Raw genomic sequence first — 115,343 nt, forward strand, 5'->3', positions numbered from 1 at the left:
TTTATCTGGGGAATGATGACTAATAATATTTCAAGGGCATCAGTTTAATTAATTTTGGTTATTTTGGAAGTAGCAGAGGAATTTATGGATAATAAGTAATCTTCGAGCTAATTTGTGGGCGTCAGATCTGAAAAGATTTTGATATGCCCGTCAACAGACAGAAAGTACTTTCAGGCGGTCCATTGACCTGTAGGTAAGGCTTTGCCGAATCCACGTATATCAGAATGGTCAAATGCCGGTTAGTTTCTGCCTGCTACTTCCATTTTTTTATTCTCTATTGACAAAGGCACAACATATCAGATTATGGATTTTGGCAAAACTCAAAATCTTGATTTCCTCGAACTTAAGGCTGCTCCAATGGGATATCCACTGTATAAAAAACTTGGTTTTGAAGATGCCTGCAGCCGTTGTAAAGAAATGGAATATAAGTGGTAGTTAAAAAATGATTAAAGGCATACATCATATTTCAATGAAATGCGGAACGGCGGAAGAGCTTGCTAAGGTTCGAGAATTTTATATTGAGCTTCTTGGTTTGAAAGTAATACGCGAGTGGGCAGAGGGGATGATGATTGATACAGGCAATGGCTTGCTCGAGATTTTCACAAATGCCGATGGAACTCACTGCCTTGGTGCAATCCGACATATGGCGCTTCTTACTGATGATGTTGATGAGATTTCGGCTAAGGTGAAGGCTGCCGGCTACGAGTTTTTTATAGAACCGAATGATAAAGTTATCCCTTCAAATCCGCCTTACCCAATCCGCATGGCTTTCTGTTACGGCCCGCTTGGAGAACAGGTTGAGTTTTTTATGGAGCGATAATTATGATGAATGAATTTAATGAATATGTCCGCGATTGTTTTTCTGAAGCAGGCGAGATTGTCATAAAATCTATGATGGGCGGATACCTTGTATATTTTAAAGGAAAACTGATAGGTGACATTTGCGGCGATGAGCTGTTTTTGAAGAGAACACCGACATCGGACAGACTGCTTGCAGATTCCGAACTGCGTTATCCGTATGAAGGTTCGAAAACACTGATGCATGTATTTGATAGTTTTGATGATAAGTCTCTGATTCTGGAACTTCTGGAAGGTATGTATGCTGAACTTCCGGAAAAGAAACCCAAGAAAGCCAGATGAGAAAAATGAAGGCGATACCACAAAATACTTGATTTTCTAGCTCATATCCCATATATTATTAAGTGGGATATCCCACAAAACGCAACTAGCCGACCAGCGGCCTTACTCAGGAGGTTTATATGCCAGCATTAGCAGTAAGATCTTATGATTCAAAATTGGACTCAAAAAGAAGAATAACTCTCAGATCTGCTTCATACGATTATTATCATGTTGAAGAATATCCTGATGGACGAATCCTCCTGGAACCTCGCGAACTCACAAAACCATTTGAAGTATCACAAAACACTCTTTCTATGATGGATGAAAGCATGAAAAACTTCAAAGCCGGAAAAGCCGGAGATCCTATAGATTTTTCTGCATATGAGGAACCCTTATAATGTATAAAATCCGAATGGGTATTCCCCAGATGCAGGAACTGTGGGAAAATCTTGAGAAAAAATATAAAGAGCAGACGGCAACTAAAAATGAGCTCAAACTCTTCAAGCTTTTAGTAAGCTGTTTTTCAAAACTAAGCAATGATCCTCGCTATCCAGGCCTTTGCACTCACGATATAGAAGCTTTAACAAAACGCTACGACCAGAAAGTTTGGGAATCATATCTGGAAAATCACAAACCCGCAGCCGGAAGAATCTTCTGGGTATATGGTCCGGATAAAAATGATATTACAATCATAGGAATTGAACCCCACCCTAACGATAAAAAAGACGCTTATCAGAAAATCACACTTTCTTCAAAGGCTGAATCTCAGACAGAAACAGAAAATAGCGAACAAACCAAAACTGAAAAGAAAAAGAGAAAATAAGCACTGGTTTCATACGACGCACATATTTGATAACAGAACTCCTCAAAGAAGATAAGGGAAGTGCAGGCTTTAAGCTGGGTCTTGTGCCCGGAAATGAAGGCGGCTTTGTGATTCCTGATGATGAAAAAAGTCAGCGCGATATACTCCGGGCTTTGATGAATATCCGTGGCCCATATTCCATTAGCGAAGACTTTTTGAGAATACAGGATGAATATCTGCAGCAGGTTAATAAAGAGCGGGGGATTACGGATATTGCGGATTTAAGCCAGACAAAAAGGAACCCAAAACTTTACCTCTGGCAGGGCGACATCACCACTCTAAAAGTTGATGCAATTGTTAATGCTGCAAACTCTGCTTTGCTTGGATGTTTTGCGCCGCTTCACATCTGCATCGACAACTGTATCCACACCTATGCAGGCATTCAGCTACGGCTTGTCTGTAACGAGCTGATGCAGAAGCAGGGCCACGAAGAAGGAACCGGACTTTGCAAAATCACCCCGGCCTTTAATCTTCCAAGTCGTTATGTGCTTCATACTGTTGGCCCCATTATTTACACAAGCGTGGGACCCCGCGAAAAACTTCTTCTTGAAAACTGCTACAAAAACTGCCTTGAAACTGCGTCTCAAAATCAGCTTGAATCGGTCGCTTTCTGCTGTATTTCAACCGGAGTATTCAGATTTCCTGCTGATCTTGCTGCCCAGATTGCAGTAGAAACTGTAGAAAAGTGGCTGTCAGAAAATCCAGCTTCCAGCGTGAAGAAGGTTGTCTTCAATGTTTTTGGAAATAAGGATCTGGAGATTTATCAGGGGCTTTTACTTTAGGGCGGGATGTCGATTACAATTCATGATAATAAATAATTGTCAACCTTGAAATAGTTGTAAAGGTTTACAATAAAAAAGTTTTTCGCTAAACTGTCTGTGTTTTAGAGGTACACGACAATGAATTTATGCGAACTTTCTTCAAAAATCATATCAGGCTTCCGTCTTACACGGAATGACGACCTTTCCTTTTTCAAGGACTGCAATCTTGATGAACTTACAGCTTGTGCAGACAAAATTCGCGAGCATTTTAAGGGCGAAAATGTAGATTTGTGCACCATTATTAATGCCAGAAGCGGTCGATGCGGTGAAAACTGCAAATTCTGTGCCCAAAGCGCCCACAATCACACAGCCTGCGAAGAATACAGTTTTTTGGATGAGGAAAAAATCATTCAGGCAGCAAAAGCAAATCAGGACGAGGGTGTAAACCGTTTTGCAATAGTCACCGCTGGAAAGTCACTTTCAGGTGAAGATTTTGACAAGGCAATCCACGCATTCGAGAGGATGAACAAAGAGCTTTCTATTAATCTCTGTACTTCAATGGGTTTCATAACCCGCGATCAGTTCAAACGCCTGCGTAAAGCCGGAGTTACAAGCTATCATCACAATATCGAAACTTCCAGACGTAACTTTCCCAACATCTGTACAAGCCACACTTACGATATGAAAATCGAGACAATCAAAATTGCCCAGGAAGAAGGCTTCTGCGTCTGCTCCGGCGGAATCATCGGCATGGGAGAAACTTTTGAAGACAGGCTGGACATGGCCATTTCCCTTTCAGAGCTAAAAGTGCGCTCAATTCCAATCAACGCCCTCATGGCAATTCCAGGCACCCCACTTGAAAAAAACACGCCTCTTACCGAAGAAGAAATTTTACGCACAATCGCAATGTTCCGCTTCATCAATCCCGAGGCAAACATCCGCCTGGCAGCCGGCCGAAAACTCCTTTCAGAAAACGGCAAAAAAGCATTCCTGAGCGGAGCGAGCGCGACAATCACAGGCAACATGCTCACCACAAGCGGAAGCACCATCAAGGGTGACATCAAGATGCTCTCTGAAATGGGCCGAAGCGTCAAAGCCATAAAAGGAAGCACCTGCGATTCATGCGACTGCGGATGCGGTTGTGAGTCTGACTGTTGTGGTGCAACTTCTTGTGACAGCAGTCACTGTGCCTGCGATTCAAGCAGCTGTTGAAGTAGTTGAGGAAATAATACGGGAACATCACATATAATTAAAACGAGAAGTGCAATGAATGAAGATACCCGTCGTTGATTTTTTTCATCAGATTATATAATATGATGTTGCTCACGCGGAGGGCGTGTCATTCAAATGGAAATGACAGGCTGGATAAGGTGCAGGTTGAAATACCTGAATTTTATCCAGCCTTTTTTGTTTTTGGAGGACTTATGGCTGAGACAACTTTGTTTACTTCCGGGAAAATTGCTCCCCGGCTTCTTCGTTTTGCGCTTCCAGTTCTTGGGGCTTTGTTTTTACAGTCTTTTTACGGTGCGGTTGATTTACTGATTGTAGGTCAGTTTGGAAATGCGGCTGATGTTTCTGCGGTTGCAACTGGAACAATGATGATGCAGACTATCACTTTTATAATCGTTGGTCTTGCTATGGGTACAACCATTCAGATGGGACAGGCTCTGGGGGCTGGTAAAAAAGAACTGGCTGCAGATATTGTTGGAACGAGCGTAATCTTTTTTGCTTTTCTTGCCCTTGTTGTTACTGTAATGATGATTTTTCTCACCCGACCATTTGCTCTTCTTATGCAGACTCCAAAGGAAGCCTTTGATAAAACCTGTATGTATGTTCATATCTGTTCGGCAGGAACGGTTTTTATTACTGCCTACAATATGATGGGCGGAGTTTTTCGTGGAATGGGAGATTCAAAAACTCCACTCCTGACTGTTCTGGTTGCCTGTATAATTAACATTTTTGGTGATCTTCTTTTTGTTGCCGTTTTCCACATGGCTTCCAGCGGGGCTGCTCTGGCTACTGTTATTGCACAGGCTTTGAGTGTTCTTTTCTGTCTGATTGTTGCCAAAAAAAGAGGGCTTCCATTTACTTTTTCAAAAAAGAATATCCGCTGGAAGGGAAATCTTGTGACTCTGGTCTGCAAAACTGGTGCGCCAATTTCTTTACAGGACGGACTTGTTACTGTATCTTTCCTTGTGATAGCGGCAATCATCAACCGGCTTGGCTTGATTGCATCTGCGGGTGTAGGAGTAGCAGAACGTGTCTGCGGATTTATTATGCTTGTTCCTTCTGCATTTTCTCAGTCTTTGAGCGCCTTTGTAGCCCAGAATATTGGAGCCGAAAAATATGACCGAGCAAAAAAAGCATTGCTGTATTCTATTGCGGCCTCTCTGGCTTGTGGTGTGATTATGGGCTATTTCGCCTTCTTCCACGGAAATCTTCTGGCTGCCATTTTCTCCAAAGACAAGGAAGTAATTGCAGCTGCCCACTCTTATTTGAAGGCCTACGCCATCGACACTCTTTTTGTTTCTTTCCTTTTTTGCTTTATCGGCTATTTTAACGGATGCGGAAAAACTTCTTTTGTTATGATTCAGGGAATCGTTGGAGCGTTCGGAGTACGAATTCCTGTTTCATATTTGATGAGCCGCACGGTGAATCCAACGCTTTTTAGAATCGGTCTTGCAACACCGTCTTCAACTTTTGTGCAGATTACCTTGTGCGGGATTGTATTTTTGATGTTGGAAAGGAAGAGAAAGAAAGGAAGCATATAAATGAAACTATCAGGGCATTTGTCGAGAAATAGGTAGTAGTTCAGAAAATGCAGGATTACATTGCAGCACACCAGACGGAAGAAATTAACCTTTCAGATCTGGCAAATACTGCGTGTTATTCGCCCTGGTACTGCTATAGGATTTTTAAGGAACTGAAAGGAATATCCGTGAGCGATTATGTCAGACGGGAGTTTGGCTGTAACCCGGGGACATATGCAATCAAATTGGAGGGTCGTCAAACTCAATTCTGGAATTATGCATTAAGTTATTAGTTTCTGATAAAAGCTTTATCCTGTTCAGGAATATTATCATCAGAAACAAAGCGTTCGATGGTCATGTGCAGGTCGTACTTTTCGCGAAGCTCAGCAATTGTTTTCATCATTGGTGTTGCGTGGTGAAGATCGATTGCTTCCTGATTTTCCCAGGAGTCGATTAAGAGGATGGTTTCGCTGGTGTCATCGCTATCGGTTGGTTCTTCGCCGAAAGGCAGATAATATTCATAGCGCAGATTTCCTTTTTCCGCGCGGATTTTTTCAACTGTTCCGCTGGAAAGCATTTCGCGTGCAAAGGCCTGTGCCGCTCCCTTTTTTCCTGTGTAACGAAGATTTACTGTAATTGCCATTTTATTTCTCCTGATATTTTATTCTTTGCATATAATCTGCGTTTTTGATTTATCGCAGATTTCTTCTTCCATAATTATCTGTCCGATAGAGTCTGCTATAATTGTGCCTGCGAGAGGATTTTTTATGCTGTCGATTTTTCTGCTGACTTCTACATCAATGGTGCTGCGTTCGAAAGCAAGATCGCATTCTTCCATTGTACAGTTTTTGAGCACGAGATTTTTGCAGTAGCAGAAAGGCTGAGTTCCAATAATGCGGCAGTTTATAAGAGTGAGATTTTCTGAATACCAGCCCAGGTATTCGCTTTTTACAATGCTGTTTTTAACGGTGACATTTTTTGTGTGCCAGAAGGCATCTTTTGTATTCAGCTCTGAATCTGTAATTTCGATGTTTTCATCATACTGAAAAGAATATTTTCCCTTCATTTTTAAACCAGAAATTTTTGCATCACTGATTTCAAAAAAGGGATATTCAGATTCTTCGATTGTGACATTTTCAATTGTCAGCTTTTGACTTTTCCAGGCAAACTCCGGAGAATTAACACTGCAGTTTTTAAGGCTGATATTTTCACATTCACGAATTGCCTTAATTCCACCGAGCCTGCAGTTTTCGATACAAATATCTTTGTCATACCAGAGAGCGGCCCGGCAGTTTTCGGTAAAGCTTGTATCAGTAATTTTTGCTTTTTCTACATGCCAGAAAGGGTAGCGGAGATTCATAAAGCAGCCGGCCACGTCGATATTGTGGCATTCCTTAAAAGCGGATTCACCGTCTGCAGGTCCATCAAAACGGCAGTTTTTTACAGTAAGGTCCTTAAGGCCATAGAAAGCTCTCTCCTGGTCAAAAGTTTGATTTTCGATAATCACAAAAATACTCCTTGTGTAAGCCCGCCGGTCAGAGCGAGCGGTGTTCTATAGCAAAGCGCGAGTTCCAAAGGAACTCGGTAAGCTCTGCGACTTAAAATAAAATTGCGATGCAGCAATTTTTTAGCTTTACCAACTTTTTGTTTTAAAACCTCTGTCACATCTTTTTTGCCAAAAGGTGAGAGAGTGTAGCAAACAAAATGATAATAGAAATATAATCGAGTGCAAAAAGAATGTAGCCGCGTTCCAGGTCGAAGAAGAAAAACTGCTGCTGGAGAATAAGATATTTCCAGACTCCGCGGGTGATAAAAGCATAAATGCCGTAAGCGCAGATCAGGGCAATAATAATACGCGGAATGATTTTTGCCGTAGCATTCTGAAAGAGCCGCCCCACATGCAGTCCGATGTGCAGCGACATAAACAGATAATACCAGTGGCTGGCAAGTAGATGCGCAATGCGGGCAAAGCCCAGTCCGCCCTGAATATTCAAAAATGTAAAAATGTGATTTGAAAGAATAATTCCGCTTATCATCAAAAAGATTGTACAAATCAAAATGCAGCAATTGATAATAGTCTGCATTACGCGGTAGGGGTTGTATTTACCGCGAAAGATAGCAGAGTACCAGCGACGGTTTAGCGCGATGTGAAGGCCCCATAAGACAAAAAGACCCACGCCTAAGATTTCGTGAACAAGGTCTGCCGGGAACAAATAGTTTCCGCCCATGAGGATGATTGAGAGGATTGTCATTGTAATGTCGATAGTCATTCTTAAGCGCTGGGGTCTTGTCATTATTCTGCTCCTATTTCAACAAACCTTCAATATACTTCTTAACGTCTGCGCCACTGCCTCGGGTAAAATCTTTGCCGCCCTTAAAGTCTGCGCCCTTCGCAAACTTAGACAAATCTTTGCCGCTGCGACCAAGACTGCTGCCACCACTGGTACAAAGAGTAATCATTTTTTTGCCCGACCAGTTCTGGCTTTCTACAAAGGTGTAAACAATTTTTGGGGCATAAGCCCACCAGATAGGGTAACAAACCACAACTGTGTCGTAGCCTGAGATATCGAGTTTATTTGCAATTGCAGGACGGCTTTTTGGGTCGTTGCATTCAATTGAAGAAAGTGATTTTTTGTCATGCCAGTCTAAGTCAGCGTCGGTATATTTATGCACCGGCTGGATTTCAAAAATATCAGCTCCCATTTCTTTAGCGGCATTCTTTGCCATGCGTTCTGTTGTTCCTGTGGCGCTGAAGTAAACGAATGCTGTCTTTGCAAATGCACCTGTCATAATAAAGCCTCCGAGTAAAAGTGTAAGAATAAGTTTTTTCATAAAAGTTTCCTCCTGATTTATGATTTGGCGTTCCCCTCAGTTCATTCGCTATGCTCATTCACTTCGGTTCGCTATGTCCGCCCTTCGCTAACGCTCACCGTCCTCGGCTGAAACAAGTTCAGCCTGCGGTCGGCAAGGGGCTCCCAGCGCTAACGCAATATTTCAAATACAGCAGTCACGTCGCCTTTTCCAAGAATCTTCTTGAGCTCAGCTTGTGTTACGCCATCCACCTTACCAAGCCGGGTAAAGTTCCAGCTGTTAGTGTCGTAGTAAATTGTAATCTGATTTCCCTGATACAAAATGATGTCGCCGGCAGCGGTTGTAATCTGTTTATCATTCCGTGGAAGACTTGTACCAAGGGAGCCGACTTTTTCAAAGCTGCCGTAGTCGGTCATTTTGATTGTGACAGGGCCTTTTTCCAGCAACTCGTAAAACGCCATGGCAGAAGAATTGTCGGCCAGTGTGGCGGCGAGCGTGTGGCTGCCACTGTCGCTTGTAATTTGAATCGAGATTTTCATATCAGAAAGTTCTCCTTTGTTTGATGCCTTTGTTTCCTTGCTTCCATTTGCGCAGGCGATTGATGTAAAAAGAAGTATTGTTAGTATATATGAAATTAATTTTCTCATTATAACTCCTTGGGGCGTTGTAACCGAGTTTGCTACGCAAACATCGCAGGTGGTGTCCCCCGCTGGGTGGGGTAGGACGCAACGAAGTGCGGCCGTAGGGCGGGGCTCCGCCCTCCTTACTTCAAATACTTTTCAAAAAACTCTGCAAGCTTATCAAAAGGAATTGCATTGTTTTTTCCGCCATCATATAAATCGGTGTGACTTGCGCCAGGAATAATTACCAGCTCCTTGTTACTGCCGGTAAGTTTCTTAAAGGCATCTTCACCAAAATAACGTGAGTGGGCTTTTTCGCCATGAAGAACCATAACGGCACTCTGGATTTCTTCTGCATAGGCAAGAAGCTTTGTGTTCAAAAGGGAAGTGGAAGCAGTTACATTCCAGCCACCATTCGAATTCAGACTTCGCTCGTGATAACCTCGTGGAGTTTTGTAATAGTCATAATAATCCTTTACAAAATATGGAGCATCTTCCGGCAGAGGATCTACAACTCCGCCACCAAGCTTATAAGTACCGCCAGCCTGCACTGCCTTAAAATCTTCAATGCGCTGAGCCATAAGAGCCTTGCGGGCTTCGTGCCTGGCTTCTGCATTATTTGCGCTGTCAAAATATCCGTTGGCTGTAACACGGCTCATATCGTACATTGTGCTTGCAACAGTTGCCTTAATTCGTGTGTCGATTGCTGCTGTGTTAAGAGCCATTCCACCCCAGCCGCAGATTCCTATGATGCCGATTTTTTCTGGGTCAATGTTGTCGCGGGTTGAAAGAAAATCTACGGCTGCCATAAAATCTTCGGTGTTGATGTCGGGACTGTTCATGTAGCGGGGCTCTCCGCCAGATTCTCCTGTGTAGCTTGGATCAAAGGCCAGGGCTATGTAACCGCGGGAAGCCATCTGATTTGCATAAAAGCCAGAAGACTGTTCTTTTACTGCTCCAAAAGGTCCTGAGATTGCGAGGACCGCATTTCCTGCAGATGCTACATTCTCTGGGCTGTAGAGGTCTCCTGCCAGTTCAATCCCAAAATGATTGCGGAAGGATACGGTTGTTCGTTTTACTCCTGGAGCTAATTCAAAGGTGTAATGTTCATTTGTTCTGTCTATTTTTGCAAGATTTGGATTCATAATATTCTCCTTGTGTTTTAGTAACGTTGTGTCACTTATCTTAAGTGTATGGTATAATCGGTGACTTGTCAACACTAAAATACGATATTAGTGACAAAAAGTTGCTTATTGCAAAAGATATTTTACTGTGTTATTCTTTAGCTATGGCAGATTTAAACAGAAAAGCAGTGTTCATCCGCGCAAGAAGCGACGAACACAAAGAAGAAAGACTTTCTCAAATAAAAGAGGCAACTGCAGAACTCTTTGCAACTTGCCCTTACTCTGAAATTACCCTTACTACTATAGCTGAAAAACTTGGCTGGTCACGAGCCAACCTCTATAAATACGTTACGACAAAAGAAGAAATCTTTCTGGAAATCTCTGCAGAAAAAATGGCAGCCTACTATAACTCCCTGCTTTCGGCTTTTCCTGAAGGTAACAATTTTACGCCAGATGTTATTACCGAAGTATGGGCCGGGATTGTAAATGCTAATCAGGATTATATGCGCTATGTTTCCTATCTTAACCCTGTTATTGAAACAAATGTTACGGTAGAACGGCTTGCGGTTTTCAAAAAGAAATATTACGACTTGGCCTATTCCTTCCGTGACAGACTTGCACAGATGCTCGGCACAACGCAGGATGCGGCCTACAAAATCCAGCTGGATGTATTATTTTATGCTTCGTCAAATGCAGTCTGCTGTTACAAAAATCCTCTGGTGCAGGAAGCTCTCAAACAAATCAATATAACTCCGCCGCCAATGGATTTTTACAAGGACATGAAGGACTTTCTTAAAATGCGTCTGGCATGGAAAGAATAAGAAGAAAGAGGATTATGACAAAGAAAATTGTTGTAGTGAATGCAAGTCCAAGAAAGGGCTGGAATACTGATACTCTTCCATGTCTTCTTTTGAGTTTTCAGCGGCAAAGGTTTCTTCAAAAGTTTTCGCCCCGATTTCTGAAAGAAAAGCAACATCTTTTTCGCTGCATTGTTTGAATATGATTTCTTTTGACATAATTTTTCCTATTTGTTTATAAAATAAAGTCCCACAAGGCAGATTGCGACACCTAGAACCTTACTCCAGGTGATTGCTTCATGATAGCCGATAAGCCCCACAAAAATCAGGATGACTGCCAGCGCCGCGTTAGAAACTATCGCCAGCGTACTGACTTTCCAGCCTGCTTTGTAAGCAAAGATGAAGCCCACTTCAAGACCAGTAATCACAATTCCAAGAACGATTGTGGCCCAGTTGGAGTGGGAAAACTCTTTGAGGATATTCCCGCCTTTTGTGGTGACAAAAAAGGCAGCTGCCGAAAAAAGTGTTGCCACAGCATAAGTGATTGTCATGCTGGCATAAGTGTTCATCTGCTCAGGGATTCCCTTTGCGCAAATCTGATAAAGTGTGTTTGAAAAAATAATGATTAAAAGCGGCCAGATGTAATTCATGGGCGACTCCTTTGAGAAAGATTGCCCATCTTCAAAGACCTTACGATGTGGCTGAATGTTATAGGGATGAAAGATCCCGGCACATTCCTGCCCGGTGGCAGATAAGGGTATTATAGCGGAAAAAGGGTTGGATGTCAGTCAGGTTTAGTTTTTAATGATAGCCAGGGCGCAAGGCATTCTGCCGTCAACAACTTCATAAGTGACATTAGAATATCCCATATCTGCAAAGAACTGTTTGTAAGATTCAAAATCGAACTGGCGTTTGAAGTTTGCGCTCAGAAGCTCAATGAACTTTACGGCAGCAGTACCACTTCCTTTTGACATGTTGATGTATGTCGGGATGATAATTGTTCCGCCCGGTTTTGTGACGCGCTTGAGTTCTGCAAGAGCTTTTTCCGGTTCTGGAAGAAGGTGAATAACGTTTCCTGCAACGACTTTATCAAAAGATGCATCTGTAAACTCAAGTTTTGTGATGTCAGCCTTCAGGAAAGTTACATTTTTGAAATGTCGGCACTTTTTTGAAGCCTGTTTGAGCATTCCTTCTGCAAAATCAGTTGCAATGAGATTTTTGCATTTTTCTACTATATATATGCTGATTGCGCCGGTTCCGCAGGCACATTCCAGTACTTCGTCCTCAGAGTTTATATATTTGGCGACTTTCTTTCCAGTGCCGGTGTAGACCTTTTTGTTGTAAATGTTTTCAAATAAATCATATAAGCCAGATATTTTGTCCCAGAACATGTGATACCTCATATTAGAAATATTAACCGGGTGATATTAAATACCCATACTGCAATCTATACCCTGAAGCAGGTAAACAAACGCAGGAATGAAAGTTAGGGCATTTATAATCAGCCACAGAATTTTTCCTTTTTTAAACCATTTATATATACTGACTCCAATAAGGATATATATAGGAATGACAATGAAACAGATTGGTGGAACAAAAAATAATAGAAGATATAATGGCATGAGAATCAAATAGGCAATAAACGATGAAATATTTCTAAGATAAATTAGCCCAATGATAAGACCTGCAAGTACAACTGCACCAAAACTTATTATTCTATCTTCTTCACTGATTCCAAGTTTGTCTGTATCAATAATCTGAGAGCTGTTATTTGTCCATAATATTTTTACCTTAGGATTGGCAGTTTTCAGATTTGTTAGTGCATCACTTTCTTTTAAAACATATTCTTCGCTATTTGTGAATATAGCCATCTTAGGTTTAAAAATTTCAAGTGTTTCCGGAAGCCCAGAGTATCTGGTTCCATGGTGAGGAACCTTATATACATCAATCTTCTTGTTAATACTTTTTGCAGTTTTATAAAGTATTTTATCTGCTAAAGGATGAGGCTGAGGTAAATCATTACAGTCTCCACCAAAGAAAACTGTATGTCCGTCTATCTCCAGAAATGTGGCAAGACTGTTTGTATTTTCACTGAACATTATTTTGTGATAAGTTTCAGGGGTTGACTCATCTTCATAAATTTTACGGATAACATTTTCTGTATTATAAAGACGAATGACAGCTTCTCCAAAATTAATTGTTTCAACACCTTCTACAGAAACGTATTTGTTTTTTTCTTCAAGCTCTGCTTTTAATTTCTGGTATTTTTCCATTTCAGAATGGCGATATTCATCATCTGCAGGAGTTCCCCAGGCGGTTGTACAATCCAGACCGGAGTATTCTTTCAAGTAAACCTTTTCAACATCAAAAGTTTCTGTCAGTTTTGAAATACAACCGTAATGATCTCTGTGAAAATGAGTGTTAAGAATGAACTTTATTTTTACAGGTGCAGGAAAATTAGAGTTAATATATTCGCAAATCTGCTCAAATTGTTCTTCAAAACCTGTATCAATAAAGGCTATTTCTTCTTTATTTTGAAGAATGATAATATCACTCCATTCGGTCTTTAAAAAATGGATTTTCATATTCGCATTATATCATATATTGTATAATCTGTTTGACTCAATTGCCGGCGGTCTTTCCAAAGAAATAATTGATTTTTTCTAATTCTCTTCATAATATTGCGGTATGAGACTTAAAGGCTTTTACTCGTCGCTGGTAGCAATCGCAATCCCAATTTCTCTTCAGGCTCTTTTGCAGAACTTTGTAAACATGCTCGACACTGTTATGATCGGGCGGCTTGGAAGTGTTGAAATTGCAGCAGTGGGCCTGGGCAATCAAATCTTTTTTATCCTCACTATGATTCTTTTTGGAATCACTTCTGGTGGCGGAGTTTTTATCGCTCAGTTCTGGGGAAAGAAAGATATTAACGGAATCAGAAAGTCTTTAGGTTTGATGACCTTGATAGCGCTCTTTGCCGCTTTTGTTTTTACTATTCTTGGTATTTTTCTTCCATATAAATTGATTGGAATTTATTCACCGGATCCTGCGGTTGTAAAAGTTGGCGGCGAGTACCTGCGATTGGCCTGTCTGTCTTACATTCCTACGGCAATCAGTTTTTCAATTACGCTGGCAATGAGAAGCACGGAGCGTGTAAAACTCCCGCTTGTTTGTACTTCGGTTTCCCTGTTTACAAACGCAGGCGCAAATTATCTTTTGATTTTTATTGCCCGCCTGGGGGTAAAGGGAGCCGCACTCGCAACAGTTTTTGCCCGTCTTGTTGAACTTATAATTCTTGTAAGCTGGTCTTATTCTCATAAATATGAAATCAGCGGTAAGCTTCGTGAACTTTTAAGCTTTGACTGGTCTTTTATCTTCAAATATATAAAGATTGCCTTCCCTGTTATCATCAATGAAAGCTTCTGGGGACTTGGAACCTCTGTTTATAACGGAATCTATGCTCGCGCAGGAACAGATGCTTTTACAGCCTACAGTATCACCAGCACTATCAGTCAGCTGACCTGGGTATTCTGTATGGGCTTTGGAAACGGAATGGGCGTCCTGATTGGAAAACGAATCGGCGAAAGAAAACTGGATGAAGCCCGTGCATATGCCCTGCGCTCAATGTGGTTTATGCCTTTGATTGGCGCAGTTGTCGGGCTCTTCTTGCTCCCGCTTTCAAAATTACTGCCATTCCTTTTCAATGTTGAACCACAAATAATTAAGATGGCAAGTCAGATTCTCATGCTTTTGATTTTGATTTATCCTTTCAATTCTTTCTGCATGGACTGGATTGTCGGTGTCTGCCGAGCCGGTGGAGATACTGTTTTTTCTGCGGCTGGAGAGCTGATTGTTTTATGGTGTGTTGCAATTCCTTTGGGATATGTAGCTGCTTTTGTGCTTCATCTTCCCGCTCCAATGATATTCTTATTCCTTTCAAGCGAATCAATTGTAAAGGCGATTATCGGAGTTATCAGAATTCTAAGCGGAAAGTGGCTGCACGAAGTTACTTGATTTAAGAAGGTGGAAAAATGTTTCAGTGTAATGAAGAAGTTTCAGTAAATCAGAATACTTACAAAATCATAAAGCTTTTGGGACACGGGAAGGGCGGTTATTCATATCTTGCCCAGAAAGACGGTAAAAATTTTGTAGTCAAGCAGATTCATCACGAGCCCTGCAGCTATTATAGCTTTGGAAACAAAATTGAACTGGGGGATAAAATACTGGTCCAAAACCCCGGAATTCCTGGAATATATCGCCAAGAATTCCTGAGTTTTTCTTATTCTACATCATATTACAGCCCGATTTTCTTTCTTCCGGATGTGCTACTTCAAAGCCGCAGTTGGCTTCCATGTTGAGCTCGCGGAGTTCTTTTATGCCGTCAATATAGAGCTGATAGTTGATGCCTGTGGATTCATAACCGCAGCCTACGTCGTAATCATCACCCAAAGATTCGCGGACAATCTGCTCTCGCTGTTCACGGGTTGTGTCTTTAATCAAAATACTTGCCATGAGATGTATTTTATCATGAAACGATTAAAATGAGTATTATGTGGCGGTATTAGAAAAAAATTAAAATTCTATTACACAAAGTTTCTTATTTTGATATTATAATCACACTTTTCAAAAGATTGCCTAATCTTATTAAGAGCGGTTTTGCCGCAATCTTCTATGCTCATGCGCAAGGTCTTTGCGTAGTTTAATGCAATCACAATTACATTTTTATGGAGTTTCGTATGCCAAAATCTTTGGGACAGGAAATTCTTTTTACCATTCTGATGGTATTTGTTATGGTTTATGCAATGGTTTGCTACAACATTGCACTTGCGATGGGAGGACTTTCTAATTCAGTTTTTCTGCTTGCCTTCCATGAACTTCCAATCATGATGCCGATAGCTTTTATGCTTGATTTTGTTATTGTTGGACCGATTGCCAAGAAAATCACTTTTTCAAAGTTCAATCTGGGAGAGACGAATCCGGTGTTTATCATTCTTTCAATTTCAATCTGCTCTGTTTGGTTGATGTGCCCGCTTATGAGTCTTGCGGCAACAATTCTTTTTAAGGGTGGCTTTCAGAAAGAGATGATTTCCATCTGGCTTCAGACTACAGCTTTCAATTATCCGATGGCCGCTTTCTGGCAGCTGCTTGTTGCAGGTCCGGTGGTGAGGGCTGTTTTTGGTCTAATTTTCAAAAGCAAGTAATCCCGCAAAGTAAAGCTGTATGGAATAAATCCCCCGTATTAACAAAACTAAAATTAAAACTATTTGGTATTGACCGGATAACGAGAAATCATTAAAAATCTCTATAGGAGGGGGAAATATGCCACCGTTTATAATCGTTTTAATTTTAGTTTTCTTTTTGGGATTTTTAATTAAAAATGTAAATATTGTAATTAAAAGACTTTTTTCATTTTTTACTCTTTGTTGTTATTTTTTTTTTTGAAATGAAGCCCAAAAGTAGGAGAGTGGCAATCATAACTACAGGGAATATCCCTCCTGCCATAAGTCCCCGCTGCAAATTGTCTCCTGCAGCCTGACTGATGTTTCCTACAAGTGCTGGTCCCGCAGAACCACCCAGATCACCTGCCATCGCAAGCATTGCAAAAAAGGCTGTACCGCCCCTCGGAATTTTAGGAGCGCATACACTTATTGTGCCCGGCCACATAATGCCGACAGAAAATCCACAGATAACACAACCCAAAAGACTCATAAGAGAGTTGGGTGACATAGATGCAAGCAGATAGCTTATAAGGCAGAGTAAGCCGGAAGCAATCATAAAGTGCATAAGGTTTATACGGTCACCGAATTTTCCATAAATTGCTCTCGCAGTTCCCATTGTAATGGCAAAAAGACATGGGCCTGCAAGGTCGCCCGCAGTTTTAGAAAGACCTAAAGCGCTTTCTGCAAAAGCAGATGCCCACTGTGCCATGGAAAGTTCAGAAGCTCCTGCGCAAACCATAAGAATTACTGCAAGATAAAAAAGCGGAAGTCTGAAGAGTTCTGTAATCTTCATTCCTTTTTCTCCGCCAGTCGGATGTTCAATAGGGCAGGTAGCAAAATTAAAGATGTTTATAAGGGGAACAATTGCCCAAAGACATGCCAGCAGTTTCCAGTTATGAATACCTGCAAATTTAAAGAATAATGTAGAAAGTACAATTACGCTTACAGAACCCCAGCAATAAAATGAATGCAAAAGGCTCATCGCAGCTTCTTTATGTTCGAATGGGCATGCTTCAACAATCGGGCTTACCAAAACTTCTATCAAGCCGCTTCCGATTGCATAAACTACAACGCAGATTATAATTCCGATAAATGAATTCCGGAACAAATCCGGCAAAAATGCCAGCATTACAAGACCTGCCGCAGAAGAAACTTCCGAAGCTACAACGCATTTTCTGTATCCGATTTTATCAACAACCTGAGCGCAGATAATATCTACAATCAATTGTGTCATAAAAAATACAGCAGGAATCAGCGCAATTTTTCCAAGTGCTATATTGTATGTCTTGTGAAAAGTTAAAAACAAAAGCGGCGAAAAATTTGCCGCAATTGCCTGGGTAATGAATCCCATATAACAGGCGATAAGTGTTTTATTATAGTTTTTTTCTTTAGTCATATTCTATTTATTATAATACGACTTCTCTTAAAAAATCTGCAATGCCGTCGTTATTATTATCTTTTTTGGTTACGAATTTTGCAATTTTTTTGATTTCATCAAGTCCGTTACACATAGCAACGCCATAACCGCACATTCTTATCATGCTTTCATCGTTCATGCTGTCGCCAAAGCCCATCGTTTTTTCAATTCCAAAACCAAGATTTTTTGAAAGCCAGGAGATTGCTTCTCCTTTTCCGCATTCTGGTGGCAGAATTTCAAGAAAGTAAGGTTTACTGATAAAGATAACAGCCCGCTTACCAAACTCTTTGCGTAAAATATCCTGAAGCTTTAAAAGTTCTGATGGTTCTCCAGGAATCAGCATCTTTGTAAAGCCTTTTTTCAAGAACTCCTCAAAGTTTTCTACCTCTATCCCTTTTAAGCCGCACAAATCAACATCAAGCTTTGTCCATTTTGTTTCTTCACGGTAGTAAATGATGTCTGGGGTATAAACTTCAGATCTGAGTCCGTATTCTTCTGCAATCTGATTTGCGCGAAGCAGAATTTCAGGTTCTACCTTACGGCAAAAAATCTGTTCTCTTTTATGAAGGTCAAAAATGCTGCAGCCATTAATTGCAATAAGATAGCGGCCGGTTTCTTTTCCTGCAATTTCCAGACGGCGTACATAAGGAAGAATTGCTTCTTCGGCGCGGCCGGAACACAAAACGACGTAAATGCCTTTTTCTGCACATTCACGGATAGCAAGCACAGTTTCGTCAGTAATCTGACGTTCATCGTTTAAAAGAGTATCGTCTAAATCAAGTGCAATCAGTTTAACATCCAGTTTTTCCATTGCTTATTCCTTAATGCTGTGGATTAAGAAAGAATTTCTGAATATAACCTGCAAACCAGATTATCAGAATTATAACAGGAAGAATTCTTGTAAAGTAGAATTTGAGCTTTTTAGGGAACTTAATTCCGTTTCCAGTGTTTGCTTCTTCTATGAAATTATTATAGCCCCAGCCAAAATGCGAAGTACAGAAAACAAGATAGAGTAAAGAACCAAGAGGAAGAAGATTGTTAGAAACAATGAAATCCTCCAAATCCTGGATGTTTCCGATTTTTGGAATTGAAAGACCGCTCAATACATTAAAGCCCAGTACACAAGGCAGAGAAAGAAGCGCAACTCCAATTACGTTAATCATTACGGCTTTATTGCGTCCCCAGCTAAAAAGCTCCATTGTAGAAGCAATTATGTTTTCAAAAACTGCAATTACAGTAGTAAGGGCAGCAAAAGACATAAAGAGGAAGAAAATTGTTCCCCAAAGACGGCTTAAGGACATAGAATTAAAAATATTTGGAAGTGTGATAAAAATAAGTCCTGGTCCCTGACCCGGATTTACATCATAAGCAAAACATGTCGGGAAGATGATAAAGCCTGCCATAAGTGCTACAAAAGTATCAAGCGCTATAACATTGAGGGCTTCTCCCATAAGGGCTTTTTCCTTTCCAATATAAGAACCAAAAATTGAAAGGGCACCGATTCCGAGGGAAAGAGTAAAGAAGGCCTGGCCCATTGCGGCAAAAATAACTTCACCGATTCCGTATTCAACTATTTTAGAAAAATCTGGTTTTAAATAGAAAGCAAGACCTTTTGAAGCTCCAGGCAGTGTAAGTGCGCGGATAACAAGAATCAACATAAGTCCAAGAAGGCTTGTCATGATGATTGTTGAAACTTTTTCAACACCGTTTTTAAGACCATGGCGGCAGATTGCAAAACCAATTACAACGACTACTAACATCCACTCTATCTGTTCAACCGGATTGGCAAGTAAATCGATAAATACCGATGCAATCTGTGAAGAATCTTTTCCTGAGAATACACCGTTGGCGCTTTTGAAGATATAAGCGAACATCCAGCCGGCTACACTTGTGTAGAACATCATAAGAAGATAGTTTCCGGCGAGTGCAAAATATCCTAAAAGATGCCATTTTGTATTTTCTGGTTCAAGTGTGTGAAATGAACGGGTAGGACTTTTTCCGCTTGCACGACCAACAGCAAATTCGGCTACCATAATAGGTGCGCCGAGTATAATTAAAAACAAAATATAAAAAAGAACAAAGGCTGCTCCGCCATACTGCCCTGTAATGAAAGGGAAACGCCATACGTTTCCAAGGCCGATTGCGCAGCCTGCAGAAGTCATAATAAATCCAATTCGTGATTTAAAGTTTTCTCTATTTTCCATAATAGAGAAAAGTATAGCAAATTAGAACTTTTTAGTCATTGTAAGGATATTTTTCCCGTCTTTGCGTTCGTACTCGACTGAATCCATAAATTTTTTTGTAAGGAAGATGCCAAGTCCACCAATTCCGCGTTCTTCAGCGCTCAAAGTAACATCAGGATCTTCTGCTGCAAGAGGGTCAAAAGCTTTTCCGCTGTCAATAAAACGTAAAGTGAGCAGAGCGCCGTCTGAAATTTCAGCTTCTATAATTGCATCTCCTTTATCAGGAGTATAGGCGTAATTTGCAATGTTTACGAAGACTTCTTCTACGGCAACATCTAACTGTGTGAGCGCCTTTATATCTGCATCAATTCCGGCTTTTTCAAGACTTTCGTGGATAAAGTCCTGGACTGTATCCAGCATTTGTGTTTCAGCTTTTACGTTAAGCACTTCCTACTCCTCCGCGCCTTTGGCGCTATCATTTTTCATAATAAACTGCAGCATTGTGATGTCATCAAACTGGTCAGTTTCCCCTACAAACTCATCAATTTTATTCTTTATGTGTGTCAGCGTGTCCGGCGCATTCATATTCTGAGTGCCCTGAACTGCTGAAAGAAGACGATTGTCGCCAAACAGCCTGTTCTTGCTGTCTGTTGCTTCGGTAACACCGTCTGTATAAACAAAAATTCGGTCTCCGGCGGTCAGCTTTACCGAGTGCTCCTGATATGGAAGTCCTGACATTCCGCCAAGTACAAAGTTCGGTTTTTCTGAAAGGAAAGAAAAGTTTTCCTTCTGGTAGATTACCGGGAAAGGGTGACCTGCATTTACATATTTAAGTTCACCAGTGCTGAAGGTAAGAATTCCAAGCCAGCAGGTTACAAAGAGGTTTTCTTCGTTGCCCTTGCAAAGCTGATTGTTTGTGCGTTCAAATATTTCTTTTGGAGAAAGACCTTGCTCGGCGTATGAAGAAATAAGGGTTTTTGCAGTCATCATGAAGAGGGCGGCAGGAACTCCTTTTCCAGAAACATCGCCTACCACAAGCATAATGTGGTCGTCATCCAGAAGCATATAATCGTAAAGGTCGCCGCCTACCTCCTTGGCAGGGGTCATTGTAGCAAAAAGGTCAAAATCTTTTCGGTCAGGGAATGGCGGATATCCGCTTGGAAGGGCATCCAGCTGGATTTTTGCTGCCAGGTTTAATTCCGTGCTGATTCGCTCTTTTTCGGCGGTAACTTTTGTGAGTTCCTTGATATTTCGGCAAACGTCATTTTCCATCTGGTGAACCGAATGGGCAAGAATACCAAGTTCATCCCGATTCTTGATGTGCAGAAGATTATCTGATGGTTCGCCGCCCCATGATGCAAAATGGTCAGTTTCGCGGGTAATCATCATTACCGGGCTGATAAAGTTTGTATTAAAATAAGAACCGAACACAAAGATAAATGCAACGGCAAAAATTATTTCTGCTATAAGAATTAATTTAAGATATGAATGGCGGGCATTTACAAATTCCTGAACAGGTTTTTGAGTTCCGACAACCGCAATTACAGTTCCGCTCTTGTCGTAAACCGGAACATTTGCAGTGATGTGGGATCCGCTGCGTGTATTAAATGTGTGGCGAACAAGCATTTCTCCGTTTTCGTAAACACGTTTAATGGAAGCGCTATACTGCTCGTTTTTGTAATCTTCTTCATATCCAATAGGAAATTCCTTCCATTTACCGCCTTTTTTCACTGGGTTAAAAACATAAGTGATATGAGAATACTCTGGCGGTTCAACAATGGAAACATAAAGAAGATTTAAATCAAATTTATCAACAAAGTCCTGAAGAACTTCTCTTGTTGCTTCGTATTCAGCATCAGGGGTTTTCTGCCTTCCGTAATAGATCAGTTTTTCTGCATTCAGGTTTTCCCGAACTGTTGCGCAGATGGAGAGAACAGACGTGTCATACTGATTTTTGAATTGAGTCGTAAAACTCCAGTAGCCGGCAATTGAAATAACGGTACAAAGTAAAAAACCGGTTATAATAACGCTTGAAACAATTTTTTTTGTAATAATCGGAATTTTCCGTCGTCTCATACCCTAAATTATAACACGGATTTTCTATAATGCACGAAAAACTCGTTTTCCGCCAGGACTAATTGCTTTTTGAGGGCAGACAAGAATACAAAGGTGACAGCCGACACATTTTTTCGGATCCATATTGATCTTCCTTTCTGAAGTAAGTTCAAGTGCCTGATGTCCGCCGTCCGAGCAGGAAATAGTACAGCGTCCGCAGCCGACGCATTTTTGTCTGTTGAATTTTGGATATACTATCGAATCTCTTTCCAAACTGTCTGTATTTAAATAGAAGGAATCAAGCGAAAGTCCCTTCATTTCTGAAATAGACTTAAAACCTTTTTGATTCATGTATAGGGCAAGTCCGGATTTTAAATCTTCAATAATTCTGTAGCCGTATTTCATAACGGCAGTTGTAATCTGGAGGGAGCCTGCACCGAGCAGAATAAACTCTGCTGCATCCGTCCAGTTTTCAATTCCACCCATGCCAGCAATGTGAAGATTGTTAAGATTCTTATTCAGTCCAAGCTCTGCAATAAAGCGGAGGGCGATTGGTTTTACTGCTGTGCCGCTGTAACCGCCCAGCGCCGATTTTCCGTGAACGGAAGGGGCGCTTACGTAGGTGTGCAGATTTACGCCTGTTACGCTTTTTATTGTATTGATTGCAGAAATTCCGTCTGCGCCGCCTTTTTTTGCCGCCTCGGCAGCCGGACTCATATTTGCAACATTGGGAGTAAGTTTTGCAATGACTGGTATTTTACATGCCGATTTTGCCGCCCGTGTAAAAGATTCTACAAGTTCAGGGACCTGTCCTATATCAGAGCCCAGTCCTTCGTCAGCCATATTTGGGCAGGAAAAATTAAGTTCAATGGCATCGGCGCCAGCTTCCTCACATTTTTTAGATAGCGTTCCCCATTCTTCTTCGTTTTGTCCCATAATTGAAGCCAGAATGAATTTTGAAGGGTATTTTTCTTTTAAATGGCGGAAGATTTCCATATTTTCTTCTACGCTGTGATCAGAAAGCTGCTCAATATTTTTGAATCCGATAAAAGAATTGTTGTCGCCTTCAAGAGAAGAAAAACGCGGAGAACACTCATGGATAGGGAAGTTGCAGATTGTCTTGAAACAGACTCCAGCCCAGCCAGCCTCAAAAGCGCGGGCGCACATATCATAAGTACTTGCAACAACAGAAGAAGATAGAAGAAAAGGGTTTTCAATTGGAATTCCGCATATGTCACTTTTAAGACAGGAAAAATCTACCGAGTTTACGTCTTCAAGATCGTGGGGAAGTGAGCGTACATAGTAAAGCTGTTTAATCAGCTGTGTAATCTTTACTTGTCCGTTTTTTATGCAGGAGATTTCACAGGGAGCAGAGCAGCCGGAACATGGATTTTTCTCTGGCAGAGTCAAAGAGGCGTATTCTTCATTTTCAAACCAGATGCTTCGTAAAAGTTTCCCCGGGTCAATTCCTTGTTTGCAGACTTCAGAACAGGGAGGATTACTGCATAAAAGGCAGTTCAGCATATCAGAGCGGTTAATCGTTTTTTGAAAACTCATAAAATCCTCCTGAGGTGGGAGCGTGGCATTAAAATCCTGCCAGGTTCTTTACACCGTGCTTCTGCAAATTCTGAATCCCAGAGTTCCAGCTTTTCCTGTTGGCGGAGTAGAAGATCTTGCTGCTGTGGTGCATAAGACAGCATCATCAAGCCAGCAGCCGCCGCGTTTTACTTTTGAACTTCCTTTTGCAGGACCTGTAGGTGCAAGGTTATTTCCTCCAGGTAGAGGGCCAAACCAGTCCCAGCACCATTCTTCAACATTGCCTGACATATCAAATAAACCCAATGCGTTAGGTTTTTTCTTTCCAACATCATGAGTTGAAATTTCGCTGTTTTCGCCGTACCAGGCAACTTCGTCAATATTATCGCTGCCGGAATATAAAAATGCATTTCCAGCCTGTGCAGCGTATTCCCATTCTGCTTCGGTAGGAAGTCTGAAGCCAGGTCCCTTGAAATTACATACTAAATCATTCCATAAAGGGCTTTTATCTTCTATAGTAGCAAGCTTTGTGTTTCCTTTGACAGAATAACATGGAGTCAGTTTGTATGCGTCGCTAAGTGCATTGCAGAAAATAATTGCATCGTACCAGGAAACAGATTCAACCGGATGGTCATCTCCCTTAATTTTTGAAGGATTGTAATTCATTATTTTTTTGTATAAGGCCTGTGTAACGGGAACTTCTGCCATAAAAAAGTCAAAGATACCGACTTTGCAAATTGAAGTTTTCTGTGAGCCCATATTAAATTGACCGCCTTTTATGTGAATCATTTTTTGACCCCACTTATACTGTAATTTTTAAGAATGCCGTTGCGCCTATTGTTTCAAAAACCTGCATGCAGAAATCACTTGGATTACGGATTTCAAAAGTAAGCCCCTTGTCAGCTTTTGCAAGAGTAGTTTTGTAGACATAAATAACTACGCGAAGACCTGCACTGGAAATATAAGGAACTTCTGAAAGGTCAAGAATCAGGTTATGAACCAGATTAATGTTTACATTCAGAAAATGTTTGTTAAGGAAGTTTTCAAGATCCGGAGAGGTATTTGTATCGAGTTTACCTATAACTTTTACATAAAGAGTATCATTTAAGCGTTGTTCTTCTATAGTCATATGAAAATTATAGCATTAGAATTTTCATATGACAAAGAAAACTTAGTACAACTTGTGCTCGGCAAAAAATTCTATGCTGTCAGCTCTTTTTCCGTCAGTTTCAAAAATGATGATTTCATTTTCGCCTTCCTTGAGGAGAGGAGCAGGAACGTACAGTCTTTTCTGCGGTCCGATTTCCCAGAAGCGGCCAAGATTAAAACCGTTCAGGAAGATACAGCCTTTGCCCCAGCCGGTAAAGTCCAGATAGGTGTCGCAGGCTTTATCTACCACAAGGTAGAATCGGCTGAAGGTTGGAGTAGCGGCTTTGTCCATGCCTGCGATACCGTCCTCAGCTTTAGTCCAGTCAATTTTTGCAAGCTGGGCTTTATCTAGATTCAGGTTGTAGTAAGTCCAGTCGGTAAGGGCTTTTTCATCAGCAAGAACTTTTCCTCTGATACCCTTGCGCTGGAAAGGAATTTTGCTTGCAAAATTAACGCGGCCAAGGTTTTCTACAAGAAGGGTAAGTTCGTCACCGGCTGCAAGAGGCAAATCAAGAGTTTTTGAAGTTTCCTTGTCAAAAAGGATAGTCATGAGTTCTCCGTTTTTGAATTCGTGAATTCTGTCCTGGCCATCTTCAATTTTAAGTACAGAGGAGGCTGCATCAGCCTTTGTTTTATAGAGAATATAGCCGTAATCCTGTCCGCAGGCTTCCATACCAGGTAATTTTTCGCCAGAAAAGTGCTTTGAGTCTGCTAAAGTGTCTAAAATATCAAACAATTTAACAACTTTTTGAGCTTTTACGACACCGTAAGCCTTCTGTTCAATCTTTGTAGAAAGTGGAATCTCTTCAAAGTCACGGTATTTTCTGATAATATCCTGGAAAACTCGGTATTTTTCCGTAATTTTTCCGTCTTCAGAAAGTGGAGCATCGTAGTCGTAACTTGTTGTGTCTGGAGTAAGTTTTGCAAAATAGTTCGAGCCGTTCATAAAGCCGAAGTTTGTGCCACCGTGGAACATGTAGAAATTTACGTTTCCTTTTTTGAGTATGTAGTTCAAATCTTTGATGTTGCGCTTGATTTTAGAAGTTTTGTGCTCTTTGTTTCCCCAGGCATCAAACCAGCCGATCCAGAATTCCATGCACATAAGCGGACCGCGGTTTCCAGTCTTTTTCATCATGCGTTTCATGTTTGCAAAAAGCGGGCGGGCGTGTGAGCCGAAGTTTCCTGTTGGAAGGACGCCGTCACACTGACCGTTGATGAACATTTTTCCCCAAGGGCCATCGCTTGTTACAAATGGAACTGTAATTCCGCCTTCTCGCATAAGGTCTGCAAGAAACTTCATATAGCTCATGTCTTTTCCATAGTAGCCGTATTCGTTTTCTATCTGCATCAAAATGATGTTTCCGCCCTTATCAATCTGATGGTTAACAAGGCGAGGCATAAGTACTTTGTAATAATCGCGTACATTCTGATAATAAGGCTCATTTTTACAGCGTGGCTCAAGTCCAGGAACGGCAAGCAGCCAGGAAGGAAGGCCGCCAAGTTCCCATTCTGCACAGATATATGGAGAAGGGCGTACGATAGCGTAAAGCCCCAGCTTCTGGGCAAGGTCAAGGAATTTTTCAAAATCGCAGAGGCCGTCAAAGCAGAATTCGCCTTTTTTAGGTTCTGTAATATTCCACGGAATATATGTTTCAACTGTGTTACAGCCCATATTCTTAAGTTTTTCAAGTCTGTCCTGCCAGTATTCAGGAACAACGCGGAAGTAATGAATTGAACCAGAAATAATCTGGAAAGGTTTACCGTCTAATAAAAATGTATCTTTAATTTCAAATGTACTCATATCTTTATATTACAATAGTTTAAGGATTAGTGATAGTATTACTATCACTAAAAATGTATAATTTTGAAGGATATTAATTGATTTTATACAAAACTGTGTTATCCTTTTAAATGATATTAACGGAGTAAAAACTTTCATATGCCATTAATCCAGAAAATACGTGAAATCCTTCTCGATTTTAAATACGCAAAAATCTTCCAGATAATAGCTGTATATTTTGCCCTTATTTATCATGTTTCATTTCTAATTGTATTCGGGGTAATGAAAATTTACCCTATGTTCTTCTATAATATATACAGTGTTTCATTATTCACAGTTCTTTCAATTCTGGTACTTTCAAAAAAATCCTTTGTAATTCAGTATATTTTCTTCTATATAGAAGTTGTCGTTCATCAGTTATTGGCCGACTATTTCCTTGGTGGAATGGCATCCTTCCACTTTTTCATTTTCCTTGTTGGTATTGTTCCGCTTTTGACTTTCCGTGGTCATTTTAAGCAGTCAATTTTTTATGGACTTTTTTCATCAGGACTTTTTACCTTTCTTGAAGTAATTGCGCCTAAAATTGAGCCGCGATATCACCTTTCTAAAACTGCCTTTACTGTAATCAAAACTGTAAATATTGCTTCTGATACTGTTGTAAATATTGTCGGTCTTTTGATGTACGCTTACCTTGTTTACCTTGTAGAAAAGAAGCTGCAGACTCAGGTTGATGTAAAGACAGCAGAAGCCCAGGCAAAAACTGAAAAGCTTTTGAAAATCCAGAGCTATGTTATCAGCAGTCTTGCAAACCTTGTTGATAACCGTGATTTTGATACAGGTGAGCATATTCAGAGAACTTCTGCCTATGTTGATTTGATTTCCCGTAGTGCCTTGGAAAGGGGGCTTTTCAAAGAAGAAATAAACGAAACTTTTGTTGATTACATTAAACGTGCGGCTCCTCTTCATGATGTTGGAAAGATTGTCGTTTCAGATGTAATTTTGAAAAAGCCTGGAAAACTTACTGAAGATGAATTTAATTTGATGAAAATGCACGCAAAAGAGGGCGGTCGTGTCATAAAAGAAGTTTTTGCCATGAGTGATGACAAAGCCTTTATTAAGGTAGCTGCCGACGTAGCAACATATCACCACGAAAAATGGAATGGAACCGGATATCCTTTTGGATTGAAGGGCGATACAATTCCTCTAAGCGCGCGCATCATGGCTGTTGCCGATGTTTTTGATGCCCTTGTATCGCGCCGCTGCTACAAAGAGCCTTACGATAAGGAAACTGCCTATAGAATCCTTGAAGAGGGTGCCGGAGAACATTTTGATCCTGCTGTTGTTGCAATTTTCTTGAATCTTAAACCTGAAATTGATAAGGTAATGGAAAAATTCAAGCGCTAGAAAATTCTGCTGAACATTGATTATTTTTGGATAAGCTATACAGCTTTCTTGACAAAACATATAACGTGGTATAACGTTATACTAAACTATGAATAACAAATACTTTGGTACATGGAAGTTTTATAAAAGGGCTCTGGCAATTGCTATTCCCATTATGCTTCAGCTTTTCATTCAGAATTTAGTTTCTCTTATTGATAATTTTATGGTTGCCGGACTTGGCGACGTAAAAATGAGTGGTGTTAATGTCTGCGGACAGATAAACTTTGTCTTTATCGTGCTTATTAACACCCTTTGTATGTCTGGCGGCATTTTCATGTCGCAGTTTAAAGGTGCAAACGATAAGCGGGGAATGCAGCAGAGTTTCCGCTTTAAGCTGCTGGTAACAGGATTTTTCGGCGTGGTTTATGCGCTTTTATGCTGGTGGGCACCGCGCGGTCTTTATTCATTGCTGCTTCACAATAATACAGATGCCGCAGCTATCATTGATCAGACGGTAAGCTATGCAAAGTCAGTGGCACTTTCCTGGATTTTCATGTGTATTTCTCAATCCATTGCTTCGTCTTTGCGTGAAGTTGAAATTGTACGTCCTCCGCTTGTAATAAGTATTATTGCAACACTTGTAAATACAGTATTCAACTACATTTTGATTTACGGTCATTTTGGCGCTCCTCGTCTGGAAGTTGCCGGGGCAGGATATGCTACTGTAATTGCCCGTGGGGTAGAACTTATCCTCTTTTTAATTTATGCCGCCTATAGAAAGCCGGACTTCCTCTTCAAACTTATTACAATCCTGAATATAGATTTCCTGCTTGGCGTAAAAATCTTAAAAAAATCTGTTTTGATTTTAGTTTCAGAACTTTTATGGGCATTTTCGGAAACAGTTGCCACAGCCCTCTACAATACTCTTGGCGGCGCAGAAGTCGTTTCCGGCATGGCGGGTGGATTTGCAATCTGCAATCTCTTCTTTATCTGCTTCAGCGGAATTGTAACTGCAACAACCGTAATTGTTGGCCAGGAACTTGGGGCAGGGCATCTGGAAGAAGCAAGAATTCAGAAAAACTGGATTTTGACCGGCTCAACGGTTTTTGGCTGCATTTTCCTTGTAATAGGTTTTGCGACAACCCTTCTGGTTCCTCATGTTTTTGCAAACCTTACTCACGAGGCCCGCAGAATTGCCTGCGGAGTTATAATTGTAGGCGCTGCCTACCTTCCTCTCTGGGCCTTCTTAAACGCTCAGTATGCAATCAGCCGTGCTGGCGGTGATGTAAAAATGGGTGCAATTTGCGACGTAGCTGCAAATATTGCCTATATCGCTTCAATGTTCTTTTTTGTACTCTGTACAAGTCTTGGACCTATAGCAATTTATGCCCTTACAAAAATTTCCGATTTTATCAAAGCCGGTATTGCCCACTGGTGGTTGAAAAAGGAAAAATGGCTGGTAAATCTTGCTGCCGAAAGTAAGCAGAAAAATTGAAGAGGAAAAGTAATTTTACTTGCAAAAAAGGGCTCAGGGCAAAAAGAAAGCCGGGGGTTTCCCGGCCTGTAAAGTGCTATCAGTCAACCTAAGGACTGGCACCATAATATATCCAGTTGTAAAGCCACTGGTAACTTCGAAATGTCTAGCGTATTATACAGCCTCGACCAGGCGTGCTGTCTTTGTCGGAAATTGCATATTGCCTCCTACCAAGTAACCGGTCTGCGTCCTCATCTCGCTCCTTGCTACATTTTTAATATTAACATACTTTGCCAGGAATGCAAGAAAAAAGTTTCAAAAATGATAAAAAAATCATTTACTTCTTCGGATGTACTGAGGGCGTACTTCGTGAGGGTTGTACCAGTTGTAAAAAGTTTCTGCAATCTGTTCATCTTCATTTTCAAGATACTGCTGCCACAAGTCTTCACGGATTAAAAGATAGTTCTGGTCTATGGTGCGGATATCTTCGCTGCTATTCTCATTCAGGACTTCTCTGATTCTTCCTTCATTTGCACCGTAAGCAAGGCGCCAGGTTTTTTCTGGGGCAATTTCAAAATCAGGAAGCCAGTTCAGGCCGTCCTTTAAATTATTCTCATAAGTGTAAACGTGATTCAGGCCAAGGTGAGCAATTAAAAGTGAATCCTGCGGAAGGTCTGAAAGTTTTTGAACAATCTTTTTGTAATATTGGTATGGCGGGTCATTTTTAGGATTATAGAGCCTCTTAGTTTCTGGAATCAGGTACATAAAGCCTATAAAATAGATTCCCCACAGAATATAAACCAAAGAAGAGCTTTTACCCCTTTTTTTTGTCTGTCCAGTTGATTGCTTTTTTGAAATATTAAAATTATCAATTATAAATACAAAATAAATAAGTAAGGGAATGCCAAGGGGAACGGCGTTCATCCACATTCTTAAGCCCATATCACTGTCTAAGTTCCAAAGGGGAAAGTATATAAATGGAACAAGAAGAACTGCCTTGCGTCCGGGTACTTTTTTTATGATTGCAAGAAGTGCAAGAAAATAAATAAGAGGAGCATATAAAGTCATTTCTATTGCGCCCCAGTCTACATTGTTTAAGAAGTTCTTGTTAAACAAGGGCAGGTGGGGAAAGTCAAAGGCATGCAGAAAGCGGGGACTGTGAAGTGCCAGAAATGATACAAGAAAAAAGCCTGCTGCTGCAAAAAATAAAAGGGCGCTGCAAATCAAGGTAATTTTTACGGCAGGATTTTTAATCTTAAAATCTGATTTTTTTTCTCTGATAATCAAAATGCCCTTGTAGATAATAAGAAAGAAAGTCAAAAGAAGGGCTAAAAGCATAGAAACCTTATGGCTGATGCAGGATAAAAGAAAGAAAATAATGGAAGCAGATTTGTTGGATGCAGCCAGGGCACAAGCATAAAGAAGCAGAAAGAGGATTCCAGTCTGGTTATTTATATAATTTATTCCAAACAGTGTGATTGTTGGAGAGGCTGCCGAAAGAAAAAAGCCCAGAAATGAAAATATCGTATTGCCTGTGAGCAGATAAATCAAAAGGAATACAGCCGCTGAAATGCCAGCAGAAGAAAGTGCAGACCAGAGTTTTACACCGGTAACGGCGTCTCCTGTAAAAAATGAGCAGATTCCGCATAAGTAATAACCCGGTTCGTAGCTGGGGTTTTCAAGATGACCGTTTTCTGCAAAGGATTTAGCCTGAAGCGCGTAAAAATATCCGTCCAGGCCGTTAGCTTCGCTGGATTTTTGCAGCATGGAAAAACGCACCAAAAAAACAAAAATAAAAAGTCCTGCAATGACAATTGCGCGTAAAAGCGTCTTCAATTTTGCCTCATTAATTTTCATCAGTTTTTTCTCCCTTGTTGGATTCCAGAAGCGGTTCATACATCATTATTGCGTGATTTTCCGTAACATATTCTTCGCTGTCAGCTTCAGAGGAGACCTTTCCATTTTCTACAGAAAAATGCCGTCTCCATATTGTGTTGTGCCTTACATAAACACCGCCAATTTCCGTGCTTATCCAGTGGTCTTTCTGGTAAACTTCGTATGTATCGGTGACAGGGGAGTCTTTTACCCATTTTCCGCATAAGCGGCCCCTTACATCATCAACCCAAACTAAAAGCCTGTAAGTGTCTGTCGTGCGGTTTTCTATCATAAGGTCGCGGTAATTGTAAACGCAGGTTGCGCCGCTTCCAAATGGCTGGGTTCTGTTTGAATCGGGAAATACATCGTAGCTGTGGCGGTAGCGTTCAAGAACTGTAAGGGGAGTGTGCAGAGTCATCCAGTAAATAAGGTTTGAAAGTGCGCAAAGCCCTCCTCCAATTGCCGCCCTAGGCTTTCCGTTTACAAGCATCATTCCTTTTTTATAGCCCTTACGCTTTGTGGGGTTTCCTATCAGGCGCCAGTAAGAAAAGATTTTTCCGCTTTTAAGAACCAGTCCGTTTACTTTTTTTACGGCAATCTGGAGATTTGCGATTTTCCCTTCCTGCAGTTCTATATCAACATCAGAAAGGTTTCGTCGCAAAGGAACTGAATGTTCAAAGGCAGTTGAGGTAAAGCTTTCAAAATCATCAGCTGAGGAAGTCTTTTTTAAAACTGCAAAACGCCGGCTCCAGCGAAACCAGGCAAGGCGGCGCAGCATGCAGTAACATGCAACACCAATCCTAACCCGTAAGGCAGACCGGCGTTTTTGTGGAGTAAAACGGTACAAAACTAAGGACCGTCCCAGAATCTTACGTCGTAAACCTGTTTGTCTGTTAGAACTGTGTATGGTACGCCGTTCCAGTAAACAGTGCTTCCGTCAAGCTTAATGATTATCGCAGTGGTTGTCTTAACATAAGAAATTGTTTCTGTTTTTAAGATTCTGTAATTACCAAGGCTGTAAGAAGGACTTTCACCCCAGCCAGAAAATCGGCCTCCCATAAGAAGGTATTGAGGATTTGCGGCTTCTGCTTTTTCGTAATCAAATCCCTGCAGAACAGGACCATCGTCACCTTTATCATCATAAATATAGTAATATTTATCGTAAAAATCGCTAAGCTCTTCGATTATTGACTCTTTTGAACCGAATTTTACAAGGCGGCCTGCAAAACTTACGTCAGAAAGTCTGTCACCATCTTTTTCCACAGTCATTATAAGATCATTACCTTTTTGTGGCTTCAGATAAATTTTATCGCCTCCGTCAAAAAGGGCAAAGAACTGATTTTTAAAATCTGCCGCAGTGCTCTTAAGCATCTGTTTTGAATTTTCTTCCTGAATTGTTTTTAATTCTTCTATGCACATAAAAGGAATTACCTTTCCTTTGTACAAAAGACGGATATCATCAAGACAGGTATCATCGTATTTTGTACCCTTGTAAACGTCTGTAATTTTAATTGTGATTGTCTGAGCAGTCTGGTCCAGATCAAATTTAATAGACTGCCAGTCAGCAATATCATCTTTTAAGGTGTATTCTTTCTGCTGGAAATGTTTCTTAGCAACCTGAGTAAGAACGATTGTTTTTACGCGGTTATTTTTTTTGTAGTAATCCTTTGTGGCAAAGCCGTTTACAATCTGGATTTCATCAAAACTTACCGGTTCTGAAAATTCAATTGTGATGGATTCTCCAATTCCAGGACCATTCTGTTCAGCTTCACACCAGGTATTTTCAAAATTGCCGTCAAGAATGTTAATTGGCGGGTAAAGATATTTTCCTTCATATTGAGCTTCAACAAGCTCGCTTGTAGCAACAACTGATTTTACTTTTGCAACTTTTGTCTGAGCCATAAACCAGTTACTCTGAGAAAATGCATTCTGAAGCGTCAGAGTTGCACCCACCAGAAGCAAAATGTTTTTTTTCATACAATTCTCCTTTTTTTCAAAATATATCATATAGAAGAAAGTGGGACAATATTTTAATATGGCTGTTATGATGAGAAAAATCGTTTTTACCATTTCATTATTTTTGATTACACTTTCTGCCTTTGCGCAGTCTCTGAAAGATGAGGAAGGCCGCAGTCTTAAAGACTACTATTATTTTTATCCCCAGGCTGAAATTGCCATAACTCCGGATAATGTAATCTTTAACCAAATGAAGTTTCCGCGTTCAGAATTTCGTCTGGATAAAAACGGTTACTTTTATGTAAAAGACTATATTGTTATTTTTGATGAACTTCATAAACTGGTTGCATTGCATAACACATATTTGAATTATAAGCAGGTAACAAAAGAACAGTCTGTAAGTTATGGAGTAAAGGCTCATTTTAAGCCTTCTACATATCTTTCTGAAACACTTAAAAGCGGCAAAGTATGGTATGATGGCTCAATTCTGGATAGAATCTGGAAAGAAACAGTATTAGAAACAGATCACGGTTCTGCCTGGTGGATTAGTAGTGATGTAAAATTACATACCTGGAATTACGAGCATCTTCCATGGGTTGCCGGAGGAAAGGGAATAGGAGAAAGCATTGATGTTTCTTTTGAAAGTGATGTTGGAGTGCTTTCTTTTTTGAATGGATACGTTGACCCCTTGCATCCTGATTATTTTAAGAAAAATGCTCGTGTTAAAGATATGAAAGTAACAGATATAGATAATGATAAGGATTATTATTTTACACTTTCCGACTCTGTAAAAGTTAAGAATTTCAAGCTTGAGAATGCTACAAAACACATTAAAGTAACAATTGAATCAGTCTATAAGGGTGAAAAATACGATGATGTCTGCCTTAGTATGATTTCAGGCCTGATAGATGCGGACAGACTTTATCCTATTGTTGACAGAGATTATGCTGAGCAATATTGGAGAGAACTTGCTGGAAATGCCAGCACCAGCTACAGCGAGTATACAGATGGTAATTCTCCTGTTTTTGAAAGAAATGATGAAGGTTTGTATGAACTTTATATAGATTGTAAAAATCGAAAAGAATACGGTGATAATTCAGATGTTATTAAAAAACCTCATGCTATTTATGACACTGATTATTTAAAAATTACTCTTGATAATTCAGACGAAAGATATGACTGGATAACTTTCTGGTCCAAGGAGCCTATAAAGGCTTACCTTTTTGTTGGTAAAAGTTACGCTGGCATGGAGTGCAGGGATGAATTGAACTGGTCTGAACCAGAACGAAACGATAGCTTTAGTGAGACTAGAAAAGAAGGAAGCTGGATAATAGGTAAAAATTATTCCAGTATTGCCTGGGCCATGATTCTGCCGGTTTCTGTAGAAATTAAAATTCTTTATGAAAGCGGCAGAAAAGATACCATAGTTCTGAATAAAGACCAGCTTGAAAAACTTAAAAGATATTCAGAACTTGCTTTAAGCTATGGTGGATACAAGTAAAAAACTTTGCCGTGTCTGGGGCTTAATCCCAGACGCGCGCATCAACAACCTGTTTTTCTGTAAGAACTGTATAAGGGGTTCCGTTCCAGTAAAGGGTGTTACCCTCAATCTTTATAATGATGGCAGTTGTTGTTTCTACATAACTAACCGTTTGTGTTTTCAGAATTCTGAAGTTTCCAATTTCATATTCAGGTTTATTCCAGGTATGTTCTAGTAAGCCTGCAAGAATATAATCTGCTTTTTTCTTCAAAGCTTCGCCATACCATGACCCCTTAACAGAGCCTTCTGTATCATCTTCAAAGTACCAGCGCCATAAGTTCATTTCAGAAAGTTTGTTAGAAAGTTCTTCTTTTGTGCCGCTTTTTATTAATTCGCCCTCATAAGAAATATTTGTAATTTCTTCTTTAAATCTGGTTATAGTGATAACATCACTTCCTTTCTGTGACTTTAAATACATTTTATTGTTTCCATAGAACAAGGCAAGGAACTGTTTTTTAAAGTCTGCAGAAGAACTTTGGAGCATCTGTTTTGAGTTTTCTTCCTGAACCTTTTTTAATTCTTCAACGCCTTCAAAAGGAATTACTTTTCCCTTGTACAAAAGACGGATGTCATCAAGGCAGGTATCATCATATTTTGAGCCCGGATAAACCCCAGTGATTTTGATTGTGATTGTCTGCGCGGTCTGGTCCAAATCGAATTTAATTGACTGCCAGTCTGCAATATCATCTTTTAAGCTGTATTCCTTCTGCTGAAAGTGCTTGTTTGCAACCTGAGTAAGAAGAATTGATTTTACGCGGTTATTTTTTTTGTAGTAATCTTTTGTAGCAAATCCGTTTACAATCTGAATTTCATCAAAACTTACTGCTTCTGTAAATTCAATTGTAATAGATTCCCCAATTCCAGAGCCATTCTGATCAGCTTCGCACCAGGTATTCTCAAAATTGCCGTCAAGAATATTGATCGGCGGATAAAGATATTTTCCGGCATACTGAGCTTCTACAAGTTCACTTGTAGCAACTACAGACTTTACTGGTGCCGCTTTTGTCTGAGCCATAAACCAGTCACTCTGAGAAAATGCATTATGAGCTGTAAAAATTGCACTAATCAGAAGTAAAATGTGTTTTTTCATATATTCTCCTAATTTTATAAAACCAGAACTTTTAGGATTTTTACTTTCATTAGATAATAATAAACTAAAAAACATAGACTTGTAAATTGCGGCATTTCTTTATTACAATGTATGCGGGGAAATAAATGAAAAAACTAATTGCAATTTTTACGATGATTTTTGTGACCGGTGTGGCTTTTGCTGAGTGGTCTGATACTAAAAAAGAAGAATTCCGCGCCGATTTAGACCAGGACGGAATCGAAGACCTTTTTATTGAAGAATCTAATTACAATTTTGAGCATAGAGAAGAAGATGACAGCGATGTCCTTAGAATCAGAATAAAAATCTGCATAAGATTGATGAATAAGGACGGCTCTGTAAAAAAGGAAATAAGTTTCAGCGATAACAAAAATTTGTATGATGATGAATATGACGGCTGTTTAGGATATTCCATTGAGAATAATATGATTGTCAGAAATCTTGTAACCGGACGCCATTCCTATAAAGACTACACAGACAGTTATTTTATCTATGACAAAAAATCTGATAACTGGAAGCTCGTAAAACAAATCATACTCGAATCTCCAATGCACATAAACAAGCGTACGGAAAAAACTTTTGAAACTGAAAGCATTTATCTGTACGACAAGCAAACACTGAAATATTCAGGAAAATAAATCAATATGGATAGAATGAAAAAACTAATTGCAATTTTTACGATACTTTTGGTGGCAGTCATTTTTTCTGGCTGTAAGAAAAAAAGTCCGGCAATTGATAAAAACAGGCCTTTTGAAATTGTAGGGCTTACTTTTACTGTTGATACACATGATGGTAAATATAACTTTCCTATGTATAAGGATTCATCCCTCCATTATTACAGTATTAATCCGATTGAATACCTTGCAGATGGCATGAAGTGCCAGATTCTTTCCTATAACAATGAACATGAGTCGGCTTATATTAAAGGTAAAAAAAATGAAGGCTGGGTTCCTGTCCGATATATTTCTGCAAAATTCGACAAGGAAACGCTTTTCTGGTGTATTAAAGCGGCTCTTGAAGGAAATGAGAATGCCCGCATTGCCCTTAATTTCAATTTTGATGATCTGACTATAAAAGAGGCAATGGATGAACTTCACTACATAGTTGATTATGTTGGTGTTGACCGAATGAAAAATATCATGCGCTATAGTGTTGAAGATTTAGTAATTCTTACCGCCATAGCAAGATTAATAGAGTTGAGTTCCTCTAATATTCCAAGCAACGCAGGAACAAATCCGATACATCTGCTTGCCGAAGTTGCAAATGAAGTTACGTGGGAATATCTGGATGACAGTAACGCTTACACTGATTATGCACAAGGCTATTCTGACAATTATCTGCAATATTTTTACAGAAAAGCATTTTTGGATGACGAAGCCGTTTCTGCGCAAATACATGCAATAAAAGCCGGAAATCTTGATACTCTTAAGTATTTCTATGAGCACAATATTCCAAATTATTACTTTGCAAAAATCTATGAAACATACATTGATGACAAGAAAAAGATTTTTTCGCTCATGATGTCTACAAAAGATTACAGTGGAAAAAGCCTTGCGGATTATGTAGCTGAGTGCAAAGATGAAAGAATTAAGAATTTTATGTCAATGTATGAGCCGGCAAAATGCCTGTCTGTAAATGAGTGTCTTGAATATCTGCGAGCTAATGAGGATTGTCGAAATTTTCAGACACTCAAGGTTTTATATGCTCCGCTGCCGTACACCACTTATAAAGTTCTGAATTTTGAAGGAAATAATACATTCGTCTATCTTACAGATGAAGATACACTCATGGCTTACGATGAAAACCTTAACATACGCGACAAGCCTGGCAAAAACGGAAAGGTAATTGGAAAACTTCCTTACGGAACTAAAGTAACTGTACACGACTGTGGCAATGAAAAAGTTACGATTGATAATATTTCTGACTTCTGGTACAAAGTTTCGGCAAAGGATCTTGAAGGCTGGTGTTTCGGCGGATATCTTGCAAATCCTGTAAAATATGAAACTCTTGAAGAATTAAAAGGCGATGACGAATACCTGAATAGTCTTTACAGACTGCGGCACGGAAGTACTGGCGGTTATGTTCCTCGCAATTGGCTTTATCAGGCTGAGTTTGAAACTAAAACTCCAATTGTAATAAAGGAAACAAAACTTTTGAGCCCGAGGGGCGAAGATATTACGGCAAAACCTTTTGAAAAGGTCCAAATTCTTGGAAGAATTGAGGGAAATCCTGACGAAGATTTGTGGGATTACGGAATGCAGGATACAAATTACGAACGGCAGTATTTTTACCGCTACAATTATTACCTTGTACGTACGCAAAATTATCAGATGGGAATTATAGGAGGTTCTTCTCTGGTTTATGACAGGATGAGTGTTACTTACGACGGTCCGGATGTTCCTGTTGGAGGCTGCGAAAGCCCTTATGATATTTATTACAGACTTCTGTATAATCCAGAGCCTACAGAAGATTATTATAATCCAGGGCTTGCAGAAGATGATTACAAGGTAAGCTCTTATGCTGAACTTTACGAGGTTAACTACCAGACTCTAGAAACTCATCGCCTGGAAACCGGATATGAAGATGGTCCCGGCTTTGAACTTGAACCAGTATTTCTTGGAAATACATACGAAGGCAGGCCAGAAGAAATTGAATTTATTGCTTACCGTGATTTTGACATGAAACCATACGATTTTTGGGGAGAGGCGACAGACTTTGAGCCCTTTTATACATTCATATTCAGAACCACACTCTATGGAGATAATGTTTCATACAATGCTTACACTGTAAAAATGAAAAGAAGACTGGCTTTTCATGGTCTTTACAGGGACTCATATAATACCACAGGAGGAAGAGAGAGTTATTATTCCAGGTATTCTTACTGCTATTTTGAATCCAAAAACAGAAATATGCCTCAGTGCATTTTCGGCGAATATGATACCTATTCCGACCGTTCCGGACATCAAAGCTGTCATAGCCATACTGGCGAACATCTTGCTTTGGAGTCAATCAGCATGCAATACCAGACTATCAAAAGTGAAAATCTGGATTACGTACCTGAGTGGTAGTCAGCTCCGGCTATTATAACATAGCCGGAATTCTTCTACTTTCTTTTTTTAGCATTTACCAGGTCAATCGGAGTTTCATAGGATTCAGAAAATTCTTTTACATCTGGAAGTGATTTTCTGAACATCATCAACTGGTAAGAGTCATCGCCAGTGTAAGACATTCTTTTTTCGTAAAGCAGGTTACCGTCATCATCATAAGAGCGGGTAATAGGGTAGATTTTTACTAAATCAGATTCAGGAGTTCTGAAAAAAGCGATTTTTGTTCCATCTGTATATGTATAAGTTCCCTTTGTTTCTTTTTCATCTTCAAACTTGTAAGAGCAGGCATAATCCAGATCGTACATGAGTCTTCCGTTTTTATACATGCGTCGTGGAAGTTCAGCATCTTTTTTACCGATGTACAGATACTGGTTGTCATCCAGAAAATCTACAATAGAAATATATTCTATATAACTGTCAGGAATAGAAAAACTGTTTGTCTTGCCAGGGTCAAATTTTACATACATATAATCGTATTGTTTGTCATCCAGCTTTTTAATTTTATATGCCATGTAAAGATATTCAGGCTTTTTTACCAGCTGAAGTTCATCAGGCTTATCAAGAAGATAGTAGTATTTTCTGTCGTCATCATCTTTTACGATAATTTCTGTGTCAGTCCAGCGGATTTTCATGCCCGAAAGTTTTTCTGTTTCGCCTGTAGAGCAGTCATATCTGTAAAAATTTCTGTCGGTAATAACTCCGTTACAAAACTGCAGGTGTACAATTTCTATTTTACTGTGATATTGTGGATCAGGCTCATAATTATATTCAATATAATAATTGTCACCAGAAGTGTCTAAATCGATTCTCCATCTTTCAAACATATAGTCATCAAGACTGTAAATCAGGTTGAGCATTTTTCCATGATCTTCAGAAAGTTTGACGTCTGGATTCTGAGGTTCCTTAAAAATATTGCCCCCTCCGCAGGAGCAAAATACAAGAGCTGTAATTGTAGTTAATAATTTAATGATAGTTTTTTTCATATACTAAGTGTACAAAAAAATTGGACGTTGTGATATACTTGGGATGAGGAATAATATGAGTAATAAGGATAAAATTCAGGGAAAATTAACATTTGACGTAATTCAAGGAAAATTCTGGGTGACAGGAAGTGAAGGAGAGCCTTTAACATCAATTGATTTTGGCGACACTTTTGAAGTTCTTGAAAATGATGAGTGGAAGCAGACTTCCTTAAAAATTATTAACGGTGATAACGGAGACCTGGTTTTTCAGCTTGTGGGAACATCTTATTACGGCGTTCTTGATGACCTTGAAGTGAGAATTTAAGTATGGCAAATATTTTATGCGCAGGAAACGTATCCCTGGATATTAAGGCTTACTCTGCCGAGGTAGATGACACCGAAGCATACCGCGAAGGTTCCATCGAGCTTGTTGCCGGTGGAGTGGGCAGGGGAATGGCAATCAACCTGAAGCATCTTGGAATGACTACTTATATCCACTCTGTAATTGGAAAGGATATTTTCGGTGAATACTTAAAGAAAGATTTGACAGGTGAAGAAGTTGATATAAGTCTTCTTGGTGAAAGTGATGAGAGAAAAACGGCTTTGTTTTCTGTAATGGCAAGCCGCGGAAAAAGTGCAACCTGTGTTTATTCAACTCACATTCTTAAGGAAATCCTTTTTGACCAGAAGATTGCAGATTTTATCAAGGAAAAGAATATCGATACAATCGTAATGGATTCAAACCTTTCTGAAGATACTCTGGAGGGATATTACAACTATAAAAAAGAGCATCCGGAAATCTTTGTTTTTCAGAATGCAACAGCACCTGATATTGCAAGAAAAACCATGAAATATGCGCCTCTTATTGATTTGTTTGGCTGTAACGAATTTGAGGCAGCTGCTATTCTTGGTGAGACTGCATTTCCAGATTTGACTACTGCAGACAAATTCCAGACCCTCGGCTACAGAAACTTTATCATCACTTTTGGCGGACAGGGCGTAATGGTTCGCATCGGTAATGAAACCTGGAACGAGCCTCCTTATAATCCTCATCAGATTGTAGATACAATCGGGGCCGGCGATGCTTTTGCTTCTGGCTTTTTGATGGGATTTTTGGAAAAGGCTCCTGTTAAAAACTGCATACACTATGGTCTTACCTGTGCCAAAGAAACACTTATGACAAGGCAGACTGTCAGTTCTAAGCTTTCAAAGAGTTTTTTGGAAAGTACAAAGATTTTATAAAATGATAACTCCCGGCATTAAGGATTCAGATTTTATCCGCGGTCAGGTTCCCATGACAAAGGAAGAGGTTAGGGCCCTTTCCATCTGTAAGCTGCGCTTGAGTGAAAACCCGGTGGTTTATGATATTGGAAGCGGCACCGGCTCTGTTGCAGTGGAAATTGCCCGCCTTTGTAAATCTGGCCGGGTTTATGCCGTGGAGACAAAGCCAGAGGCCTGCCAGCTTATTAAGCAGAATATCCAGAAATTCGGACTGGAAAACGTCCGGCTGGTAGAAGGCATGGCTCCGGCAGCACTGGAAGGACTTGAGCCGGCGACCCACGCTTTTGTAGGGGGCAGTAAAGGCCAGTTTAAGGAGATTTTAGCCTCTCTTTTGAAAAAAAATCCCCGTATGCGGGTGGTTGTTAACGCCGTAAGTCTTGAATCAATCAGCAATATTCAGTCGGTTCTTAAGGATTTTGCAATTGAAAATTATGAATGTGTGCAGCTGGCTGTCAGCCGTTCAGAAAAAGCCGGAAGCTATCATCTTATGAAGGCTGAAAATCCTGTTTTTATCTTTTCTTTTGATTTATCCGGGGCAGCAGACGGGGAGAAGGCATGAGCTGTAAACTTCCCCGTATTGTAATTGCGGCGCCAAAAAGCGGCAGCGGAAAAACCCTTGTGACGATTGCCCTGATGGGGGCGTTTATGGCGCGGGGGAAAAAGCTTGCGGGCTTTAAATGCGGTCCTGATTACATCGACCCCATGTTCCACAAAAAAATCCTTGGCATCCCTTCAAAAAATCTTGATTTATTTTTTACAGATGAGGAGCAGACCCGCCGGATTTTTGCTGACGGAAACCAGGCCGAGCTTTCTATTATAGAAGGCGTTATGGGCTTGTACGACGGTACTGGCGGAGTAAGTCTGGAAGCATCGACCTATCACCTTGCAAAAACTTTGAAGGCCCCAATTGTGCTTGTTATCGATGCAAAGGGCATGGGGCTTTCTCTTGTGGCAGAAATTCAGGGCTTTTTGGGAATGGATTCCGCCCGCCTTATAAAAACTGTAATTCTGAACAATATTCCCAAGACTTTCTTTGAGCAGATTAAGCCTGTGATTGAAGAAAAGTGCGGTATATCGGTATCAGGATATTTTCCTTTTCAGAAAGATATAGAAATTGAAAGCCGTCATCTTGGCTTAAAGCTGCCTGACGAAATTGAAGGCATTAAGGAAATGGCTGCAAAAGCGGCAGAAAAGATTGCAAAAACTGTTGACCTTGATGAGCTCCTTAAAATTGCCCAGGAGGCGGGAGATTTACCAGCCGACATGGAGTCGAGCTCCAGAGTTTTAGTGGAGCCGCGCCTCCGTATCGCTGTTGCCAGGGACGAGGCCTTCTGTTTTTACTATGAAGATAACCTAAGGCTTTTGGAATCTTACGGTGCCCGGATAGTTGATTTTTCTCCGCTTCATGATGAAAAGCTTCCTGAGGACATAGACGGCCTTATATTTGGCGGCGGTTACCCGGAATTCTATGCAGAAAAACTCAGCCAGAAGGCCGGAATAATGGAAGAAATCAGGCAGAAAATTACATCCGGAATGCCTTCTCTTGCAGAGTGCGGCGGCTTTATGTATCTGCATAAGACTCTTAAAAATCAGAGCGGAAATACTTACCAGATGGCAGGTCTTATTGACGGTGATACCTTTTATACGGGAAAGCTTGTGCGCTTCGGCTACATTACGATGACTGCTGCGGGGGCAGGGGGCACTGACACCGCGGCAGACAAGACTTCCTCCTTCTTCAACGGCAAAATAAAAGGCCACGAGTTTCATTATTTTGACAGCACTCAGAATGGAGACTCTTTTAAGGCAGTCAAAACAAACGGGAAGGAATACCAGCTAGGTCTTGCAGGCGAAAATCACTTCTGGTCTTTTGCCCATCTTTATTATCCGTCAAGTCCTGATTTTGCAAAAAACTTCGTTGAAAAATGCAGGATTTATAAGGCAGGTAAAAAATGAGCGGAATATTTTACGGAATAGGCGTGGGTGCCGGCACAAAGGATGACATTACAATAAAAGCGCTTGAAACAATCAGAAAGTGCGGGGTAATCATCTTCCCTAATAAATCCAAAGAAGACTGCCGCGCATATCAGATTGTAAAAGAAGCCCTGGCTGAAATAGAAAACAAGAAACTGATTTTCTGCGATTTTCCCATGACAAAAGATAAGACTGTAGTGGAAGCGGCATGGAAGAACGCTGCAAAAAGTGCAGTACAGGCTCTAAAAGAAGATTCAGTGGCATTTTTAACAATAGGGGATGCCGGCATATATTCAACCTTCTTTTATATAAAATGTCTTGTTGAAAAAGAGGGATTTGACTGCCAGATTATCAGCGGAGTTCCATCTTTCTGTACTGTTGCCGCAAAGCTTGGAATCAGTCTTGCCCAGGATCAGGAAGAGATTCACATAATCCCGGATGCTGAAAATCTGGAGGGGGCATTTAATCTTCCGGGCACTCTGGTTTTTATGAAAATCGGACAGAAGCTGGGAACTTTAAAAGACTTTTTGATAAATCATCAGGACAGGATTGAGTACTTTGGCGCCGTATCAAACTGCGGCTTTGAAGACGAAAAAATCATAAAATCACCCTGCGATTTGGATGAAAGCCGCTATCTTACTGTTGTCATAGTAAAAACAAAAGCCGCCGCACCCCAGGCATCTCATAAATTCTTTCAGAACAAAAGCTGCAAAAACTTCCCCTGCCATAAAGATGTTCCTGAAGAAGACTTCAACTGCCTTTTCTGCTATTGCCCCCTTTACGCCCTGGGCCCATTCTGCGGCGGCAATTTCAAATATACTGAAAAAGGAATCAAATCCTGCATAGACTGCAACTTCCCTCACTTCCGCTCCAGCTACGAAAAAATCACTTCCCGTTTCCCCGAGCTTTCTGTCCTTGCCTCAGAAAAGTAAAAGATAATTTTATATTGATGAAGTCAAGTTAGAGCAGGCGAGTCTCAACACCACCAGGCAGCAGGGCGCCGTTAACGATACTTTTAGCCACAGATGGGGCACAGATTAGCACAGATGTTTTAGAAATAATTATGGGTGCACAGAGCGGGGGAATGCTGATTATGCAATGCGAGCTAGAGGGTCTTCGACATTCTCTCCCTTTTCATATATTACATAAGGATCAATATCCAGACAATTGTGTTTATCGTATTTTCCGTCTAATGTCCACGCTAAAGTTCCGTTCAAAACTGTGCAGTTATTTTTATAAAAGTCTATATTGCACAAACACTCAAAAACACCATCGCCAACAAGATGTGAAACGTCATATTGTTTTATCGCACCGTCTACAAAATAAACAATTACCTTATAATCGTCTTTTGGAATTACTTGAACAACTTCCATATGCACCTCCTACTTTAATGGCTCAATGCTTTGTGGCAGCTGCTTATTTTTTGCCTTTAACCAGTTTTCGTTCAATTCATCTTTGTGAAGCTCGCTCCATGCCAAAACCAATTTTAATTTATTTGATGGCAGGGCACCTTTTAAGACACAGCTATTTTCAATTTCAATTAAAGCCTCATTGCCGCTGTACTTAGCATGAAAATGCGGAGGCAGATGATCGTCAAAATACAAATAAATCTCTATTCCAGAAAACTCGCTTACAATTGGCATGTGTTTACCTCACTGCTATTCTAGCATATATTTTCTTTATTGCAAATTTAGCAACGGAACTTGAAAGACCGTTAGAGCAGGTGAGTGCTCACACCCAGTCTGCGAGTTTGCTTGCAAACTCGATAGCACACTTTAGTGTGCGGACAACTCCGGGTTCGCTAGACGCTCAGCCATCGCTTTGCGCTGGTCAAGCCCTGCGTTTCTCGCGCCGGCGAAACCTTACGTCGGCACTCAAAACCACCAGGCAGCAGGGCGCCGTTAACGATACTTTTAGCCACAGATGGGGCACAGATTAGCACAGATGTTTTACAAATACAAATATTAATTATAGTTGTAATACGTGTAAAGTTTAGGTATAACGCAATAATTAATAAGTAAAAATTATACACTTGATTGGCATAATTTCTTATGATATAGTAATTGTTGCACCCGTGACATGGGCGGTATTGTCCCCAAGTGAAACTTGACTGGTCGAAAGACTGGAATTTTATCTTAGGGGGAATGCTATGGATTTATATGAAATTCTGAAGCTGGCTGTAGCCGTCATTCAGCTTATCATTGAAATCACTCAGCTCCTCTTCCGCAGACGGAATGATAAAGAGTAAAAAATAGCGCCACCCTGTCTGACCCACAGAGTGGCGTGTCGTCTAACGAAAGTTAGACCAAATGCTTCTAGGGGCAAGACGCTTGTCGCGGGTGCCCTTTGTTTTTAAATATAGCACATTCAGTCAAAAAGTCAAGCAGGCAAGTGTTGTGGGCGGGGAAAAGAGGCTCTCATAATTATCAATTACCAAAAATAACGCATTGCACGAACATAATAATTCTGATCTTTTGATTGCTCTTTTTCAGTGGTACCTTTTCTGGTTATACATTTGGTTTTATCAGTAGCGTTACTTTTCTGCGTTGAACTCAGATAATAATCGTTGGTACCGGTGGCTAAGGCTGTACTTCCGATTTTGCTAATTGCTTCTGAAAAATACATGTTTTTACTAGAAGAAAGCATCCATTCTAGTTCTTCAGAAGCAGGAATGTACCAGTCTGATGAATAGGAACCAAGATTATCTGCAGTATAATTTAGTGCCCAATAGAATGCAGGGTAATTTGTCTGATTATAATCTGATAGGTCTTTGATTGCTTCTGTATTTGCCTTTCCATCTTTTGTGCTTGTGCTTCCACTACTATCTGTATAGCCGCTAGGAGTTGTGAGGTCTTTATATGCCCATTTCAACTTAGTTTGTTGTAAACCTACACCACAGTACGTGCTATTGTATTTATATACTATATAAGCTATGGCCGCAGCTTTTTGTGTAGAATTTAATACTAAATTTGAACTATAAGGAATTGTACTTCCGTCATTAAATACAATGTCTTTATAATGATACTCAAGTGATGTTCCAATAATCTCTTTTGTCTTACCATAACTACCATCAGCTATTATTACCCAGTTTTTATCTGAACCAGAAGGTTTCTTGACTGCGAATTTCGAGTAATTACTGCTTAATAAGGCATTAGAGCTATAAAGAACTTGTGTGCCGTTTGTGTATGTAGATGGCGTAATTGTTGCAACCGGACTTGAGGCAGAGAGCGTATCTTCTATAAGGATGTACGTATCTGAGACAAGATAAACATCATTCTTACTGCCTGTTCCAGCAGGAATATAGGCTTTTCCCTTCAGGTCTAATCTTCTGCTTGTATATATTGCACCGCCTTTTTTGTCTGTAGGGTTTTCTGTAGTATTGTCTGCAGTATTGTATGATATTTTTCCGCCTGAAATTTTGAAAGTACCAATATCACCTGCTTCTACGAAAATACCGCCGCCTTCTTCTTTTGCATAGTTGGAAGAAATTCCACCGCTAAAATTAGAATCAACATTACTTTCATCTGTATATCCGATGAAAAGTTTTGCTGACGCGCCTGAGACGTAAATACCACCACCATTTTTAAAAGCTCTGTTTATCAGATTTGTACTAGATGTTGGGAAAGCGTAGGTATTCAGGTTACCAATTTCGGCTGAACCGCTCATAAATAATGAGCCGCCATTTATGTAAATACCGCCGCCATTAACAGTAGCAAGGTTACCGTAAATGCTGCCGCCCTTGAATTCAAAAGTTCCGCTGAAGCATACACCGCCGCCATTTCCTTTTGTGCTGCCGGAGGATCCAGGACCCGCAGTGTTAGAAATAATATTACCACCTGTCATTGTCATTAAACTTGTAGAGTAAACACCGCCACCGTTACCATCGGTATCGTCAGTAGTATATATTGTGTTATACTCGATGTTACCACTGTTCATTATGAAGGTTCCCTTATTCATTACACCGGCACCTTGTGCGGCATGGTTTTTGGTAATTTGACCGCCGGTCATGGTTAGTTTTCCTGAGGCGCCGATATTTACACCGGAATTATAATTCTTCGTAATTACAACGCCACTAGAAATGGTAACATCTGTGGATTTACCGCTTTCAAGTGAAAGTCCTGTTGTAGTTTTGTTGCTTGCGCTTTTGTCTGAGCCGGTAATTTTTAAATTTTTAATAGTTACAGGAACTTCCGTACTTACGCTGAGAACATTTCCTGCTGATGACAGAGACAGTTCATCCTGCGGTTCTCCGCTTACAAGTCCATTTGCACCGCAGATTGTAAGAGATTTTGCGTTATAAGTTCCGCTTCCATTTTTCTTTAATGATGAAGAAATTGTGTTAGTCTGATTTTCAACCAGGCCGTCAACCAAAATCGTATAATCCAAATTTTTGTTAGTAAGGAGTGTTACTGCATTGGTTATATTCGGGAAAGGATTCTTTCTGCTTCCAAGTTCAGCAGTTGAATCTGTAACTGTAGAGCCTACAAAAATTGGAGCATCAAGAATAAGGTTCTTGTTATCGTCAGAAAGAAGCGCTGACCATCTGTCATTGCTGCAGACAAAATAATCTTTATATGCAGAAATATTTATATCAGATGATACAATAGTTGCTCCCATTGTAAACGGATTCATTGTAATTGCTGCAATTATGCCGTCTGTACATTCTGCAGGAGGGGTAAGACTTCCTGCAATGGTGATTTTCATTCCATCATCAAGGTAAACATCATTTTTGCCGGCAGCTTTATTGCCGGCTGAATCGCCGTATGGAATGTAAGCAGAGCCGCTGATGTTAAAGTTACCGTTATTTACAAAAACAGCACCACCTTTACCATTGGTAGAGTTATTGCTGATTGTTCCGCCATTTAGAATTAAAGTACTATTTAAAGAACTTTCGCTATAAATAAAAACACCGCCGCCACCTGCGATTGAGCCATCATTATCATCATTTGCGCTGTTCTTTGTTATTATGGAGCCTTTGTTCATTGTAAGGGAACCGCCTTCCTCAATATCGACACCACCTCCGAAACAATAAGCCCTGTTGGATTTGATATAACCCGAATTGAATGTTATTGTTCCTAAAGTTTTAATACCGCCGCCATCTCCAGCAGTCGTGTTACCACTTATAACAGCTCCGTTAATTTTTATTTCACTGCCTGAACCAAGATATACACCACCGCCGGCTGTTACGGCTTCGTTTTGAGTAATAAGAGTTCCTGATTCAAGTGTTATATCAGCACCCGATATATCAACCAATAATCCACCGCCAAAATCAGAAGCTTTACCACCTGTAATCATTAAGTTTCTTATAGTTACAGGAACTTTAGTTCCGATTTCAATTGTTGGACCAAGGTTATTTCCGTTCAGTGCATCCTGCGGTTCACCGTTTGCTTTTAGACCTCTTGAGCCGCAGATTGTAAGGGTTCTTGCGTTATATGTGCCAGTACCATCTTTTTTCAGAGTATCTGGAAGTGTCTGTGCACCTTCAAGAGTGCCCACAATATAAATCGTGTAATCCTTATCTTTATTTTTGAGTTTTGCTAAGGCCGCGTCAAAAGTTTTCTTTGGGTGAAGGAAAGAACCGCTTCCTGTGTCGTTCGCCACCGTTTTATCAACATAAATATCCGTCAATTCCCAGCTGTCTACCAGTGCCTTTGTAATATGACAGGTTGTTGTTGTGCCGGTTGTTACGAAATATGGTTCAGCACCGTTTTTTACCCATGTGTTTGTGGTGAGACCGTTGTAGATGTTTGCAACATCGGTGAAGGAATAGACAATGTCGCCGGCCGCTGAATAAAATTCATATCTTATACTGTTTGGGCCGGCATCAAGGCATGCGGTAAATGTGGAGCCTGAGACTGAACCTGTTGCAAAAGTATAAGTTGTTCCAGAAACATCTGCTTCTTTTTCAACAGGATTTCCATTTGTATCGTTGAAAAAAAACTTTGCAGAGTTGATTTCTGCACCACTGTCAACAGTAACATCAAGAGAAAGCATACCGTAACCGCTTGAAACAGCATGCAGCACTACATTCTCGCTCATAACAGGTTCAGCCGTGCTTATATCAAATCCTTCACTTTCACCTTTTAGTATTGTTATTTCGCCGGATTTTACTTCGATATAGATTTTATAACTCTTTGCCGTGGATGTTACCGGAATTGTAACACTGTAAGAGCGGGAGCTGGTTGTGGCATTATATTCTGAGCTTCCTTCATATTTTTCGCTGTCATCTTTTGTATTTGTCGCAAATACGGTCCAGGTTAGTCCGCTGGTATTTAAGCCGGGAAGTTCCGGAAATGCCGTGCGGGCAGAGGAGTTTTCTGAAGCAGAGCTCTGCAAAGCAGATGCGATGGAAGAGGGCAGTGCACCGGAAGAATTAACTGTTCCGCTTACGGTTGTATAAGTTACGATTCTGTCAGAATCGTTTGCGACGGCAGAAGAAGAGCCCGGGTCATTAATGAGTCCGTCTGAAATATTTGTACACGCAGAAAAGAGAAGTGCGCTTATTGTAAAAACTGATATAAAAAACTTTTTCATAAAACCTCAATTTCTTTCCAAATTTTAGTTAGAAGGACCTGTAGAGTTGTAAACAATTGTTTTACCTGTAAATGGTGATTTTTCATCAGAAGGAAGGGCATTCCACTGTGCTTCTGTACCCATATAATATACGGTTGTAAATTTGTCACATCCATGCAAGAAATTTGTTGGGAAAATATCAAAGGTAACAGGGAATACTATATATTCAAGTGAAGAACAGTTCCATACTACACCGGAACCACCATTCGGATTTAAACCACCCTTAATATACTTCAAGTTATGGCATTCCTTAAATATGCCACCTGAGACTGGAATGCCTGCAGGAAGTATAATTCCTTCAAGAGCATCGCAACCTTCAAAAAGACCTGTTGAAGAAGTATCAGTCTGAACTCTGGCTGGCAATCTGGAAAGTCCTTTAAGGCCACTTAAATCAAGTGTGATTCTTACAGAGTCAGCATTTTTTCCCGAAATTATCTCGCCAATGTTTATAAGTTCATCAGCTGTTACAGAACCTGAAATCTTTACAGTTCCACTAGAAGTCATAGACGTGATATAACTTGTTGCCTCAGAAATTGTCATACCTTCTGCTATTTCTACAACTAATGCCGCATTGTAAGTTTTGCCGCTGTAAGTGCTGGTTATGTTGATTGTGTAATTGCCGGTTGGAAGTGAATTGCTCAGGATGATGTAATTGTCGCCGGCGGTGTAGGTGTAGTGACTTCCTTTTGTAAGTTCTTCGCCGCAGTAGGTGACTGAAGTAACTTTGTACTTAATCTGGCCGTCGCCTGTGCCGGATTCAATTGCGGTTTCAACACCGTCTTTTTTGCCTTTGGCGATGAACGTAAACTTCTTCTTATCCGCAGTTTTTGCAACTGCTGTCTTATCTGCGCTGATTTTGATTTCGTCGTAAACTGGAGCTATGGTGATGCCACCGGTGCCGTTTACTGCCATGAAGGCTTCGCCGGAAGGTACGGCAGTATCGGGATCAGTTGTATCGTGGATTACAGGGTATTGTTTGCCATTATGATAAGCTTCAAAATAAGTTGATGGTGCAACGCCGGCATTGTAGCCGCCTGTTGTATAGCCGTAGCCCGAAGTAATTGTTACTGAAGCTGATGAAGTTGGTTCAGTTTCTGTATCTATCCAGATATTTGCCTTGTCAGTACCTTTTGTAAGAGTACCGGTAACAGTTATTTTTGCTCCATTTGGAAGATACAGGTTAGAAGGATCACCGCTTACGCTGTGTGTGTTATCACAGATTTTTACGTTTCCTTTTATATTAAGTGTTGGGCAACTATTATTATCCTTGTTTAAATAAATACCGCCACCAGATTTAGCCTTGTTTCCTGTAATAAGAACATCATTTCCTAGAGTGAGTGTTGTGTCTTTGCCAGAAAGATAGATACCGCCACCTTCGTCAGCAAGACCGCCGGTAATTTTAAGATTTTCAATTGTTACAGGAATTTTAGTACCAATATATAATCCGCGGGCTCTTTTAGTGCCATCGTCTGAAAGCCCATTGATAACATCCGTTGGATTTTCGTTCGAAGCAGACGCACCCCTGATTGTAATAGACTTAGCTTTAATTGTTGAACCGGCAGGCGGATCGATAATCTCCTGAGCATAACCATCATTATTAGTACCATTATTAGTACCATTATTAGTACCATTGTTATTAACAGTTGTTGCTCTAAGTTCGCCGTCAATTAAGATTGTATAATCCACATTTGTATCAGTTAAAGCTGTTGAAATTGCATCTTGAATTGTACGGAAAGGATCATTCTTAGTTCCGGTTGTAGTTGCAGCACTTGAACCAGATGTACTTACATAAATCGGAGAATCAAGTACAATCTTTGTCTTGCTGGAAAGATTTGTCAGCCAGTCGGTATTTATAATTTTGAAGTAATCCTTGTATGGAGTAAGGTCAGTTACGTTTGTGCCGTCGGCCTGGGCAATTACAAGTCCACGCTTACCGTTAACTCCAATTCCCATTTCAAAAGTTGAAGTAAGAGCGCCGCCAACTGTTATATAAGATGGAGTTTCACCACTTGCATATCTAAGCCAGATATCATTTTTACGGTAGCCTTTTACACCATCTATTCCATATGGAATTTTTGCAGAACCACTGATAACAACCTTTGAATTTGGTTCTATATCCAGGGCACCACCGCTGACAGGTGTGCCATCTGTGTCCGTTTCTCTATGGCAGATATTATTAGAAATTTCACCGCCGCTCATAAGGAAGACACCGTTTAAACCGACACGAAGGCCACCGCCAGTATTTAAAGCCTCATTATGATGAATCTTTGCAGAACCGCTCATTTCCATGTAGCTGTGGTCAACTGTTACACCACCGCCGCCAGGCCCCCAGCCATAATCTACACTGGTTGATTTGTTGTGATGGATTTCTCCGCCCTTAAAATAAAAACGAACATTACAGTTTTCACCTTGTTGAGCAGCTGTACTGCCGGAACCAATCAGAACGCCGCCTCCCCAGTAACCAGTCGCATTATAGCTGATTTCGCCGCCGTTCATTGTAAGGGTTGATTCAGAGGTTGTACCAATCAGGTAGATTCCGCCACCACGACCACCGGTTCTGTTATAAGAAACAGAAGCTCCTGCTTCTATTATGACTTTGCCTTTTGCACTGGCAATTCCGCCACCACCTGAATCTGTATCTGAATCACCATAACCTGCATTGTTGTGACAAACCTTAGAACCTTTCTTTAGGGTAAGGGTACCGCCGTTATTATAAATACCGCCACCGGCAGAAGAAGCTTTATTTCCGCAGTCAGAAGAGGTTGCAAGACTTTCTGTTGCATCACCAACAAGGGTACCGCTTTCAAGCGTTATGCTTGTTCCGCTTCCCATATAGATTCCGCCGCCATTTGCTCCGTTACCACCTGTAATTTTAATATTTTTAAAGGTGATTGGAACCGATGTTTCTATTGTAAAAACACTTCCTGATCCCTCTGCATCAAAGATATCCTGAGGGATGCTGGAAGAAAGGCCTCTGAGACCTTCAATTGTAATTGATTTTGCCTTACTGTTGAGCTCTGATGAGATTGTCTGTGTTCCAGTCTGTTTTCCGGTTACGAAGATTTTATAGTTGGCATCTGCATTGGCATTGACCATGATAATATCCATAGCGCGGTTGAGGCTGGCAAGAGGGGAGTAGGCGCTTCCTGTTCCTATGTCATATCCTTCTTCATCAAATTTTAAACTTCCGACACCTGTTTCACCAACATAAAAAACAGTACGGGCAAAAGATTTGCAAATATCCTGTGTCAGATTAAATTTGCCTGTCGAATCTATTAGAGAATCTGTGCTTCCGTTACTGCGCCAGCTGTTGGTTGTAAGGCCTGCAAAAACGTTAATTGCCTGAACGGTTGTATATTTTAGAATATCGTTTTCGTCATAAAAATTTAATACGACTGTATACGCCCCGGTGTTTATTGACGAAGCATTAAGTGTTGCTTTGAATCCATCGCCTACTAATGCAGTATTTACAGATGGAGCTGCATCAGACCAGCATGAATCAGAACATTCAGCAGTAACCTTAGTTCCATTTGGAACAGACATTTTCAGTTCGATAGAACCTGTACCTTCAGTTACAGGTACCGGGTTAAAGGTATGATTCAAAACCGGATTTTCCGTGGATAGGGTAGTTTCGTATTTGTCTGAAAAAATTATGGTATCAGAATCCTTTTTTTTGATTCCCGCTGTAATTATCCAGGTTTTTCCTGTTTCAAGTGTGATTGAAAAAGTTCCTTTTTTATATGAAGGATTAAAATCTCCGTCTCGTTTTTCAGTTGTTTTATTTTTGTTTACCGCTGTCGCAAAATATTTAACTTTATTAGGTTTATCATCATCATTATTATAGTTGAGTTCCGGGAGCGCTGAACGTGCATCAGTATTTGAATTTATTTTTTGAAGTTCTGAAGCTATTTCCTGAGGCAGAGCGCCATCTGACTGAACGTTACCGGTAAAAGTTACGTAGCGGCCTTCAGCAGCTTGAGCCGGTCTTGCATCTGGTCCGCCAATATCATCAAAAAGATTGTTGCAGGAAAAACTAAATAAAGCGATAAAAATAATTAATGAGGATTTAAAAATATTTTTTAATTTCAATTTTAGAACTCTCATACGATTTTCTTAAAATATTATTATTTTGTTATTAATTTTAATGCAATAATATAGAAATAACAATTGTAAAAAGGGCCAAATCCAGAAAAAAAACTGTAATTGACACTTTTGTTGAAGTAGTGTATGATGGGTATATAAGTTATCTAATTCTTTATAATATATATATTTAGGTAGACAGAATACACATTATGGAAAGGCGGCTTATAACCCCAATTCTTTGAATTAATACTCTATTATCCCGCAATAAAGGCCTGGAGCTGAAATTTTGGAGCATTCTTGCAGGGAAATTACCGAGAGTTTTTCATCTGAATAAGAAAGATTAAAGCCAAGGAAGATTTTCGCTTTTGAGATGTCTGCATCAGCAGATTTTGCCTGTAATAACTTTGAAATTTCTTCTGAAAGATCCTGCAGGTCTGAAAAAGTTGATGTAATAAAGAATATTTGTCTATTATTGTATACAATATCTGATAATTTATTAACCCAATCAGCCTTTTTAACTCCGTGAAGGCTTAAAAATTCGTAATTCTGCCAGTTTTTATGGAATTTTGCGCATAAATACTGGACGCAGGAAATACCGGGAATGATTTCAACTTGAGTGGCCGGTAGCTTTTCTGCTTCCTTGTAAAAGGCATCTGCGCCACTGTAAAAGCCTGTATCGCCGGAAAAGAGGACTACTGCACGGATTTCCTGGCTGCAAGTTGAGCTTCGGGCTTCCTGCAAAATAGGAATTATGTCTTTTGCAAGGTATAATGGGTGGATTTTGGTAGTCGTAGCCAGGTTTCTGACTGTTTCAAGGACGCGTTCGGCGCCAAAAATGTAATCGGCCTCTGCAATCGCCTTTTTAGCGGCAAGTGTCAGGGTGTCAGGATTTCCCATTCCAGCGCCGGCAAGAGTAAGCTGAAGTTTTGGCGTAAAATTGATTTTTACACTAAGAATTTCTTCCAGACGGGCAAAAAGAGCGCTGAAATTTGAATAAATTTCGGCCTGAGAAGAAGAGTTTTGAGGCTTTTTTATGACAAAAGCTGGAATTCCGCATTCCCCGGAGGCTTCAAGTTTTTCCTGATAACCGCCGGCAGTGCCGCTTTCCTTTGTTACAAGAACTGAAATGCCGTATTGTCGGATAAGAGCGGCATTGGTTTCCTTTGAAAAAGGCCCCTGCATGGCAAGAATCTGGTTGCCCTGCAGTCCGTTATTAATGCATAGTTCCAGGCTTTCTGTTGAAGGAAGTGTCCGAACGACAAGGCGGGAGCGAATATCCTGGTCGGCACAGAAATCTGAGAGATTTTTGGAGCCTGTGGTAAGAAGGATTTTTCCGCTGGTAGATTTTAGCGCAAGTGCACACTCCCCGGCATTCGTAAAGAGCCTGCATAAGGGGGAAGCTGCCTTAGTCGCAGCTTGCCGGTCGAACCGCAGGAGCGGGAGGCATTTTTTTACGTCTCCGGGGTGGACGGCTTCATTATATTGCTTGAGGGCTTGTGAAATATTGTCAGAGACCTCGAGGGCAAAGGGATGAGTCGCATCAATTACGGCAGAAAATCCGTTGGACAGAAGGTAGAGCATTTCGGCTGTGGTAAGGCGGCCCTGGTGGATATGGAGACAGTCCTGGTCGGAAAGAAGTTCGCTTCCGTATTGGGTTGCAACGCAGACTTCGCAGGAGATTTTATTTTTTGCAAGGCAGAGGGCAAGCTCGCGGCCTTCGCTTGTACCGCCAAAAATCAGGACTTTCATATTTTATACCCGCGTTTTGTTATGAGTTTTGTACCGGCGGGCGTTTTTAGGATTTGAGACTGGGAATTTCCGATAAAAACGGTGGTAAACATGTCTACCAGGGCATTCTGGAGTTCACAAAGCATACAGGTGCAGGTTCTGGTACCGCTGCGGCCGATATTCTGGACGTAACCGCAGGCTCGTTCCGGTGAGGCGCCGGCTTTCAGCATAATTTCGCAGGCTTTTTTGAGGTAATCTGCGCGTTTGTGGCTGGAAGGATTGTAGATAGCGATGGCAAAATCACCTGTGATTGCAGCTTGAAGGCGGCGTTCGATTATTTCCCAGGGAGTAAGAAGATCGCTGAGGCTGATGACGCAAAAATCGTGATTAAGCGGCGCTCCAAGCTCTGCTGCCCCGCTTGTGGCTGCCGTAACCCCGGGAATTATGCTGATTTCTACCCCCTGCCAGGCAGAATTTTCGTTTTGCAGGGATAAAATCGGCTCTGCCATGCCGTAAACGCCTGCGTCTCCGCTGCAAATCATGGAAACGGTCTTTCCCTGCAGGGCAAAATCAAAGCAGAGCTTACAGCGTTCTATTTCCTTTCCCATTGAGGTCTGGGCGAATTCTTTATTTGGGAAGCTTTCACGTACAAGGTCTATATAAACTCCGTAGCCGACAATTACATCTGAGGCTTCAAGAGCTGCGCGGGCTTCTATTGTCATGCCGTTGGTTTTGCCGGGGCCGATTCCTACTATATAAATCATGCTAATTCCTTGTTTCCCAGGTAATGATTTTTGGGATGCGCTCAGCAACTGCAAGTGTCATGCCGTCTGAGGCCGTTTTTTTTATTATAAGACGGCCCCCTTCTCCTGCGCAAGCCAGAGCGGCGCGTTCACAGACGTTTGAAATACCGGTAACTTCCTGCACGAAATCTGAACTTGAAAAACCGCTTTCCGGCTCCGGAATGAGTTTCAGCTGATCTGCTGTATAGGTTTTGAAATCTACGTGATAATATTGGGCAAGGTTTACCAGTCCGATTTCTGTTTTTTTCATGTCGATTGAAGAAATGGCAGAGATATTTTCAAGAAAATTTTCCTTCTGAGAGTCCAGTGTAGCTTGCAAAAATCCCTTTAATTCTTCAAAAGTCTTTCCTTTTTTGCAGCCCATTCCGATACAGTATTTTTTTGGAATGAGAACCAGGGTGTCGGGGTCAGCTTGCAGGATTTCCCCTGCCCTCTGGTCTGTAAGGACAATTTCTACATCACAGGTCACCTGCTCGTCTTCATAGGCAATTACAATTGATTCGGGGATTGTTTCTTCTCCCAGGTCAAAATTGCGGGGAATCTTTATCCAGATTTCCTTTTTTGAAATGAATTTCTTTGCGACGGTTTTGATTGCATCGCGATTTATGATTCTGAGGGCGTTTTTTTGAGCAAAAACGTCAATTGAATAGACGTTATGTACGTCTGTAGAGGTTGTAATAACTGGAGTAGCACCGATTTTGGCCGCAATCATTCTTGCAAGTTCGTTGGCGCCGCCGATGTGGCCGCTTAAAATTGGAATCAGGTTACGGCCGCCCTCATCCATTACCATTACAGGGCTGTCTAGAAACTTATCTTTTACCAGAGGGGCAATAATGCGAACAGCAATCCCGACTGAGCCGATGAAAAGAATTGGAAGGCGTTTTGCAAACTGAGTTTTTGCCCATTCAGAAGGCTTTTCTTCGTGAGCTTTTGTAATCCAGATTATGTCCGGCAGCTGGAATTTCAGAACTTTTTCCCATTCCTGGCCGTTTTCGGAAAAAGAACAGACTGAAATAATCATTTATTTGAGCCTCCTTCCCGGATTTTCCGGAATTCGGTTTCAAAATCTGGGGCATAGAGGCGGGATTTTTCGTAATTAAGAGTGCAGCTTCCCGAGTCATCAGTGCTCTTTACCGCCCCCTGAGCAAGAACCTTTCCCACAAGAATCAGCGCGGTTTTGGTAATTTTGTGTTCAGTGGCAGTTTTATGCAGTGTCGCCACCGTGCAGAAGTACTTTTCTTCATCCGGCCAAGTGGCTTTGTAAATTATTGCAGCAGGAGTTTCCGGCTCATATCCACCTTCAATCAGGCGGCGGGACAGTTCTTCTGTCATTCCGCTGCTCAAATAAATTGCCATAGTAGCACCATGAGCGGCAAAAGACTGAATGCTTTCTTTCTCAGGAACTTTGGTTTTTCCTTCCATACGGGTTATAATCAGCGATTGAGAAATGCCGGGAAGCGTATATTCAAGATTCAGGGAAGCAGCCGCTCCAAAACAGGCTGATACACCGGGTACACTTTCATAGGAAATGCCCAGACGGTCAAGTTCGTCCATCTGTTCGCGGACAGCACCGTAAAGGCTCTGGTCTCCTGTGTGCAGGCGGACGGTCATTTTACCGGCCTTCTCTGCCCTTTTTATAACTTCAATTACTTCTTCCAGCGTCATTTCTGCGCTGTTATGAATTTCGCAGCCGGTATGAGCGTAATCCAAAAGCATTGGGTTTACAAGGGAACCTGCATAGATGATGACGTCGGCTTTTTCTAAAAACCTCATTCCGCGAAGAGTAATTAAATCTTCGGCACCACAGCCGGCTCCAACAAAATAAACCATAGTTTCGCCTGTCCTTAGCCTGCGATTGCAAGGCCAATCAGGTAAACTGCAAGGGCGCAGAACCAGGCAAGGGCGCACTGCCATACGGCAACGCTGGCTGCCCACTTAGCGCCAAGCTCACGCTTTACAGATGCGATTGCCGCAACGCAAGGCGAATACAAGAGACTGAATACCAGAAGGCTTGCCGCACTCACAGAACCCATAATAGTCTGGACTCCGCCCGCAAACAAAATCTCCAGCGTAGAAACAACGCTTTCCTTTGCAATAAAACCGCTCACAAGGGCAACGGAAATCTGCCAGTCACCAAGACCAATCGGCTTCATAACCGGCGAAATCAAACGCGCAATTGAAGCAAGAATACTGAGCTCTGCATCATCAACAAGCTGCATCTTCCAGTTGAAGCTCTGCAGGAACCAGACAATAATCGTAGCAATAAAAATTACGGTAAATGCTCGCTGCAAAAAGTCCTTTGCCTTTTCCCACAAAAGCTGGGCTGTGTTACGGAGTCCCGGCATACGGTAATTTGGAAGCTCCATTACAAAAGGCACAGCCTCGCCCTTAAAAATCGTTCTTTTATAAACAAGGGCAATCAAAATGCCAACGCCAATTCCAAGAAAGTAAAGACCGGTCATAATAAGGCCTCCGTGAGCCGGGAAAAAGGCATTTACAAAGAAGGCATAAATCGGAAGCTTTGCCGTGCAGCTCATAAAAGGAGTCAGCAAAATCGTCATTTTTCGGTCGCGTTCACTCGGAAGGGTTCTTGTAGACATAACCGCAGGAACTGAACAGCCAAAGCCGATTAAAAGAGGCACAATGCTTCGGCCCGAAAGACCGATTTTTCGCAAAAGCTTATCCATAAAAAAGGCAACCCGCGCAATATAGCCCGAATCTTCCAGAATAGAAAGGAAGAAAAATAGCGTTACGATAATCGGAAGGAAGGAAAGAACGCTGCCCACGCCTGCAAAAATACCGTCAATAATAAGGCCGTGAAGCACTTCGTTTACACCGATTGCAGAAAGGCCGGAATCGCAGACCACCGTAAGCCAGTCGATTCCCGCTTCAAGGAGGCCCTGCAGCCATGCACCAATCACGTTGAAAGTCAGGTAGAAGACACCCGCCATAATCGCAAAAAAGCAAGGAATTGCAGTCCATCGTCCTGTCAAAACGCGGTCAATTTTTTCACTTCTGGCCCGCTCGCGGCTTTCATGAGGCTTTTTAACGCACAAATCGCAGAGGCGGTAAATAAAGCTGAATCGCATATCCGCAATTGAAGCACTTCGGTCAAGTCCGCGCTCCTTTTCCATCTGCATGATGATATGCTCAAGCATTTCTTTTTCGTTTACATCAAGGTCGAGTTTATGAAGAATACGCTTGTCATCTTCCAGAAGCTTAGTTGCCGCAAAACGAATAGGCACCCCAGCCTTTTCCGCGTGATCTTCAATCAAATGAATTGTTCCGTGAAGGGCTCTGTGAACAGCACCGCCATTATCTTCCTTACCACAGAAATCCTGACGCAGGGGACGCTCCTGAAATTTTGCAACGTGCACTGCATGAGAAATCAGCTCTTCAATTCCCTGCCCTTTTTTTGCAGAAATCGGAACGACAGGCACGCCAAGCGCATGCTCCATCTTGTTTACGTCAATTGAACCGCCGTTTGCTGTCAGCTCGTCCATCATGTTGAGGGCAATTACCAGCGGAATATTCAGCTCCAGAAGCTGCATTGTAAGGTAAAGGTTTCGCTCGATATTGGTAGCGTCCACAATATTGATGATGGCGTGAGGCTTTTCGTGCAAAACAAAATCGCGCGAAATCAGTTCCTCGCTCGTGTATGGCGACATGGAATAAATACCCGGAAGGTCAGTTATCAGCGTGTCCGCCTGCCCCTTAATCGGGCCTGATTTTCTGTCTACAGTAACGCCCGGAAAGTTTCCCACGTGCTGGTTTGAGCCAGTCAGTTTGTTAAAAAGCGTCGTCTTTCCGCAGTTCTGGTTTCCCACCAGCGCAAAAGAAAGCACAGTTCCGTCCGGCAGAGGATTTTCTTCTTTTTTATTGTGAAATTTTCCACCTTCACCAAGTCCCGGGTGAGAGGCATTTGGAAGGTCAGCAATTATATTGGGCGTTACCTGCCTGTCGGCAGGTCGGGCTATCCGCGGTTCCATTCCTTCGGAACGTCCGCTTTCAGCGTCCGCCGCTCCTATCCCTAACGCATTTACCTCAATTTTTTCTGCATCTGCCACACGCAGCGTAAGTTCATAACCGTGCAGCTGGAATTCCATTGGGTCCCCAAGAGGCGCATACTTTACAAGAGTAATCTCTGCCCCAGGAATAATTCCCATATCTAAAAAGTGCTGGCGTAACGCCCCGTTACCGCCCAATTTTTTTACACAAACAGTTTCCCCGATTTTTATCTGATGCAGATTCATATATGTAGAATAGCATAAAAATCCACAATAAAAAACAGGTAAGCTCCCCCTAATAAAGCTTACCTGCAAATCTATTAAATATTTATTGTGTTTATTAATATTTTTAGTTCAAATAACCACCGTAGCACCAGTCAACTGTATCAGCTTTTACAGGATGCAGTCCTTTAAGTAGTATCGGTTAGTGAACAATTGTTTTATCGCTTTTTATAATTTCCCTTTTATCTTTACCGTCGGCAACATAACGGAATACTACAAATTCAACAGTTTCATCAGTATCGTTTTCAAAAGTATGAACGCTGTTGTGTACCCTAATCACATCGTTTTTTTCAGCATATTCAGTCTTTATTGAGCCATTTATATCTTTATATTTGCAAAGAAGCTTGCCTTTTGTAATCAGAAGATTTTCATCAATTTTTGAATGAAAATGCCATTCCTGTACAGTGTGTGGCGAAATCTTATTTAAATGAATTTCTGCTTCATTAAAAATAAAATAATTTACTTCAGTTCCGTTATCTTTTTTTACATATATAGAATCGTCTTCATGAAGTATTTCAAAATCTATATTCATAAATATCTTTCTTTTTTTTAACCTCAATTTTTTAATTAATTCCACCGCGCAGAATGCGGAACTTTGTTTCCTTTTCCCAGACATCTGCAATATAATGAGTATTTCCTTCCATTGAGTAGTAAACGATTAACTTTTTCATGATTAGACTCCTTAAAAAACATTATTATCAAAGGATTAGTCTTGTGCAATGTCAGATCTGACACATTTGATTTTTGCCTTTACCAAACAGAGGACTGCAATCAGTACAATATAAATTACGGATAAAATTATATAGAAGCAAATATCCACTTTAAGGAAGCAGTAGAGAAAATTGAAGCAAAAGTGAACTGCGATTCCATAAATCAGATTGTCGTGCTTTATCATAAAGAAATTCATGATAAAGCAGAGGCCGGTCATTACAATCACGTTTGAAAGCACATAAGGAATCATCTGCCAGCCAAAAAAATCTGAATCCACAAACCACAAGACCGTGTGCCAGAAAGCCCAGATAAGCCCCTGGATTACTGAAGCCTTGAAAAATCCGTAGCGGACGTTAAGACGGGGGCGAACAAATCCCCGCCAGCCCGACTCTTCCCCAGTAGGGCCGCTTGTTATTGAAAACAAAATGGAAGCCCATAAGGGATATGAGCCAAGGCTCCAGTAAGAAGAAAATGCCCTCCCCTCAATCAGCGAAAGAATAAAAACTGAAATGAGGGTGGCAAAAAGTGTAAGCAGGCAAGCTGCGGCAAGGGAAAAGGAGGTAAAATCCCCGCCAAAAGCCTTCCTGTAAAATTCCCTGATGCTTTTGCCCGGTACAAAATATTTGAAACCTGCAAGCAGGACAATTGTGGGAGACCAGGCACAAACATTCGAAAGAATCCTCATAACGACAGGCGGACAGTGAAAAACCATGCTTGCACTTCCGCACAGGCCCAAAACCATAAACCAGAATACAAGATATGTCGCAATGACATAATTCCGCAAAGCTTTCATAATTTTATCCTCCATCTTACGAGTGACTAAAGCATACTTCAAAGAGGATTTATATTAAATGACTTTCCGACAAGATGCAGGTTTCCGCCGATGAAATGCATACAGCTTTAATTGATATTTTTTCCGACAATCGTTATGTTAGAATAGTAAAAACTATTAATACATCCTGTATCCATCATGGAATAATAAAAAGCGTTATCTTCCTAATTTGGTGAATCTAATCCAGATGTAAAAGTCTAAAATGATTTTTCCAGTAATCAATCAGGCCGTCAGCTTTCATTTTGCTGAGTTCGGCACTTAAAGCAGAACGGTCTACCTGTAAATAATCTGCAAGTTGCTGCCTGTCATAAGGAATATCAAATTCAGCATGAGGGCTTTTTGCAGGAAGGCAGGATGAAAGATATGCCAGAAGTCTTCCTCTGATTGTCTTTGCATTTGTATGAAATATACGCTGTGAAAGATGAAGATTTTTATTCATGCTAATCTGCAGAATATTTTTAATCAGAACCGAATTAATTTTATTGTTGCTGTGAAGAAAAATATTCCTGGGTTTTATCATCATAATCTTAGAATCTTCAACAGCAACAACATCTACCATCAAAGGTTTACCTGTTAAGGCATAAGTCTCTCCGAAAACCTTTCCGCTTCCAAGATTATCAATAATAGTTTTATTTCCCCAGTAATCTGTGCTTTCTATTTGAATTCGTCCTTCAAGTACAAAGCCCATTACTTCTGTTATGCTTCCTGAATTAAAAATACACGCCCCTTTCTTTAGAGCCTTTTCTGAACTTTCAAAAAGCTTTAATGCCTCTGGCAGGCTTTTTTCATCAAGGCCTGTAAAAAGAGGATGTTTAATCAGTTCAAGGATATTCATATTTCTAGTTTATTTGATTTTTGTTGTTTTAACAACATTCTTTTTCATTCCCTGCTGGTAAATTAAAACCGTAAAAAGGATTAAATCGAGGTTAATTATGATTAGAAAGATTGTTAAGATTGATGAGGAAAAATGCACTGGCTGTGGTTTATGTGCTTCTGCCTGCCACGAAAATGCAATTGTTATGGAAAATGGAAAGGCTCATCTTTTACGTGATGATTTTTGTGATGGTTTTGGAGACTGTCTTCCGGCCTGCCCTGCAGGTGCAATTACAATTGACGAGCGGGAATGTGCAGAATATGATCCGCAGGCTGTAGAAAAGAGAAAGCAGATTCTTGCCCGGCAGCAGGAGGAAAGTCCTATGCTACATCCTCATTCTGGAGGCTGCCCTGGAAGTGCAATGCATACGTTTAATAGGGCTCAGACCTCATGTGACTCAGAAAATGAATCTTCAGCGAAAACAGCAGTAAAAAGCGAACTGATGCAGTGGCCGGTTCAAATCAAACTGCTTCCTGTTCAGGCACCTTTTTATGAAAATGCAAATCTTCTGATTGCCGCTGACTGTACAGCCTATGCATACGCTGCTTTCCATAGGGATTTTATCAAGAATCACATTACGCTTGTCGGCTGTCCAAAACTAGATGAAGGCGACTACACAGAAAAGCTTACAGCGATTATAAGTCAGAACAACATAAAAAGTCTTACTATTGTTAGAATGGAAGTTCCCTGCTGCGGAGGACTTGAACGTGCTGCAACAGATGCCCTTAAAGCAAGCGGAAAATTCCTTCCCTGGCGTGTCATTGTAATTAGTCGGGATGGTGAGATTTTGGAATAAGGTCAGTTACTCTTTGTGCATCACTATAACTTAATTGTGTGATAAATAGTCATCAATATCTTCAATATCCAGAACCTTATATCTGGCCTTAATACAAAGTTCTGCAAAAAGTCCATGTCCTGGGATTTTCTTGCCAGAGAAAGTTCCGTCATAAATTTGCTTAATCCCACATGAAGGACTTCGACTCTGGAGAATTATCAAATCAGGATTTTCTTGCTGGACAATTTCAAAAGCTTTTTGAGCACCGAGGGAAAACTCTTTTGTGATGTTTTTCCCTTCGGTGTTCATAACCTGACCGTCTACAATTTCTGCAGAAGGCCGCGGAGTGGGAAGTCCGCCCAAAACTTCAGGGCAGACTTTTATCATTTCGTGAGTCTGGAGAAACTCCATCATTTTCTGATTGAGGTTGTTCCCGCCGTTATATTTGCAGTTATCACCGGCAAGACAGGCACTGACTATTACTTTCATATAATTTCCCAATGCCCGTTTTTGTCGGCACCAACTCGTTTAATAATTTTTTGATTCTGAAGTTTCTTCATATTCTCAATTATGCTCTTGCGAGTAATACCAACAATCTCTGCTAATTTTTCCTGTGTTACAAACGGATTTTTCTTTATTTCTTCAAGAATCTTTTTCTGATTTGCAGTGAATTTTACAGTAACGTTTACAGTAACGTTTTGAGTAACCTCATTTACTGTTTTTTCATTATACTTGATGTGGCAATATCTGTTCTTAAGTTCATTCTTTTCACCGAGCAGCAAATTACGAAAGAATCTTTCCAGATATTCTGTATTCATGTAAATACCCTTGTTCATGTTGGTATAATTTGCACGAACCAGAGCATTACGGAAATACCAGCTGTTCTTTTCAAATGGTTCATTGTTTACTTCAAAGCCAAGAGAGTTCAAATATTTAATTGTGAAAACAGCAGTTGTTCTGGTATTACCTTCTCCAAACGGATGAATCTGCCAGATGTTTGCAATAAACCGAGTAAGATGTTTTATAGTATCTTCTTTAGAAAGCTTAGAATAGTCAAAAGACTTTTCCTGGCCAAAATCATATTCCAATGTCTGACGAATCATATCGGCATTTGCATATAGGACAGATTCACCATCTAAAACCCACTCACGTTTAGAAATATTATAATCCCGGAATCGTCCAGCCTTTACCTTGTAGAACACACCTGTAAATAAACGTTTATGAATAGAAAGCAGCAAATCCGGTGTAAAGCTGAAAGTTTTCTCTGCAAGTATTTCACGGATACGTACAGAAACTTTATCTGCTTCTTCTGCATCATCTTCATCTTCATCTTCTGTTCTGCCCTGGCGAGTTTGATAATAAGAATCAATAAGCTGCCTGGCCTCTTCAATTGTAATCTCACCATCAATATTTCGCTTTGCAGTTTCGTAAAGATATTTTGAAGGAGTAAGTCCATCTACCTGCTGCAAGCCGATAGCAGTCTGCCAGAGCTTTCCGTTTTCCTGTTTTTCTGGTTCACTCTGGAGAATGTATGAGTCAAAGTCTATTTCGAAAGGATTAGCATTATTTTTTTCTATCATTCTGTTACTCCCAAATAAGTATCTAATTGTGCTTTTATTTTGTTTTCTTCTCCCGAACCTTTTGTACTTAATCTCAAAAGCGGTAATCCAATTTGTTCAAATATAGCATTCTTCTTTAAGTCTCGTTCAGCCTGTTTTGTTCCCTTTTTATGATAGTTATAGCCGTCCACTTCTATTCCAAAAAGAATCTCTTTTGTTACTCGATTGAAAACTGTAAAGTCCACATGAGCCCAGCTCCGATTTGCAAATGTCGAAAGTTCTTCTGGAAGCTCTCTCATATAGTTTTTATTCACAACATCTTTCAAAGGCATTTCAAACACAAAACTAAACTTAGAATATTTAGGTTCTTCAAAGATATTTGTAAGCAGCGTATTCATTGCATTTTCGGAATCATACTTTGATATTTTGTTGGCAACCTTAAGATACTTAAACTTAGCTTCAGTATCTTTTGTATAGAAGAAATCAAAAATTGAATTAACCTTACTTTCTTCAACAGAAAAATTGTTGTACTGGATATATTTTAATAAAGCGACAAGATTAGAGTTTTCTGGCTGCTCATTTCCAGACAAGACCACAGCAAGTTTTTTCTTCGCTCGTGATATTGCGACATTAAGCATATTAGCATCATCAGCAAAACTCGTAATTTCATTATCAACTGTAGAAATAATAATATTATCTTTTTCCCGTCCCTGATATTTATGAACCGTAGCTGCATCAATACCAGGGATTTGAGAACGTATTGCATCAGTCTGATTATTATATGGTGCAATAATTCCAAGATTTGCAATTTCTTCTTTAGTGTATTTAGGAAGAATCTCTTCTTTGATTACATCAATTTGACGCTGATTATAATGGTCTTTACAGAAGTTACCTGGAGTTGTTTTAATTGCTTCAAGAACATCAGTTTCCCCTTTATCTTCCGTCATTATTAAAAGTTTACCACCATAAAACTGCTGATTACAAAAATTGATAATTTTAGGATGGCAGCGGTAATGTTCACGAAGTAAAGTCTGAGGTGTATCAGGAAGGACCTGTTCAAGAGAAGCAAGAAAACTGTTAATGTAATTATATCCTGCAGGTAGTTTAGTTTGTTCAAAAAGTTCCTGTACAACTTGTCTTTTTTGTTCCTCAATAACATTTGGAAGCTGCATTTTATCACCTACAATTACAGCATTCTTTGCACATGATAAAGCCAAAGCTCCGGTAACAACATCAACCTGAGAAGCTTCATCCATGATTACATAGTCAAACAAAAACTCTGTTCCCTGCCCTATTGTTCCTCTTGAAGAAAAAGTTGTACTTAGAATTACAGGATATTCGCTAGCGAAACTTGCAGGATTAAAATATATTTCTTTACCATCTTTGAATTGTATACGCTCAGCTTTCTTTGAATATTTCTTTGCAACTTCACTTCTTAAAGTTGTTAAGCATTTTTCATAGACATCGTTAGGATTAAAGCCTTTTACAATACTTTCTTTTTCATTTAATTCATTCTCAAGTTCTTTCTTTTTAAGAGGATAATAAGTAGCTTTAATTGTTTCTATTGCCTTGTCAGGATTAACTGTCCAGTTACCTTTTTCGCCAAGACCAAAGGAAAGCTTAAGTTTTAGATTCATAAAGAATCCGAACTTTTCTTTCTCTTCATAAGTAAATTGAATCTTCTGGAGTAAGTCCATCAGAACATCAGAAGATTTTTTCAATAGCTTTTTATTACTGTAAATATCTGTAATTGAGTTATCAAAATATTTAGATTCAATTTCAAGTGCAGCTAATTCTGATTTAATTGTAGAAATACGTTCATTCGCTTCAAAGTATTTTCCAAGATGTTTGATATCTTCATCCAAGAGCGGAGACAAAACTGGCAATTTATTTTTCCAGTCTTTAAGATATTCCGGATAGAACTGCTGCTGACTCTTCAGAAAGTTTTCGATATTTTCCCTTTTTCCATGAAAAGCACAGATAAATCCAAGCCCATACTTATCGGAAGCAAGTTTTTCATAAACATTTCTGGTTGCATCATTGTTATTTGATACAATCAAAACAGTTTTATCATGCATCAAAAGATTTGCAATTATGTTTAGAATAGTCTGAGTTTTTCCAGTTCCAGGAGGCCCTTGAATTATACTTACCTGGTTATTCAATGCCGTACTTACAGCCTTAAACTGACTGTTATTACAGCCAAATGGAAATATCAGAGATTGTATTTTTGATTTTTCTTCTTTACCTTTTTTAGGATTTAAGTATCTTGCTAAAACTGAATATTCATTTACAAACTTTGATTTTTCAAGATTCTTTACAAGAAGATTCTGACCTTCATCATTTTTAATGTCACTGAACTGAGCCATCTGCAGAAGGTAATCAAAAACTGTAGCTGACTGTTTATCTTTAAGACAGTTTTTGATTATCTGAAGATCAGCACTTCTGCACGGATATGTTTTTCCATCTTTGTATGTGATGTAATACACATCTTTACGAGAATCATATTGTAGTTTTTCTATATCACCTGTTTTATTTCGTCTGCCGTATTTATCGGTGACGAAGATGATATCGTGTAGACTTTCACTATTATTCATTTACAAATTAGCTCCTTTCTACTACACATTTGGGCTCCAGATACTTCAAATATATTTCATTATACTGTAGCAAATATGATATGGTGTATATTTCTTTCTTGAAAACCTAAGTATTAAGTTTCTCGTAAGCGTCATTTTTCCGCTTTTTCAGGCTATTGAGACTGCTGAAACATCTGATCTTTTAATCAATTTAATGTTCCAAGGAAGAAGTTCTGACCAGTTTGAATCAGTCCAGCTGGTTGTGTCTGCGGCTAATTCAAAGATTGAAGAAAGATATTCTGTATCCGACAGCGCAGTATCAGATTCCTTCCCATTCACCTTCGATACCGAGAGACTTGAGGATTTCGTTCATGAGAGGGCTCCCTGAGAGTGATTATCTATTTTAAATTTTCCAGCTAAAAACATAATTAAAATGAAAGCAATAATGAAAATGATATATTCATGTATTTTATTTTTCTTAAAAGTATTGAGTTCGTTTATTGGAAGTTTGAAACCATTCTTTGGATTTCGAATAATTTCTATTTTTTTATTTTCATAGTATTCATCAGAAGGGCGGAAATCTAAATTACAAATTTGAATTACATCATCATCCTGTAAATGGTATTCTATTTTTGCTTTATAATGATACTTTGATATACCTTTCCTTGATGAAGTTTTAGTTTCTAATGAATAAGAATTGACAATTACAGTTTCAATTACTCCATATTTTTTTAGATGTGAAAGTTTTATATAATTATACCCAGCTAAAATAATAAATGATGTAATAAACAGAAAAATAAGAATAACTTGTTCTTTACTGTATTTTAAATTTTCCATTTAGTATTAAAATATCACACATATTTCAAAATTTCTATCTGCGTAAGGGATTGTTGGGGCTGCCCTGAAGGGCAGTTCCGGAGCGGTAACGAAGGAATGAAGTACATAATTATACCACAATTTAAATCCATTCTCCACGAATCTTATATGGAGTAATTTCAATATTCCAGGGGAGAAGTTTTGTACTCGTCAATATACTCATCAAAGTACTCTATGTCAGATTTAGGGGAATGACTAAAGCTGCCAACTATTTATTCTGTTTTTTCTTTTGGTCTCTATACTCAATAAATAAATTTAATGCACTTGTTAGAAGCAAAAGAAATACAACATTATGCACATTGTTACAGAGTGCGCTTTAGTCCCACCCCGTATTGGACGCCGTGCTTCAGATAAGTTTCGGCGCGGCCGTGGGCTTCGGCTTCGACGATAAACGGAAGCTTGTAGCCAACGAATACGTCAAGCAGAAAATGCTTGGGGAGCGAAAACTTGTAGCCGAGCTGGGGCACGAAAGAGACGACGTTTCCGCTGATGTCCTCGGTGTCTTCAGTTTTGCTGATGTAGCCTAAGTAGTCAAAATAGCTTCCCATCGCGACATAGAGTTTCCGCAGTTCTTTGCTGAGCGGGTACCATTCGGTGAACAGCCCCAGTGTGACGGTCGTACAGTAATAGTCGCACCAGCTGGTGTTCATTGTCGCGTGACCAAAATAGCCTTTGAATGCATAATGCGGAAAAATCTGCCGCTCGTACTGCACGCCAAACCCGATGCCGCCCGCGATCAGTTCCCGGGCAAGCAGCATAAAGTCCAGCGTCCACAGCTGCGTGACGGCCTTTTCGGTGTTTGCGGCGCTTTCAGCCGTGTCGCTCTGTGGCGGTTTGTCTGACGGGGTAAGCTCCTGCGAAAAAAGTACACCTGTGCAGAAGACAATCAGAGCCGCATGCGCAAAAAAATGTTTCATCGAGAGATTAGTGTAGCACAAAGAGCTACCAATGGCAAAACGCCGCGCTTTTTTCTTGTCAGCACACTGGTTATCCCTTAAAATTATTCCATGGAACAGTGCGAAATGTCTTCGATAGACGCATACCTGAACCGGGCATTCAGGATTATCGTAGTGCTGCCCCTGACGGGAGCAACGACCTCGGCTTTTGTCTTTACCATTTTCCGGCTTTTAGGCTGGTGGCCTGACATCCCATCTCGCCTGCTTGCCGTGTATGATGTGGTAAACGTCTTTTACTTTGCGATTGCAGTCTATCTTTTCCGCACCTGCAAGGACGAGTTTGGAATCATCCGGCCGGAAAAAATTAAGCAGGGAAAGCGTTTTGTCGGCTTTCTCGTAGTCGCCCAGTGGAATTTCATCTCCTATATGATTCCTGACCGGGAATGGTGGGCATACCTTTTCTTTTTTATTGCGCTCACCATCGTTTTCTTCGACATTCGCTTTACGTCCATCCTGTCTTTTCTGCTGACAGCCTCTACGGTCATTTCGTGGATTGTGCACGGAAAATACATGTTCCTTTCTTCTGCAGACCCCTTGTTTTATCCGACGCTGGTACTGCGGCTTTTCTGTATAGGCCTTACGATTCTTACGCTGCTTTTTATCACCTATTTTGGCGGAAAATATCTGGTGGAAGAGCTTGAGCGCCATGCAAATTACGACCCGTTGACCAATCTCTTGAACCGCCGCGGCATGGGCGCTTATCTAAAAAGTGCCTGCGAGAAGGTTGAAGCCGGAAAAGCATCCTTCTGTCTTATGATGATGGATATCGACGATTTTAAGCACGTGAATGACACGCACGGTCACGACTGCGGAGACGAGGTGCTGCGCCGGGTTGCTTACACGGTGACTACGGGCGTAAAAAAGGACGACTATGTCTTTCGCTATGGCGGCGAGGAAATCCTTGTGCTCTTGCAGACTGATTTTGAAACAGCCCAGCTTGTAGCCGAGCGCATCAGAAAGGATATTGCAAAAGACCCCGTGCGCTACCGCGAGGGAGTGAGCGTTCCGGTGACGGTAACAATCGGACTTACAGCCTTTGAGCGCGGAAAAGAGGCTCATGCAGTGCTTGAAGAGGCCGACGCAAAGCTCTACTACGGAAAGCGCCACGGCAAAAACTGCATTTGTTAAATTTGAGAATAATTCTCAAATTCTATTGACTTTTTTATTTGCTTACTGTAATTTTGATAACCGTTATCAAATTGCGGTCAAAAAATGCAGAAAACAGTCTATAAAACAAAACAGCAGGAACTTCTTCTTTCTTATCTTCGTGAAATGCAGGGAAAGCATTTTACTGCAGAAGATGTACGCCTTCATTTTGAAGAAAAAAAGATTTCTATTGGAATTGCAACAATTTACCGCCAGCTGGAAAAGCTTGTAAACGAAGGAAAAATACAGAAGTATTTTATAGATGACCATTCTGCAGCCTGCTTTGAATATGCAGGAGAAAACTGCAGCAAAAACGAACAGCACTTCCACTTAAAATGCGAACTTTGCGGCCGCCTTATCCACCTTGAATGCGATGAACTTGAAGAGCTTGGGGGGCACCTTAAAACTGAACACGGTTTTGTAATCAATCCACTTAGAACGGTTTTTTACGGACTTTGCACTGACTGCGCAAATAAAAAAGAGGCAGAAAATGATGTCGAATAAAAAACGTACCCTAACCTCTTTTATTACCTGCCTTGCCGCAATCATCATTCTCGCTCTTTTATCTGCCCTGACTTTTGAAGCCTTCCACAGCGGACACGAAGCCAGCTGCCATGAAGAAGACTGTCCTGTATGTCTTGTACTTCAGATAATCCGCGCCAATAAAAAAACAAGCCCGACTGCAAATGCAGAAACGGCAGAGTTTATCAGTTTCTTCTATATATTAAATATCATTGTTCTTTCTGCGATGCTCTTTGTGCCGGCAACCCTTGTAAAGCAGAAAGTCAAACTGGTGATTTAGTGCGGGAAATTCAGTAAACGAGTTTGTAAAGCTAAAAAATTGCTGCATCGCAATTTTTTTTAACGCTTTGCTATTAAACACCGCGAGCTCTGACCGGCTCGCTTACACAAGGGAATATTACTAAATGAAGAAAAATTATAAAAATAAAAAGCCCGTAGTCCTCATTACCGGCTATCTTGGCTCTGGAAAAACAACTTTGCTTAATAATCTTTTGCGACAGGAAAAACGCCGCGTTGCCCTGATTGTAAATGATATGGGAAGCATCAATGTAGATGCTGAAATCCTCAAGAAAAACGGCTCGAATGTTACAGAATGTCCTATGTTCGAGCTTCAGAACGGCTGTATCTGCTGTACACTCCGCGAAGAGTTCATCAAGCAGATTGAAAAAATCTCTAATCTCGATACTGTTGATGTCGTATTCGTAGAAGCATCCGGAATTTCTGACCCGGGCGCTGTTTCTGCAAGCTTCCTTGCCTACGAAGATGACAATCCCGACACAAACGTTTACCTCACCTCTGTTGTTACAGTTGTTGATGCAGACAGAATCTACCGCGAATTCCTTGATGACCTTAAAAAGAAAGCAGATAAAGAAAGCACCGACGAGAACAACCTTACTGCAGAAGAAATTTCTACCCTCATTGTTGATCAGATTGAATTCTGCAATTTCATCGTCCTCAATAAATGTGATTTGCTCAACGAAAAGCAGCTGGCTGAAGTTGGAGCCATTATCCGCGACTTCCAGCCACGCGCTCCGATTTTTCACAGCGTAAACGGAAATATCGACATTGACCAGATTACAACAACAAAACCTTTTGATTACGAACAGATTGATTCATCTTCTGCAATTCAGAAGGCAATCAACAGTCTGAACGAACCAAACCGTGCAAGTCAGGGCTGTACCGGCGAATACGGAATTTCGAGCTTTGTATTTGAAGAAAAACGTCCTTTCAACCGCGAGCGCTTTATGAATTTTGTAAACAACAATTATCCAAAAGAGCTTATCCGCGCAAAGGGCTACATCTGGTTCAGCGATGCAGATGCTAATGTTCAGCTTTTTGAGCAGGCAGGCCGTAATTCTTCTGTAATGACAGTTGCTTACTGGATAGATGCACTGGAAGAAAAGCAGAAGCAGGAATATCTTGAATACAATCCAGACGTAAAAGAGGCCTGGGACGAAGAATTCGGTGACAGAGTTAATCAGCTTGTCATCATCGGAAAAGGATATAACAAGGATAAAATCACAGCAGCTCTTAAGAGTTGTTTAGATGAGAAGGCTATTGCGTAAAAATAGGTGCTAGGTTTTAGGTGCTAGGTTTTAGGGGGGGGGGAAAGTCTCCCCCTCGCTCCAGCCCGCTGCGCGGTCTTACGCTACCCCCTCTGCGGGGTTCAGACGCCACCCCGCAACGCCTGGCTTTACCTTCAGGACAAATAGAAACAAGGAGTTTTTTTATGAAAAAATTATTTTTAATACTTACAGTTTTTGCTGCACTTACAACATCAACTTTTGCGGCAAAAAAATCAGCTAAAAACGACAAGCTCAAAGTCGTAACCACAATTTTCCCAGAATACGACTGGACCCGCGAAATTCTTGGCGACAAGGCTGCTTCAACTCAGCTTACCCTTCTTGTTGGTAACGGCGTTGACCTTCACTCTTACCAGCCTTCAATTCAGGATATCGCAAAAATCTCTACAGCTGATATCTTTATCTACGTTGGCGGAGAAAGTGACGGTTGGGTAAAAGACGCCCTCAAAAATGCAAGCAACAAAAATATGAAGGTTATCAATCTTCTTGAAGTTCTTGGCGATAAGGTAAAAGCCGAAGAAATTAAGGAAGGTATGCAGGCAGAAGAGGAAGAACACGAAGATCACGACCACGATGCCGAAGACCATGATCACGAAGCAGAAGGTCACCACCACCATCACGATGATGACGAAGAAGTTGAATATGACGAGCACGTATGGCTTTCTCTCCGCAATGCAAAGATTTTGTCTGCAGAAATTACAGCTGTCCTCTGTGAAAAAGATCCTGCAAACGCTGCTTCTTACAAGGCAAACTGCAATGCTTACGCTGCAAAACTCGACGCTCTGGATAAGGCTTACACAGCGGCAGTCGCTTCGGCTTCAAAAAAGACAATCCTCTTTGGTGACCGCTTCCCGTTCCGCTACCTTACAGACGATTACGGACTTGATTATTATGCGGCATTCGTAGGCTGCTCTGCCGAAACAGAAGCCAGCTTTGAAACTGTAGTCTTCCTGTCTAAAAAAGTAGACGAACTTGGCTTAAATTCTGTCCTCAAAATTGAAACTGGCGACGGAAAAATCGCCCAGACAATCATTCAGAACTCAAAAAAGAAGAATGCCAAAGTTCTGACAATGGATTCAATTCAGTCTACAACCTTAAAAGATGCCGCCGCAGGCACAACTTATCTTAAGATTATGGAAGATAACCTTAAGGTTCTTAAAGAGGCACTGAACTAAATTACCCCATAAGCAACAAAAATCCCTGAGCAGAAACGCTCAGGGATTTTTGTTATAGCTTAAACTTACTTAGTTTCATTTGGTTTATAATACGTAATTATAAGATTACTTGGGCATTTCTCAATTGCAGAGTCTGGAATTTCAACATTTTCAGGAATTGTTATACTTGTTAGAGTTGAACAGCCAAAGAAAGTTTTTTCATCTATTGAAGTAATACCACTTGGTAACACTATGCTTGTAAGACTTGAACAACCGTGAAAGGCAGATTCACCAATTTTTGTAACTTTATCAGGAATATTTATACTTGTAAGATTATTACATAAATTAAATGCAAACTCTCCGATTTCTGTAACACCGTTAGGAATATTTATGCTTGTAAGACTTGAACAACTACGAAATGCATCTCTTGCAATTGTTGTGATACCCTCTGGCAAAGCTATATTTGTCAATTTTGTGCAGGTGAAAAAAGCCTTTTCTGGAATTGAAGTAATACCCTTTGGTAAAGTTACACTTGTAAGATTATTGCAACCTTCAAATACAGAAACACCTATTTCTGTAACAGTATCAGGAATATCTATACTTTTTAGGCTTTTACAATTACAGAAAGCCTTTTCTGGAATTGAAGTAATACCCCCTGGCAAAGTTACACTTGTAAGACTTGCACAGCCCTCAAATGCAGAAACGCCTATTTCTGTAACAGTATCAGGAATATTTATACTTGTAAGATTTGTACATCCTTTGAAAGCCTTTTCTGGAATTGAAGTAATACCCTCTGGTAAAGTTACACTTTTCAGATTTGTACAGCCCTCAAATGCAGAAACACCTATTTCTGTAACAGTATCAGGCAACGTAATTCCTGTCAAATTATCAATATAATAAAATGTTTGCTCGTTTAGACTTGTAAGACCTGTAACACTCGTTAAATCAAGGTTAATATTATAAATAAATGGTTCGTCTGAACATATAATGCTTGCTTCTAATGTACATAAATCATCTCCGGTAAAATCGCCTGTCAGTTCAACAGTAGAATCTCCGGACAATTCACTGAACATTTTTTCAAAATAATTATATTTAGCTTCTTCAGTAGTTAAACTGTTATCAAGACTTCTAGGTACAGTTTCATAATCACTAAAATAGTTTGTTGAACTTCCGCCTGCCGTTCCGCCAGATGAGTCGCTTGAACTGTTAATTGAAACACCCGTAGAAACTACACTACTATCGGGGTCGCCGGCAGAAGACATACTGCAGGATAATACAGAAAAGAATAAACTTATTAAAATGCACGTACGATTATAACAGATTTTTATCATAATTCTATTATATAATATCGGCAAAGTATGTGCAATTATAATATATTTTTATAAGTATTTTACCTTTATTTTTTGTTTCTTCTGGAAACTTCGTCAAAGAATTTTGAACCGCCGTATCCGTTTCCGCGTGCAGGTCCAAGAATTTTTTGCTGTACTTCGCAAGTCTTTTTCATTGAATTAACCAGATGCTTGCCAGGATTTGAAAGACGGTTGTAATTGACTTGATACATCACAGGATTTTTTTCACTGATATGGTAAATCTTGCTTGAACCAACGAAAAATGAAAAAACGGCAATAACTACCATAAAGATTGAAATGTTTTTTACTTTCTGAAGCACTTTTTGATTATCAATACGATTTTTCATGGAATACTCCTTGCGAATATATCGCTTTTTTCAGATGTCTCTCTCATACTTATTTTCGGATATTTCAAGGAGTACTTTACTAAAGTTATTGTCATTTGAACTTTAAGCACTTTTTTAAGGTTATAGAAAGGTTAAATAAATCCGTAATAAGGAAAGTCATGCTATACTGTATGCTGAGAGGTTCTTATGTACAGAAAGGAATAAGCTTTTGGTTTTATCAGGGGGCTACTTGCCCTCTTTTAAAAGCCGGTAGTTTTCATCATAAGTTGAATAATAATCTACGTATATATCACAGGCAGTTTTTCCATCTGTATCTTTTATTGTTTTGTCTGCACCGTAGCTTAATAAATATTCAATGATTTCATAATCTATACAGGCTGCCGCTGCATAATGCAAAACAGTTTGATTTTTCGAATTTGTGCCGTTAATGTTTTTTATATATGGTAGTAAATCATAAATTACAATTGAATTTGAGCAATTGATTGCTAGTTGAAGATAATTTCCGCCAGTCTCATCTAAGTCTGGTAATTCGAAATCAATCTGCGACAATATATAATTCAGATATTTATTACGGTATTCGCTGATACATGCACCAATAATATCAAATTGCTGTCTGAACTCGTCTTCGAACAAGGAAGCTATTTCAGAGCCGTTTTCTATAAAACTTTTGAAAACTTCAATATTGTCATTCTCACTGTCATTTTTATTAACAAACTGATTCCAGACTAAATATTGTAAAGCACTATAACCATTTATTCGCGCATTTAAGTCATAATCAGGAGCGCTGTCTAAAACTTCATTGTTTACAATTACAGAATAATAAGGCGCTTCCTTAAAAGAGTCTAAGGAAATTGGCCTTTTGTCATCAGTTTTTTTACATGCAATAAATAATGCCAGAATAACAGGAAGAAAAGCTATTTTATTTAATCTCATATTTGAACCTAACCTATCCTATTGCTATTTCAAGGGCAAAATAAAATAAAGGAAATAAAACAATATTTACAACCAAAAAACATATGTTCAATTTTCGGAGCCGTCCTTTAGCAACAATTGCAGCAACAATATACAATACAAAAAAAATTGATATATCACAACATTTGTTTTTTTTGTACACTTACAATATGTAAAAAATAATTATCAAATTATAAGGATTGGAAAATGATTTATTTAAGACTTGCTATTGGTATTCTTTTGATTATAAAAGCGCTTTATAGTGCACTTGGCTCTAATACAGAAAAGAAAATAGAAACTTACCGCAATAAATACGGAGAAAATGGCTCTAAATATTATTATTTTACCAATGTTATTCTTCCCATTATTACGGGTGTAATTTTTATGATTCCAGGACTTGTAATTCCTGCGATGTATTAAGTTCTGTAACTAATCGGCTATAAATAAAGCCACAGTATGCTGCCTGCAATTCGGAAAACACGCAATAAATACCAAATTAAGAGAATGAATATACAAATCTTACTTAAGATATTTGATTCCGGATGAAGGTCATAGCCGCTGCGGTATTCACTTTCTGGATTGGAGTTGAAAAAAAGTAATACAAAGCCCATTATCGGAATAATCATAAATATTCCCCGGTGACCTGTATCGTGCATTCGGCGTACTCTTACGGCAATCATAGGCGGGATAAGGGCCAGATTTACCAGGAAAGATACAGCCGCTACAAGGAAAACTACCCTGCTGTACATGCCAAAAGTCAGAAAAGCTATTCTGAGAAGCAAAAGAAAGCAGAAACTGGTGGCGAAGCTGAAAAGATAAAACCACCAGAATTCGGCGCGGCTTGAACACCCCAGAAATGAAAAATATTTTGAAAAAGCAGTTTTTACAGCGCCTTTGAAGGTTACTTTCTGTATATTTTCTGAATCTGCATAAGCCGGCGGATATGCAGCAAGAACTAATGTTACAAGAGCATGAATGGATGCAACAAAAACTGTCAGGCTGCCTAATATTGTAAACACATTGTAGCCATGTAAATGAGACGTCTTAAATAAAATAATAAGATATTGAAAAAGTCGGGCAAAAGGTAGTTTCGTCAAAAAAAATACTGAATGATGAAGATGTGTTGAAAGATAATAGCTTGATGCCTCAATAGGCCAAAAAATGGAATTTATAAGGAAAAGTGAGAAAAGAACAGTCCAGCAGATAAGGACTACCTTCAATGAAATCTTCTGATATGTAAATGCAAGTATTAAAAAGAAAATTGCAATTACAGTTTCCGGTAGAAAATTTAGAAAAAGTCGTCCTGGCGAAACTTCTAAAGCAGAAAAATATATTATTATTGAAGGAAAGAAACTTATCAAAATTCCAACGAAAAAGATAATTGATGTGGTTATAAAAGCTTTTTTTGTATTCATTTTTTCTTTAAATATACATTAACAAAAAATAATAGTAAACTGACGATGCAGGCAGACAGAAATGAAACCTAAGAAGCGAATAAAAACTAAAGATTTATTTATCGATGTATTCTGTTTTTTAGTCATTTTAGTTTATTTAATACTGGCAGGATATAATTTTTCAAGACTTTCTCGATTGGAAAAATACGGTGTTCTTGAAAAGGCAACCGTTGATTCCTACTCATTAGAGAAAAGATGGCACGCTGGAAAAGGCGCAGGTCATTATTCATATACTGCTAAAATAGGATTTCACTTGGCTGATAACATAAATCAGATTTGTATTCTAGATTTTAAGCCCGCTAGAGATTATGCTGAAAATGAGAAATTTTATATTCTTCATGATTTGGAAAGTGATTTTTTGCTGCCGGTAGATGAAATTGAAGCTTTCAAAAGGTCAAAGATAGTTTCCAAAATAATAGCTTCCACAGGATTATTGATAATTCTTGTAGTGCTCAGACTTCTAGACTCCAGAAAGACCAGAAATTGCAGCAGTAATAAACAAATAAAAAAACTCATGAAAAGGGATCCTGAATTCAAAGAAAAATACATAAGAAAACAGGAAATTAACTTCCGGATTTTCATAATTTTAATAGCTCCCTTTGCAGCTATATGGTATTTGATTGAAAAAATAAAAGAAAAGCTTTTTAAGAAAGATAAAACGAAGCGCAAATAATTACTTTATTGCATTATGCGGACAGGCAGCTTTACAGTCGCCGCAGCGGATGCAGTCCATGCTGTTAGGATTTTGCCAGACTGGAATGTCGAGTTTACAGATTTTCTGACAGGCACCGCATTTGGTGCATTTTTCAGAATCGATTTTGAAGTTATAAAATGAGATTTTGTTGAAAATGCCGTAAATGGCTCCAAGCGGACATACATAGCGGCAGAAAGGACGGAAAATCACAATCGAAGAAAGCAGAGTGATAATCAGAATCAGGAGTTTCCATTTGAAAAGGAAGCCAGCTGCAGCTCGCATTGCGCTGTTTAAAAGAACGAGGGAAACGCCACCTTCCAAAGTGCCGACCGGGCAGATAAACTTGCAGAACCAGGGTTCTCCCAGCCCTGTTATGTCTACTACAAACATAGGCAGCAGAATTACAAATATTCCAAGGAAGACAAAACGAAGCCAGCGCATGTTTTTTTCGCCAGGAAGTTTTCTGATTTTTCTAACAAAAGGGATTTTGAAAAGCAGGTCCTGAACAAGTCCGAAGGGGCATAAAAATCCGCAGACAAATCGACCTAACAAGCTGCCAAATACCACTAGAAGACCTGCAACATAAAGTGAAATGCGGTATTCCCGGGCGTTCAGCGTCGCTTGAAGAGAACCGATTGGGCATGACCCCAGCGCCCCTGGACAGGAATAGCAGTTCATTCCGGGAACGCAGACTACTTTTGACTTTCCTTCAAAAATCTCTCCATGAGCAAAACCTTTTACATAGCCGTTTGAAAGGGCTGCAAAAGATGCTTGAGTAATCAACCGGATTTTCTGAATTTTCCTATTACTCATATCAGCCGATTCCTATGCATTCAAGGCAGATTTTTGTGGCTTTGTTAAGCACAGTAAGCACTTCTCCACGGAAAATCCCTGCAACAATCATGGCAAAGCCTAATATGAGAATGATTACACTTGCAATTCTTCGTCCCTTTTTAATTTGCATCTTTCAACAACTTATCGATGATTTTCTGCCAGTCCTGCTGACTTCTAGCACCTAGATACATCTGTCCAATCTGATTTCCATTTGAATCAACAAAAATTGTAGCAGGAACAGCCTGAATACTGCGTAAAAAAGTAGACATCATGCCATAATTTGGGATGATGTGTGTGTAATGAGCACCTGTTGAATTGATAATTTCATCAGCAGTAGCCTTCTTTTTGGGAAAAACCTTTCCAGTCTGATCAAGAATATCAATCGGAATTCCCACAACCTGAAGTCCCTTTGACTTATTTGCCTCGTTTAGTTTTGCAAGATCAGGCATTTCACGGATACAAGGCGGGCAGAAAGTTCCCCAGATATTCAGCATGGTGATTTTATTTTCCTTAAAAATGGCGTCTGTCACCGCATTTCCATTCAAATCTACTGTATCAAAAGTGATTTTACTTCCAGCCTTCTGTGCAAACAGTATAGAAGAAAGTGTTATCATTGCAAGTAAAGCAAAAATCTTTTTCATAATGCCTCCATTAACTGACAGGCAAATATTATAACATATCAGGAAAATTTTCTGTGACTAAATCACTTTCTTTATAAAATTTTCACCTTCTCTAACTGCATCTTACCCCGCCTATTCTGCAACTTGCCCAAAAGTATATTGTCGGAAGTTTTTTTTAGGGGCGCATCTTAATAACCTATTGACAAAGTGGGTAAATATAATAATACTTACGGCTATATAATACCTAGTAGCTTAATAGGTTATTTATAGGAGCAATACAATATGGCAAAATCTTTCGCAGAACTTGAAAAGTCACATCCTTGTTTTGGAAGTCACGGTGCAACGACCGGACGCATTCACCTTCCAGTCTGCCCGGGCTGTAATATTGCCTGCAGATTTTGCGAACGTTCTATAAACACAACGGAAAACCGCCCGGGAGTTACAGGCCGCGTTCTTAAGCCGGAAGAGGCTGTTGAGATTGTCGGCAAAGCTCTGAACATCAGCCCGGAAATCAGGGTATGCGGAATTGCAGGGCCAGGAGACACTCTTGCCAGCAACAATGCCTTCAAAACCTTCGGTCTTGTCGGTGAAAAATTTCCGAAGCTTATTAAATGTATGAGCACAAACGGTCTTTTGTTGAATGAGCGCGCTGATGAGGTGATTGCCGCAGAAATAGACAGCCTTACAGTCACCGTAAATGCCGTTGATCCAAAAATTGAAGCCCAGCTGAACGACTATATCATCTGGCATGGCAAAAAAATTGAAGGCGAAGAAGGAGCCAAAATCCTGATTGAAAACCAGCTTGCAGGAATCAAAAAAATCTGCGAGGCGGGAATTACAGTAAAAGTGAATACAGTCCTTGTTCCCCGCATAAACGGCAATCATATAGAAGAAATTGCGCGGACAGTTGCGGAACTGGGCGCAGACAAATACAACATCATTCCTCTTATCCCAAGCGCAAAGCTTAAGGACGAGCCGGCGCCAAACTGTGCCGAAATTGAAGCGGCACGAAGGGCGGCAAGTCAGTATATAGAGCTCTTTTTGCACTGTAATCACTGCCGCGCCGACGCAATCGGTGTACCGGGAAAAAGTGAATTTGCAAACAGGGTTTATGCAAATTTCCGCAGCGTAAACCTTGAGGAGCACTTCCCTCATGGCTGATAAAGAAAAGACAGTGGAAACTTCTCCATCGAAATACCGCATCGCCGTCGCCAGCACTGACGGCGACAGCGTAAACATTCACTACGGAAAATCAAATCTCTTCTATATCTACTACGTTGATGACGAAACAGGCTACGATTTAGTTGAAAAACGCAGTGTTACCCCGGTCTGCCAGGACGGAAGCCATTTAAGATCAGCAATGGAAGAAAGCGTAAAACTCTTTGAAGACTGCAAATATGTGGTAGCCAGCCGCATCGGCCCCGGCGCCGCACAGGCCCTCACCTCAGCAGGCCTTATCAGCATGGAACTACCCGGAAGCATTGACGACGCAATCCTTAAGGTGTGGAAGTATAACCGCGTCCAGGGACTGTTTAACTAAAAGCCCCACCCTGCCTCCACCTTCACTCCCTAAAAAAAAATTAAAATATTTATAAAAACCTATTGACTAAGTAGGTTAATAACTGTAGATTCTTATTACCTACTAACTAAATAGGTTACTAAAGCAAATTAATAGGCCGCAGGTTCTGACCGGCGGGCTTAAACAGGAGCACACAATGGGCGAAATCAGACAGATTGCAATTTATGGAAAGGGCGGAATCGGAAAATCTACGACTACGCAGAATTTGACAGCAGGACTTGTTGAGCACGGAAAGAAAGTCATGGTTGTAGGATGTGACCCTAAAGCTGACTCTACCCGTTTGCTTCTTGGCGGACTTGCGCAGAAAACTGTACTTGATACAATCCGCGACGAAGGTGAAAACGTTGAGCTTGACCGCATCATGAGAACTGGTTTTGGCGGAACCCGCTGTGTTGAATCTGGCGGACCAGAGCCTGGAGTTGGATGCGCCGGCCGCGGAATTATTACTTCTATCAACATGCTTGAAAACCTTGGCGCCTACACAGACGATTTGGACTTTGTTTTCTACGACGTTCTTGGTGACGTAGTTTGTGGTGGTTTTGCTATGCCAATCCGCGAAGGTAAAGCTAAGGAAATCTATATCGTTGCTTCCGGCGAAATGATGGCGCTTTATGCGGCTAACAACATTGCAAAAGGTATCAGCCGCTATGCCCGCGCCGGTGGTGTTCGCCTTGGCGGAATTATCTGTAACAGCCGTAACGTTGACCGCGAGCTTGATCTTCTCCGCGCTTTCGCTAAGGAACTTGGAACTCAGCTTTTGTACTTTGTTCCACGCGACAACATCGTTCAGCGCGCCGAAATAAACCGCAAAACAGTAATCGAGTACAAGCCGGATTCAGCACAGGCTCAGGAATACCGCAACCTTGCCGACGCCGTTATCAACAACACAAGCTTCACAATCCCAACCCCAATGACTCAGGAACGCCTTGAGCAGATCCTCCTTGAGTACGGTTTGATGGATGCACTTGAAGACGATTACAAAATCTAATTAAAAAAAGCCGAAGGGAGAAGTCTCTCCCTTCGCGCCAGCCAGCTTTGCTGTCTCGCGCTACCCTCTCTCCTAGGGGGACGCAAAGCTTCCCCCTAAAACCCCCGCGACATATTCAAATTTAAAAATCCAAATTCCGAAAGGTGAAATATTAGTTACAGTTATGCCTATCACCTGAACGTTGTAACAGTAAGCATTCCGCTTGAAGTGAAATAATAATTTTCTTATAGTTAATAGTAATCAGGGGGAGATGTCGCTGCATCTTTTTATCTGAATGAAAAAGAATATTTTTATTTTGCCGAAACAATTAAATACGGAAATAAATGGTATATAAGCCCTAATCAGGGATATTTAGCATCTATCTTGGGACTTGAAATTCCAAAGGGCTGTATGACAGAAGCAGCTAAATTTTAAAGATGATAACTTACCGCTAAATAGGTTTCCCAGGGAGTAAAAGTCTTGTAATCCAGGTTCAAACAATCGCGGAGGACCGCCTGCATTAGCAGCGCCAACGGTAATATCACTATCAAATGCAAGCTATGTAACAAGATTTGCTATTTCAAGAAATGGACGATTCTTTCATCTATTCTTCTGTGGAAGCTGTAGGTGTATGGCGAGAAGAATTTTGTCCAGAAGCGGAGGGCTGTTGGATTTAGTGTTTCATAATCTACCCCAAGGAATTCCGCCCCCTCTTTTTTCAGGATTTCTGAAAGACAGGACACCAGTGCTCTTCCTACGCCGTCTTTTCTGTATTCTTCATTTACATACATGCCGCAGATGTTGTGTATATTGTCGCAAAGGTAGTTTTCTCCGTCGCCTTTTTTGCAGGAAATGAATCCGACAGGCTCTTCTTTGCAAAATGCGCCGAACCATCTTTTATTGTCGTCTTCAAACCACTGGTCAAAGTCACTCAAATCTGACGGGAAAAAAACTGGCCCATTTTCCAAGTGATGCACAAGCTTCATTTTCAGATTTTTGAAAATCCCGAAAGATCCAAAAGGAACTTCCTTGAATTCAAGTTTTGCCGGCATAGTGAATTCTGGAATTGACTCAATTGTTGCCATTGCATCACTGCAGCGGATTCCAAAGCCGTTCAGAATCAAAGAATTGTTGGCTTCCGTGTCGTGTGCAAATCGTGCCAGAGCTAAAGAATAAATACCGTCGCGAACTATTTCATTTGAAATTCCTTCAAACAAAAGTGACATAACCTTTTCTCTTTCGGCCCCCAGTTCAAAAGAAACCGCGCTTCCTCCCAAAGGGCTAAAGCTTCCTTTGCAAAGTCCAAAGAATCCGTCCCAGACATCTGCGAACATCATGTAGCCCACAAGGCGCCCTCCGCAAAAGGCAGCTTTTTTATATTTTTTTGTCGAAAGCCAGTTCAACAATCCGGCAGGAGATTCCTCCGGCAGCGAAGGAACTTTTTTCTTTTCTGCAGAATATTCTTCTTTAAGAATTTTTTCTGCATCCGAAATAAAAGCAGGCTCAAAATCTTTTATGATAAATCTTTCCAATTGTGTTTTACTCCTCCGTTTTACGAGTGATTAAAGCATACTTCAAAGAAGATTTATATGAAATGCCTTTCCGACAAGATGCAGATTTTGCCCGATGAAATGCAAGCCGCTTTACCTTGTTTTTGATTCGACGCATTGCTTCCACGTGCATAATCCAGTGGCGGGAAAATGGCATCTGTATCAAGCCTTTTACATTTTTACCGCACCAGAAATCAATCAGCCAGGAAGCAGAATCGCTGTCACTGACGCACTTGCCTGCAATAAGTCTTTCTTTGTCCTCAACCGAAAACTTCCGCTTTAAGTCTGAAAATCGCAGGCTCTTCAAAAGCTCGTTTGTAGAATCCATCACCGCCTTGCAATAGTCATAAAGGGCTTTTACGTTGAGCTTTTTTGAAAACTCAACCATCGCCTCGCCGTCAAGCTCGTTTCCGGTTGTGATAATCGGGCTGTTTATTTTCTCTAACCAATTGCTTTCAAAAAGAATCTGCCTGTTATTCAAAATCAATGTGTGAGCTACAATGTCTTCGATGCGGAAAAGATGCCAGAGCGACCATGCGAGAGTTGAATTATGATTTTTGTCTCCATGTCCAAAGGGAAGCTGATAAAAAGCCACTGGAGGAAAAGTCTTTATAATAGAAGAAATCTGCTCAAACAAGTTGCCGCGTAATTCAAGAAGAAGATTTATGCCTTCAGAGAAGGTCGCTTCCTTTGCAATCAGCGTTTGCATTTTTTTATTTTTTTCTGACCATTCCTTGTCCATGTTATGCTCCGTTATAAATATTCATTTCATAGAACAGAAAATCTGCCCAGCCTGTATTTTCAATCACATTGATGTACTTTTCTCTTACGAGTTCAAAATCTTTTGCAAGTTCAAGCATCTTTATACTCTCCGATGGATTTACAATCTTTGCTATTCCGTAAAAGAGCCGATTTCAATCAGGTTGCCGTCAGGATCTGCCACGTAGCAGGTACGCTGTCCCCATGGCTCTGTAGTCGGAGGAAGAACAGATTTTGCCCCATGTTCAAGTGCATTCTGATATTCCTTGTCCACAGAAGCATAATCCGGAACATCAAACGCCAATTCCATTGTACCGTTAAATCCTTGTGGATACTGATATTTTTGCGAAGTCATCTTTTCAAAAGCAAGACGAGGAAAAAGAATAATTCTCATTTCGCCCAAAAACATTTCTACATTCGGCTGAACACCGTCCCAGTTTGTCGTAAAACCAAAAACACTTGTATAAAAATCAACCGTTGCCTTATTGTCGCGCGTAAAAAGCCCGACTGTATTACATTTAAATCTCTCTTTCATGCTATTACCTTCTGTTTAATTTCCATGCAAATTTTTCAGCGCATCTGGGCTATGCTGAGTAATCATAGACAGTTTCACGAAGTTCATAGTCATCGTTAATTGTTGCAAGACGAGCTTCGCAGGTTTCGCAATCCAGACCGCAGTAAGCTATAAAATCCTTCATACCAAAATTCTCCCAATCATTTAATACTGGCATTATAAATAATAGCTTTATTAAATAGAACGGCTTTCAGATAAGATGCATATTTGTACAGATGAAATACAGTCGGCAAAAAGTAAAAAACTATAACCCGTCTGCCGTATGACAGACGGGAACTTTCATTACTCTATCGGAAGCTGAATTTCTGTAAGCCAGTCGTCAATAAAAGCAGGAATCAGAAGGCCTTCCTTTTCGTAGAATATGAGTGCATTTCATCGCTCAATCCATGCATCTTGTCTGAAATGGATTTTTCTTCGTGTAGAAATGTCATAAAATGATTTCATCTAAAAGACTATCTATGAAAACTAATTTAGGAGAAGTTGAATGTATATTGTCAAAGCAGAAACAAATAAGATAGAAAAGATCGTAGATATTTCTATCAGAGCTTTTGAAACAGATGTAAATGTTGGCGGAGCAAAAGGAGACTGTCCGCCTGACTTTGATTCAGTAGAATGGCATAAACAAATGGCCAGTGAGGGGCATTTGTATCAGGCAATGATAGGAAAAGATTTGGTAGGGGCTGCCATTGTATTCCCGGATGAAACAGAAAAAAGCATATACATTGGCAGGATTTTTATTGACAGCGTCTATCATAGAAAAGGTTACGGAATTCAGTTGATGGATTGCATAGAAAAGAATTTCCCCTGCGCTACTGAGTTTAATCTGGATACCCCATGCTGGAATGAGCGGACAAACGCTTTTTACAAAAAGTTAGGCTATCGGATCATAAAGGTTGAGGATGGGTTTAATTTTTACCAGAAAAGAAAAGACAGCTGACGGCTGCATGCGGGAGACTCCCGCATTAAAACTTTTTACCGCAGTCTGCTGAATTTACGGAAAGGACTTTACAGTCTCTAAAATTCTCCGATTGTTTGCTATTTCAAAAAATAACCGATTCTTTCTCTTGCCGGAAGATAGTCTGCCTTACCTTTCATAGTCAAACAAACCATGACGATTGCAATAGGCGTATATTTTTTTAACGCCGGAAATCTTAAACCGCGCCTGCGCCTCCTGCTCAGGATATAGCTTTTTGATTTCTATACCGTCGTCACGAATTGCCGCAATAAAGGAAATATAATGTGATTTTGTCATTTCATGTGATAGTGTCACAAAATATTCATCTTCTACGCGGTCAACATTCACCTGATGACTTGAATCTGCCGGTTCTGCTTCCAGTGGCGGCAAGATAATTCCGCAGCAGCTTATAACAGCTTCTCCTGTACTTTGAATTACATTGCCGCAAACCGGACAAACGTAAAAACTTGCACGACTCATTTTTGCAGCCTTATTTTTATTCGTAATATTTTCGCCGGAAAGAAGTTCTATTACAGAAACTCCCAGCGCTTTTGCCAGCACTTCAAGCAGAGAAATATCTGGTAAACCACGCCCTGTTTCCCATTTTGAAACCGCTTTGTCGGTAACGCATATTTTTTCTGCCAGTTCAGCCTGTGTTAAATGTCTTTTTTCGCGGAGGCGTTTAATCATCGCCCCTGTTACATATTGATTTGTCATAATAAACCTCAAAAAATAGTTTTATAAACGTTCACAATATAACAATAACGCAGTCTTCTACTCAAAGCTACCTACTCCTCGTAGATTCCATGGCATCAATATAAAACAGGATGCTTGTCAGGAATCTGAATATATTTTTGCCAGATTTTTTATCTTCTGCTTCAGTTTTTCGCGGACATGAGCAGGTTCAAGAATTTCACACTTGTCTCCAAGGCTTAAAAGCATATCGTAATAGTAATCACTGTCAAAAAAAGGATAATCTGCAAGGTAATAATCTTCTCCGTCCTGGCTGAGACGCTCATAAGGGCAGAAATCCAGAATCCTGTCTAAAACGGATTTATGTATGCGGATTTTTGTATCTGTCTGTAAGCTTCTGGCTGTTTCTTCAAAATCAAGAAAAGGCTTCTGATATTCGCGTGGAGTAAAAGTTTCTTCCAGCATTTTAAGCTCTGACATCCGGGACAGGCGAAACAGGCGGTAGTCATTTTTCAGGCGGCAAAATGTCTGAACATACCAGGCTCGACTTTTAAATACAAGTTGATAGGGTTCAACCGTGCGGCTCGTTTTACTGCCATGACCATCAATATAGGTAAAAATAAGCAGTCTGTTTTCCTGTAATGCCTTTTTGATAATTTCAAGGGCATTTTTTACGCTGGCATTTCCTTCCCAGGGGGTTAAATCAATGTAAATCTGACTGGCCTTAAGCTCAATACTTTTTGCTTTTTCCGAGGGAATAAAGCTTTTTACTTTTGCAAGGGCATTTGCAACTTCGCTTCCCCGGACCATCCCGGAAATATTGGAAAGTCCCATCAAAAGTGCAGAAAGATCATCAGTAGAAAAAATCTTTTTGTCCACCTTGTAATCTTTCATGATTTCGATTCCGCCGCCACTACCGGATGTAGCCAGCACAGGAATTCCTGCCATGCTGATTGCTTCAATATCGCGGTAGATTGTTCGCGTAGAAACTTCAAACATTTTTGCAAGCTCCTGGGCGCTTATCCGCTCTTTTTCAAGGAGAATCATGATAATACTTACAAGTCGGTCAATTTTCATCTGAAAGCCGCCATTTTTTATAATCTGAAAAGAAATTCTAAATTGTTGACATATTGTTGTCAACATTCAGGCTGTAAACTAAAGGCATAATTTAATTACAAGGAGTCAAAAAGACTATGATTACAGTTTACATTTATCTGCTTGCCACTCTTGCAGACTGGGAAATCGGGTCACTTACGGCGGAGCTCAATTCAAAGCGTTTTTTCAGGCCTGATGCTCCCCAGCTTATCGTCAAGACGGTAGCGGTTTCAAAGGAGCCTGTAAAAACAATGGGCGGCCTTACAATCATTCCGGACTGCACGATTGATGAAATTGAAATGACCGAAAAGACAGTTTTGATTTTACCCGGAGCGGACACATGGTCAGATGCTGAAAATGCTCAGATAATTCAGAAGGCTTCAGTTCTGCTTTCAAAAGGAGGAAGTGTATGCGCAATCTGCGGAGCTACGGTCGCTCTTGCAAATGCCGGAATTTTAAATGACAGGCCTCACACAAGTAACGGAAAGGGATTTTTAGATATGTTCTGCCCGGATTATAAAGGTCAGAAATTTTATGTCGATCAGCCTGCCGTGAGCGACGGAAACCTTATTACAGGAAGCGCAACAGGCTCCCTCATGTGGGCAAAACTGATTATCGAAAACCTTGGCCTTTTTAAGCCGGAAACTCTTGAAGCCTGGTATGCATATTTTTCAACAGGTAAAGCTGAACATTTCTTTGCGCTGATGCAAAGCCTTGAGCAATAAATCTAGCTTCCCGGCTTTGCTATCAGCCAATCCTTACAGGACAAAGATAACGAGCGTCAAAAACATGCATAACTCCAGCCTCATATTTCAGAGCAAGCCTTGCTGCTTCCTTTGCATGGATAATCGTCGTATCGTAGACAGGAAGAAGGCTGTCTTTCTGTCTGATGAGCATGCCGATTTCCGTGCAGCCCAAAATTACGCCCTCAGCCCCCTGCTCTTTGAGATAAGCTATGATTCTCTGGTATTCCCTGCGGGAAGAGTCCAGAACCTTTCCAAGGCAAAGCTCATTGAAGATAACGTCGTTCACAAGCTCTATGTCCTTTTCGCCAGGAAGAAGGACTTCAAGGCCGGCCGCTTTGAGCTTATCTTTAATAAAGTTCTGAGTCATTGTGAATTTTGTGCCCAGCAGGGCTACCTTTTTGATTCCGTCGCGCCTGATTGCTTTTGCTGTTGCGTCCGCAATGTGAAGAATCGGGATTTTGATTTCTTTTTCAATTTGCGGAACAAGTTTGTGCATTGTATTGGTAGCGATTACGATAAAATCCGCTCCGGCACCCTCCAGCCTTTTTGCCGCATCCGAAAGGATTCTTGCGTTTCCGTCCCAATTGCCGCTCGACATATTTGCTTCAAGCTCGTCAAAGTCAACGTTGTACATTAAAATCTTTGAGCTGTGAAAGCCCCCCAAAGCCGAAACGACTTCCCTGTTCAAAATTTCATAATAAGTGATTGTGCTTTCCCAGCTCATTCCGCCGATTAAACCGATTGTCTTCATTATATTTCTCCCTGCTGCCAATATAAAATAATACAAAAAAAAGAAGAACGAGTTTCAGATGAGATGCATATTTTTACAGATGAAATGCATTCTACCCTGTGCCGGCCGGCGGAAGAACTTTGGAGTAAAAAACGTTAAAAATGGGGCTTGTATACAAGGTCATATCGTGAATATAAAGCCGGAAAATGTACAAACAAGGAATTAAATTATGCTTCAAGACAGATGAAAAGCGCCGGTTTCAGAATTACCTGGAACAAGCCGGAGGAGGATATAAAAGCTTAAAAAAAATTGTTATTTTTAAGCAAAAAATCCTTGCTTTCCTGAAATTTCAGACCTATAATCAGTTTTAGGAATGGCAAATATAATAAAATATTATTATACTATAATACTGACTAGTACGGGGGGGGTACTAGAAGAGTAAAAAATTTACATAGTCTCATAAATAGAATAAAGGATGCTTTCTTTGTCCGATTAATTTTTTGGGCAAGGGGAGCATCCTTTGTTTATTTTAAACTGTAATTTTTCGTCAAAACGGCGGAGAAAATATTCAATCAGGAGGATAGGATGAAAAATCTTATGAAATGTGCGGCAATTCTTGCTGCAACCTTACTTGCATTTGGATTTGCATCGTGTAAAACCAACTCGGATGATGGTTCGGGAACAGAGGCAAAAATAATTAATCTCAAGCCTATGGAACAAGCGACTGCCGATGACATAGGAAAAGTAATCGGAGCAGATGGTTATATTTATGCCAATAAAGCCGCTGCGGAAGCCAAAGGAACAACAGCATCTGCTATGATTGCGTATGTAGGAAGCGCAACAGAACCTACATCTTCAGACATTAATGCGTCTATGGAAGGCCATGCGCATGGTCTTGCCATCGCGCTTAGCAATGCAGGTAGCTGGCAGGCAAGCTGGAGCGCCGCAATAACTAGCGCAGCCTCTTATGCAGCGGCAAGGCCTGCTAGAGCGAGTACATGGCGTTTGCCGTCCGCATACCAATGGATGTGGATGCTTAAGGGCTGCGGCAGTAATATAACTCCTAAGACAAATATTGGAGATGCCCTGGAGTTTCAAAATGGAAATATCTCTAATTTGAGTCAGGCTTGTGGCGGCGTATCTGTATATAACAAATATTGGACATCTACCGAAAAAGATAAGGATAATGCCTATGAATGTAGATGCAATAATCAGCATAAATTCCAGTCTGCCACCAAATCACAAGATGAACTTGCTGGTATTTGGGCAATCGCAATCTTTGCGTTCTAGTGTAACAGCGTGAGGGATAGTAGCAGCAGCCCGAAAGGGCTGTTCCGAAGCGAGTGGTTAGCGAGCGGAGGAATGGAGCGCGGTTAGCGCGGAACTGCGGATAGCCCGACCGGCTGCGGAACGTAAGTGAAGCAGCCGGGCACGCCCATTAATTGTGGATGAATCTGGCTGCTACTCCCTTACCAGTTTCTATGTTCAATGCAATAAAACTCCGCGTTTGTTACGCTACAATGATGATATAGGAGAAAAATAAAAAGCATTGTTTTTTAGACAAGATGCACTCCATTGCCGATGAAATGCATCTTGAAATTACGATTTTATTCCTCGCTGAAATGATATTTTTTCATGAACCTTGCGTTTAAAAGACACCAGGCACTTCCAACAAGGCCAAGAATGAGCATCATCATGGCAGCTCCTGAGCCTTTACCGCTTCCGAAGAGAGAAGTCAGCATGGCAGAATTTGAATGAGCTTCCATAAAAGGCTCGCACAGGCTGTCAACCATAAAGCCACCGAGGAAAAGTCCTATTGGTCTTGTAAAAAACTGGAGTGTATTCCTGCATGCGTAAACGCGTCCCTGAAGTTCCACTGGAATTGAGCTCCTCAGGATAACTTCCAGATTTGCACCCATTACAGGAACCAGAATCCACCCGATGACCTGACTTATGCACCAGAGAATCGGTTCCCGTGAAAAAGCAAGAATAAAATTCTCGCTTCCCATAGAAATAAGCATTGTGATGAATACGACTTTCACGCGGTCTTTTGGCTTTGGCATGTAAGAAACCAAAAAACTTCCCACGACCATCGCTGCCCCTGCACAAGATGTCACTAATCCAAGGACATTGCTGCCTCCTCTTGGATTCGGAATTACGTAGGCCGGAAGAGTTGCGCTGGAAGCAAAGGCAATCAGATTTATTCCAGACATGAAAAGAAGCAGAGTCAGAATCATCGGTGATTTTTTGAGGAAAGAAAGGCCTTCCCCTGCCAGTTTCAACGTTCCTTCCTTTTTTACTGATTGAGTTTCTGGAATTTTGATAAATCCTGCCAGTGCGGTAAATGCCACAACAAAAGTAAGAATATCCACTGCAATGACAATATCAAGTCCGAACGCTGCATACAAAGCCGTTGCAAGCAGAGGATTCAAAATTGAATTGACGGAGCGCAAAAGTGAATTGAGACCGCTTGTTTTCTGGTAACATTCTTTTGGAACAATCAGCGTCATGGTCACTTCTGAAGCCGGCTGCTGGACGGTATTCATGAGACCAGAAACAGCATTGATTACATAAAGATGCCATACTGCAAGAGTATTAGTTTTATATAGAAGAAAAACTGCCAGAGTCGAAAGAGCCGCCAAAGTGTCACAGACAAGCATGGTGTGCTTTTTTTTCCATCGGTCGGTCAATGCTCCGGCAAAAATGCTCATGAGAACATAAGGCACATAGGAACAGATTGTAAGGGTCGCCGTGCTTAAAGCGGAACCAGTTTTTTCGTACAGCCAGAGCGTAAGTGCAAAAGCCGTGATGCTGCTTCCAAGTTGTGAAAGTCCCTGAGTGCTCCAGAGAATATAATAGTCGCGTAATTTATTTTTCATTTTCTTTGCCTCTTTTAATAAGTTTGTGATTCGTGAAGAAGCAAAGCCTGAGGAATTGAATTTTAATCTTCCTCCATACAGATTCCTCAAGCCCTGCATGGAGAAGAAGTTTCACATCTCTTCATTTTTTACCCCCTGACAAAAGATTTTGTAACTATTCTGAGTACTTCATAGGCGTAAAGCGTATTCCTAGCCCCCGCCTGTGATAACTTCCGTCCACAAACATAAAGCAGATGTGGCGTTTTTCTGCCCTTATGGTGCAGAGAGCGACAAGATGGATGCATGGAATTAAAATTTATGACTCCAGCTGAAAATCAATCTCTGGAAGAACCATTCAGTTCCGACTTTCTGTGCAAAAAGCGCGTCTTCTGCCTCATCAAGCTCTTTATCAAAAGATCTGCGTGTCGAAAACTGAGCTATACAGGTAAGCTCATCTTTTTCGGCAAACTTAAACTGACAAAGTCCCGCAAGTGAATGCTGTGTAAAGGCTCCGTCGTAGGAAGCATCAAAATCCCCGTAATCACCGCCGTCATAATGACCGTAGGCCGTGTACATAAAGCCCGCCCGGTAAAGCACAAGAGGCATCTGATATGCCAGGATTCCGCAGAACTCGTACTGAAGCCCCTCTACCCTGTTTTTGTCGCCCTGCCATTCATAAGGCGTGTGCCTTCCCAGTCCTGCAATCCCGGAATAGAAGGTCTTGTAAGAAGCAAGCATAATAAGGTGATTCCAGTCGCCGGGAATTAAAGCGCCCGTATCAAACATTAAAGTTCCCTGTGCCCAGACTTCATAAAAAGGATGAGAAAATGTTGAAAGCGCTTCGTATTTTCTTGATTTTTCGTCAAGGGCGCAAAGTCCTTCAAATCCCAACATATTCCAGCCGAAGCCAATCGAACCTCCTCCTTTAAAGACAAGGAATGGGAAAGGCTGAAAACCAAGTGCAAGCTGAGGACGGACAGAGAGCGGCGTAAGTTCAAAAGCTCCAGTCAAAACCACATTCGCATCTTTTAAAAGCCAGTGCCCGCCCAATGGAGTTTTAATCATATAATCCACAAAAAGCTGGGAACGGCATTCAAAACCGCTGTATGCCCCTGTAAGTCCCGCAAAATGCGTGCCGCTGCTTCCTGACTGAGTTTTGGACTCTGGATAATAAAGAAGGTCTGTCGTCAAATAAACTGAAAGCGGAGAAGTCTCCTATTTTTTGGCTTCCTGACCGCTAAGAAGATTTACCCCTGCTGTAAGAATCAAAAATGCAAGAACTCTTCTTTTTTTCATTTTTCAGCTCCAATATTTGTGTTCAAATTGTAAAATGCTTCTATATAATTCCAGCCCTCTATACCGTACTTTTCACCAAAGCGCACGATAACAGTGTTTGCCAGCGGCGAAATGTAGATAAACTGTCCTTTGTTTCCGTAGGCAAAAAAGTCGCTTTCTGCATCCGGCCGCTTCATCACATACCAGTGAAAACCGTAGAAACCACCCTTATTGCAGGCCCCGCCAAAGATTTTCTGTCCAAAAGGATCCTTGTAATATTCGCTGTCATTTTTGCCGTTGCCAGGCGAAAGAGATTCTTCAATCCATTTTTTACTGATAACGACCTTGCCGTCAAAAAGACCTCCGTCACGGTAAAGACAGCCGAATTTAGCAAAGTCTAGAGCCCGCGCGTTGATTCCGCTTTCCATTTTCTCAAAGGCATCATCATCGCTGTCAAGGCTCCAGCTTGCGTCTGACTCCGTTCCGATTTTTGACCAGATTGACCGGCTCAGATAAGAGCTTACAGACTGGCCGCTGGCCCGCTCGATAATCAGTCCAAGAAGAATCGGGTTGTAATTGTTGTAAAGAAAATGAAGGCCGGGTTCTTCATCAACCAGCGTTTTTGTAAGAGCAAGCTTTCGCAAGTCCGGATCGAAATAAGTTTTTGTATCATCATGGCGGGAAAAACCTTCGGAATACAAAATGCCGGACGACATTGTAATAAGGTGCCTGATTGTGATTTTTGAAAAACGCTTGTCACGCTCCAGAAGCTCAGGAAGATAAGTGGTGATTGGCTCGTCAACTCCAGGGATTTTCCCCGCGTCAATCAAAGTGCCAATCATCGCCGAGTCAAAGCTTTTTGCCACCGAAAAAGACGTTACGGTTGAATACTCGTCATAACCCCTGCCGTATTTTTCAAAAAGAATCGAATTTCCTTTGATAACAAGGATAGCCTGTGTTTTAGTTTTGGCGAAAAACTTTTCTAAATCATCAGTTCCAAACGCTTTTTTGAGCATTTCTTCTATACTGGCATCAATTTCCCGCTTAAAAGGCTTGGGATTTTCGCTGGCCGCAATCTCCCGGTCCGGAAAATACAAATAATCCTTAACGCTGGCATCACGCCGAACAAAGGCACGCCAGGCTGTCGTTGTGCATCCATCAAAAAAGGCAGATGAAAGTAAAAAAATAAGTAAAATTATTTTGTTCCGCATAAAACTATTCCTTTTTTTTCTCTTACCCAAAGAATAGTCAAAAGATTTATTTTATAAAATATGTTTTATACAAGATGCAGCTTTTTGCCGATGAAATGCATTGAAAAACAAGAATTAATCCCAGTCCGATCTTGCCATACAAAAGTCCTTTCCTCAATTATTTTACTCGATTATTTTCGACTCGGTTACAACCGAGTAAAATAATAATAGCAAGAAGAAAATCAGTAAAGAAAGATTCTAATCGCCCTATTCTCCTGTCGGAACATCCGCGTTCAGGCTTTTGTTGCGATAATTTAGATTGGTTCTGAGCGAATAGCCCATCTTTTCCCAGAATGAATTTGCCTTGTCGTTGTCTTTAAAGACAAGGCCAAAGGCCTTTGTGATTCCTTCTTTTTTTAGGGCTTCCTCCGCCTTATCGACAAGTGCGCGGGCGATTCCCAGGCGTTGAAAATCTGGATGTACGCAAAGATGGTGGATGATTGCCCTTCGCCCGTCGTGACCTGTGAGAATCGCGCCGACGATTTTTCCGCCGCTTGTTGCTGCAAAGCATGTAGTGGGATTACGCTTCATGTAGCGGGTGATTCCTTCGCGGCTGTCGTCCACAGAATTCAAGGCTCGCTTTGTCTGCTCAACCTGATTCCAGAGTTCCCAAAGCTCATCATAATCTGCAGGACTAAGTGTCTTGTAAGAGATTTCGTCTGTTTCCTTTTCTATTTTTTTTCTGAAAATTCCAGAGTCTTCTCCCCAGACACTTTTCATCTTTCCAACGAATTCAAAACCGTATTTTTCGTAAAGGCCTTTTTCGTCTGATGAAACATAAACGTATTCTGATTCCGGGTAGAGAGTAGCGGCATTATTCATGCAGTGTTCGATAATTTGTCCTGCAAGATGACGGCCACGATAGGCTGGAGCTGTGAACACGAATCCAATCCATGGTTTGAGATTGCTTTCAATTTCATCCCTGTCGCAAAATGTTAAAAAAGAGGCGATGGTAAATTTGCCATCAGTAAGTTTCTCTTCGTCAAGCAAAAGATATAAGCTGCCTTTCCCAAGCTTCTGGTGGAAAGAGCCATCTTTTAAAAGTGAAAGCAAAAAGGGAATCGCGCCCCATTCTTTTGAATGAGCCTGCATCTGAGCCAGAATGCTTTCTTTGTCTTCATAAGAAAAATAGTCTTTTAAAATAAATGCTGTTTTCAATTCTGCATCCTTAAAGCGACAGGTTCATCCCCTCGCCGTTGTCATTAAAGCCAAGGCTCTTGTAGAGCGGATGTCCCATCTGTGTCGCGTCAAGGCTGATTTCCGTAACGCCGCGGGACTTTGCTTCTTCAATCAAATACTCAACCATCATTTTTCCAACTCCGCGCCTGCGGAATTGAGCCCTTGTGTAGACGTTCATAAGATGCGCCCTCTTTCCCGTGGGATGGTCAAAGGTGGGCATGACATTGATGTAGCTCAGGCTTGCACAGCCTGCGATTTTATCTCCGTCCATTGCAAAAACTGTCGTCTGCTCGCCCTTCAAAAAATATTCGCGGCTGCATTCGACCAGAGTTTTGTCAAAGGGTGCGTTTTCATCAAGGCCGTTTACAATCCGCAGCATTTCAAGGCGGATTTGCATCAAGGTCTCAATGTCGTTCTGGTCCGTTTTCTTTATCTGCATTTTGATTTACCTTCCATACTATGTGATTTGTTATTTTGCCTTTTGGAATAGCATAAGTCTCTGAGCTTCATTGAAGTCAAAGCCGAGTTTTTTATAGAAGGGAATCTTATCCGGCATTGCGCAAAGTTCAACAAAAATATCCGTCCCCTTTATTCCGTTTTCGCTGATGAATTTCAAAATCTCGTTTATGAGCATCCGTCCAAGGCCCTTGCCCTGATACTCCGGTCTCACAACAACATCCTTTATATAATAATCAAGTCCCATGTCCCCGATTACGCGGGCCATTGCAATTATTTTATCACCGTCAAATATCGAAACCCTGAAAAGAGTGTGTTCCATGGCAAGCCGGGTCTGCTCCAGTGCAGGTCCCTCGCCCCAGCCAACTGCCTGCCAAAGCTCTATAAATTGCTCTGCTGTCAGCTCGTTGTATTTTACAATCAATTCCTTCACCATTTTTTCCTCCCTATCCTGTCACCCTCATTCTTCTTTATATTCCTTGTAGATATGGAATACATCTTCCATTGAAAGGAATTTTTTTCCGTCAAATTCCATCTTTAGAATCCAGGGCATAAAGTCTATGATTTTCATAAAGCTTTCGCCGTTAAAAGTTTTGTCATAGTAGTTTATAATGGAAGAAAGCGCCGTCCCGTGAGTTCCGATGACGATGTTCTTGCCCTCATATTTCTCAAGAATTTCATTGAGCGCCTCGATGTTTCTTTTTTGAACGGCTCCAATGGATTCTCCGTCTTTTTCCGCATAGGCAAAATCAGCCCAACGTTTCTTGAACATTTCATGATTGTTGCCGTCTTTTCCAGCTTTGCGTTCATGGAGACGTTCGTCAGTCTGGATTGTCATGCCGTATGAGTCGGCGGCTTTTTTTATTGAATCATAGCTCCGCCTGTAGGGGCTTGAGATAAAGACGTCGATTTTTTTGTCCTTGAGAATTTCTGCCACCTTGATTGAATCTTCAAGGCCTTCTTCCGTCAATGGACGGTTTCTGTCATCCTTGATTTTTCCGTCCGGCTTGCAATGGCGCACAAAATAAATTCTAGTCATTTTAATTCCTTCTACCTTTTGTCCTTGTATGCGTAGCCAAAATTGATTGGAGGTGCCGTTACCGAAACGTAAATAAATTCTCCGTCGCCGTCGTTCAAAAGTCCGTGAACGTCTTTGTCAGCGAACCGTGCAACGTCCCCCGCCTTGAATTCCTTTTCCTTGCCGTCAGCAAGAAGAAGTTTGCCGGAACCTTTGGTGGCGTACCAGATTTGCTCGGAAGCGTCGTGAGTGTGGCGCGGTTGTACCGCTCCCGGAATAAGATGAACTTCGGTAATAGTCACGCGCTCACTGCTTGAATTTTCCGGGTTTAAAAGCTGGCGCGAGACTACGCCCGGATTTGAAAGTTCTTTGATTTCGCTTGCCTTGATGAATTCCATATATGACTTCCTTTACAATGATTTATTTATTATAAAAGAAAAAATAAGAAATTATCACAAATTTCAAATAAGATGCAGAAAATTCCCGATGAAATGCATAATAAAGCCCAATCATCTTTCTTGACATATCACTTTCTATGCCTTAAGATGAATTTATTATGTGGAAAACACCAGTTTTATTGTTAGAAAAATGCTATTTCTCTACCCTGTCATAGGGGTAGTGGGTCTTTTTCAGAAAACTGTGTTTTTTTAAGTCCTTTTTTCTAAAATCCAATTACATTTACATACTCACTTTCCCCTTTTTTACGTTTTTATTTCAAATTTTTTACCGTAAAAAGGTGGCATATTATGTTAAACATTAAAAAACAGATAGGACGATTATATTCATCTGCAATTTTAGGGCAGATTTCACTTTCTGGAGCATGGGTTGCGATTCTTGCTTATCGTGGATTTTCTCTTGCTCAGATTGGCTTTGCCGAAACGATTTTTCATATCGTAAGCATTCTGTTTGAGATTCCTTCGGGCGTTCTGGCAGACGTATTCGGCCGCAAAAAGACGCTCGTTATTTCCTGCCTCATGAGAATGGCCGGCGATATCGTTATGATTTTCTCCAACAATTTTGCCATGGTATGTATTTCGATTGGACTTCATGCCCTGTGCTACAATTTTTCTTCCGGTTCCGGCGATGCACTTGCCTATGATTCATTAAAATCTGTGGGAGAAGAGCAGCGTTTTGAAAAATATGCTTCGAATCAGCTTGTCATTTACCGTGCGTGCGAAGGTCTTTCGACTTTGACCGCAGGTTTTGCCCTGATTTTAGGCTACAAAATCGCTTATTCAACCGGCGTTTTTGCATCTTTCATTCAGCTTTTCCTGCTCGCAGGTCTTGTTGAAGTGCGGCTTGAAGCTCCGGCAAAAGAATTCCATATCTGGAAGGAAATCAGCAAGTGTTTTAAGCAAAGTCTTCTTTTCTTGAAAGAAGCCCGAAAGGCAATCGCAATGATGTTCATAAATTCCCTTGTGGGTGCGATGGACATTCTGCTTTTGTTCTTTTTGCAGGCAAAGCTTCCTCTGGCGGGAATCCCCAGCTGGGCTCTGGGACCGGCTCTTCTCTTTTTGCAGGCAGGCGGAGTTATCGGGGCAAGAATCATTCTTTTCGCAGGTAAACTGCCTTACCGCACGGTTTTTGCACTCTCTACGCTGATAATTTTTTCAGGAATCGCGCTTGAACATTCAGGACTTTACCTCCTTATGACTTTGGGCGGATTTCTGGCAGCCCTTGCCGATGACGCCCTGCAGGTGCGGACAAACGCTCGCCTTCAGGACATGTTCCCGTCAGAGCAGAGGGCAACCCTCATTTCCATTGAGTCATTTACTTTTTCATGCATAATGATTGTGCTTTCTCCGCTGGCCGGACTCTTCTTTGAGTGGTGGTAAAAAAATCGGGATGTCTGATAAAACTGTCAGACATCCCATCCTTGTTTTCCACATTTTATTTAGTTTATCAGATAAGACTCTATAGGTAAACTCACTCACCCTCCCCCAAAAAAAGCAAAATTTTATTTTTATTACCTATTGACTAAGTAGGTTAATATCATTACATTACTCTTACCTATTAGTTTAGTAGGTAATAAAAACTTGTAGCAGGGAGAAGGTCTTTATGGGAAAGATTTATAACTCGATAACGGAACTTGTTGGACATACACCTCTGGTGGAATTTCATCGATTGGAAAAGGCACTTGGATTAAAGGGTCGCATTGCGGGAAAGCTTGAATACTTTAATCCGGCGGGCTCTCATAAGGACAGACCGGCTCTTGAAATTATTGAAGAAGCTGAAAAGCGCGGAGAAATCAGCCCGGACAAAACTACTCTTGTTGAATTTACTTCGGGAAACATGGGAATTGGTATTGCGGCTGTTGCAGCGGCTAAGGGCTACAAGTTTAAGGTTGGCATTCAGGAAGGTGTTTCTGTCGAACGCAAAAAGCTTCTGGAAGCATACGGTGCTGAGCTTGTAAATCCTCCTAAAGAACTGATTGCAGGCGTATTTGAAAAAGGCATTGAAGCATTCAACGACGTTTACCAGTGGATGCTGGACTCTACTCCAAACAGCTGGACTACCCGCCAGCTTTCTAATCCAGATAACCCTGGTGCCCACTACCGCCACACTGGTCCTGAAATCTGGGAAGACACAGACGGTAAGGTTGATATTTTTGTAGGTGGTGTTGGAACTGGTGGTTCTACTCACGGTGTTGGAAAATACCTTAAGGAACAGAACAAGAACGTAAAGGTTGTAATTGCACAGCCAGACAAAGCAGACGTTGAGCATCCTGTAGTTCAGGGTGTAGAAGACGGCGGTTTCCACGGAATTCATGCGGTTCACGACGAAAATGGCTTGAATCCAATGGCTCCTACAAACTTCAACGACAAAGTTGTTGATGAATACGAAACTATCACTTATGCAGAAACTTTGCGCGCAATCCACCTTCTGGCACATTACGAAGGAATCTTTGTTGGCGCTTCGAGCGGTGCGGCGCTTGCAATTGCAATCAGACAGGCTCTTAAAGATGAAAACAAGGGCAAGCTGATTGTTCCGCTTTTGCCGGACAACGGTGAGCGATATCTGAGCGAAGATTTGCAGCGTGTACGTGAGGACGTTGAAAAGAAAGCATCGTTCTAAGCAGGGTCTTAGGGGGTGCAACCCCTAGGCGAAGGGGTGGTGAGCAACAAAGTGCGAACCAGGGGAAGGCCTTCCCCTCCCCCCCCCCTAGAACCTACCACCTAAAATTATAGGAGCAAAAAATGGCAATTAATACAAACTCTTCCAACGTGGCAACACGTGAAAACAGAATTGGATCAATTACCGGTTACATCGGTGATTTGAAGGATCTTGCAGAAAAATCTGAATGCGGAACTCTTAAGGGATGTTCACGCTGCTTCAGCCAGTCAAGTTCTTGTCTTTCGTCTTGTGCCCTTGGTCAGCTTTCGGCCATCCGCGACATTGCTTTGATTCATCACGGTCCAGCAGGTTGTTCTGTAGCAGCTGCCGGAACTTACTACCTTGATAAAGTAATGGCTAAAAAACGTGGAGTTACCACAAGCACTGTTTATGTTGGAACTGACATGAACGAGCAGGACACAATTTTTGGTTCTACAAATAAACTTCGTGAAATCATTCTTGAAGTAAACCGCCGCTACAAGCCTAAAGCAATTTTTGTTTCTTCTTCTTGTGCAACCGGAATTATTGGTGAAGACATTGACAGTGTTGTAGATGATGTAAAGGCAGAAATTGATGTTCCTGTTGTAGCTGTTCACTGCGAAGGCTTTAAATCACGAATCTGGGCTACAGGTTTTGATATTGCTGACCATGCAGTTTTGAGTTCTATTGTTCAGCCTCCAAAACAGAAGCGCAATACAATTAACTTTAAAAACTTCTACGAAAGCGCTCGTCCTGAAATCATCGAGATTTTCAAGAACTTCGATCTTGAGCCAATTTTCCTTTACTGTAACTCTACTATTGAAGAACTTTCTCACCTTTCTGAATCTCTTGCTACAACATGTATCTGTGGTACTTTGGGTAACTACCTTGGAAACGGTCTGGAAGAAAAATACGGCGTTCCTTATGTGCGCTCAATCAACCAGTGCGGTATTGTTGGTTTTGAAACATGGCTGCGTGAAATTGGCCGTGTAACTGGTCGTTCTGAAAAGGTTGAAAAATACATTGAAGAGCAGCGTGCCATTTATATTCCTCAGATTGAAGAAATCAAAAAGGAACTTAAAGGTTTGCGTGCTGTAATTGGTATGGGACCTGGCTACACATTTGAAGTAAGCCGCGTTCTTAATGAGCTTGGAATTGAAGTTGTGTGGGCACTGGCATGGCACTACGACAAGAAATACGAAAACGGCGATGTACCTCCTAGCATGAAGTATCTGCTGGAGAATAACATTAACTTTGAAGCAAGCGTTTCTGACCAGCAGAACTACGAAGTTATGAATATTCTTCACAAATACAAGCCGGATTTGTATCTGTCGCGCCATCCGGGTTCCACTGTATGGGCAATCAAAAACGGTACTTCGGCTGTTTACGTTGCCGACGAATACATGATTTTTGGTTACAAGCATACACTGGAATTTGCAAAAACAATTCTGGATTCAATCCGCAACCGAAGTTTTGAACAGAACCTTGCAAGCCGCGTAAAGCTTCCATACACCGACTGGTGGTATGAACAGAACGTTGACCAGTTCTTTGAAAATGAAAAGGCAGGTAAGTAAAGCTAAAAAATTGCTGCATCGCAATTTTTTTTAACGCTTTGCTATGGAACACCGCCCGCTCTGACCGGCGGGCTTACACAGGAGTAAAGAAAATGGCAAAATTACTAGATAAACAGCGATATAAATGTGCACTTGCTTCTATGCAGACTGTGCAGGCTATAACACGGGCAATTCCGGTTCTTCATTCAGGACCAGGATGTGCTCAGAAGCTTTCGGATGGAACAGGAAGCTCAGGATATTTTTCTCCAAACATCTTCCCTTGTACAAGTATCAACGAAAAGGATGTAGTATTTGGAGGCGTAAAAAAACTTAAGAGCACCATTGATAATGCACTTAAGGTAATTGATGCAGATTTGTACGTAGTTCTTACAGGCTGTATTCCAGAAATCGTAGGTGATGATTCGGCAGAAGTTGTAAGCCAGTTTGAAGATGCTTCAAAGCCTGTAATTTTTGCAAGTACAGCAGGCTTTAAGGGAAACAATTATAAGGGCCACGAGCAGGTTGTTGATGCAATCATCGAGCAGTATCTTCCAAAGGTAGAAGGTGTAAACGGAAAAAATACAGAAAAAATTCCTGGTCTTGTAAACATCTGGGCAGATGTTCCTTATCAGGATTTGTTCTGGCTTGGAAATCTTCGTGAACTGGAAAACCTTGTACGCGAGCTTGGACTTACTCCAAACACAATCTTTGGCTACGACCGCGGAATTAAGAATATTGATCTTGTTCCAAAAGCAAGCCTTAACCTTCTTGTTTCACCATGGGTTGGTTTGAAAAATGTTCAGAAACTTGAAAAGAAATTCGGAACTCCTTATCTTCACTACCCTGTTCTGCCAATTGGAGCTACAGAAACAAGCAAGTTCCTTCGTGCAGTGGGAGAAGCAGCAAAGGTTCCATCAGAAAAAGTTGAAGCTGTTATTACAGAACAGGAAAAATATTTCTATTATCTGATTGAACGTTATGCTGACCTCTTCCTTGAGAACCGCGTTATTAACAAGCAGTTCTCTGTTGTAGCAGATGCACAGTATGCTCTTGCAGCAACAAAGTTCCTTGTAAATGACCTTGGACTTTTTCCTGCAAAACAGTTTGTAACAGATGACACTCCAAAAGAGTATCAGGCTGCAATTGCAGAGGAATTCAAAAAGCTCAACTACGGAATTGAGGCTGAAGTTGCATTCACAACAGACAGCTATCTGATTCACGAAGAAATCAAAAAGCACGATTACCACGGATATCCTCTGGTTCTCGGAAGCTACTTCGACAAGGAAATCACCGGCGAACTCAAGGGAAACTTTCTGAACATCGCCTGGCCTTTCCAGGATCGCGTCGTAATGGATACTTCTTACGTGGGCTACCGCGGCGGCATCAAGCTGATAGAAGATATTTACTCTGTAGCAGTTCAGCGCTTTAACTAGGGCGTTCCCTGCCGCTTCGCGGCAGGTCGGGCTTTGCGCACTTCCGCTATCGCTTCATACCGCAAGCGGTACTGCTTCGCAGGTGCTCCAATCCCTAACGCTTTCTCATAATTATTATGACAATTCAGCAGATTCGCTATTGTTTGGGAGTCGCAGACTGCGGCTCCTTTAACAAGGCATCCGAAAAACTTTTTATTTCTCAGCCCTCCCTTACAAGCAGCGTTCACGACCTGGAAGCAGAACTTGGTTTTGCAATTTTCAGACGAACCTCGCGGGGAACAAGCCTGACCGAAAAAGGAGGCGAATTTCTTTCGGATGCCAAAGCTCTTTTTCAGAACTATGAAAGCCTTGTAAAAAAATACACAAGCGCTGTAAAGAAAAGCTTTTCAGTATCTGCCCTTTATTACGAATTTGCCCGGATTGCCTTTATAGAAGTAGTAAATAAATTCACCCGCAGTCAGTACGATTTTTCCTTCCGCGAAATGCGGGCTCTGAGCGTAATAGACGACGTTGCCACAGGCAAAAGCGACATAGGAATCCTTTACCTGAGCGACAAAAACCGGGAAGAAATTGCAAGGGCTTTGGCACAAAACAACCTGACTTTTACTCACCTTACAGAATGCAGTGCTTTTGTTTACATCCACAAAAATCATCCTCTTTCCAGGAATGAATGGATTTCTCTGGAAGACCTGCTTCCCTATCACTTTGTTACCTTTGACACCGACGATGTAAAATCCTTTTTCTCAGATGATATAATCAAAAACTATAACCTGGACCAGCCCATTACCGTTGCCGACCGCGCCACAGAATTAAACCTCTTAAAAAACTTAAACGGCTTCACCTTCCTTTCAGGCGTTCTTTCCGACGAAACCCGCAACGAAGAAACCGAAGATTTTGTAACCATTCCCCTCAAAAACCCGAATGATGCCCTTTCCCACAGCTTCAGCCTTGGCTACATAACAAAAAAAGACGTTAAAATGGATAAAACTGCCCTTCACTACATTTCGGTAATTAAAAAGATTTTGAATTTGAAATAGTAAAAAAGACCTATAGCTTTTTCCTATAACTCTTATAAAAAAATTATATTAGGCAAAGTTCTATAAAAAATATATACCTACTATATCACTAGGTTTCATTAAACCAGTACGGAGGTATCATATGAAAAAATCAATCACAAAAATTATTATTGCAACACTTATTGCAGCGACAATGACTTCTTCGGTATTTGCAGCAAAGGAAAAAAAGCCTAAAGCAAAGAAAATTCTGGTTGCAGTTGGTAACGCATACAAGCCTTACTGCTACATTGATGAAAAAGGAAAACTTGCAGGCTACGAGTATGAAGTTTTGAGCGCAATTGATGAGCTTTTGCCTCAGTATGAATTCGAATATGAACCAACTCAGTTCACCAGCCTTTTTTCCGGTCTTTCTCAGAAAAAGTACGATGCTATTGCCCAGCAGATTGAGTATAACCCTGACCGCTATGAACGCTACGAGTTTACAAAAGAAACTTACACAACTTTTATTACCTACATCACTGTTTTGAAAGAAACTCAGGGAATTAATTCTCTTGAAGATCTGAGCGGTAAAACTGCCTATATTTCAAACGGAGACAATTCTCTCTGGTATCTTGAAGATTTCAACAAAAAACATCCTGGAAAAGAAATCAAAATTGAAACAGGAAACCTTTCTACAGACGAAAGAATGGCTGGTCTTAAGAGTCACCGCTGGGATTTTACAGTTTCTACAAAACGTGATGTTGAATCAAGAAACAAGGAATATGGCGATATCCTTAAAATCACAGGTAAACCGGTTCAGACTTCAAGCACTTACTTCCTTTTCCAGAAGGGAAATACAGAACTTCGTGATGCCTTTGACGGTGCAATCCGCGAACTTAAAAAATCAGGCAAGCTTCGTGAGATTTCAATCGCTGTAATTGGCGGCGATTACACAGAATCGGAGTAGAGAGAGGGGAAGCATGGTTGACTACTTTAAGTGGAGCAGAGTCTGGTCTGCCTTCGTTCAGATAATTCCCTGCCTTTGGATAAGTCTTCTTGTAGTTTTCTGGGCAACACTTACGGGAATTATACTTGGATTTTTGCAGAGTCAAATCCGCATAAAAAGAACACCTGTTTTGTATCACCTCACAACAGTGTTCATTTCTTTTATGAGGGGCACTCCGCTTATAGTTCAGCTCATGCTTGCATATTATTTTGTTCCAAAATTTTTAGATATTTTTGGAATAAATGCGAACCGCTGGAATAAACTGATTTTTGCCTACATAGCCTATGGCTTAAATCAGACAGCCTTCGTCGGAGAGATGTTTAGAAGTTCTATAGAAGCCATTCCGCCCGGCCAGTTTGAAGCCGCAAAGAGTCTAGGCTTTAAGGAACTCCAGACTTACCGCTACGTTGTTCTTCCACAGATGACAAGAATCGTGCTTCCAGCCTTTGGAAACGATTTTGTGGGACTCTTTCAGGGAACGTCGCTTGTTTACCTCTTAGGCATCCTTGATGTTTTGGGAAGAGCGAAATCTGTAGGAACAAGCAGCGGTCATTTTCTGGAACCATATCTTGTGGCACTTTTGATTTACGTTGTCATAAGTTTGAGTTTGAATTTTCTTTTCAAACGGATAGAAAATCGCCTTGAAAAATGGCACTAAGCGGAGCAAGAAATGGATATTGATTTTAAGGCATTTTCAGACTCTTTTAAAAACGGAATTATTTATATTCCAAATACAATAAAGCTTATTCTAATTCCGCTTGTTATTGGATTTTTAGTAGGCACCTTCCTGGCATATCTGCGCTACAAAAAAGTAAAAATTGCAAGTCAGGCTATCACAGCCTTTGTAACTTTTTACAGGGGCGTGCCGGTTATAATTGCCATGCTCATTTACAATCTGATTTTTCTTTTGTTTTATTCAAGCTGGCAGGCTTTTTTTCACTGGAAGAGAAATCTGCAGGATATAAACCTTTTATGGATTGCTATTTTTGCCCTCACACTTTCAGAAATCTGCGGTATGGAAGAAATTATGAGAACAGCCTTTCTGGGAATTGAAAAAGGACAGTGGGAAGCCGGAAAAAGCATTGGAATGAAGGAGCATCAGATAGTTCTGCATGTAATTATTCCTCAGCTGATTCCTATTGCCCTGCCAAACCTTACAAACCTGACTCTGGGACTTATAAAAAACTCTTCGGTTGTAATTTCTATTGGAGTTGTGGACATTATGGTAGGCTGTACAAAGCCTGCAGACATTACTTATTCATATTTTGAAGCATATCTTGCCGCCGCAATGATTTACTGGGGCATAAACATAATCGTGGAATTTTCGCTTAGAAAATACGAGCATTACAGTAAAAAATTCAGAAAAGGAGCTTTTGTATGAGCGAACCATTATTAAAAATCACAGATATCAGAAAAAGTTTTGATAAAAAAGAAATCCTTAAAGGGGTAAGTCTTGAAGTAAAAAAAGGAGAAGTTACCGTAATTCTTGGCCCAAGCGGATCCGGAAAAACTACCCTTCTCCGTACAATAAATTTTCTGGAAAAAGCTGATTCCGGCACAGTCCAGGTTGCGGGAATAAAAGTTGACAGTGCAAAACCTTCCAAAAAGGATGTACTTAATCTTACTAAAAAGACGGCCTTTGTCTTCCAGAATTATAATCTTTTTTCAAATATGACCGTGCTGGAAAACGTTATGGCGGGACTTACAATTGCCCGCAATGTAAATAAAAAAGAAGCCGAAAAAATTGCCCGAGAAGCCCTTGAATGGGTAAATCTTTCTGACCGGTCTGATTATTATCCGTGTAAACTTTCGGGTGGACAGCAGCAGAGAGCTGGAATTGCACGTGCTGTTGCATTAAATCCAGAAGTGATTTTATTTGATGAGCCGACCAGCGCGCTGGACCCGGAACTTGTAGGAGAAATCCTTCAGCTGATTAAAAAGGTTGCCCAGAAAAACATTACGATGATTGTCGTAACCCACGAAATGAGCTTTGCCGAAGAAGTTGCCGACAAGGTTATTTTTATGGACGGCGGCGTTATAGTGGAAGAAGGCAGCCCAAGGGAGATTTTTTATCATCCAAAAGAAGAACGCACTAAAAAGTTTTTGCACCGCATTCTTCCAATCGGCGAATACAATATTTAGCCGCATAAGGCAGGAAAAGCTTTATGGATATGACAAGCGGAAGAATTGCTCCGGTCTTTGTAAAATTTTCACTACCTCTTCTGCTTGGAAACCTCTTTCAGTTTTTCTACAGCACTACAGACATCCTGATTGTAGGAAACTACTGCGACACACCTTCCCTTGCCGCAATCGGAGCCAGCGCAAACATTATTTTTACGCTTACAGGCTTTTTTAACGGACTTGCAAACGGAGCAGGAGTTCTTGTAGCCCACCTTTACGGAGCAAAAGAAGGATGCAAAATCAGAAAAACAATCCATACAATTTTGCCGTTTTCTCTTGGACTGGGAATCATACTTTCTGCTGCCGGATTTTTTATTGCCCCCTTAATGCTTAAGATGATTTCCGTTCCGCAGGATGTTTTTCCAAAGGCCGACGCATACCTCCGTATTTTTTTTGCTGGCCTTACCTTTATCTTTTTTTACGGAATCTGTACGGGCATACTCCGTTCTCTTGGCGATTCAAAACGTCCGCTTTACATACTTTCGATTTCCGTCGTATTGAACATAATTCTGGACTTTATATTTATCTTAAAATTTAAGGCAGGACTTGAAGGAGCTGCCTGGGCAACAATCATTTCTGAATTAATAGCTGCAATTTTTGCCTTTATTATTCTAGTCAAACGAATAAAAAACGAAGCAATTTTTTCTGCCATATCAAATCAAATATACAGTGTGGGATTTGTAGTCCGCTCAGTTTTAAAACTTGGCCTTCCAAGTGCAATTTCAAACAGCATATTAAATTTTTCCAACACTTTCATGCAGCGCTACATAAATGTCTTCGGTTCAGACTGTATGGCAGGCTGGGCAGTTTATACAAGATTCGACCAGCTGACAATTCTGCCAATGGTAAGCATCTGTATGGCAGCCACAACCTTTACAGCCCAAAATTACGGAGCGGGAAAAATCGACAGGGTAAAAAAAGGAATAAAAATCTCCCTTTTACTAGGTCTTTTTGTCATTTTCTTGATTTCTCTCCTGCTCATAATTTTTGCCCAGCCCCTAATTTCCCTCTTTAATTCTACCCCCGGGGTTGTAGGTTACGGCAGCCTTTTTATGAGATGCTCTGCTTCTTTTTATGTCTTCTGTTTTTGTGCAATGCTTTTTGGACAAATTTCGCAAGGACTGGGGTATACAGTTCTTCCTACAAGCTTCACCTTCCTTGGCTTTGTTGCCCTTCGTCAGACTTATTTATTTGTAATCACGCATATAACTTCTTCTGCCCTTTTAGTAGCTCTGGCCTACCCATTTTCCTGGCCTTTCACAATGGCACTCCAGATTTTATATCTACGAAAAAAAATGAGCTTCCTGAAAATGCTACTCCCGGGCGGCCTTCATTTCTTTTTTGTTTTTGTAATATAACACAGGATATTAGAAAAGCCACAGGAAAAATCTCTGTTACAGACTACTCTTTCAGACCTTCATAAACCTTCTTCAGATAAAAAAGCAGAGAAGCCTTTTCTTCCGCGCTAAGATTTTTAGAAAGCCTTTTTTCGTGCTCAAGGCGATGACATTCTGTCTTTCTAACAATTTCTTTGCCTGCCTCTGTGAGTTCAACAATTTTTGTCATTCGCCTGTTCACAGAAAGCTCTGAAACTATTATTCCTTTTGCTTCAAGCCTTTTTAATATTCCATTTATTGTAGGATGAGAAACTGCAAGGGCATCTTCCAGCTCTTTTTGTGTTGTTTTCCCTTCTTCCTTTGTATTTATAAAGCCCAGAACCTTAAGCTGAGAAAGAGTCAAATCCTCATTCCGGAGAGTTTCATTGGCTTTTTTTTCAAGCGCATCGTTAACAATTTTCAGCATATAACCAATATCTCCGCTAAATTCAGGATTTATTTCGTCGTTATAAAAATTTTCTTCCATTTTTTTGAAATTTCCCTCTTTTTTAAATGTAACATGCTACACTTAACTTGATTTTATAAGTAAATATCTATATATTTACCGACAGTGTAGCATACTACACTGAAAAGATAAATCACATTTGCGAGGATCTTTATGAAATTTACTAAAAAACACGGCATAATGACTTTGGGAGCTTTTGCAGTTCTTTTTATTTTTGCCTGCCTTCCAAAAAGAAAAATGCAACTGCCGCCTGCAGAAGAAACTGTTTATACTGTAAAAACTCAGAAAATCACACGTTCAGACCTTCAGGAATATCTCCGCTTAAACGGAACTGTAAAGGCAGAAAATACCATTTCTGTTTATCCTGATATGGCAGGAAAGCTGACACGCGTTCCTGTGACACTGGGCTCTTACGTTAAAAAAGGCCAGCTGATTGCGGAAGTTGACCCTTCATCTCCAGGTACTTACTACACTTCCAGCCCGGTTTATGCACCCATTGAAGGCTACATAACTTCTCTTCCCCTTACAACCGGAACTACAGTTTCAACCTCCAGCGAAATTGCAACAATAGGAAACATTAAAAGCCTGCAGATTGAGTGTAAAATCCCGGAAAGCAAAATTGCAGTTTTGCAGAACGGACTTACGGCTGAAGTAACTCTTGAAGCCTACAAAAAGGAAAGCTTTCCGGCTCATATTTTCAGAATCTCTCCTGTTGTAGATGAAACAAGCCGTTCCAAGCAGGTTTACTTTATTTTTGATACCGATGACAGCCGCATAAATGCCGGAATGTATGTAAAAATCCGATTGAATACAGTTCTGCACGAAAATGTAATCACAATTCCTACAGACTGCATTCAGACTCAGAACAATCAGAAATTCGTCTATGTTTACGACGCAGATTCCAAAACTGTAAGCTGCCGTAACATCACGACAGGAGCCACCGTTGACGGACTTGCAGAAGTAACAGAAGGCCTGAACGACGACGAAATAATCATCACAAGCGGAATGCAGGTGCTTTCTGACGGTGTAAAAGTTCGCGAAATCGGAAGTCAGGAAAGAGAAAATGCAGAAGGAGGTCAGTAATGAGTCTTTCAAAAAAAGTTCTTCAACACCCGGTTTTAACAATCTGTACCTTTGCCCTTATTGCGATTGTCGCTCTTTTTACCCTTGGCAATATTCAGGTTGACCTTATGCCTGATATGGATATGCCCGTTGCCATGGTTATGACAACCTATAAAAACGCAGGGCCTGAATCCGTTGAAAAATCAGTCACCGAAATTCTCGAAAACGGCCTTACAAGCGTAAGTAATCTTGATGAAATCACCTCAACTTCAAGCGAAGGCCAGTCCCTGATTACCCTGCAGTTTAATTACGGAACCGACATAGATCAGGCAGTAAACGATATCCGCGACAAGCTTGATCAGGTAAAAGGCTCCCTGCCGGACGACTGTAACACTCCTCAGATTTTCAAATTCAGTTCCGACGCCATGCCGGTTATGACCCTTTCTTTGACCGGAAACCGCTCTGCCGACGACCTTAGAAAAATAGCCGATGACACGGTTTCTGACATGCTGGAGCAGACAGCAGGAATCAGCCAGGCAAGTGTAAGCGGCGGCCGCGAAAGAATTGTACGGGTTGAACTCAGCCAGAACCGCCTTGATGCCTATGAACTTACTCTTTCAGGAATTGCCACAACTCTTGCAAGCCAGAATATTGAGCTTGGCGGCGGTTCAGTTTCGGAAGGAACAAGAAAATACATGGTTCGTACCACAGGAGAGTTTGAATCTCTTGATGAAATAAACAATACCGTCGTTGGTACAAAAAACGGCTACGACGTAAAACTTTCTGATGTGGGCACAGCCTTTATGGGTTATGAGGATGCAACGAGCGAAGTTTACATTAACGGAAAACCCGGCGTTTATATCAGCCTTAAAAAACAGAGTGGCAGCAACACAGTAAACGTTGCAAATGCCGTTTACAAAAAGATTGCAGAAATTGAAAAAGTGCTGCCGGAAGGAGTTTCCCTTGTAACAATTTCTGACCAGTCTACAAGTGTCCGCGACACCCTCCACTCCCTCATCAAGTCAATTTTTGAAGGTTTTATCCTTACGGTTTTAATTCTCTTCGTCTTTTTGAGAAGCGGAAAATCAACAATCATCATGGCAATTTCCATCCCATTCAGTATCGTAATCACGGTTCTTGCAATGGTATTTACCGGAATTACCCTCAATATGATTACAATGACAGGTTTAATTCTGGGAATTGGTATGGTTGTTGACGCCTCGGTCGTTGTACTTGAAAATATTTATGTTTACCGCCAGAGGGGAACCAGCGCAAAAGTTTCTGCCGCAATCGGAAGTCAGGAGGTTATGAGCTCTGTAATTTCCGGAAACCTGACTACAATCTGTGTATTTATCCCTTTCTTCGTTTACAAAAGCCAGCTTGATATGATGGGAGAGCTTTTTACAAGCCTTATGATTGTAATTATCATAGCCCTTTTATCATCTCTTTTTGTAGCAATGTTCTTAGTTCCAGTCCTTGCAGGCGTTTTCCTTAAAGTTGATAACAGAAAGGAACGCCCAATCAAAAATCCTCATCTGAAAAAAGCTGATAAAATGGCGGCCGGCGCTATTGAATGGGTAACATTACAGTACAAAAAAGGCCTTCACTACGTTTTACGCCACCGTTTTGTTACGATTCTTCTTGCCTTTACAATTCTTGCTTCATCAATCCTGCTATTTAAGCAGCTGAGAATCGCCTTTATGTCTAATTTTAATGATACTTCGGTTGGACTTAATGTTGAACTTCCGCTTGGAACAAAGCTTTCTGAAACAGAAAACATTCTTGACCAGTTTTATGAAATCATCAAAAACGAAATCCAGGGTTACGAAACAATAGTTGTTTCTGCAGGAACTTCTGGAGGCATGATTTCTTCTGATACTTCTTACAAAGGGTCAATTTCAATTTATCTTCCAGACGCTTCAAAGCAGATTGATACTGCCGAAAGTGTAAAGGCAAAACTCCGCCGTCATTTTGATGACTTCCCGACCGCAACCTTCACCTTCGACCAGGGACGAATGCAGCAGATGAGTGGAAGCGACATCGACATTGTATTCCACGGTTCAAATCTGGATAAGATTCTGGAAAGCGCAAAGGAACTTTCTTCACTTATGACAAAGAAAATCCCAGAGATTGCCGAGCCTGAAATTGACCTTGAAGACGGACTTCCTCAGGTTGAAATCAAAATTGACCGTGACCGCGCTTCAAATTTTGGTATTTCTGTAAGCACAATTGCAAACGAAATCAACTATTCAATAAACGGCTACACCGCCACTACCTACCGGGCCGACGGTGACGAATATGACCTTGTTATTCTTCTTGAAGACCATGACCGGACAGACATTCCAGATCTTGAAAAAATCTATGTTTCCGGAAGTAACGGCCGCTATGCCCTGTCAAACTTTGCAGAAGTAGTCCGCGGAACAGGTCCTGTTTCAATCAGCCGAGAAAACAAAGTACGTACAGTTCACCTTACAGCCAGTGTTACAGGAAATGCCAGTGCCGGCGATGTAGAAAATCAGATTAAGCAGATTGTAAAAAACGACATGATAATCCCGGACGGAATCTCTATCACTTACGAGGGAGCCTGGGCAAGTACAATGGATATGATGAAAATCTTCCTGTTAATAATCATTCTTGCCGTAATTCTTGTTTTTGGCGTAATGGCAGGAACCTACGAAAGCTTTAAAGAGCCTTTCATCAACCTCTTTACCCTGCCATTTTTGATTGTAGGAGCCATTCTGATTCATCTTCTTTTGGGAAGCGCCTTCAGCATGGTAAGTATGATTGGCGTTGTTATGCTGATTGGAATTGTCGTAAATAACGGAATTATCCTTGTTGACCAGACAAACCTTCTTGTACGGCGCGGAAAACCTCTTCTGCAAGCCTGTGAGGAAGCTGGCGCAAGCCGTTTCCGTCCGGTTATGATGACAACTCTTTCTACCCTGCTGGGTATGGTTCCAATGGCCTTCTTTGGAGATGCAAACTCAAGTATGACCCAGCCGATTGGACTTTGTGTAATCGGAGGATTAACTTCCAGCACAATCGTAACACTTTTTATTATTCCTGTAATTTATTCCCTTTTTAATCAGAAGGCAGATAAGAAAAAGAAATTTGTGATTGATGATGAATTACAGAAAAGACTGACAGCCTTAAGTCAGCCATCAGAAAATGGAGGCAAAAATGATTAGAGCCGAAATTTTTACAAACCAGTCCATGCAGGAAGTCCTGATAAATAATCTTGAAGCCGCAATTCCGGATTTTTTCTACACTATTGTGCCCCTTGTTCACGGCCGTGGCGGCGATTCCTACAAGCTTGGAACTTCAACCTGGCCGGAAACAAACTCCATCATCATTGCTTACTGCGATGATGATAAGGAAAAGCAGATCCGTACAGTAGTAGATTACATCAAGGAAAAGTTCCCTCAGGAAGGAATCAGGCTTTTTGTCCTGCATGATTAGCTTTTGCTTTAAGGGTGCCGGGCGCACCCTTAAATTGTATTTAGAATTTTACAACCTTAGGAGCCGCTGTAAAACTGTAGAAAGTTGCAGTGGCATTCTTGAAGTACAAAACTTCAGTGTTTTCATCGTCAGCTGAATACATTTTTTTCAGGTCAGGATAGTGCTCAAGCATGTCAACTTTCGGTTCGCGGCGGTCGTCACGAACAAGTTCGCCTTCAACGCGGATCCATTCAGGACCTTTTGAAGCACAGACTTCAACGCGGGCATTTTTCTGAATCTGCTTTGACACGTTCTTAGACTTTCCAGTCTGAATGTAAAGCTTTCCTTCGAAAATATTTACAGTTCCAAACGGACGAACACGAGGCTGTCCGTTATCATCAGTTGCGAGAAAATAAGTTCCGCAAGACTTTAAAAATTCATATACTTCGTTCATAGAAAGCATTATAGCACAGTATTTCTGGACCGGCAATTCCCTATTTACAAGATAGGTTGAGCCGTTTATGCAGTCTTATTCTGATCATTCTGTCCGCTGAATTCCCTGATTCTGTATTTTACGCCAAGTTCGTCACAGATTTTCTGGCAGGCAGCCTCATCTTCATGAGTGATTGTTGTAGAAACAGTTGTCATTGTTACAGAAGGCACATGCTCTTTTGCAAGGCGGGTGAATTCAAGCAAAGCCGGGAAGGCCTTTTCCTTAAAGCGTGGGCGGACAGTTTCAAGATAATTTTCAGGATTGCTGGTATTCAAACTGATGGAAATTGCATCAATCAGCCCCTCAAAAAAAGGCGTAATATCCTTGGAATGAATAAGGTTTCCCATTCCGTTGGTATTAAGGCGCAGACGCACGCTGCTGTTCGCCTTAATATAACGGGCAGTCTTCAAAAGTACATCCAGGGCTTCGGTCGGCTC

The 115,343-nt window shown here is 40.8% G+C and carries 117 protein-coding genes (1 of these 117 running past the window's edge); 49 read left to right on the plus strand and 68 right to left on the minus strand.

All coding sequences use genetic code 11. The features are described 5' to 3' along the window. The first annotated feature begins 303 nt into the window (after positions 1–303). From T530_RS15305 to T530_RS0106885, 8 genes are all read left to right on the plus strand, one after another. On the plus strand, positions 304–435 hold the full coding sequence (locus T530_RS15305) for a hypothetical protein (RefSeq protein ID WP_256380937.1): 132 nt from the start codon (positions 304–306) through the stop codon (positions 433–435). Positions 436–442: 7 nt separating this feature from the next. Beyond that, positions 443–820 carry a VOC family protein gene (locus T530_RS0106855; protein ID WP_027728371.1) on the plus strand — a complete coding sequence of 126 codons (378 nt, stop codon included), beginning with the start codon at positions 443–445 and terminating at the stop codon, positions 818–820. A 2-nt stretch (positions 821–822) separates the two neighbouring features. Further along, entirely contained in the window at positions 823–1,140 is a 318-nt protein-coding gene (locus T530_RS0106860; RefSeq protein WP_252507358.1) for a TfoX/Sxy family protein, read from the plus strand. A 119-nt stretch (positions 1,141–1,259) separates the two neighbouring features. After that, entirely contained in the window at positions 1,260–1,517 is a 258-nt protein-coding gene (locus T530_RS0106865) for a hypothetical protein (RefSeq protein WP_027728373.1), read from the plus strand. Continuing rightward, entirely contained in the window at positions 1,517–1,942 is a 426-nt protein-coding gene (locus T530_RS13810) for a hypothetical protein (RefSeq protein WP_051537878.1), read from the plus strand. The genes T530_RS0106865 and T530_RS13810 overlap by 1 nt, the downstream gene beginning before the upstream one ends. Before the next feature lie 11 nt (positions 1,943–1,953). Beyond that, the gene (locus tag T530_RS0106875; protein ID WP_156011575.1) at positions 1,954–2,763 is read left to right on the plus strand and encodes a protein-ADP-ribose hydrolase; all 810 of its coding nucleotides are present in this window, start codon (positions 1,954–1,956) and stop codon (positions 2,761–2,763) included. A gap of 117 nt (positions 2,764–2,880) precedes the next feature. Beyond that, positions 2,881–3,954: a biotin synthase BioB gene (gene bioB, locus T530_RS13815; RefSeq protein WP_081773688.1), complete on the plus strand. Its 1,074-nt coding sequence runs from the start codon at positions 2,881–2,883 to the stop codon at positions 3,952–3,954. Positions 3,955–4,166: 212 nt separating this feature from the next. Beyond that, a complete protein-coding gene (locus tag T530_RS0106885; RefSeq protein ID WP_027728375.1) occupies positions 4,167–5,513 on the plus strand; it encodes an MATE family efflux transporter in 1,347 nt (448 codons plus the stop codon). Between the two features lie 268 nt (positions 5,514–5,781). Here the strand turns inward: T530_RS0106885 and T530_RS0106895 are convergent, their stop codons facing one another. From T530_RS0106895 to T530_RS0106920, 6 genes are all read right to left on the minus strand, one after another. Further along, complete coding sequence (locus T530_RS0106895; RefSeq protein WP_027728377.1) at positions 5,782–6,135, minus strand: putative quinol monooxygenase; 354 nt, start codon at positions 6,133–6,135, stop codon at positions 5,782–5,784. An 18-nt stretch (positions 6,136–6,153) separates the two neighbouring features. Continuing rightward, complete coding sequence (locus T530_RS0106900; protein WP_027728378.1) at positions 6,154–6,999, minus strand: DUF3737 family protein; 846 nt, start codon at positions 6,997–6,999, stop codon at positions 6,154–6,156. 154 nt (positions 7,000–7,153) lie between these two features. Then, on the minus strand, positions 7,154–7,786 hold the full coding sequence (locus T530_RS0106905) for a DUF4405 domain-containing protein (RefSeq protein ID WP_027728379.1): 633 nt from the start codon (positions 7,784–7,786) through the stop codon (positions 7,154–7,156). A gap of 10 nt (positions 7,787–7,796) precedes the next feature. Beyond that, complete coding sequence (locus T530_RS0106910) at positions 7,797–8,324, minus strand: flavodoxin (RefSeq protein ID WP_027728380.1); 528 nt, start codon at positions 8,322–8,324, stop codon at positions 7,797–7,799. 149 nt (positions 8,325–8,473) lie between these two features. After that, complete coding sequence (locus T530_RS0106915; RefSeq protein WP_252507359.1) at positions 8,474–8,950, minus strand: cyclophilin-like fold protein; 477 nt, start codon at positions 8,948–8,950, stop codon at positions 8,474–8,476. A gap of 116 nt (positions 8,951–9,066) precedes the next feature. Then, positions 9,067–10,068: an alpha/beta hydrolase gene (locus T530_RS0106920; protein ID WP_051537879.1), complete on the minus strand. Its 1,002-nt coding sequence runs from the start codon at positions 10,066–10,068 to the stop codon at positions 9,067–9,069. A 143-nt stretch (positions 10,069–10,211) separates the two neighbouring features. On the opposite strand from T530_RS0106920, the gene T530_RS0106925 reads away from it, so the two are divergent. Continuing rightward, a complete protein-coding gene (locus T530_RS0106925) occupies positions 10,212–10,868 on the plus strand; it encodes a TetR/AcrR family transcriptional regulator (protein WP_038074061.1) in 657 nt (218 codons plus the stop codon). Between the two features lie 12 nt (positions 10,869–10,880). On the opposite strand, the gene T530_RS0106930 is transcribed toward T530_RS0106925, so the two are convergent. The 4 genes from T530_RS0106930 to T530_RS0106945 all read right to left on the minus strand — a co-directional run bounded on the left by T530_RS0106930 (position 10,881) and on the right by T530_RS0106945 (position 13,429). Beyond that, complete coding sequence (locus T530_RS0106930; RefSeq protein ID WP_027728384.1) at positions 10,881–11,063, minus strand: hypothetical protein; 183 nt, start codon at positions 11,061–11,063, stop codon at positions 10,881–10,883. An 8-nt stretch (positions 11,064–11,071) separates the two neighbouring features. Beyond that, positions 11,072–11,494, minus strand: a complete 423-nt coding sequence (locus T530_RS0106935; RefSeq protein WP_027728385.1) for an EamA family transporter — start codon at positions 11,492–11,494, stop codon at positions 11,072–11,074. Positions 11,495–11,638: 144 nt separating this feature from the next. Then, positions 11,639–12,235, minus strand: coding sequence for a class I SAM-dependent methyltransferase (locus tag T530_RS0106940; RefSeq protein WP_027728386.1), 597 nt, complete (start codon positions 12,233–12,235; stop codon positions 11,639–11,641). A gap of 36 nt (positions 12,236–12,271) precedes the next feature. Beyond that, on the minus strand, positions 12,272–13,429 hold the full coding sequence (locus tag T530_RS0106945; protein WP_027728387.1) for an MBL fold metallo-hydrolase: 1,158 nt from the start codon (positions 13,427–13,429) through the stop codon (positions 12,272–12,274). A gap of 103 nt (positions 13,430–13,532) precedes the next feature. On the opposite strand from T530_RS0106945, the gene T530_RS0106950 reads away from it, so the two are divergent. Beyond that, a complete protein-coding gene (locus T530_RS0106950) occupies positions 13,533–14,858 on the plus strand; it encodes an MATE family efflux transporter (protein WP_027728388.1) in 1,326 nt (441 codons plus the stop codon). Between the two features lie 270 nt (positions 14,859–15,128). On the opposite strand, the gene T530_RS0106955 is transcribed toward T530_RS0106950, so the two are convergent. Then, on the minus strand, positions 15,129–15,356 hold the full coding sequence (locus T530_RS0106955) for a hypothetical protein (protein ID WP_027728389.1): 228 nt from the start codon (positions 15,354–15,356) through the stop codon (positions 15,129–15,131). A 224-nt stretch (positions 15,357–15,580) separates the two neighbouring features. Between T530_RS0106955 and T530_RS0106960 the strand changes: the two genes are divergently transcribed. Further along, positions 15,581–16,045: a DUF2798 domain-containing protein gene (locus tag T530_RS0106960; protein ID WP_027728390.1), complete on the plus strand. Its 465-nt coding sequence runs from the start codon at positions 15,581–15,583 to the stop codon at positions 16,043–16,045. Positions 16,046–16,250: 205 nt separating this feature from the next. On the opposite strand, the gene T530_RS0106965 is transcribed toward T530_RS0106960, so the two are convergent. The 9 genes from T530_RS0106965 to T530_RS0107005 are packed head-to-tail and all read right to left on the minus strand — an operon-like array spanning position 16,251 to position 26,204. After that, the gene (locus T530_RS0106965; protein ID WP_027728391.1) at positions 16,251–17,459 is read right to left on the minus strand and encodes a sugar MFS transporter; all 1,209 of its coding nucleotides are present in this window, start codon (positions 17,457–17,459) and stop codon (positions 16,251–16,253) included. A 10-nt stretch (positions 17,460–17,469) separates the two neighbouring features. Beyond that, on the minus strand, positions 17,470–18,291 hold the full coding sequence (locus tag T530_RS0106970; RefSeq protein ID WP_027728392.1) for a Cof-type HAD-IIB family hydrolase: 822 nt from the start codon (positions 18,289–18,291) through the stop codon (positions 17,470–17,472). Between the two features lie 10 nt (positions 18,292–18,301). After that, the gene (locus T530_RS0106975) at positions 18,302–19,684 is read right to left on the minus strand and encodes a sodium-dependent transporter (protein WP_027728393.1); all 1,383 of its coding nucleotides are present in this window, start codon (positions 19,682–19,684) and stop codon (positions 18,302–18,304) included. A 21-nt stretch (positions 19,685–19,705) separates the two neighbouring features. Then, on the minus strand, positions 19,706–20,110 hold the full coding sequence (locus T530_RS0106980; RefSeq protein ID WP_027728394.1) for an ATP-binding protein: 405 nt from the start codon (positions 20,108–20,110) through the stop codon (positions 19,706–19,708). 3 nt (positions 20,111–20,113) lie between these two features. After that, positions 20,114–21,739 carry a SpoIIE family protein phosphatase gene (locus T530_RS14745; RefSeq protein ID WP_051537880.1) on the minus strand — a complete coding sequence of 542 codons (1,626 nt, stop codon included), beginning with the start codon at positions 21,737–21,739 and terminating at the stop codon, positions 20,114–20,116. 24 nt (positions 21,740–21,763) lie between these two features. Next, complete coding sequence (gene preA, locus T530_RS0106990) at positions 21,764–23,275, minus strand: NAD-dependent dihydropyrimidine dehydrogenase subunit PreA (protein ID WP_027728395.1); 1,512 nt, start codon at positions 23,273–23,275, stop codon at positions 21,764–21,766. A gap of 48 nt (positions 23,276–23,323) precedes the next feature. Beyond that, positions 23,324–24,043, minus strand: a complete 720-nt coding sequence (locus T530_RS13825) for a formylglycine-generating enzyme family protein (protein WP_081773690.1) — start codon at positions 24,041–24,043, stop codon at positions 23,324–23,326. Between the two features lie 13 nt (positions 24,044–24,056). Next, a complete protein-coding gene (locus T530_RS14750; protein ID WP_027728396.1) occupies positions 24,057–24,383 on the minus strand; it encodes an STAS domain-containing protein in 327 nt (108 codons plus the stop codon). Between the two features lie 42 nt (positions 24,384–24,425). Further along, positions 24,426–26,204: a beta-galactosidase family protein gene (locus T530_RS0107005; protein WP_027728397.1), complete on the minus strand. Its 1,779-nt coding sequence runs from the start codon at positions 26,202–26,204 to the stop codon at positions 24,426–24,428. Positions 26,205–26,342: 138 nt separating this feature from the next. Here T530_RS0107005 and T530_RS14755 point away from each other — a divergent pair, with 138 nt between their 5' ends. Next, positions 26,343–27,587 (plus strand): HD-GYP domain-containing protein, encoded by a 1,245-nt coding sequence (locus T530_RS14755; RefSeq protein ID WP_051537882.1) that lies wholly within the window; start codon positions 26,343–26,345, stop codon positions 27,585–27,587. A gap of 88 nt (positions 27,588–27,675) precedes the next feature. Then, positions 27,676–29,061, plus strand: coding sequence for an MATE family efflux transporter (locus tag T530_RS0107015; RefSeq protein ID WP_027728398.1), 1,386 nt, complete (start codon positions 27,676–27,678; stop codon positions 29,059–29,061). 312 nt (positions 29,062–29,373) lie between these two features. Here T530_RS0107015 and T530_RS0107020 read toward each other — a convergent pair whose 3' ends face one another. Genes T530_RS0107020 through T530_RS0107030 form a run of 3 tightly spaced genes read right to left on the minus strand, consistent with a single transcriptional unit; the run spans position 29,374 to position 32,892 of the window. Continuing rightward, positions 29,374–30,897, minus strand: coding sequence for a hypothetical protein (locus tag T530_RS0107020; RefSeq protein ID WP_027728399.1), 1,524 nt, complete (start codon positions 30,895–30,897; stop codon positions 29,374–29,376). Further along, positions 30,887–31,762, minus strand: a complete 876-nt coding sequence (locus T530_RS0107025; protein WP_027728400.1) for a VanW family protein — start codon at positions 31,760–31,762, stop codon at positions 30,887–30,889. Before T530_RS0107025 ends, T530_RS0107020 begins: the two co-directional genes overlap by 11 nt. Before the next feature lie 2 nt (positions 31,763–31,764). Beyond that, the gene (locus T530_RS0107030; RefSeq protein WP_027728401.1) at positions 31,765–32,892 is read right to left on the minus strand and encodes a hypothetical protein; all 1,128 of its coding nucleotides are present in this window, start codon (positions 32,890–32,892) and stop codon (positions 31,765–31,767) included. A gap of 67 nt (positions 32,893–32,959) precedes the next feature. Here T530_RS0107030 and T530_RS0107035 point away from each other — a divergent pair, with 67 nt between their 5' ends. Then, positions 32,960–34,372: a hypothetical protein gene (locus tag T530_RS0107035; RefSeq protein WP_197018253.1), complete on the plus strand. Its 1,413-nt coding sequence runs from the start codon at positions 32,960–32,962 to the stop codon at positions 34,370–34,372. A gap of 22 nt (positions 34,373–34,394) precedes the next feature. Here the strand turns inward: T530_RS0107035 and T530_RS0107040 are convergent, their stop codons facing one another. After that, entirely contained in the window at positions 34,395–35,501 is a 1,107-nt protein-coding gene (locus tag T530_RS0107040) for a hypothetical protein (protein WP_051537883.1), read from the minus strand. A 125-nt stretch (positions 35,502–35,626) separates the two neighbouring features. Between T530_RS0107040 and T530_RS0107045 the strand changes: the two genes are divergently transcribed. After that, a complete protein-coding gene (locus T530_RS0107045) occupies positions 35,627–36,157 on the plus strand; it encodes a hypothetical protein (RefSeq protein WP_027728404.1) in 531 nt (176 codons plus the stop codon). Positions 36,158–36,172: 15 nt separating this feature from the next. After that, positions 36,173–38,587, plus strand: coding sequence for an SH3 domain-containing protein (locus tag T530_RS0107050; RefSeq protein ID WP_038074021.1), 2,415 nt, complete (start codon positions 36,173–36,175; stop codon positions 38,585–38,587). 35 nt (positions 38,588–38,622) lie between these two features. Here the strand turns inward: T530_RS0107050 and T530_RS0107055 are convergent, their stop codons facing one another. Continuing rightward, positions 38,623–39,609, minus strand: a complete 987-nt coding sequence (locus T530_RS0107055) for a hypothetical protein (RefSeq protein ID WP_027728406.1) — start codon at positions 39,607–39,609, stop codon at positions 38,623–38,625. Between the two features lie 55 nt (positions 39,610–39,664). Here T530_RS0107055 and T530_RS0107060 point away from each other — a divergent pair, with 55 nt between their 5' ends. The 5 genes from T530_RS0107060 to cobI are packed head-to-tail and all read left to right on the plus strand — an operon-like array spanning position 39,665 to position 43,772. Further along, the gene (locus T530_RS0107060) at positions 39,665–39,913 is read left to right on the plus strand and encodes a DUF5348 domain-containing protein (RefSeq protein WP_027728407.1); all 249 of its coding nucleotides are present in this window, start codon (positions 39,665–39,667) and stop codon (positions 39,911–39,913) included. Positions 39,914–39,915: 2 nt separating this feature from the next. Further along, complete coding sequence (locus T530_RS0107065; protein WP_027728408.1) at positions 39,916–40,830, plus strand: carbohydrate kinase family protein; 915 nt, start codon at positions 39,916–39,918, stop codon at positions 40,828–40,830. 1 nt (position 40,831) lies between these two features. Then, entirely contained in the window at positions 40,832–41,428 is a 597-nt protein-coding gene (gene cbiT / locus T530_RS13840; protein ID WP_051537884.1) for a precorrin-6Y C5,15-methyltransferase (decarboxylating) subunit CbiT, read from the plus strand. Continuing rightward, positions 41,425–42,822 (plus strand): cobyrinate a,c-diamide synthase, encoded by a 1,398-nt coding sequence (locus T530_RS0107075; protein ID WP_027728409.1) that lies wholly within the window; start codon positions 41,425–41,427, stop codon positions 42,820–42,822. The genes cbiT and T530_RS0107075 overlap by 4 nt, the downstream gene beginning before the upstream one ends. After that, positions 42,819–43,772 carry a precorrin-2 C(20)-methyltransferase gene (cobI, locus tag T530_RS13845; RefSeq protein ID WP_051537885.1) on the plus strand — a complete coding sequence of 318 codons (954 nt, stop codon included), beginning with the start codon at positions 42,819–42,821 and terminating at the stop codon, positions 43,770–43,772. The genes T530_RS0107075 and cobI overlap by 4 nt, the downstream gene beginning before the upstream one ends. 159 nt (positions 43,773–43,931) lie before the next feature. On the opposite strand, the gene T530_RS0107085 is transcribed toward cobI, so the two are convergent. The 13 genes from T530_RS0107085 to T530_RS0107150 form a co-directional block, all read right to left on the minus strand. Further along, a complete protein-coding gene (locus T530_RS0107085) occupies positions 43,932–44,213 on the minus strand; it encodes a DUF2442 domain-containing protein (protein WP_038074026.1) in 282 nt (93 codons plus the stop codon). A 9-nt stretch (positions 44,214–44,222) separates the two neighbouring features. Further along, positions 44,223–44,483 (minus strand): DUF4160 domain-containing protein, encoded by a 261-nt coding sequence (locus tag T530_RS0107090; protein WP_027728411.1) that lies wholly within the window; start codon positions 44,481–44,483, stop codon positions 44,223–44,225. Positions 44,484–45,270: 787 nt separating this feature from the next. Further along, on the minus strand, positions 45,271–49,374 hold the full coding sequence (locus T530_RS0107100) for a hypothetical protein (RefSeq protein ID WP_027728412.1): 4,104 nt from the start codon (positions 49,372–49,374) through the stop codon (positions 45,271–45,273). A gap of 24 nt (positions 49,375–49,398) precedes the next feature. After that, the gene (locus tag T530_RS0107105; protein WP_027728413.1) at positions 49,399–53,502 is read right to left on the minus strand and encodes a hypothetical protein; all 4,104 of its coding nucleotides are present in this window, start codon (positions 53,500–53,502) and stop codon (positions 49,399–49,401) included. 237 nt (positions 53,503–53,739) lie between these two features. Next, on the minus strand, positions 53,740–55,245 hold the full coding sequence (gene cobK / locus T530_RS0107110; RefSeq protein WP_027728414.1) for a precorrin-6A reductase: 1,506 nt from the start codon (positions 55,243–55,245) through the stop codon (positions 53,740–53,742). Further along, a complete protein-coding gene (gene cobJ / locus T530_RS0107115; protein WP_027728415.1) occupies positions 55,242–55,988 on the minus strand; it encodes a precorrin-3B C(17)-methyltransferase in 747 nt (248 codons plus the stop codon). Before cobJ ends, cobK begins: the two co-directional genes overlap by 4 nt. 1 nt (position 55,989) lies before the next feature. Further along, positions 55,990–57,048, minus strand: coding sequence for a cobalt-precorrin 5A hydrolase (locus T530_RS0107120; protein ID WP_027728416.1), 1,059 nt, complete (start codon positions 57,046–57,048; stop codon positions 55,990–55,992). After that, positions 57,045–57,857, minus strand: coding sequence for a precorrin-4 C(11)-methyltransferase (gene cobM, locus T530_RS0107125; RefSeq protein WP_027728417.1), 813 nt, complete (start codon positions 57,855–57,857; stop codon positions 57,045–57,047). The genes T530_RS0107120 and cobM overlap by 4 nt, the downstream gene beginning before the upstream one ends. A gap of 14 nt (positions 57,858–57,871) precedes the next feature. Next, a complete protein-coding gene (feoB, locus tag T530_RS0107130) occupies positions 57,872–60,280 on the minus strand; it encodes a ferrous iron transport protein B (RefSeq protein WP_027728418.1) in 2,409 nt (802 codons plus the stop codon). Positions 60,281–60,458: 178 nt separating this feature from the next. Next, entirely contained in the window at positions 60,459–60,848 is a 390-nt protein-coding gene (locus T530_RS0107135; RefSeq protein WP_027728419.1) for a cupin domain-containing protein, read from the minus strand. 31 nt (positions 60,849–60,879) lie between these two features. Then, positions 60,880–60,987 (minus strand): flavodoxin family protein, encoded by a 108-nt coding sequence (locus tag T530_RS15345; protein ID WP_197018254.1) that lies wholly within the window; start codon positions 60,985–60,987, stop codon positions 60,880–60,882. A gap of 35 nt (positions 60,988–61,022) precedes the next feature. Beyond that, positions 61,023–61,820: a CPBP family intramembrane glutamic endopeptidase gene (locus T530_RS0107145; RefSeq protein WP_051537886.1), complete on the minus strand. Its 798-nt coding sequence runs from the start codon at positions 61,818–61,820 to the stop codon at positions 61,023–61,025. A 217-nt stretch (positions 61,821–62,037) separates the two neighbouring features. Next, positions 62,038–62,694 (minus strand): Crp/Fnr family transcriptional regulator, encoded by a 657-nt coding sequence (locus T530_RS0107150; RefSeq protein WP_027728421.1) that lies wholly within the window; start codon positions 62,692–62,694, stop codon positions 62,038–62,040. Between the two features lie 97 nt (positions 62,695–62,791). Here T530_RS0107150 and T530_RS0107155 point away from each other — a divergent pair, with 97 nt between their 5' ends. Then, the gene (locus T530_RS0107155; protein ID WP_027728422.1) at positions 62,792–63,529 is read left to right on the plus strand and encodes an ATP-binding protein; all 738 of its coding nucleotides are present in this window, start codon (positions 62,792–62,794) and stop codon (positions 63,527–63,529) included. Positions 63,530–63,559: 30 nt separating this feature from the next. On the opposite strand, the gene T530_RS0107160 is transcribed toward T530_RS0107155, so the two are convergent. The 5 genes from T530_RS0107160 to T530_RS0107185 all read right to left on the minus strand — a co-directional run bounded on the left by T530_RS0107160 (position 63,560) and on the right by T530_RS0107185 (position 69,433). Further along, positions 63,560–63,997, minus strand: coding sequence for a DUF523 domain-containing protein (locus tag T530_RS0107160; protein WP_027728423.1), 438 nt, complete (start codon positions 63,995–63,997; stop codon positions 63,560–63,562). Then, positions 63,994–65,088, minus strand: coding sequence for a Fic family protein (locus tag T530_RS0107165; RefSeq protein WP_051537887.1), 1,095 nt, complete (start codon positions 65,086–65,088; stop codon positions 63,994–63,996). Before T530_RS0107165 ends, T530_RS0107160 begins: the two co-directional genes overlap by 4 nt. After that, positions 65,085–67,661 carry an AAA domain-containing protein gene (locus T530_RS13850; RefSeq protein WP_081773692.1) on the minus strand — a complete coding sequence of 859 codons (2,577 nt, stop codon included), beginning with the start codon at positions 67,659–67,661 and terminating at the stop codon, positions 65,085–65,087. The genes T530_RS0107165 and T530_RS13850 overlap by 4 nt, the downstream gene beginning before the upstream one ends. Before the next feature lie 348 nt (positions 67,662–68,009). Next, positions 68,010–68,477: a hypothetical protein gene (locus tag T530_RS0107180; protein WP_027728425.1), complete on the minus strand. Its 468-nt coding sequence runs from the start codon at positions 68,475–68,477 to the stop codon at positions 68,010–68,012. A 341-nt stretch (positions 68,478–68,818) separates the two neighbouring features. After that, positions 68,819–69,433 carry a hypothetical protein gene (locus T530_RS0107185; RefSeq protein ID WP_027728426.1) on the minus strand — a complete coding sequence of 205 codons (615 nt, stop codon included), beginning with the start codon at positions 69,431–69,433 and terminating at the stop codon, positions 68,819–68,821. 258 nt (positions 69,434–69,691) lie between these two features. On the opposite strand from T530_RS0107185, the gene T530_RS14760 reads away from it, so the two are divergent. The 5 genes from T530_RS14760 (at position 69,692) to T530_RS0107210 (ending at position 73,898) form a co-directional block, all read left to right on the plus strand. Then, positions 69,692–70,600 (plus strand): GGDEF domain-containing protein, encoded by a 909-nt coding sequence (locus tag T530_RS14760; protein ID WP_197018255.1) that lies wholly within the window; start codon positions 69,692–69,694, stop codon positions 70,598–70,600. Positions 70,601–70,684: 84 nt separating this feature from the next. Then, the gene (locus tag T530_RS0107195) at positions 70,685–71,122 is read left to right on the plus strand and encodes a Fur family transcriptional regulator (protein WP_027728427.1); all 438 of its coding nucleotides are present in this window, start codon (positions 70,685–70,687) and stop codon (positions 71,120–71,122) included. Next, complete coding sequence (locus T530_RS0107200; protein WP_027728428.1) at positions 71,109–71,420, plus strand: hypothetical protein; 312 nt, start codon at positions 71,109–71,111, stop codon at positions 71,418–71,420. The genes T530_RS0107195 and T530_RS0107200 overlap by 14 nt, the downstream gene beginning before the upstream one ends. 124 nt (positions 71,421–71,544) lie before the next feature. After that, the gene (locus tag T530_RS0107205) at positions 71,545–72,705 is read left to right on the plus strand and encodes a GTP-binding protein (protein ID WP_027728429.1); all 1,161 of its coding nucleotides are present in this window, start codon (positions 71,545–71,547) and stop codon (positions 72,703–72,705) included. Positions 72,706–72,869: 164 nt separating this feature from the next. After that, complete coding sequence (locus T530_RS0107210) at positions 72,870–73,898, plus strand: metal ABC transporter substrate-binding protein (RefSeq protein WP_027728430.1); 1,029 nt, start codon at positions 72,870–72,872, stop codon at positions 73,896–73,898. A gap of 65 nt (positions 73,899–73,963) precedes the next feature. Here the strand turns inward: T530_RS0107210 and T530_RS13860 are convergent, their stop codons facing one another. The 3 genes from T530_RS13860 to T530_RS0107225 form a co-directional block, all read right to left on the minus strand. Then, the gene (locus T530_RS13860) at positions 73,964–75,139 is read right to left on the minus strand and encodes a leucine-rich repeat domain-containing protein (protein WP_051537890.1); all 1,176 of its coding nucleotides are present in this window, start codon (positions 75,137–75,139) and stop codon (positions 73,964–73,966) included. 134 nt (positions 75,140–75,273) lie between these two features. Further along, the gene (locus T530_RS0107220) at positions 75,274–75,573 is read right to left on the minus strand and encodes a hypothetical protein (RefSeq protein WP_009103323.1); all 300 of its coding nucleotides are present in this window, start codon (positions 75,571–75,573) and stop codon (positions 75,274–75,276) included. Between the two features lie 225 nt (positions 75,574–75,798). Beyond that, positions 75,799–76,506: an ankyrin repeat domain-containing protein gene (locus tag T530_RS0107225; protein WP_027728431.1), complete on the minus strand. Its 708-nt coding sequence runs from the start codon at positions 76,504–76,506 to the stop codon at positions 75,799–75,801. A 225-nt stretch (positions 76,507–76,731) separates the two neighbouring features. On the opposite strand from T530_RS0107225, the gene T530_RS0107230 reads away from it, so the two are divergent. Beyond that, a complete protein-coding gene (locus tag T530_RS0107230; protein ID WP_027728432.1) occupies positions 76,732–76,944 on the plus strand; it encodes a hypothetical protein in 213 nt (70 codons plus the stop codon). 17 nt (positions 76,945–76,961) lie between these two features. Here the strand turns inward: T530_RS0107230 and T530_RS15185 are convergent, their stop codons facing one another. After that, positions 76,962–77,543: a DUF805 domain-containing protein gene (locus tag T530_RS15185; protein WP_197018256.1), complete on the minus strand. Its 582-nt coding sequence runs from the start codon at positions 77,541–77,543 to the stop codon at positions 76,962–76,964. A gap of 457 nt (positions 77,544–78,000) precedes the next feature. Between T530_RS15185 and T530_RS0107240 the strand changes: the two genes are divergently transcribed. Beyond that, the gene (locus T530_RS0107240) at positions 78,001–78,651 is read left to right on the plus strand and encodes a hypothetical protein (RefSeq protein WP_027728433.1); all 651 of its coding nucleotides are present in this window, start codon (positions 78,001–78,003) and stop codon (positions 78,649–78,651) included. On the opposite strand, the gene T530_RS0107245 is transcribed toward T530_RS0107240, so the two are convergent. From T530_RS0107245 to T530_RS0107255, 3 genes are read right to left on the minus strand one after another with little or no spacing between them, the layout of a single operon-like run. Then, positions 78,652–79,485 carry a 4Fe-4S binding protein gene (locus tag T530_RS0107245; RefSeq protein WP_027728434.1) on the minus strand — a complete coding sequence of 278 codons (834 nt, stop codon included), beginning with the start codon at positions 79,483–79,485 and terminating at the stop codon, positions 78,652–78,654. Position 79,486: 1 nt separating this feature from the next. Further along, on the minus strand, positions 79,487–79,636 hold the full coding sequence (locus T530_RS15190) for a CD1871A family CXXC motif-containing protein (RefSeq protein ID WP_197018257.1): 150 nt from the start codon (positions 79,634–79,636) through the stop codon (positions 79,487–79,489). After that, the gene (locus T530_RS0107255; protein WP_027728435.1) at positions 79,626–80,147 is read right to left on the minus strand and encodes a TlpA disulfide reductase family protein; all 522 of its coding nucleotides are present in this window, start codon (positions 80,145–80,147) and stop codon (positions 79,626–79,628) included. Before T530_RS0107255 ends, T530_RS15190 begins: the two co-directional genes overlap by 11 nt. Before the next feature lie 261 nt (positions 80,148–80,408). Here T530_RS0107255 and T530_RS0107260 point away from each other — a divergent pair, with 261 nt between their 5' ends. The 3 genes from T530_RS0107260 to nifH all read left to right on the plus strand — a co-directional run bounded on the left by T530_RS0107260 (position 80,409) and on the right by nifH (position 82,693). Then, entirely contained in the window at positions 80,409–81,287 is an 879-nt protein-coding gene (locus T530_RS0107260; RefSeq protein WP_027728436.1) for a radical SAM protein, read from the plus strand. Next, a complete protein-coding gene (locus tag T530_RS0107265; RefSeq protein ID WP_051537892.1) occupies positions 81,280–81,666 on the plus strand; it encodes a NifB/NifX family molybdenum-iron cluster-binding protein in 387 nt (128 codons plus the stop codon). Before T530_RS0107260 ends, T530_RS0107265 begins: the two co-directional genes overlap by 8 nt. Before the next feature lie 175 nt (positions 81,667–81,841). Then, positions 81,842–82,693, plus strand: coding sequence for a nitrogenase iron protein (gene nifH / locus T530_RS0107270; protein ID WP_027728438.1), 852 nt, complete (start codon positions 81,842–81,844; stop codon positions 82,691–82,693). Between the two features lie 554 nt (positions 82,694–83,247). Here the strand turns inward: nifH and T530_RS0107275 are convergent. The 4 genes from T530_RS0107275 to T530_RS15195 form a co-directional block, all read right to left on the minus strand. Continuing rightward, the gene (locus T530_RS0107275; protein ID WP_027728439.1) at positions 83,248–84,204 is read right to left on the minus strand and encodes a GNAT family N-acetyltransferase; all 957 of its coding nucleotides are present in this window, start codon (positions 84,202–84,204) and stop codon (positions 83,248–83,250) included. A gap of 7 nt (positions 84,205–84,211) precedes the next feature. Next, on the minus strand, positions 84,212–84,964 hold the full coding sequence (locus tag T530_RS13870) for a hypothetical protein (protein WP_197018258.1): 753 nt from the start codon (positions 84,962–84,964) through the stop codon (positions 84,212–84,214). 150 nt (positions 84,965–85,114) lie between these two features. Continuing rightward, on the minus strand, positions 85,115–85,516 hold the full coding sequence (locus T530_RS0107290; protein ID WP_027728440.1) for a glyoxalase/bleomycin resistance/extradiol dioxygenase family protein: 402 nt from the start codon (positions 85,514–85,516) through the stop codon (positions 85,115–85,117). Between the two features lie 49 nt (positions 85,517–85,565). Further along, entirely contained in the window at positions 85,566–85,679 is a 114-nt protein-coding gene (locus T530_RS15195; RefSeq protein WP_197018259.1) for a DUF3795 domain-containing protein, read from the minus strand. Between the two features lie 360 nt (positions 85,680–86,039). On the opposite strand from T530_RS15195, the gene T530_RS0107300 reads away from it, so the two are divergent. Then, complete coding sequence (locus tag T530_RS0107300) at positions 86,040–86,492, plus strand: N-acetyltransferase (RefSeq protein WP_027728441.1); 453 nt, start codon at positions 86,040–86,042, stop codon at positions 86,490–86,492. 147 nt (positions 86,493–86,639) lie between these two features. On the opposite strand, the gene T530_RS0107305 is transcribed toward T530_RS0107300, so the two are convergent. Both T530_RS0107305 and T530_RS0107310 read right to left on the minus strand, forming a co-directional pair. After that, positions 86,640–87,227 (minus strand): helix-turn-helix domain-containing protein, encoded by a 588-nt coding sequence (locus T530_RS0107305; protein ID WP_027728442.1) that lies wholly within the window; start codon positions 87,225–87,227, stop codon positions 86,640–86,642. Positions 87,228–87,344: 117 nt separating this feature from the next. Beyond that, on the minus strand, positions 87,345–88,280 hold the full coding sequence (locus T530_RS0107310) for a YafY family protein (protein ID WP_027728443.1): 936 nt from the start codon (positions 88,278–88,280) through the stop codon (positions 87,345–87,347). A 116-nt stretch (positions 88,281–88,396) separates the two neighbouring features. Here T530_RS0107310 and T530_RS0107315 point away from each other — a divergent pair, with 116 nt between their 5' ends. After that, the gene (locus T530_RS0107315; protein WP_027728444.1) at positions 88,397–89,023 is read left to right on the plus strand and encodes a DJ-1/PfpI family protein; all 627 of its coding nucleotides are present in this window, start codon (positions 88,397–88,399) and stop codon (positions 89,021–89,023) included. A 22-nt stretch (positions 89,024–89,045) separates the two neighbouring features. Here T530_RS0107315 and T530_RS13875 read toward each other — a convergent pair whose 3' ends face one another. Then, complete coding sequence (locus T530_RS13875; RefSeq protein WP_081773695.1) at positions 89,046–89,795, minus strand: aspartate/glutamate racemase family protein; 750 nt, start codon at positions 89,793–89,795, stop codon at positions 89,046–89,048. A gap of 147 nt (positions 89,796–89,942) precedes the next feature. Between T530_RS13875 and T530_RS15310 the strand changes: the two genes are divergently transcribed. Further along, complete coding sequence (locus T530_RS15310; RefSeq protein WP_256380938.1) at positions 89,943–90,077, plus strand: hypothetical protein; 135 nt, start codon at positions 89,943–89,945, stop codon at positions 90,075–90,077. Between the two features lie 282 nt (positions 90,078–90,359). Continuing rightward, the gene (locus T530_RS0107330; protein ID WP_027728445.1) at positions 90,360–91,064 is read left to right on the plus strand and encodes a hypothetical protein; all 705 of its coding nucleotides are present in this window, start codon (positions 90,360–90,362) and stop codon (positions 91,062–91,064) included. Between the two features lie 317 nt (positions 91,065–91,381). Here T530_RS0107330 and T530_RS0107335 read toward each other — a convergent pair whose 3' ends face one another. From T530_RS0107335 to T530_RS0107375, 8 genes are all read right to left on the minus strand, one after another. Continuing rightward, on the minus strand, positions 91,382–92,653 hold the full coding sequence (locus T530_RS0107335; RefSeq protein ID WP_027728446.1) for an MFS transporter: 1,272 nt from the start codon (positions 92,651–92,653) through the stop codon (positions 91,382–91,384). A gap of 288 nt (positions 92,654–92,941) precedes the next feature. Continuing rightward, a complete protein-coding gene (locus T530_RS0107340) occupies positions 92,942–93,823 on the minus strand; it encodes a hypothetical protein (RefSeq protein WP_027728447.1) in 882 nt (293 codons plus the stop codon). A gap of 101 nt (positions 93,824–93,924) precedes the next feature. Then, positions 93,925–95,118: a serine hydrolase gene (locus T530_RS0107350; protein WP_027728448.1), complete on the minus strand. Its 1,194-nt coding sequence runs from the start codon at positions 95,116–95,118 to the stop codon at positions 93,925–93,927. A 246-nt stretch (positions 95,119–95,364) separates the two neighbouring features. Continuing rightward, positions 95,365–96,315, minus strand: a complete 951-nt coding sequence (locus T530_RS15110; RefSeq protein WP_156011579.1) for a GNAT family N-acetyltransferase — start codon at positions 96,313–96,315, stop codon at positions 95,365–95,367. A gap of 10 nt (positions 96,316–96,325) precedes the next feature. Then, the gene (locus T530_RS0107360; RefSeq protein WP_027728450.1) at positions 96,326–96,775 is read right to left on the minus strand and encodes a GNAT family N-acetyltransferase; all 450 of its coding nucleotides are present in this window, start codon (positions 96,773–96,775) and stop codon (positions 96,326–96,328) included. 30 nt (positions 96,776–96,805) lie between these two features. Next, complete coding sequence (locus tag T530_RS13880) at positions 96,806–97,228, minus strand: GNAT family N-acetyltransferase (RefSeq protein ID WP_038074034.1); 423 nt, start codon at positions 97,226–97,228, stop codon at positions 96,806–96,808. Positions 97,229–97,252: 24 nt separating this feature from the next. Further along, the gene (locus T530_RS0107370; RefSeq protein ID WP_027728451.1) at positions 97,253–97,831 is read right to left on the minus strand and encodes a histidine phosphatase family protein; all 579 of its coding nucleotides are present in this window, start codon (positions 97,829–97,831) and stop codon (positions 97,253–97,255) included. 11 nt (positions 97,832–97,842) lie between these two features. Further along, positions 97,843–98,208 (minus strand): cupin domain-containing protein, encoded by a 366-nt coding sequence (locus tag T530_RS0107375; RefSeq protein ID WP_027728452.1) that lies wholly within the window; start codon positions 98,206–98,208, stop codon positions 97,843–97,845. Between the two features lie 348 nt (positions 98,209–98,556). Between T530_RS0107375 and T530_RS0107380 the strand changes: the two genes are divergently transcribed. The 10 genes from T530_RS0107380 to T530_RS13885 all read left to right on the plus strand — a co-directional run bounded on the left by T530_RS0107380 (position 98,557) and on the right by T530_RS13885 (position 109,429). Next, on the plus strand, positions 98,557–99,645 hold the full coding sequence (locus T530_RS0107380; RefSeq protein ID WP_027728453.1) for an MFS transporter: 1,089 nt from the start codon (positions 98,557–98,559) through the stop codon (positions 99,643–99,645). Between the two features lie 223 nt (positions 99,646–99,868). Further along, positions 99,869–100,885 (plus strand): PLP-dependent cysteine synthase family protein, encoded by a 1,017-nt coding sequence (locus T530_RS0107385; RefSeq protein ID WP_027728454.1) that lies wholly within the window; start codon positions 99,869–99,871, stop codon positions 100,883–100,885. Between the two features lie 122 nt (positions 100,886–101,007). Then, positions 101,008–102,477, plus strand: coding sequence for a nitrogenase component 1 (locus T530_RS0107390; protein WP_027728455.1), 1,470 nt, complete (start codon positions 101,008–101,010; stop codon positions 102,475–102,477). 92 nt (positions 102,478–102,569) lie between these two features. Then, on the plus strand, positions 102,570–103,889 hold the full coding sequence (locus tag T530_RS0107395) for a nitrogenase component 1 (protein WP_027728456.1): 1,320 nt from the start codon (positions 102,570–102,572) through the stop codon (positions 103,887–103,889). 116 nt (positions 103,890–104,005) lie between these two features. Then, a complete protein-coding gene (locus tag T530_RS0107400; RefSeq protein ID WP_027728457.1) occupies positions 104,006–104,926 on the plus strand; it encodes a LysR family transcriptional regulator in 921 nt (306 codons plus the stop codon). A gap of 121 nt (positions 104,927–105,047) precedes the next feature. After that, entirely contained in the window at positions 105,048–105,851 is an 804-nt protein-coding gene (locus tag T530_RS0107405) for a transporter substrate-binding domain-containing protein (RefSeq protein ID WP_027728458.1), read from the plus strand. Between the two features lie 13 nt (positions 105,852–105,864). Beyond that, positions 105,865–106,548, plus strand: a complete 684-nt coding sequence (locus T530_RS0107410) for an amino acid ABC transporter permease (RefSeq protein ID WP_027728459.1) — start codon at positions 105,865–105,867, stop codon at positions 106,546–106,548. A gap of 12 nt (positions 106,549–106,560) precedes the next feature. Beyond that, on the plus strand, positions 106,561–107,271 hold the full coding sequence (locus T530_RS0107415) for an amino acid ABC transporter permease (RefSeq protein ID WP_027728460.1): 711 nt from the start codon (positions 106,561–106,563) through the stop codon (positions 107,269–107,271). Next, positions 107,268–108,032, plus strand: a complete 765-nt coding sequence (locus T530_RS0107420) for an amino acid ABC transporter ATP-binding protein (protein WP_009103663.1) — start codon at positions 107,268–107,270, stop codon at positions 108,030–108,032. The genes T530_RS0107415 and T530_RS0107420 overlap by 4 nt, the downstream gene beginning before the upstream one ends. 23 nt (positions 108,033–108,055) lie before the next feature. Beyond that, entirely contained in the window at positions 108,056–109,429 is a 1,374-nt protein-coding gene (locus T530_RS13885; RefSeq protein WP_051537893.1) for an MATE family efflux transporter, read from the plus strand. Positions 109,430–109,472: 43 nt separating this feature from the next. Here the strand turns inward: T530_RS13885 and T530_RS0107430 are convergent, their stop codons facing one another. Beyond that, positions 109,473–109,934, minus strand: a complete 462-nt coding sequence (locus T530_RS0107430) for a MarR family winged helix-turn-helix transcriptional regulator (protein ID WP_027728461.1) — start codon at positions 109,932–109,934, stop codon at positions 109,473–109,475. 132 nt (positions 109,935–110,066) lie between these two features. Here T530_RS0107430 and T530_RS0107435 point away from each other — a divergent pair, with 132 nt between their 5' ends. From T530_RS0107435 to T530_RS0107445, 3 genes are read left to right on the plus strand one after another with little or no spacing between them, the layout of a single operon-like run. Continuing rightward, positions 110,067–110,996 (plus strand): efflux RND transporter periplasmic adaptor subunit, encoded by a 930-nt coding sequence (locus T530_RS0107435; protein WP_027728462.1) that lies wholly within the window; start codon positions 110,067–110,069, stop codon positions 110,994–110,996. Then, the gene (locus T530_RS0107440) at positions 110,996–114,163 is read left to right on the plus strand and encodes an efflux RND transporter permease subunit (protein WP_027728463.1); all 3,168 of its coding nucleotides are present in this window, start codon (positions 110,996–110,998) and stop codon (positions 114,161–114,163) included. Before T530_RS0107435 ends, T530_RS0107440 begins: the two co-directional genes overlap by 1 nt. After that, on the plus strand, positions 114,156–114,434 hold the full coding sequence (locus T530_RS0107445) for a PG0541 family transporter-associated protein (protein WP_009103640.1): 279 nt from the start codon (positions 114,156–114,158) through the stop codon (positions 114,432–114,434). The genes T530_RS0107440 and T530_RS0107445 overlap by 8 nt, the downstream gene beginning before the upstream one ends. Before the next feature lie 40 nt (positions 114,435–114,474). Here the strand turns inward: T530_RS0107445 and T530_RS0107450 are convergent, their stop codons facing one another. Both T530_RS0107450 and T530_RS0107455 read right to left on the minus strand, forming a co-directional pair. Beyond that, positions 114,475–114,867: a pyridoxamine 5'-phosphate oxidase family protein gene (locus T530_RS0107450; protein WP_027728464.1), complete on the minus strand. Its 393-nt coding sequence runs from the start codon at positions 114,865–114,867 to the stop codon at positions 114,475–114,477. 65 nt (positions 114,868–114,932) lie between these two features. Continuing rightward, on the minus strand, positions 114,933–115,343 hold the 3' portion of the coding sequence (locus T530_RS0107455) for a TIGR04100 family radical SAM protein (protein WP_027728465.1). The gene runs 225 nt beyond the window's last position; the window shows 411 of its 636 coding nt (coding positions 226–636); its start codon lies off the right edge, out of view; the stop codon is at positions 114,933–114,935.

It is taken from the genome of Treponema sp. C6A8, assembly GCF_000619925.1.
In the GTDB taxonomy this organism is placed as follows: Bacteria; Spirochaetota; Spirochaetia; order Treponematales; family Treponemataceae; genus Treponema_D.

Bases quoted from the DNA above. Each gene is read 5' to 3' on its own strand.
- preA (WP_027728395.1), bottom strand. From the start codon at position 23,275: ATGAGTTTTCAAAAAACGATTAACCGCTCTGATATGCTGAACTGCCTT.
- T530_RS0107020 (WP_027728399.1), bottom strand. From the start codon at position 30,897: ATGAAAATTAATGAGGCAAAATTGAAGACGCTTTTACGCGCAATTGTC.
- T530_RS0107030 (WP_027728401.1), bottom strand. From the start codon at position 32,892: ATGAAAAAAAACATTTTGCTTCTGGTGGGTGCAACTCTGACGCTTCAG.
- T530_RS0107005 (WP_027728397.1), bottom strand. From the start codon at position 26,204: ATGAGTACATTTGAAATTAAAGATACATTTTTATTAGACGGTAAACCT.
- T530_RS0107195 (WP_027728427.1), top strand. From the start codon at position 70,685: ATGCAGAAAACAGTCTATAAAACAAAACAGCAGGAACTTCTTCTTTCT.
- T530_RS0107390 (WP_027728455.1), top strand. From the start codon at position 101,008: ATGGCAATTAATACAAACTCTTCCAACGTGGCAACACGTGAAAACAGA.
- T530_RS0106970 (WP_027728392.1), bottom strand. From the start codon at position 18,291: ATGGAAAAACTGGATGTTAAACTGATTGCACTTGATTTAGACGATACT.
- T530_RS0107265 (WP_051537892.1), top strand. From the start codon at position 81,280: ATGGCTGATAAAGAAAAGACAGTGGAAACTTCTCCATCGAAATACCGC.
- cbiT (WP_051537884.1), top strand. From the start codon at position 40,832: ATGATAACTCCCGGCATTAAGGATTCAGATTTTATCCGCGGTCAGGTT.
- T530_RS15305 (WP_256380937.1), top strand. From the start codon at position 304: ATGGATTTTGGCAAAACTCAAAATCTTGATTTCCTCGAACTTAAGGCT.
- T530_RS0106865 (WP_027728373.1), top strand. From the start codon at position 1,260: ATGCCAGCATTAGCAGTAAGATCTTATGATTCAAAATTGGACTCAAAA.
- T530_RS13885 (WP_051537893.1), top strand. From the start codon at position 108,056: ATGGATATGACAAGCGGAAGAATTGCTCCGGTCTTTGTAAAATTTTCA.
- T530_RS0106860 (WP_252507358.1), top strand. From the start codon at position 823: ATGATGAATGAATTTAATGAATATGTCCGCGATTGTTTTTCTGAAGCA.
- T530_RS0107400 (WP_027728457.1), top strand. From the start codon at position 104,006: ATGACAATTCAGCAGATTCGCTATTGTTTGGGAGTCGCAGACTGCGGC.
- T530_RS0107330 (WP_027728445.1), top strand. From the start codon at position 90,360: ATGAAAAATCTTATGAAATGTGCGGCAATTCTTGCTGCAACCTTACTT.
- T530_RS0107210 (WP_027728430.1), top strand. From the start codon at position 72,870: ATGAAAAAATTATTTTTAATACTTACAGTTTTTGCTGCACTTACAACA.
- T530_RS0107310 (WP_027728443.1), bottom strand. From the start codon at position 88,280: ATGAAAATTGACCGACTTGTAAGTATTATCATGATTCTCCTTGAAAAA.
- T530_RS0107155 (WP_027728422.1), top strand. From the start codon at position 62,792: ATGATTAGAAAGATTGTTAAGATTGATGAGGAAAAATGCACTGGCTGT.
- T530_RS0107135 (WP_027728419.1), bottom strand. From the start codon at position 60,848: ATGAATATAGATTTTGAAATACTTCATGAAGACGATTCTATATATGTA.
- T530_RS0106930 (WP_027728384.1), bottom strand. From the start codon at position 11,063: ATGTCAAAAGAAATCATATTCAAACAATGCAGCGAAAAAGATGTTGCT.
- T530_RS0107150 (WP_027728421.1), bottom strand. From the start codon at position 62,694: ATGAATATCCTTGAACTGATTAAACATCCTCTTTTTACAGGCCTTGAT.
- T530_RS0107075 (WP_027728409.1), top strand. From the start codon at position 41,425: ATGAGCTGTAAACTTCCCCGTATTGTAATTGCGGCGCCAAAAAGCGGC.
- T530_RS0106915 (WP_252507359.1), bottom strand. From the start codon at position 8,950: ATGAGAAAATTAATTTCATATATACTAACAATACTTCTTTTTACATCA.
- T530_RS14745 (WP_051537880.1), bottom strand. From the start codon at position 21,739: ATGAGACGACGGAAAATTCCGATTATTACAAAAAAAATTGTTTCAAGC.
- T530_RS0107060 (WP_027728407.1), top strand. From the start codon at position 39,665: ATGAGTAATAAGGATAAAATTCAGGGAAAATTAACATTTGACGTAATT.
- T530_RS0107120 (WP_027728416.1), bottom strand. From the start codon at position 57,048: ATGATTATTTCAGTCTGTTCTTTTTCCGAAAACGGCCAGGAATGGGAA.
- cobM (WP_027728417.1), bottom strand. From the start codon at position 57,857: ATGGTTTATTTTGTTGGAGCCGGCTGTGGTGCCGAAGATTTAATTACT.
- T530_RS0106885 (WP_027728375.1), top strand. From the start codon at position 4,167: ATGGCTGAGACAACTTTGTTTACTTCCGGGAAAATTGCTCCCCGGCTT.
- T530_RS0107445 (WP_009103640.1), top strand. From the start codon at position 114,156: ATGATTAGAGCCGAAATTTTTACAAACCAGTCCATGCAGGAAGTCCTG.
- T530_RS0107410 (WP_027728459.1), top strand. From the start codon at position 105,865: ATGGTTGACTACTTTAAGTGGAGCAGAGTCTGGTCTGCCTTCGTTCAG.
- T530_RS0106910 (WP_027728380.1), bottom strand. From the start codon at position 8,324: ATGAAAAAACTTATTCTTACACTTTTACTCGGAGGCTTTATTATGACA.
- T530_RS0107290 (WP_027728440.1), bottom strand. From the start codon at position 85,516: ATGAAAGAGAGATTTAAATGTAATACAGTCGGGCTTTTTACGCGCGAC.
- bioB (WP_081773688.1), top strand. From the start codon at position 2,881: ATGAATTTATGCGAACTTTCTTCAAAAATCATATCAGGCTTCCGTCTT.
- nifH (WP_027728438.1), top strand. From the start codon at position 81,842: ATGGGCGAAATCAGACAGATTGCAATTTATGGAAAGGGCGGAATCGGA.
- T530_RS15190 (WP_197018257.1), bottom strand. From the start codon at position 79,636: ATGCAAATTAAAAAGGGACGAAGAATTGCAAGTGTAATCATTCTCATA.
- T530_RS0106895 (WP_027728377.1), bottom strand. From the start codon at position 6,135: ATGGCAATTACAGTAAATCTTCGTTACACAGGAAAAAAGGGAGCGGCA.
- T530_RS0107230 (WP_027728432.1), top strand. From the start codon at position 76,732: ATGATTTATTTAAGACTTGCTATTGGTATTCTTTTGATTATAAAAGCG.
- T530_RS0107255 (WP_027728435.1), bottom strand. From the start codon at position 80,147: ATGAAAAAGATTTTTGCTTTACTTGCAATGATAACACTTTCTTCTATA.
- T530_RS0107035 (WP_197018253.1), top strand. From the start codon at position 32,960: ATGATGAGAAAAATCGTTTTTACCATTTCATTATTTTTGATTACACTT.
- T530_RS15345 (WP_197018254.1), bottom strand. From the start codon at position 60,987: ATGAAAAAGTTAATCGTTTACTACTCAATGGAAGGAAATACTCATTAT.
- T530_RS0107085 (WP_038074026.1), bottom strand. From the start codon at position 44,213: ATGGAAGTTGTTCAAGTAATTCCAAAAGACGATTATAAGGTAATTGTT.
- T530_RS14755 (WP_051537882.1), top strand. From the start codon at position 26,343: ATGCCATTAATCCAGAAAATACGTGAAATCCTTCTCGATTTTAAATAC.
- cobI (WP_051537885.1), top strand. From the start codon at position 42,819: ATGAGCGGAATATTTTACGGAATAGGCGTGGGTGCCGGCACAAAGGAT.
- T530_RS0107160 (WP_027728423.1), bottom strand. From the start codon at position 63,997: ATGAAAGTAATAGTCAGTGCCTGTCTTGCCGGTGATAACTGCAAATAT.
- T530_RS0107185 (WP_027728426.1), bottom strand. From the start codon at position 69,433: ATGAAACATTTTTTTGCGCATGCGGCTCTGATTGTCTTCTGCACAGGT.
- T530_RS0106905 (WP_027728379.1), bottom strand. From the start codon at position 7,786: ATGACAAGACCCCAGCGCTTAAGAATGACTATCGACATTACAATGACA.
- T530_RS0107405 (WP_027728458.1), top strand. From the start codon at position 105,048: ATGAAAAAATCAATCACAAAAATTATTATTGCAACACTTATTGCAGCG.
- T530_RS0107200 (WP_027728428.1), top strand. From the start codon at position 71,109: ATGATGTCGAATAAAAAACGTACCCTAACCTCTTTTATTACCTGCCTT.
- T530_RS0107370 (WP_027728451.1), bottom strand. From the start codon at position 97,831: ATGACTAGAATTTATTTTGTGCGCCATTGCAAGCCGGACGGAAAAATC.
- T530_RS13850 (WP_081773692.1), bottom strand. From the start codon at position 67,661: ATGAATAATAGTGAAAGTCTACACGATATCATCTTCGTCACCGATAAA.
- T530_RS0107305 (WP_027728442.1), bottom strand. From the start codon at position 87,227: ATGACAAATCAATATGTAACAGGGGCGATGATTAAACGCCTCCGCGAA.
- T530_RS0107395 (WP_027728456.1), top strand. From the start codon at position 102,570: ATGGCAAAATTACTAGATAAACAGCGATATAAATGTGCACTTGCTTCT.
- T530_RS0107040 (WP_051537883.1), bottom strand. From the start codon at position 35,501: ATGAAAAAACACATTTTACTTCTGATTAGTGCAATTTTTACAGCTCAT.
- T530_RS15195 (WP_197018259.1), bottom strand. From the start codon at position 85,679: ATGAAGGATTTTATAGCTTACTGCGGTCTGGATTGCGAAACCTGCGAA.
- T530_RS0107440 (WP_027728463.1), top strand. From the start codon at position 110,996: ATGAGTCTTTCAAAAAAAGTTCTTCAACACCCGGTTTTAACAATCTGT.
- T530_RS0107050 (WP_038074021.1), top strand. From the start codon at position 36,173: ATGAAAAAACTAATTGCAATTTTTACGATACTTTTGGTGGCAGTCATT.
- T530_RS0107420 (WP_009103663.1), top strand. From the start codon at position 107,268: ATGAGCGAACCATTATTAAAAATCACAGATATCAGAAAAAGTTTTGAT.
- T530_RS14750 (WP_027728396.1), bottom strand. From the start codon at position 24,383: ATGACTATAGAAGAACAACGCTTAAATGATACTCTTTATGTAAAAGTT.
- T530_RS0107225 (WP_027728431.1), bottom strand. From the start codon at position 76,506: ATGAGATTAAATAAAATAGCTTTTCTTCCTGTTATTCTGGCATTATTT.
- T530_RS0107065 (WP_027728408.1), top strand. From the start codon at position 39,916: ATGGCAAATATTTTATGCGCAGGAAACGTATCCCTGGATATTAAGGCT.
- T530_RS0107090 (WP_027728411.1), bottom strand. From the start codon at position 44,483: ATGCCAATTGTAAGCGAGTTTTCTGGAATAGAGATTTATTTGTATTTT.
- T530_RS0106965 (WP_027728391.1), bottom strand. From the start codon at position 17,459: ATGACTAAAGAAAAAAACTATAATAAAACACTTATCGCCTGTTATATG.
- T530_RS0107180 (WP_027728425.1), bottom strand. From the start codon at position 68,477: ATGGAAAATTTAAAATACAGTAAAGAACAAGTTATTCTTATTTTTCTG.
- feoB (WP_027728418.1), bottom strand. From the start codon at position 60,280: ATGAATCTGCATCAGATAAAAATCGGGGAAACTGTTTGTGTAAAAAAA.
- T530_RS0107380 (WP_027728453.1), top strand. From the start codon at position 98,557: ATGTTAAACATTAAAAAACAGATAGGACGATTATATTCATCTGCAATT.
- T530_RS0107205 (WP_027728429.1), top strand. From the start codon at position 71,545: ATGAAGAAAAATTATAAAAATAAAAAGCCCGTAGTCCTCATTACCGGC.
- T530_RS0107145 (WP_051537886.1), bottom strand. From the start codon at position 61,820: ATGAAAGCTTTGCGGAATTATGTCATTGCGACATATCTTGTATTCTGG.
- cobJ (WP_027728415.1), bottom strand. From the start codon at position 55,988: ATGATTTATATAGTAGGAATCGGCCCCGGCAAAACCAACGGCATGACA.
- T530_RS0107375 (WP_027728452.1), bottom strand. From the start codon at position 98,208: ATGGAATTCATCAAGGCAAGCGAAATCAAAGAACTTTCAAATCCGGGC.
- T530_RS0107260 (WP_027728436.1), top strand. From the start codon at position 80,409: ATGGCAAAATCTTTCGCAGAACTTGAAAAGTCACATCCTTGTTTTGGA.
- T530_RS0106950 (WP_027728388.1), top strand. From the start codon at position 13,533: ATGAGACTTAAAGGCTTTTACTCGTCGCTGGTAGCAATCGCAATCCCA.
- T530_RS0107015 (WP_027728398.1), top strand. From the start codon at position 27,676: ATGAATAACAAATACTTTGGTACATGGAAGTTTTATAAAAGGGCTCTG.
- T530_RS13880 (WP_038074034.1), bottom strand. From the start codon at position 97,228: ATGGTGAAGGAATTGATTGTAAAATACAACGAGCTGACAGCAGAGCAA.
- T530_RS13870 (WP_197018258.1), bottom strand. From the start codon at position 84,964: ATGGACAAGGAATGGTCAGAAAAAAATAAAAAAATGCAAACGCTGATT.
- T530_RS0106935 (WP_027728385.1), bottom strand. From the start codon at position 11,494: ATGAATTACATCTGGCCGCTTTTAATCATTATTTTTTCAAACACACTT.
- T530_RS0107315 (WP_027728444.1), top strand. From the start codon at position 88,397: ATGATTACAGTTTACATTTATCTGCTTGCCACTCTTGCAGACTGGGAA.
- T530_RS0106975 (WP_027728393.1), bottom strand. From the start codon at position 19,684: ATGGAAAATAGAGAAAACTTTAAATCACGAATTGGATTTATTATGACT.
- T530_RS13810 (WP_051537878.1), top strand. From the start codon at position 1,517: ATGTATAAAATCCGAATGGGTATTCCCCAGATGCAGGAACTGTGGGAA.
- T530_RS0106955 (WP_027728389.1), bottom strand. From the start codon at position 15,356: ATGGCAAGTATTTTGATTAAAGACACAACCCGTGAACAGCGAGAGCAG.
- T530_RS13860 (WP_051537890.1), bottom strand. From the start codon at position 75,139: ATGTCTTCTGCCGGCGACCCCGATAGTAGTGTAGTTTCTACGGGTGTT.
- T530_RS0107335 (WP_027728446.1), bottom strand. From the start codon at position 92,653: ATGAAAAATAAATTACGCGACTATTATATTCTCTGGAGCACTCAGGGA.
- T530_RS0107100 (WP_027728412.1), bottom strand. From the start codon at position 49,374: ATGAAAAAGTTTTTTATATCAGTTTTTACAATAAGCGCACTTCTCTTT.
- T530_RS13825 (WP_081773690.1), bottom strand. From the start codon at position 24,043: ATGATTCACATAAAAGGCGGTCAATTTAATATGGGCTCACAGAAAACT.
- T530_RS0106855 (WP_027728371.1), top strand. From the start codon at position 443: ATGATTAAAGGCATACATCATATTTCAATGAAATGCGGAACGGCGGAA.
- T530_RS0107415 (WP_027728460.1), top strand. From the start codon at position 106,561: ATGGATATTGATTTTAAGGCATTTTCAGACTCTTTTAAAAACGGAATT.
- T530_RS0106940 (WP_027728386.1), bottom strand. From the start codon at position 12,235: ATGTTCTGGGACAAAATATCTGGCTTATATGATTTATTTGAAAACATT.
- T530_RS0107300 (WP_027728441.1), top strand. From the start codon at position 86,040: ATGTATATTGTCAAAGCAGAAACAAATAAGATAGAAAAGATCGTAGAT.
- T530_RS0107220 (WP_009103323.1), bottom strand. From the start codon at position 75,573: ATGAAAAATCGTATTGATAATCAAAAAGTGCTTCAGAAAGTAAAAAAC.
- T530_RS0107360 (WP_027728450.1), bottom strand. From the start codon at position 96,775: ATGCAGATAAAGAAAACGGACCAGAACGACATTGAGACCTTGATGCAA.
- cobK (WP_027728414.1), bottom strand. From the start codon at position 55,245: ATGAAAGTCCTGATTTTTGGCGGTACAAGCGAAGGCCGCGAGCTTGCC.
- T530_RS0106945 (WP_027728387.1), bottom strand. From the start codon at position 13,429: ATGAAAATCCATTTTTTAAAGACCGAATGGAGTGATATTATCATTCTT.
- T530_RS0106925 (WP_038074061.1), top strand. From the start codon at position 10,212: ATGGCAGATTTAAACAGAAAAGCAGTGTTCATCCGCGCAAGAAGCGAC.
- T530_RS0107430 (WP_027728461.1), bottom strand. From the start codon at position 109,934: ATGGAAGAAAATTTTTATAACGACGAAATAAATCCTGAATTTAGCGGA.
- T530_RS0107055 (WP_027728406.1), bottom strand. From the start codon at position 39,609: ATGAAAAAAACTATCATTAAATTATTAACTACAATTACAGCTCTTGTA.
- T530_RS0106960 (WP_027728390.1), top strand. From the start codon at position 15,581: ATGCCAAAATCTTTGGGACAGGAAATTCTTTTTACCATTCTGATGGTA.
- T530_RS0106920 (WP_051537879.1), bottom strand. From the start codon at position 10,068: ATGAATCCAAATCTTGCAAAAATAGACAGAACAAATGAACATTACACC.
- T530_RS0107350 (WP_027728448.1), bottom strand. From the start codon at position 95,118: ATGCGGAACAAAATAATTTTACTTATTTTTTTACTTTCATCTGCCTTT.
- T530_RS13875 (WP_081773695.1), bottom strand. From the start codon at position 89,795: ATGAAGACAATCGGTTTAATCGGCGGAATGAGCTGGGAAAGCACAATC.
- T530_RS0107435 (WP_027728462.1), top strand. From the start codon at position 110,067: ATGAAATTTACTAAAAAACACGGCATAATGACTTTGGGAGCTTTTGCA.
- T530_RS0107045 (WP_027728404.1), top strand. From the start codon at position 35,627: ATGAAAAAACTAATTGCAATTTTTACGATGATTTTTGTGACCGGTGTG.
- T530_RS0107165 (WP_051537887.1), bottom strand. From the start codon at position 65,088: ATGATAGAAAAAAATAATGCTAATCCTTTCGAAATAGACTTTGACTCA.
- T530_RS0107240 (WP_027728433.1), top strand. From the start codon at position 78,001: ATGAAACCTAAGAAGCGAATAAAAACTAAAGATTTATTTATCGATGTA.
- T530_RS0107385 (WP_027728454.1), top strand. From the start codon at position 99,869: ATGGGAAAGATTTATAACTCGATAACGGAACTTGTTGGACATACACCT.
- T530_RS0107245 (WP_027728434.1), bottom strand. From the start codon at position 79,485: ATGAGTAATAGGAAAATTCAGAAAATCCGGTTGATTACTCAAGCATCT.
- T530_RS0107450 (WP_027728464.1), bottom strand. From the start codon at position 114,867: ATGAACGAAGTATATGAATTTTTAAAGTCTTGCGGAACTTATTTTCTC.